The 115,343-nt window shown below is 36.2% G+C and carries 114 protein-coding genes and 1 riboswitch (1 of these 115 running past the window's edge); of the genes, 26 read left to right on the top strand and 88 right to left on the bottom strand.

What is annotated here, in order from left to right; genetic code table 11:
• Nucleotides 1–287: 287 nt before the first annotated feature.
• Nucleotides 288–1,100 carry a hypothetical protein gene (locus GL301_RS05670; RefSeq protein ID WP_010958849.1) on the top strand — a complete coding sequence of 271 codons (813 nt, stop codon included), beginning with the start codon at nt 288–290 and terminating at the stop codon, nt 1,098–1,100.
• On the top strand, nt 1,075–1,410 hold the full coding sequence (locus tag GL301_RS05665; protein WP_010958848.1) for a hypothetical protein: 336 nt from the start codon (nt 1,075–1,077) through the stop codon (nt 1,408–1,410). Before GL301_RS05670 ends, GL301_RS05665 begins: the two co-directional genes overlap by 26 nt.
• 416 nt (nt 1,411–1,826) lie before the next feature.
• Here GL301_RS05665 and GL301_RS05660 read toward each other — a convergent pair whose 3' ends face one another.
• The 22 genes from GL301_RS05660 to GL301_RS05555 all read right to left on the bottom strand — a co-directional run bounded on the left by GL301_RS05660 (nt 1,827) and on the right by GL301_RS05555 (nt 21,279).
• Nucleotides 1,827–2,183 carry a VOC family protein gene (locus tag GL301_RS05660; RefSeq protein ID WP_003724657.1) on the bottom strand — a complete coding sequence of 119 codons (357 nt, stop codon included), beginning with the start codon at nt 2,181–2,183 and terminating at the stop codon, nt 1,827–1,829.
• A 64-nt stretch (nt 2,184–2,247) separates the two neighbouring features.
• Nucleotides 2,248–3,021, bottom strand: a complete 774-nt coding sequence (locus GL301_RS05655; protein ID WP_003724656.1) for a helix-turn-helix domain-containing protein — start codon at nt 3,019–3,021, stop codon at nt 2,248–2,250.
• Nucleotides 3,022–3,265: 244 nt separating this feature from the next.
• Nucleotides 3,266–3,724, bottom strand: coding sequence for a CPBP family intramembrane glutamic endopeptidase (locus GL301_RS05650; protein WP_223168235.1), 459 nt, complete (start codon nt 3,722–3,724; stop codon nt 3,266–3,268).
• A gap of 121 nt (nt 3,725–3,845) precedes the next feature.
• Nucleotides 3,846–5,159 carry a listeriolysin S biosynthesis protein LlsD gene (gene llsD, locus GL301_RS05645; protein ID WP_070298292.1) on the bottom strand — a complete coding sequence of 438 codons (1,314 nt, stop codon included), beginning with the start codon at nt 5,157–5,159 and terminating at the stop codon, nt 3,846–3,848.
• A complete protein-coding gene (llsY, locus tag GL301_RS05640; protein ID WP_010958846.1) occupies nt 5,152–6,069 on the bottom strand; it encodes a listeriolysin S biosynthesis cyclodehydratase LlsY in 918 nt (305 codons plus the stop codon). The genes llsD and llsY overlap by 8 nt, the downstream gene beginning before the upstream one ends.
• Nucleotides 6,070–6,076: 7 nt before the next feature.
• Nucleotides 6,077–6,952, bottom strand: a complete 876-nt coding sequence (gene llsB / locus GL301_RS05635) for a listeriolysin S biosynthesis peptide dehydrogenase LlsB (protein WP_117383294.1) — start codon at nt 6,950–6,952, stop codon at nt 6,077–6,079.
• A complete protein-coding gene (gene llsX / locus GL301_RS05630) occupies nt 6,949–7,269 on the bottom strand; it encodes a protein LlsX (RefSeq protein ID WP_038329664.1) in 321 nt (106 codons plus the stop codon). Before llsX ends, llsB begins: the two co-directional genes overlap by 4 nt.
• A 36-nt stretch (nt 7,270–7,305) precedes the next feature.
• Nucleotides 7,306–8,055, bottom strand: coding sequence for an ABC transporter permease (locus GL301_RS05625; protein WP_003730942.1), 750 nt, complete (start codon nt 8,053–8,055; stop codon nt 7,306–7,308).
• The gene (locus tag GL301_RS05620; protein WP_003724649.1) at nt 8,055–8,942 is read right to left on the bottom strand and encodes an ATP-binding cassette domain-containing protein; all 888 of its coding nucleotides are present in this window, start codon (nt 8,940–8,942) and stop codon (nt 8,055–8,057) included. The genes GL301_RS05625 and GL301_RS05620 overlap by 1 nt, the downstream gene beginning before the upstream one ends.
• A gap of 64 nt (nt 8,943–9,006) precedes the next feature.
• Entirely contained in the window at nt 9,007–9,156 is a 150-nt protein-coding gene (gene llsA / locus GL301_RS05615) for a listeriolysin S (protein WP_071661762.1), read from the bottom strand.
• Between the two features lie 542 nt (nt 9,157–9,698).
• Nucleotides 9,699–10,055 (bottom strand): VOC family protein, encoded by a 357-nt coding sequence (locus GL301_RS05610; RefSeq protein WP_003724648.1) that lies wholly within the window; start codon nt 10,053–10,055, stop codon nt 9,699–9,701.
• A gap of 290 nt (nt 10,056–10,345) precedes the next feature.
• The gene (guaA, locus tag GL301_RS05605) at nt 10,346–11,902 is read right to left on the bottom strand and encodes a glutamine-hydrolyzing GMP synthase (protein ID WP_012681222.1); all 1,557 of its coding nucleotides are present in this window, start codon (nt 11,900–11,902) and stop codon (nt 10,346–10,348) included.
• Between the two features lie 128 nt (nt 11,903–12,030).
• Nucleotides 12,031–12,435 (bottom strand): PTS sugar transporter subunit IIB, encoded by a 405-nt coding sequence (locus tag GL301_RS05600; RefSeq protein ID WP_003724635.1) that lies wholly within the window; start codon nt 12,433–12,435, stop codon nt 12,031–12,033.
• A gap of 59 nt (nt 12,436–12,494) precedes the next feature.
• Nucleotides 12,495–12,803, bottom strand: a complete 309-nt coding sequence (locus GL301_RS05595; RefSeq protein WP_003724634.1) for a putative quinol monooxygenase — start codon at nt 12,801–12,803, stop codon at nt 12,495–12,497.
• Between the two features lie 12 nt (nt 12,804–12,815).
• A complete protein-coding gene (gene nadE / locus GL301_RS05590) occupies nt 12,816–13,640 on the bottom strand; it encodes an ammonia-dependent NAD(+) synthetase (protein WP_003727000.1) in 825 nt (274 codons plus the stop codon).
• An 11-nt stretch (nt 13,641–13,651) separates the two neighbouring features.
• The gene (locus GL301_RS05585; protein ID WP_003724632.1) at nt 13,652–15,142 is read right to left on the bottom strand and encodes a nicotinate phosphoribosyltransferase; all 1,491 of its coding nucleotides are present in this window, start codon (nt 15,140–15,142) and stop codon (nt 13,652–13,654) included.
• 117 nt (nt 15,143–15,259) lie between these two features.
• Nucleotides 15,260–15,643 (bottom strand): glycerol-3-phosphate cytidylyltransferase, encoded by a 384-nt coding sequence (tagD, locus tag GL301_RS05580; protein WP_003724631.1) that lies wholly within the window; start codon nt 15,641–15,643, stop codon nt 15,260–15,262.
• Nucleotides 15,644–15,707: 64 nt separating this feature from the next.
• Nucleotides 15,708–16,859, bottom strand: coding sequence for a CDP-glycerol glycerophosphotransferase family protein (locus GL301_RS05575; RefSeq protein WP_003734750.1), 1,152 nt, complete (start codon nt 16,857–16,859; stop codon nt 15,708–15,710).
• A 12-nt stretch (nt 16,860–16,871) separates the two neighbouring features.
• On the bottom strand, nt 16,872–18,026 hold the full coding sequence (locus tag GL301_RS05570; protein ID WP_003724629.1) for a CDP-glycerol glycerophosphotransferase family protein: 1,155 nt from the start codon (nt 18,024–18,026) through the stop codon (nt 16,872–16,874).
• Complete coding sequence (locus GL301_RS05565; protein ID WP_003724628.1) at nt 18,026–19,405, bottom strand: glycosyltransferase family 2 protein; 1,380 nt, start codon at nt 19,403–19,405, stop codon at nt 18,026–18,028. Before GL301_RS05565 ends, GL301_RS05570 begins: the two co-directional genes overlap by 1 nt.
• Before the next feature lie 142 nt (nt 19,406–19,547).
• Complete coding sequence (locus GL301_RS05560; protein ID WP_003734749.1) at nt 19,548–20,573, bottom strand: ribitol-5-phosphate dehydrogenase; 1,026 nt, start codon at nt 20,571–20,573, stop codon at nt 19,548–19,550.
• The gene (locus tag GL301_RS05555) at nt 20,566–21,279 is read right to left on the bottom strand and encodes an IspD/TarI family cytidylyltransferase (protein WP_003724626.1); all 714 of its coding nucleotides are present in this window, start codon (nt 21,277–21,279) and stop codon (nt 20,566–20,568) included. The genes GL301_RS05560 and GL301_RS05555 overlap by 8 nt, the downstream gene beginning before the upstream one ends.
• A 223-nt stretch (nt 21,280–21,502) precedes the next feature.
• On the opposite strand from GL301_RS05555, the gene galU reads away from it, so the two are divergent.
• Nucleotides 21,503–22,390 (top strand): UTP--glucose-1-phosphate uridylyltransferase GalU, encoded by an 888-nt coding sequence (galU, locus tag GL301_RS05550; RefSeq protein WP_003724625.1) that lies wholly within the window; start codon nt 21,503–21,505, stop codon nt 22,388–22,390.
• Nucleotides 22,391–22,438: 48 nt separating this feature from the next.
• Here the strand turns inward: galU and GL301_RS05545 are convergent, their stop codons facing one another.
• From GL301_RS05545 to GL301_RS05530, 4 genes are read right to left on the bottom strand one after another with little or no spacing between them, the layout of a single operon-like run.
• A complete protein-coding gene (locus GL301_RS05545; RefSeq protein WP_003724624.1) occupies nt 22,439–23,449 on the bottom strand; it encodes a hypothetical protein in 1,011 nt (336 codons plus the stop codon).
• Nucleotides 23,446–25,770, bottom strand: coding sequence for a bifunctional glycosyltransferase/CDP-glycerol:glycerophosphate glycerophosphotransferase (locus GL301_RS05540; RefSeq protein WP_048666892.1), 2,325 nt, complete (start codon nt 25,768–25,770; stop codon nt 23,446–23,448). Before GL301_RS05540 ends, GL301_RS05545 begins: the two co-directional genes overlap by 4 nt.
• 30 nt (nt 25,771–25,800) lie before the next feature.
• A complete protein-coding gene (locus tag GL301_RS05535) occupies nt 25,801–27,903 on the bottom strand; it encodes a glycosyltransferase family 39 protein (protein ID WP_010958841.1) in 2,103 nt (700 codons plus the stop codon).
• 11 nt (nt 27,904–27,914) lie between these two features.
• Nucleotides 27,915–28,898 carry a glycosyltransferase family 2 protein gene (locus GL301_RS05530; protein ID WP_003724621.1) on the bottom strand — a complete coding sequence of 328 codons (984 nt, stop codon included), beginning with the start codon at nt 28,896–28,898 and terminating at the stop codon, nt 27,915–27,917.
• 291 nt (nt 28,899–29,189) lie between these two features.
• Here GL301_RS05530 and GL301_RS05525 point away from each other — a divergent pair, with 291 nt between their 5' ends.
• The gene (locus GL301_RS05525) at nt 29,190–31,196 is read left to right on the top strand and encodes a DUF6270 domain-containing protein (protein ID WP_003724620.1); all 2,007 of its coding nucleotides are present in this window, start codon (nt 29,190–29,192) and stop codon (nt 31,194–31,196) included.
• A 62-nt stretch (nt 31,197–31,258) separates the two neighbouring features.
• On the opposite strand, the gene GL301_RS05520 is transcribed toward GL301_RS05525, so the two are convergent.
• The 7 genes from GL301_RS05520 to GL301_RS05490 form a co-directional block, all read right to left on the bottom strand.
• On the bottom strand, nt 31,259–33,583 hold the full coding sequence (locus GL301_RS05520) for a GW domain-containing glycosaminoglycan-binding protein (protein ID WP_003743853.1): 2,325 nt from the start codon (nt 33,581–33,583) through the stop codon (nt 31,259–31,261).
• 223 nt (nt 33,584–33,806) lie between these two features.
• Nucleotides 33,807–34,814 (bottom strand): teichoic acids export ABC transporter ATP-binding subunit TagH, encoded by a 1,008-nt coding sequence (gene tagH / locus GL301_RS05515; protein WP_003726883.1) that lies wholly within the window; start codon nt 34,812–34,814, stop codon nt 33,807–33,809.
• Between the two features lie 12 nt (nt 34,815–34,826).
• Nucleotides 34,827–35,630, bottom strand: coding sequence for an ABC transporter permease (locus GL301_RS05510; protein ID WP_003736234.1), 804 nt, complete (start codon nt 35,628–35,630; stop codon nt 34,827–34,829).
• Nucleotides 35,631–35,911: 281 nt separating this feature from the next.
• Nucleotides 35,912–36,805, bottom strand: coding sequence for an ABC transporter substrate-binding protein (locus tag GL301_RS05505; protein WP_003734744.1), 894 nt, complete (start codon nt 36,803–36,805; stop codon nt 35,912–35,914).
• 153 nt (nt 36,806–36,958) lie between these two features.
• Nucleotides 36,959–40,399 (bottom strand): pyruvate carboxylase, encoded by a 3,441-nt coding sequence (locus GL301_RS05500; protein ID WP_003731550.1) that lies wholly within the window; start codon nt 40,397–40,399, stop codon nt 36,959–36,961.
• Between the two features lie 277 nt (nt 40,400–40,676).
• On the bottom strand, nt 40,677–41,879 hold the full coding sequence (locus GL301_RS05495; RefSeq protein ID WP_003727014.1) for an FtsW/RodA/SpoVE family cell cycle protein: 1,203 nt from the start codon (nt 41,877–41,879) through the stop codon (nt 40,677–40,679).
• 181 nt (nt 41,880–42,060) lie between these two features.
• The gene (locus GL301_RS05490; protein WP_003725573.1) at nt 42,061–42,342 is read right to left on the bottom strand and encodes an Fpa/YlaN family protein; all 282 of its coding nucleotides are present in this window, start codon (nt 42,340–42,342) and stop codon (nt 42,061–42,063) included.
• Between the two features lie 205 nt (nt 42,343–42,547).
• On the opposite strand from GL301_RS05490, the gene GL301_RS05485 reads away from it, so the two are divergent.
• Complete coding sequence (locus tag GL301_RS05485) at nt 42,548–42,778, top strand: YlaI family protein (RefSeq protein ID WP_003734828.1); 231 nt, start codon at nt 42,548–42,550, stop codon at nt 42,776–42,778.
• 31 nt (nt 42,779–42,809) lie between these two features.
• Here GL301_RS05485 and GL301_RS05480 read toward each other — a convergent pair whose 3' ends face one another.
• The 3 genes from GL301_RS05480 to GL301_RS05470 form a co-directional block, all read right to left on the bottom strand.
• A complete protein-coding gene (locus tag GL301_RS05480; RefSeq protein WP_003725572.1) occupies nt 42,810–43,685 on the bottom strand; it encodes a DUF5068 domain-containing protein in 876 nt (291 codons plus the stop codon).
• A 177-nt stretch (nt 43,686–43,862) separates the two neighbouring features.
• Nucleotides 43,863–45,701, bottom strand: a complete 1,839-nt coding sequence (gene typA / locus GL301_RS05475; RefSeq protein ID WP_003722695.1) for a translational GTPase TypA — start codon at nt 45,699–45,701, stop codon at nt 43,863–43,865.
• A 191-nt stretch (nt 45,702–45,892) separates the two neighbouring features.
• Nucleotides 45,893–46,666 (bottom strand): inositol monophosphatase family protein, encoded by a 774-nt coding sequence (locus tag GL301_RS05470; RefSeq protein WP_003725571.1) that lies wholly within the window; start codon nt 46,664–46,666, stop codon nt 45,893–45,895.
• Between the two features lie 130 nt (nt 46,667–46,796).
• Here GL301_RS05470 and GL301_RS05465 point away from each other — a divergent pair, with 130 nt between their 5' ends.
• Together GL301_RS05465 and GL301_RS05460 are read left to right on the top strand one after the other, a co-directional pair.
• Nucleotides 46,797–47,411 (top strand): YktB family protein, encoded by a 615-nt coding sequence (locus GL301_RS05465; RefSeq protein WP_003725570.1) that lies wholly within the window; start codon nt 46,797–46,799, stop codon nt 47,409–47,411.
• 200 nt (nt 47,412–47,611) lie between these two features.
• Nucleotides 47,612–48,556, top strand: coding sequence for a magnesium transporter CorA family protein (locus GL301_RS05460; RefSeq protein ID WP_003722692.1), 945 nt, complete (start codon nt 47,612–47,614; stop codon nt 48,554–48,556).
• Nucleotides 48,557–48,613: 57 nt separating this feature from the next.
• Here the strand turns inward: GL301_RS05460 and GL301_RS05455 are convergent, their stop codons facing one another.
• The 8 genes from GL301_RS05455 to pdhA form a co-directional block, all read right to left on the bottom strand.
• Nucleotides 48,614–49,144, bottom strand: a complete 531-nt coding sequence (locus GL301_RS05455) for a DsbA family protein (RefSeq protein ID WP_070008220.1) — start codon at nt 49,142–49,144, stop codon at nt 48,614–48,616.
• Nucleotides 49,145–49,165: 21 nt separating this feature from the next.
• Entirely contained in the window at nt 49,166–49,438 is a 273-nt protein-coding gene (locus GL301_RS05450; RefSeq protein ID WP_003722685.1) for a UPF0223 family protein, read from the bottom strand.
• Complete coding sequence (locus GL301_RS05445; RefSeq protein ID WP_003727020.1) at nt 49,438–50,391, bottom strand: Rossmann-fold NAD(P)-binding domain-containing protein; 954 nt, start codon at nt 50,389–50,391, stop codon at nt 49,438–49,440. The genes GL301_RS05450 and GL301_RS05445 overlap by 1 nt, the downstream gene beginning before the upstream one ends.
• A 128-nt stretch (nt 50,392–50,519) precedes the next feature.
• Nucleotides 50,520–50,831, bottom strand: coding sequence for a hypothetical protein (locus GL301_RS05440; protein ID WP_003725567.1), 312 nt, complete (start codon nt 50,829–50,831; stop codon nt 50,520–50,522).
• Between the two features lie 186 nt (nt 50,832–51,017).
• On the bottom strand, nt 51,018–52,421 hold the full coding sequence (lpdA, locus tag GL301_RS05435; RefSeq protein WP_003727021.1) for a dihydrolipoyl dehydrogenase: 1,404 nt from the start codon (nt 52,419–52,421) through the stop codon (nt 51,018–51,020).
• A gap of 4 nt (nt 52,422–52,425) precedes the next feature.
• On the bottom strand, nt 52,426–54,060 hold the full coding sequence (locus tag GL301_RS05430) for a dihydrolipoyllysine-residue acetyltransferase (protein WP_274758845.1): 1,635 nt from the start codon (nt 54,058–54,060) through the stop codon (nt 52,426–52,428).
• Nucleotides 54,061–54,170: 110 nt separating this feature from the next.
• Complete coding sequence (locus GL301_RS05425; protein WP_003722680.1) at nt 54,171–55,148, bottom strand: alpha-ketoacid dehydrogenase subunit beta; 978 nt, start codon at nt 55,146–55,148, stop codon at nt 54,171–54,173.
• Between the two features lie 2 nt (nt 55,149–55,150).
• The gene (gene pdhA, locus GL301_RS05420) at nt 55,151–56,266 is read right to left on the bottom strand and encodes a pyruvate dehydrogenase (acetyl-transferring) E1 component subunit alpha (protein ID WP_003727023.1); all 1,116 of its coding nucleotides are present in this window, start codon (nt 56,264–56,266) and stop codon (nt 55,151–55,153) included.
• Between the two features lie 833 nt (nt 56,267–57,099).
• On the opposite strand from pdhA, the gene def reads away from it, so the two are divergent.
• A complete protein-coding gene (gene def, locus GL301_RS05415; protein ID WP_003725563.1) occupies nt 57,100–57,651 on the top strand; it encodes a peptide deformylase in 552 nt (183 codons plus the stop codon).
• Between the two features lie 48 nt (nt 57,652–57,699).
• On the opposite strand, the gene GL301_RS05410 is transcribed toward def, so the two are convergent.
• Nucleotides 57,700–58,254 carry a flavin reductase family protein gene (locus GL301_RS05410; protein WP_003731548.1) on the bottom strand — a complete coding sequence of 185 codons (555 nt, stop codon included), beginning with the start codon at nt 58,252–58,254 and terminating at the stop codon, nt 57,700–57,702.
• A 131-nt stretch (nt 58,255–58,385) separates the two neighbouring features.
• Between GL301_RS05410 and GL301_RS05405 the strand changes: the two genes are divergently transcribed.
• Entirely contained in the window at nt 58,386–59,384 is a 999-nt protein-coding gene (locus GL301_RS05405) for a ThiF family adenylyltransferase (protein ID WP_010958840.1), read from the top strand.
• 11 nt (nt 59,385–59,395) lie between these two features.
• The gene (locus tag GL301_RS05400) at nt 59,396–59,884 is read left to right on the top strand and encodes a MogA/MoaB family molybdenum cofactor biosynthesis protein (protein ID WP_003725560.1); all 489 of its coding nucleotides are present in this window, start codon (nt 59,396–59,398) and stop codon (nt 59,882–59,884) included.
• 34 nt (nt 59,885–59,918) lie between these two features.
• On the opposite strand, the gene moaA is transcribed toward GL301_RS05400, so the two are convergent.
• The 7 genes from moaA to modA form a co-directional block, all read right to left on the bottom strand.
• Nucleotides 59,919–60,920 (bottom strand): GTP 3',8-cyclase MoaA, encoded by a 1,002-nt coding sequence (gene moaA / locus GL301_RS05395; RefSeq protein ID WP_003725559.1) that lies wholly within the window; start codon nt 60,918–60,920, stop codon nt 59,919–59,921.
• A gap of 28 nt (nt 60,921–60,948) precedes the next feature.
• Nucleotides 60,949–61,431, bottom strand: a complete 483-nt coding sequence (gene moaC / locus GL301_RS05390) for a cyclic pyranopterin monophosphate synthase MoaC (protein WP_003725558.1) — start codon at nt 61,429–61,431, stop codon at nt 60,949–60,951.
• A gap of 12 nt (nt 61,432–61,443) precedes the next feature.
• On the bottom strand, nt 61,444–61,692 hold the full coding sequence (gene moaD, locus GL301_RS05385) for a molybdopterin converting factor subunit 1 (protein ID WP_003725557.1): 249 nt from the start codon (nt 61,690–61,692) through the stop codon (nt 61,444–61,446).
• Complete coding sequence (locus GL301_RS05380) at nt 61,676–62,098, bottom strand: molybdenum cofactor biosynthesis protein MoaE (protein ID WP_003727028.1); 423 nt, start codon at nt 62,096–62,098, stop codon at nt 61,676–61,678. The genes moaD and GL301_RS05380 overlap by 17 nt, the downstream gene beginning before the upstream one ends.
• On the bottom strand, nt 62,095–62,580 hold the full coding sequence (gene mobB, locus GL301_RS05375; RefSeq protein WP_003725555.1) for a molybdopterin-guanine dinucleotide biosynthesis protein B: 486 nt from the start codon (nt 62,578–62,580) through the stop codon (nt 62,095–62,097). Before mobB ends, GL301_RS05380 begins: the two co-directional genes overlap by 4 nt.
• Nucleotides 62,559–63,782 carry a molybdopterin molybdotransferase MoeA gene (locus tag GL301_RS05370; protein WP_010958839.1) on the bottom strand — a complete coding sequence of 408 codons (1,224 nt, stop codon included), beginning with the start codon at nt 63,780–63,782 and terminating at the stop codon, nt 62,559–62,561. Before GL301_RS05370 ends, mobB begins: the two co-directional genes overlap by 22 nt.
• Nucleotides 63,783–63,876: 94 nt before the next feature.
• Nucleotides 63,877–64,647: a molybdate ABC transporter substrate-binding protein gene (gene modA / locus GL301_RS05365; protein WP_010958838.1), complete on the bottom strand. Its 771-nt coding sequence runs from the start codon at nt 64,645–64,647 to the stop codon at nt 63,877–63,879.
• 103 nt (nt 64,648–64,750) lie between these two features.
• Between modA and GL301_RS05360 the strand changes: the two genes are divergently transcribed.
• The 4 genes from GL301_RS05360 (at nt 64,751) to GL301_RS05345 (ending at nt 67,520) form a co-directional block, all read left to right on the top strand.
• On the top strand, nt 64,751–65,422 hold the full coding sequence (locus GL301_RS05360) for a molybdate ABC transporter permease subunit (protein ID WP_003725552.1): 672 nt from the start codon (nt 64,751–64,753) through the stop codon (nt 65,420–65,422).
• A 2-nt stretch (nt 65,423–65,424) separates the two neighbouring features.
• Complete coding sequence (locus GL301_RS05355; RefSeq protein WP_010958837.1) at nt 65,425–66,087, top strand: ATP-binding cassette domain-containing protein; 663 nt, start codon at nt 65,425–65,427, stop codon at nt 66,085–66,087.
• Entirely contained in the window at nt 66,068–66,649 is a 582-nt protein-coding gene (locus GL301_RS05350; RefSeq protein WP_010958836.1) for a molybdenum cofactor guanylyltransferase, read from the top strand. The genes GL301_RS05355 and GL301_RS05350 overlap by 20 nt, the downstream gene beginning before the upstream one ends.
• Before the next feature lie 67 nt (nt 66,650–66,716).
• The gene (locus GL301_RS05345) at nt 66,717–67,520 is read left to right on the top strand and encodes a DUF817 domain-containing protein (RefSeq protein ID WP_003725549.1); all 804 of its coding nucleotides are present in this window, start codon (nt 66,717–66,719) and stop codon (nt 67,518–67,520) included.
• 60 nt (nt 67,521–67,580) lie between these two features.
• Here the strand turns inward: GL301_RS05345 and GL301_RS05340 are convergent, their stop codons facing one another.
• Genes GL301_RS05340 through GL301_RS05315 form a run of 6 tightly spaced genes read right to left on the bottom strand, consistent with a single transcriptional unit; the run spans nt 67,581 to nt 75,362 of the window.
• Complete coding sequence (locus GL301_RS05340; protein ID WP_003727030.1) at nt 67,581–68,846, bottom strand: glycoside hydrolase family 140 protein; 1,266 nt, start codon at nt 68,844–68,846, stop codon at nt 67,581–67,583.
• 19 nt (nt 68,847–68,865) lie between these two features.
• The gene (locus GL301_RS05335; RefSeq protein ID WP_003725547.1) at nt 68,866–70,722 is read right to left on the bottom strand and encodes a PTS beta-glucoside transporter subunit IIBCA; all 1,857 of its coding nucleotides are present in this window, start codon (nt 70,720–70,722) and stop codon (nt 68,866–68,868) included.
• Nucleotides 70,719–72,182: an FGGY-family carbohydrate kinase gene (locus tag GL301_RS05330; protein ID WP_010958834.1), complete on the bottom strand. Its 1,464-nt coding sequence runs from the start codon at nt 72,180–72,182 to the stop codon at nt 70,719–70,721. Before GL301_RS05330 ends, GL301_RS05335 begins: the two co-directional genes overlap by 4 nt.
• A complete protein-coding gene (locus tag GL301_RS05325) occupies nt 72,179–73,126 on the bottom strand; it encodes a transketolase family protein (protein ID WP_003725545.1) in 948 nt (315 codons plus the stop codon). Before GL301_RS05325 ends, GL301_RS05330 begins: the two co-directional genes overlap by 4 nt.
• Complete coding sequence (locus GL301_RS05320) at nt 73,119–73,943, bottom strand: transketolase (RefSeq protein WP_003727033.1); 825 nt, start codon at nt 73,941–73,943, stop codon at nt 73,119–73,121. Before GL301_RS05320 ends, GL301_RS05325 begins: the two co-directional genes overlap by 8 nt.
• A gap of 15 nt (nt 73,944–73,958) precedes the next feature.
• Nucleotides 73,959–75,362 carry an L-fucose/L-arabinose isomerase family protein gene (locus GL301_RS05315; RefSeq protein ID WP_003734832.1) on the bottom strand — a complete coding sequence of 468 codons (1,404 nt, stop codon included), beginning with the start codon at nt 75,360–75,362 and terminating at the stop codon, nt 73,959–73,961.
• Between the two features lie 262 nt (nt 75,363–75,624).
• On the opposite strand from GL301_RS05315, the gene GL301_RS05310 reads away from it, so the two are divergent.
• Entirely contained in the window at nt 75,625–76,653 is a 1,029-nt protein-coding gene (locus GL301_RS05310) for a LacI family DNA-binding transcriptional regulator (RefSeq protein ID WP_003725575.1), read from the top strand.
• A 47-nt stretch (nt 76,654–76,700) separates the two neighbouring features.
• Here the strand turns inward: GL301_RS05310 and GL301_RS05305 are convergent, their stop codons facing one another.
• Nucleotides 76,701–77,471 (bottom strand): Cof-type HAD-IIB family hydrolase, encoded by a 771-nt coding sequence (locus GL301_RS05305; RefSeq protein ID WP_003725542.1) that lies wholly within the window; start codon nt 77,469–77,471, stop codon nt 76,701–76,703.
• Between the two features lie 483 nt (nt 77,472–77,954).
• Between GL301_RS05305 and GL301_RS05300 the strand changes: the two genes are divergently transcribed.
• The 3 genes from GL301_RS05300 (at nt 77,955) to GL301_RS05290 (ending at nt 80,912) form a co-directional block, all read left to right on the top strand.
• Nucleotides 77,955–78,164, top strand: coding sequence for a DNA-dependent RNA polymerase subunit epsilon (locus tag GL301_RS05300; RefSeq protein ID WP_003722652.1), 210 nt, complete (start codon nt 77,955–77,957; stop codon nt 78,162–78,164).
• 6 nt (nt 78,165–78,170) lie between these two features.
• A complete protein-coding gene (rnjA, locus tag GL301_RS05295; RefSeq protein ID WP_003722651.1) occupies nt 78,171–79,838 on the top strand; it encodes a ribonuclease J1 in 1,668 nt (555 codons plus the stop codon).
• 108 nt (nt 79,839–79,946) lie between these two features.
• Nucleotides 79,947–80,912, top strand: coding sequence for an LCP family glycopolymer transferase (locus GL301_RS05290; protein WP_003725541.1), 966 nt, complete (start codon nt 79,947–79,949; stop codon nt 80,910–80,912).
• Between the two features lie 40 nt (nt 80,913–80,952).
• On the opposite strand, the gene GL301_RS05285 is transcribed toward GL301_RS05290, so the two are convergent.
• The 12 genes from GL301_RS05285 to GL301_RS05230 form a co-directional block, all read right to left on the bottom strand.
• Nucleotides 80,953–81,804, bottom strand: a complete 852-nt coding sequence (locus GL301_RS05285) for an FUSC family protein (protein WP_003727035.1) — start codon at nt 81,802–81,804, stop codon at nt 80,953–80,955.
• Entirely contained in the window at nt 81,801–82,721 is a 921-nt protein-coding gene (locus GL301_RS05280; protein ID WP_003727036.1) for a hypothetical protein, read from the bottom strand. The genes GL301_RS05285 and GL301_RS05280 overlap by 4 nt, the downstream gene beginning before the upstream one ends.
• Nucleotides 82,722–82,875: 154 nt before the next feature.
• Nucleotides 82,876–83,535, bottom strand: a complete 660-nt coding sequence (locus GL301_RS05275) for a potassium channel family protein (protein WP_003719245.1) — start codon at nt 83,533–83,535, stop codon at nt 82,876–82,878.
• An 18-nt stretch (nt 83,536–83,553) separates the two neighbouring features.
• Nucleotides 83,554–84,192 (bottom strand): response regulator, encoded by a 639-nt coding sequence (locus GL301_RS05270; RefSeq protein WP_003722886.1) that lies wholly within the window; start codon nt 84,190–84,192, stop codon nt 83,554–83,556.
• Nucleotides 84,189–85,247, bottom strand: a complete 1,059-nt coding sequence (locus GL301_RS05265; protein ID WP_003726436.1) for a sensor histidine kinase — start codon at nt 85,245–85,247, stop codon at nt 84,189–84,191. Before GL301_RS05265 ends, GL301_RS05270 begins: the two co-directional genes overlap by 4 nt.
• Nucleotides 85,244–85,957: a cell wall-active antibiotics response protein LiaF gene (liaF, locus tag GL301_RS05260; RefSeq protein WP_003734006.1), complete on the bottom strand. Its 714-nt coding sequence runs from the start codon at nt 85,955–85,957 to the stop codon at nt 85,244–85,246. The genes GL301_RS05265 and liaF overlap by 4 nt, the downstream gene beginning before the upstream one ends.
• Nucleotides 85,958–86,091: 134 nt before the next feature.
• Nucleotides 86,092–86,964: a CvfB family protein gene (locus GL301_RS05255; protein WP_003730937.1), complete on the bottom strand. Its 873-nt coding sequence runs from the start codon at nt 86,962–86,964 to the stop codon at nt 86,092–86,094.
• An 80-nt stretch (nt 86,965–87,044) separates the two neighbouring features.
• A complete protein-coding gene (locus GL301_RS05250; RefSeq protein ID WP_003726433.1) occupies nt 87,045–87,740 on the bottom strand; it encodes a copper homeostasis protein CutC in 696 nt (231 codons plus the stop codon).
• 111 nt (nt 87,741–87,851) lie between these two features.
• The gene (locus GL301_RS05245; RefSeq protein WP_003726432.1) at nt 87,852–88,343 is read right to left on the bottom strand and encodes a PTS sugar transporter subunit IIA; all 492 of its coding nucleotides are present in this window, start codon (nt 88,341–88,343) and stop codon (nt 87,852–87,854) included.
• Between the two features lie 114 nt (nt 88,344–88,457).
• Nucleotides 88,458–89,360, bottom strand: a complete 903-nt coding sequence (locus tag GL301_RS05240) for a glycine/betaine ABC transporter substrate-binding protein (protein ID WP_003734321.1) — start codon at nt 89,358–89,360, stop codon at nt 88,458–88,460.
• 13 nt (nt 89,361–89,373) lie between these two features.
• Nucleotides 89,374–90,222 carry an ABC transporter permease gene (locus tag GL301_RS05235; RefSeq protein WP_003722879.1) on the bottom strand — a complete coding sequence of 283 codons (849 nt, stop codon included), beginning with the start codon at nt 90,220–90,222 and terminating at the stop codon, nt 89,374–89,376.
• Nucleotides 90,215–91,408, bottom strand: a complete 1,194-nt coding sequence (locus GL301_RS05230) for a quaternary amine ABC transporter ATP-binding protein (protein WP_003727041.1) — start codon at nt 91,406–91,408, stop codon at nt 90,215–90,217. The genes GL301_RS05235 and GL301_RS05230 overlap by 8 nt, the downstream gene beginning before the upstream one ends.
• A gap of 371 nt (nt 91,409–91,779) precedes the next feature.
• Here GL301_RS05230 and GL301_RS05225 point away from each other — a divergent pair, with 371 nt between their 5' ends.
• Nucleotides 91,780–92,625: a mechanosensitive ion channel family protein gene (locus tag GL301_RS05225; protein WP_003740536.1), complete on the top strand. Its 846-nt coding sequence runs from the start codon at nt 91,780–91,782 to the stop codon at nt 92,623–92,625.
• A gap of 43 nt (nt 92,626–92,668) precedes the next feature.
• On the opposite strand, the gene GL301_RS05220 is transcribed toward GL301_RS05225, so the two are convergent.
• The 6 genes from GL301_RS05220 to GL301_RS05195 all read right to left on the bottom strand — a co-directional run bounded on the left by GL301_RS05220 (nt 92,669) and on the right by GL301_RS05195 (nt 96,894).
• Entirely contained in the window at nt 92,669–93,784 is a 1,116-nt protein-coding gene (locus GL301_RS05220) for an N-acetyldiaminopimelate deacetylase (RefSeq protein WP_003726428.1), read from the bottom strand.
• 63 nt (nt 93,785–93,847) lie between these two features.
• On the bottom strand, nt 93,848–94,558 hold the full coding sequence (gene dapD, locus GL301_RS05215) for a 2,3,4,5-tetrahydropyridine-2,6-dicarboxylate N-acetyltransferase (protein ID WP_003727042.1): 711 nt from the start codon (nt 94,556–94,558) through the stop codon (nt 93,848–93,850).
• Between the two features lie 47 nt (nt 94,559–94,605).
• Nucleotides 94,606–95,484, bottom strand: a complete 879-nt coding sequence (locus tag GL301_RS05210; protein ID WP_003727043.1) for a transcriptional regulator CcpC — start codon at nt 95,482–95,484, stop codon at nt 94,606–94,608.
• Nucleotides 95,481–95,933, bottom strand: a complete 453-nt coding sequence (cbpB, locus tag GL301_RS05205) for a cyclic-di-AMP-binding protein CbpB (RefSeq protein WP_003726554.1) — start codon at nt 95,931–95,933, stop codon at nt 95,481–95,483. Before cbpB ends, GL301_RS05210 begins: the two co-directional genes overlap by 4 nt.
• 201 nt (nt 95,934–96,134) lie before the next feature.
• Entirely contained in the window at nt 96,135–96,368 is a 234-nt protein-coding gene (locus tag GL301_RS05200) for a YkuJ family protein (RefSeq protein ID WP_003719227.1), read from the bottom strand.
• A 304-nt stretch (nt 96,369–96,672) separates the two neighbouring features.
• Complete coding sequence (locus GL301_RS05195; RefSeq protein ID WP_003726553.1) at nt 96,673–96,894, bottom strand: hypothetical protein; 222 nt, start codon at nt 96,892–96,894, stop codon at nt 96,673–96,675.
• A gap of 219 nt (nt 96,895–97,113) precedes the next feature.
• On the opposite strand from GL301_RS05195, the gene GL301_RS05190 reads away from it, so the two are divergent.
• The gene (locus GL301_RS05190) at nt 97,114–98,259 is read left to right on the top strand and encodes an aminotransferase class I/II-fold pyridoxal phosphate-dependent enzyme (RefSeq protein ID WP_003726552.1); all 1,146 of its coding nucleotides are present in this window, start codon (nt 97,114–97,116) and stop codon (nt 98,257–98,259) included.
• 36 nt (nt 98,260–98,295) lie between these two features.
• Here GL301_RS05190 and GL301_RS05185 read toward each other — a convergent pair whose 3' ends face one another.
• The 4 genes from GL301_RS05185 to GL301_RS05170 all read right to left on the bottom strand — a co-directional run bounded on the left by GL301_RS05185 (nt 98,296) and on the right by GL301_RS05170 (nt 102,300).
• Nucleotides 98,296–99,156 (bottom strand): NAD(P)-dependent oxidoreductase, encoded by an 861-nt coding sequence (locus GL301_RS05185; protein WP_003726551.1) that lies wholly within the window; start codon nt 99,154–99,156, stop codon nt 98,296–98,298.
• A 12-nt stretch (nt 99,157–99,168) separates the two neighbouring features.
• Nucleotides 99,169–100,203: a YdcF family protein gene (locus tag GL301_RS05180; protein WP_003726550.1), complete on the bottom strand. Its 1,035-nt coding sequence runs from the start codon at nt 100,201–100,203 to the stop codon at nt 99,169–99,171.
• Nucleotides 100,204–100,315: 112 nt separating this feature from the next.
• Nucleotides 100,316–102,034 carry a phosphoenolpyruvate--protein phosphotransferase gene (gene ptsP / locus GL301_RS05175; RefSeq protein WP_003722867.1) on the bottom strand — a complete coding sequence of 573 codons (1,719 nt, stop codon included), beginning with the start codon at nt 102,032–102,034 and terminating at the stop codon, nt 100,316–100,318.
• The gene (locus tag GL301_RS05170) at nt 102,034–102,300 is read right to left on the bottom strand and encodes a phosphocarrier protein HPr (RefSeq protein ID WP_003719221.1); all 267 of its coding nucleotides are present in this window, start codon (nt 102,298–102,300) and stop codon (nt 102,034–102,036) included. Before GL301_RS05170 ends, ptsP begins: the two co-directional genes overlap by 1 nt.
• Nucleotides 102,301–102,606: 306 nt before the next feature.
• Here GL301_RS05170 and GL301_RS05165 point away from each other — a divergent pair, with 306 nt between their 5' ends.
• Together GL301_RS05165 and GL301_RS05160 are read left to right on the top strand one after the other, a co-directional pair.
• Nucleotides 102,607–102,891, top strand: a complete 285-nt coding sequence (locus GL301_RS05165) for a YkvS family protein (RefSeq protein ID WP_003726549.1) — start codon at nt 102,607–102,609, stop codon at nt 102,889–102,891.
• Between the two features lie 104 nt (nt 102,892–102,995).
• A complete protein-coding gene (locus GL301_RS05160) occupies nt 102,996–104,468 on the top strand; it encodes a phytoene desaturase family protein (protein ID WP_010958833.1) in 1,473 nt (490 codons plus the stop codon).
• Here GL301_RS05160 and GL301_RS05155 read toward each other — a convergent pair whose 3' ends face one another.
• Nucleotides 104,469–105,260, bottom strand: a complete 792-nt coding sequence (locus GL301_RS05155) for a carotenoid biosynthesis protein (protein ID WP_003727046.1) — start codon at nt 105,258–105,260, stop codon at nt 104,469–104,471. It lies immediately after the preceding gene.
• A 145-nt stretch (nt 105,261–105,405) separates the two neighbouring features.
• On the opposite strand from GL301_RS05155, the gene GL301_RS05150 reads away from it, so the two are divergent.
• A complete protein-coding gene (locus GL301_RS05150; protein WP_003727047.1) occupies nt 105,406–106,017 on the top strand; it encodes a CPBP family intramembrane glutamic endopeptidase in 612 nt (203 codons plus the stop codon).
• Between the two features lie 163 nt (nt 106,018–106,180).
• Nucleotides 106,181–108,349, top strand: a complete 2,169-nt coding sequence (locus GL301_RS05145; protein WP_003727048.1) for an ATP-dependent Clp protease ATP-binding subunit — start codon at nt 106,181–106,183, stop codon at nt 108,347–108,349.
• A gap of 15 nt (nt 108,350–108,364) precedes the next feature.
• Here the strand turns inward: GL301_RS05145 and GL301_RS05140 are convergent, their stop codons facing one another.
• Nucleotides 108,365–108,844 (bottom strand): methylated-DNA--[protein]-cysteine S-methyltransferase, encoded by a 480-nt coding sequence (locus GL301_RS05140; protein ID WP_003726452.1) that lies wholly within the window; start codon nt 108,842–108,844, stop codon nt 108,365–108,367.
• Between the two features lie 185 nt (nt 108,845–109,029).
• Between GL301_RS05140 and GL301_RS05135 the strand changes: the two genes are divergently transcribed.
• Both GL301_RS05135 and GL301_RS05130 read left to right on the top strand, forming a co-directional pair.
• Nucleotides 109,030–110,061 (top strand): acyltransferase family protein, encoded by a 1,032-nt coding sequence (locus GL301_RS05135; protein WP_003726451.1) that lies wholly within the window; start codon nt 109,030–109,032, stop codon nt 110,059–110,061.
• A 29-nt stretch (nt 110,062–110,090) separates the two neighbouring features.
• Nucleotides 110,091–110,459 (top strand): DUF4064 domain-containing protein, encoded by a 369-nt coding sequence (locus GL301_RS05130; RefSeq protein WP_003722859.1) that lies wholly within the window; start codon nt 110,091–110,093, stop codon nt 110,457–110,459.
• 79 nt (nt 110,460–110,538) lie between these two features.
• On the opposite strand, the gene GL301_RS05125 is transcribed toward GL301_RS05130, so the two are convergent.
• The 5 genes from GL301_RS05125 to GL301_RS05105 all read right to left on the bottom strand — a co-directional run.
• Nucleotides 110,539–111,864 (bottom strand): TrkH family potassium uptake protein, encoded by a 1,326-nt coding sequence (locus GL301_RS05125; RefSeq protein WP_003726450.1) that lies wholly within the window; start codon nt 111,862–111,864, stop codon nt 110,539–110,541.
• A 52-nt stretch (nt 111,865–111,916) separates the two neighbouring features.
• The gene (locus GL301_RS05120) at nt 111,917–112,684 is read right to left on the bottom strand and encodes a TerC family protein (protein ID WP_003726449.1); all 768 of its coding nucleotides are present in this window, start codon (nt 112,682–112,684) and stop codon (nt 111,917–111,919) included.
• 102 nt (nt 112,685–112,786) lie between these two features.
• A complete protein-coding gene (locus GL301_RS05115; RefSeq protein WP_003727052.1) occupies nt 112,787–113,554 on the bottom strand; it encodes a TerC family protein in 768 nt (255 codons plus the stop codon).
• Between the two features lie 97 nt (nt 113,555–113,651).
• A riboswitch (yybP-ykoY riboswitch) is annotated at nt 113,652–113,756 on the bottom strand.
• A gap of 79 nt (nt 113,757–113,835) precedes the next feature.
• Nucleotides 113,836–115,197 (bottom strand): MATE family efflux transporter, encoded by a 1,362-nt coding sequence (locus GL301_RS05110; protein ID WP_021496694.1) that lies wholly within the window; start codon nt 115,195–115,197, stop codon nt 113,836–113,838.
• A gap of 52 nt (nt 115,198–115,249) precedes the next feature.
• Nucleotides 115,250–115,343, bottom strand: the 3' portion of a protein-coding gene (locus GL301_RS05105) for a MarR family winged helix-turn-helix transcriptional regulator (protein WP_003740532.1). Its footprint extends 332 nt past the window's final position; 94 of the gene's 426 nt are visible here — the last part of the coding sequence; the start codon falls outside the window, past its right edge — the gene reads right to left on this strand; the stop codon is at nt 115,250–115,252.

Genomic DNA, 115,343 nt, shown 5'->3' with positions numbered 1-115,343 from the left:
ATTCTTTATGATCTGAAATGCAAAAATCAATATCATTTAGTTAAAGTCAACTTTTCTCTGACGGATAGAAATGAGAATTTTATTATGACTTAGAAGTAGACTTGTTAAATCTATTAAATGATATTGATTTAAAAGAGGTAAAAACTAATTAATGATATATAATTAAAATTAATATAAAAATTTATTCAATAAAAATGAGTAATTGTTGTATGATTGAATCTTGGATATACTTTATATATCCAAGATTATTTTTGTTAATAGAATAATCTTATATTTTATTGGGTGGGGTGAAAAAACTGAGTGCAAACAACTACAATGATGTTTTAAGAATGGTGGCAAAGAATCTCATAGAACAAGATGGATTAACGCTAGTTGACTTACTGATAAATGCTAACGATAGCGTAATAAGCTTATCTTTAATTCCTTTTTGTGCTCTTTACTGTAAGTCTGCAAAAGAATTTCTAAATATTAATTCAAATAACAATGAAGCCAACAAGGAGGTAACTGACATACGTAATGGTTTAAAAATATTCACTGAAAAATTTTCTAAAGGTAAAAAAATGGCGTATAATTCAGACAATCAAGAAAATGAATATTTTAAAAGCTTGTTAAGATTTCGTTTCACAAAAAAATTAAATACTCATTTAAATCTTGGAGTATACTTTGATAAATATGGCAAAGTAATATTTAACACACAACTTGCAAATTTTTATCTAAATATCCCGAAAAATAAGAGTGTTTCAATGAATGAACATACATTTATAGTTGGAAAAAGGCTAGGTGAAGAAACTGCAGAAATTCTTGTGCACCACTGTTACTCCAACATTGAAAAAAACAACAAAATTAATCATAATGATATTCCTAAATATGGTTATATTGATTTTAATACTAATAAAGAAAATGTTTTTTTTAGTGATCAATTTAATAAAGAAACTAACCTTATATTCTTACATATGCTTTCAACAGTAGGTTTTACAAATAATATGCTTATCCCTATTTTGAAGAAAAGGGAAACTTGGCTTTTAAGGATAATGTATATCAATGTTCATAACACCATCCTTGGAATAAAAAAAAGTGATACAACATTTAAAACAAAATAGCACAAAAGATTTTAATATCCCTGAAATTGATGATTACCTTACTAACAATGACGGTTTCAAGGTTCTCTCATCTTCTTTTAGAAATTGTATGATGCATTATGATTTAATCGATAAAAAAGGTTCTCCTGTAATTTTGCAGAAATTTTACAATCCTTCTTTACCAATGTATGGACTTATAGAAAGTTGTTATGATGGTATGAATTACAATCAATATTTTGATGAACTTTATAAAACCTCACAGAAGTTGGAGGATTATTTACTATCTTTATTTACTATAAATTACAATAGTATATGTTGGGATTGGGATTAATAAAGTGCACTCCTAATAAAAAAGTCAAAAATCCTTGAAAGATAAGGGTTTCTGACTCACCTATTATTGTTACCACTCAGCAAGATAATTAATTTATTGAACATTTTAGGTTAATTTTAACTCTATCTTATACATTTAAAATTCGTATCTTCCATATTATTTGACTCTTATAAAATTTCTGTTATCAAAAAGTTATCACTTTAATCTAAAAATATTGCCTCTAGAATATTAAATTTCAACTTTTCAACAAGGCGAATTAACTAACCATTCATAACAAAATATATAAATACGCTAATTCTATTAAAATCCATAATGTTATATCTTACCCCACTTAAGCATTATTTCTAACATCAAAAAACGACGAATCATACATCCGTCGTTTAAGCGTTACATCCATCCTATAATCCTGTTCAAATCTATTCCTGATCATACAACCAATAGAATGACAACTTATTACCATCTGGATCAGAGAAGACAAAATATCGAATAATACCAGGTGCATCTTCTATCACCTCGTCAGTTATTACTCCAAGTTTTTTTAAACGTTCAAATTCCACATCTAAATCTTCTACCCCTATGCGTAAAACGTTTTCTGAAACATTTATTTTTTCTTCAAAAAGTTGAATCCAAACTGAACCAATTTGATATTCAACAACGCCTTCAACTGGTGTTAATTTTTCATCACTCATAAATAGTTTTTCATACCAACTAGCAGATTTCTCCAAATCACTTACTGGTAGTCCTATAGTGATACTCTTTGCATTTAAAGCCATATCTTATCTCTCCTTTTCATTAGCCTGCAATTATTTTAACATTTCATAGTCAAACAATATTGTTCTAGATTGTGTTCTTCAAACAGGAGATTAAAATTTTTCCCACATTAGCTAATATTGGCGGATCTTCTGGTATTGGTTCTCTCAGCTTAATCGCGTAATGCTTGCCAGAACATTTAGGAAAAGATAGCTTTTCATCTTCTTTCCCTCTCAAACTATTACTTAAGTTAAAATAAGATAGAATGTTATTAGACTGGCTTATCGCACAAGCTAATAAATAATAGTCTCCACTTGGAATATTTTTCAATTGATTTCCTATTAAATTTTTAGTAGCTAATCCCGATATAGGCATATGATTCGGTATAAGAGTACGGAAAAGTCCAATAAATATGATACCCTTCTCAAATTCATCAGGTACATCAATAGTTACCGTACAAAAAGAATCATTCTTTTCTTGAAAATGCGCTATCGACTTATCCTTATTATCATTTTCAAAACGTTTCATATCATAAAAAATATCATTCATTTCCGTTTTGTATTTTCTAGGAGAACTACCTGTATATTTTTTAAAAGTATTCGTGAAACTACCACTACTTTCAAAACCTGAATGTTCTTGTAGGTCGAGAATACGCTTTTCTTCATTAAGTTCAATAATCGCCTTTTCCACTTTTAAACTAGAAAGGAATTCAACCACACTGAATCCATTAATTTCTTTAAATTTTCGACTAAAGTGATGTTTATCATAACCAAAATGAGCAGCAATTTCCTCACTTGTCATTTTTCTACTAACAGCTTCTTCTGAAATGAAAGAAAGCATTTCAGGCATCTTCGTTTTCATCGTTCCCCCTCCTTTTTAGAGCAGTTTTTCTAAAAATCATATTAATAAATAAATTATATTACAAATTAGTATTAAAATGTAAGCCCTCAAAAAGAACAAATCCCTGTCAAGCATCATTTTGACAGGGATTTGTGGTAGGGAAATATATCATTTTTAATGAGAACCAAGCATTTCATAAGTTGAAAAACGTTGATTTATTGGTATTTCCATACTTTAACAGCTAAATTAATATAATACTGTCAGCTTACCAATTACGGTGGTTCTCATATTTACTAGTACGAACTATATAAACTAAAAAGTTGAAAATACAGTGAATTATTATTGTCAAAAATATATTTAGTGTTAATAAAAATAATATACTTAATATAAAAGAAAATAGTATTTTGACAATTGAAGACACTCCTTGATAAAAAATATGTGCAATCACGAATGAAAAGGTGGCTAGTAATATATACTGGATATTACTGAAATCAAATAACTCACAGTATTGATAAATAAAAAAACGGAAAATTATTTCTTCTAAAACAGGAAACCATACAATAGATTGGATAATAATTTTATTTTTTTTATAAATAGTAAGCAACTTTTTCCATTGTCTCTCAACAAATATATATTCTACAAAAAACAGAATAAATGGTAAGAATAAAATACATATCAGCGATAAAACTACCACAAACTGTTGACGGAAAAACAAACTATTCATAATTGTGATCAAGAATAAACAAAGTAAATATTGAAAAAAAGTACTCTTTCTAGATAGAACTGGAATCCATTTCGTCAATAAAAGAAGCATACCTGGAAATAATGTGATTAAAAAAAAGATGTTATGCAATTGGATGTGGAATATTATTTACCACACCTCCAATTTCTTCATATCTTACATGGTAGTAAGGCGGATATGAAGGAAGATGAATGGATAACAATTCTGGAAGAATCACCCTGCTTATTTCACAATTCATATATCTAAACTCTGAAGGTGTGATAGGTAAGAATGCAGCATACTGACTAATTGTGGGCAACTTTTCTAAAAGTGCCTTCAGATTTGTAACTTTTTCCGTATCATTCTTTAATTGATTAGTATTATATTGCAATTCTGGTTTTCCATACTTTGAATAATAAATAACATTATCATCCAAATTATCTATAACACGTGTTTCCTGTGTGACTGAAAGAAATTTCTCTTTATCTGTCCAAGTGACATTCATATTATATTCTAGTACAGTTAGACATTCCATAAATTCACGATATATTGATTTATCTAGTGAATATCCGCCTTGAACGCCAACAGTATATTTAGGAAAGGCATCACTTGAATTTTTTGCCTCTATTTCGCATAGCACAATATAAATTGATTTATCAAAACTTATATCTGAAAAATGTACATTAAACTTTGATAAAAATTTTTTCACAGCTACTTGATTGTCGAACCAGCTTGATATATTTCGAGTGATATCTATTTCTATATCTCTCGCACGAAACCCTCCATACCACCATAAATTAAAGGAATCAATTTGAAGATATTCAATTAGGGCATTTTCTATACTTTTTTCTACAGTTTCATGACAAGCAGTGCCTGTTGATACAGCGCTAGTTACATATCTTTTTTCATTAGAAAACATTTCTTCTGTATACATAGTAACAAATTGCAAAGGCATCCATACTTTTTTATCAGAATGAACAAGAGAATTCATTGCTATCCATTGAATAGTATCATTTGGAGTAACATAATTTTCGCATACTTCAGAAGAGTAATACGAATTTATGTATTTAAGTTCACATATTAAGTCAGTTTTATATTCTTTTGTCATTTCTTCATATGATCTAAAAATAATCCTGTCCTTAATAATAGTAGGTAGTAAGGAATATGTATATCTCTCTGCGCTTTCACCAATAAAACTAACAAGCGCTTCATTAAAATTAACACCATATCCACTTAAATGGTAACTTATTTTAGGCATATTTTCAGAAATATGTTTTTCAAAATTAACAAAATTAGCTGTAATGTAATGATACTTCATAATAGGGTAAGAACTAGAGCCTAGAAAGAACTTATTATTCTCCCATATTCCTGTTACATTTCCACTCAAAGTTTCCCAACGTAACTTGTTATATTCCAAATTATTTTGTATGCTAATCACTACTCATCAGCTCCTTTAGTATATTCACTGACCGAATGTTTTGCTCTTCAAATAATATATTATTGAAAGTAGCACAGGTAGAACAACAACTTTGGATTCTATTTGTATTAAACGTATACTCGTAGTTATTAAAATTAAAGTGGAGAAGATTGCCTAACAGAGAAGATTGACCATAAATAGAGGTATTTTCGATTTCTTTTTTTATGATTGAAAGAACAAACATCAATTCAGCTGTGGAAACATTATTTTCTGACTGTACTAAATAATCCGTAACAACACCATCAAAATGAGAGAGTAGTTGCCGCTCTAAACACTCATAGCAGCCAGTTTCTCCATGTTCTATACAAGTAACAAATACATTTTCATTATCAAAAAATGCGATGGTATTAACACTGTTAGTCTCTTTCATTAACTTGTTAAATCCACGTAATAAGGAAATATTGGAAATGTTTGTGATTAAATAAATATAATTATAATTTTTCATTAATTCCTTTTTTTCATCTACTAGTTTAGTAAGTTGCAATATATCTTTGTTCTCAGTAAGTAACCGAATATCTTTTTTTAAAAGAAATTCAGAGGATGATAAAATCTCAATTTCTTCCTGGAAATAGCTCTTCACGTCATCAAACAAAGCATCTTCAACTATCAAGAGAGGTTTTAAGGTTTGGTTTTTAGAAATTGTTAAAAAGCCAAATTTTGTAAGTGTTTCAAAATCATTGTAGATTGCATCTTCTGAAGATATAGTAATAGTTTTTTTCTTGACCAATTCTTTAAATGTTGAAACAAATTCTTTTGAACTTTCCTCTTTATTGATAACGATCTCATTCTTATGAATAACCCCTCTTTTTAAAATGAATTCCGTATCATTGTCAATTGTCTGCGTTCCTATTCTAATATCAAAATTTTTCATAAAAATATCATTCCTTTCCACAAATATTTGTAAATATAATGTGATCATTTATCCCATCTAAATATAAAAGCTTCTCTATGTACGACTTGTTAAAACCTGCAATAGGACAACTTGTATAGTGAACCGAATGACAAACTAAATCAAAGTTGTGTGATATTCCTCCTAGTTCCACAAACGTATTCAGTAAAGATAGTTCTCCATATTTCACATAGTTTTTATTAATAGAGTATCCAAAGAAAACACAAAAATTCATATTAGAAGTGTCAATATTATCACCTACGAAAAACGACTCTACATCAATTTTATCTACATCTAGAGGATGCAAGCTATGCGTGTATGGCTGATATTTATATATACCCTTGGCAATTCCAGAAATATTATTTATATACAAAAAAACATCAATTGGATATAAACCGCCCCCAGAAGAATAATGCCTGGTGGTTGATTGTAAGTCGTTATAAACCAACTTTCTTGTACTAAGGCCAAAAGAAAACTGTATGATATTTGAGAATGTTGATAAATCAATGGTTTCGTATACAAAATTTCTTGTACTATGTCTTTGCTCAAGCACTTTAGAAAAATGGGTTTTAATTTTTTTATTTGTTTTACTTAAAAAAAGAGTTGAGCTATCTATTAATTCTTCCATTTCTCTTGCCTCGTTAATTAAAGAAGCTAGATTAGATTCATTATAAAACATGATACTTTTGAAGTCATTCAAGTTTTGTTTATTCATATTTAATAAATAACCTAGCATTGGTGAATTGCCATTACCAGACATCAGCTGGGAATAAATATGTTTATTATCACTATTAGAAATATTAGCATTATCTTTATTTACCAATGTGTGGATGTTAAAAAAGCCTTTTTTCTCATAGTCGATCATTTTGCTGTTTCCTTTCTATGTCTGTTTTTTAACGAAACAATAATTTCTACAACAATAGCTAGTATCATAGAAATAATAACCCCTATAAACATCATGCTAGTGTTATTAGGTGTTCCCACCATCTCACTACCAACTCTTTTAATATCAAAAATAGTTAGTCCGAAAATTTTCACACTATACTCTTTTAATGTGCCATCATTCATGTGAATGTAACCTAAACCAATAGCCACAAAGCAAATAAGAACACCTATCAAAATCCCTAGAACAATTGATGCAATAATTCTAAACGTGGGATTACTAAATTTTTTTTCATAGATTACAAACAATCCTTTCTATACCTTGAGTATAATAAATTATGGTTTAATTTTTATTTTCTTTTGCCTCAACAAAAAAGCAACTAGTGCGAATGATAAGATGATTCCATATAACGTGTTTAAAGCTAAAAACTTAGAGATGAACAATTTATTTTGTGTCCAAACATTAAATAAATCATTCATTATATATTTCATAGGTAAAAAATTACCAACTGCTTGAAATGATTTAGGAAGTTCCGAAAAAGATGAAAATGTTCCTGTAAAAATATAAAACATAAATAATAAACACATTCCTACTGGCATCAATATCCGGGGATTTTTAATAATTAAAGCAAGCAAGGCACCAAAAATCAAAAGCACTAGATTACAATACAGACATTGCAAAACATAAGCAATAAAATATTGCCAGTCTGGGATATGTAGTCCATATACCAAGTAGCCAAACAGTATATTGACAAAAATACTTAAGGCTGTTAGCAAAATATAAGAACATACATCTGAAACAATTATTTTCTGTGCACTCAATCCAAAATATTCTAATCTTTTATAGCTTTTATTTTGAACACTTTCACCAAGCCAGATTGGAAAACTGATTAATGCTATTGGTAACATGCCCATCCCTGTACTAATCAAAAAATATTTATCTACAAAATGATAACCTTCACCAATATCAAAGTTTCCATAAGAAGTAACCATAGCGAACATCATGATTAGTGGAAATAATAATGAGAAAAACACAGATACTGGAATTCTAAATTGCATTTTAATACTTGTCCATAAATAACTCATTATATCAGTACCTCCTGTTCACTGCTTGATGTTCCGCGCAAATATGCAACTAAATAAGTTGTATATATATTTTGTTTTATTGTGTTGTATGTGACGTTTTTTTTATCCAAAATTTTCTTTGTCTCTTCCTGAATTTGCAAATCCGAACAAATAACTGCTATCCCGTCACCTGTATCTGTGCTTTGCATAAAAGTCATATCTGTTTCATCTATCTTTGTTAGTTCGATTTGATCTACTTTAATAACAGAATAATGAGGAAAATTAGAGAAAAATTCTGATATTGTTCCCCAAAAAAGTAAAATTCCTTTTTGAAGAATCAAAACTTTCGTTGCCCAGTTTTCAACTTCCTCAAAGTAATGCGTTATATTTATCACCGTCGCGTCCTTAGTTTTTTCTTTCATCAAAGCAAGTAAACCTAGTCTCTTCTTATAATCTAATCCTGAAGTTAACTCATCAAAGATATATAATTTCTTATGACTTTCTAGTACTAAACATAGTGTTAGTCGTTGTTTTTCTCCACCAGATAAGTCTTTAATGTACTTTTTTCTCAAACTTTCAAGTTCATATTTGTGTAAAAACTGCGCTCTCTCTTTTTTCTTTAGATGTGGCAGAACTAAAGTAATCAATTCATAAACTTTCATCAAATCATTATATGCATTTTCTTGAAACACTACACCACAGTCATTTTTTTTAAACTTTTTGGTAATTTCTCCAGAAGAGTTCTTTTCACCAAGAATACTATTTACTAACGTGGTTTTCCCAGCTCCATTGTCTCCTAGAATGGCAACTTTGTCTTTTTCTGAAATACAAACTTCTTTATCTAAATATAGAATTACTTTATTATTTATTGTAACTTTCAAATTTTTCGTTTCCAAAATATTATTCATATGCACATGCACCTCATAACTTATTGAAAAGGGACACAAATGTATCCCTTTTTCATTCTAAAATTTACATTTTGGTTGCAGCAGATGATGCGCATGTACATGTACATGTGCAAGTTGAACAAGAACATGAGCAACATCCAGCTGCATAGTTCATTGCTTCAGAGCCTACAGCATTATTACTGTAGCCATTTGATGATTGTGATTTAATATTCATTCAAATGCCTCCTTTTTATTTTTTGGAATAAATTATCCCTTAGTTCATCCTATCACATTGTGAAATCGTTTTCAATATAATTATCAAAATAAATAAATTCTTTGTTTATTTCAGAAAATTAAATAATTTTTTTAATTATTTTTATAAAAAATATATCCCTCCGTTTGATAATATGCAAAATTGGTTTAAATATCTCCAAAAGTATATATGTATAATTGGACAAAATATTATCCACAAAAATAGTACGATAATAAAAAACGGTTATCACTCGACATAAAAAAGCCCTAGAAACTCAATAATGCTGAGGCTTCAGGGCTTTTTTACTAATACAACTCCATAATCTGCATATAAGCTATAGATAACTATCATTAATAATACAAGATTAAAAAAATACTAAAATCTATAAAACGAAGACAAAAAAAAAGTACACCTAATCGAAAAATAATCTCTAACTTATATTTCACTCCACTTAAGCATCAAAAAACGACGAATCAATTATCCGTCGTTTTAGCGTTACGCTCATCATATAATGCTGTTTAAGTCTATTCTTGTTCGTATAACCAATAGAATGATAACTTATTACCATCTGGATCAGTGAAGTCAAAATATCGAAGGATACCTGATAGCTCTTCTATCACCTCGTTAGTTATTATCCCAAGTGTTTTTAAACGTTCAAATTCTACTTCTAGATTTTCTGCCTCTAAGCACAAAACGTTCTTAGAAGCATTGATTTTTTCTTCAAAAAGTTGAATCCAAACCGAACCAATTTGATATTCAATAACCCCTTCAACCGGTACTAGTTTTTCATCACTCATAAGCAGTTTTTCATACCAGCTTGCAGATTTCTCCAAATCACTTACTGGCAGCCCTATAGTGATACTCTTTGCATTTAAAGTCATAACTTTTTCCTCCTTTTCATTAGCCTACAATTATTTTAGCATTTCATATTTAAACAATATTGTTCTAGATTGTGTTCTTTAAACAGGAGGTTAAAGTTTTCCCAAATAGCTAATATTGGCAGGATTTATGGATTATTAAATAATTTAGCTCAAAAAAATAAATCCCCGTCAAGCATCATCTTGACAGGGATTTGTGGCAGGAAACCATATCATTTTTAATGAAAATCAAGCATTTCATAAGTTGAAAAACGTTGATTTATTGATATTCCTATTCTTATTATGTTAGCTTTTTACTCCCACTCAACCGTAGCTGGTGGTTTACTCGTAATATCATAAACAACACGATTCACGTGATCCACTTCATTCACAATCCGTACCGAAATTTTCTCCAGTACATCCCACGGAATACGTGCCCAATCGGCTGTCATACCATCAATACTCGTCACCGCACGAACAACCACAGTATGGTCATATGTTCTGCCATCACCCATAACACCAACGCTACGGATATTTGGAAGAGCAGTAAAGTATTGCCAGATTTCGCGTTCTAGACCTGCGTTTTTGATTTCTTCACGCAAGATGTAATCAGAATCGCGGACAATCTCTAATTTCTCTTCCGTAATTTCGCCAAGAACGCGGATTCCTAAGCCTGGGCCTGGGAATGGTTGGCGCCAAACGATTGCGTCAGGCATGCCAAGTTCTGTTCCTAGTGCGCGAACTTCATCTTTGAAAAGTGTATTTAATGGTTCGATTAGTTTAAATTGCATATCTTCTGGTAAGCCGCCTACATTGTGGTGAGACTTGATTGTTTGGGCAGTTGCTGTACCACTTTCGATGATGTCTGTGTAAAGTGTTCCTTGAGCTAGGAATTCTACGCCGTCTAGTTTGTTAGCTTCATCGTCGAATACGTAAATGAATTCGTTACCGATGATTTTACGTTTTTGCTCTGGGTCAGAAACGCCAGCAAGTTTGTCCATGAAGCGTTTTTTCGCATCTACTTTGATGATGTTCATGTTGAATTCGCCTTGTAATGTTGCCATTACTTGGTCAGCTTCCCCTTTGCGAAGAAGGCCATGGTCTACGAAAATACAAGTTAGTTGGTCGCCGATTGCTTTATGAATTAACACACCAACAACAGAGGAATCTACGCCGCCAGAAAGGGCAAGCAAGACTTTTTTGTCGCCTACGATTTCTTGGATTTTAGCAATTTCTACTTCACTAAAGTTCTCCATTGTCCAGTCGCCTTTACAGCCACAAACATTTAATGCAAAATTCTTCAGTAATTCGTTGCCGTAAACTGAGTGACGTACTTCTGGGTGGAATTGCACGCCGTAAAGTGAACGTTCTTCGTCCGCAATACCTGCAATTGGGCAAGATTTACTAGTAATTGTTACTTCAAAACCAGCAGGCTCCTCAACGACTAAATCGCCGTGACTCATCCAAACAACTTGATCGGTTGGTAGTCCAGCAAATAAACGGTTTGGCTTCTCAACGTGAATGTCCGCTTTCCCGTATTCGCGGTCTTTCGCACGTTCTACTTTGCCACCGAAGTGCGTTGTCATTAATTGCATGCCGTAACAAATTCCCAAAATCGGAATTCCCATGTCAAAGATTCTTTCGTCAGCGCGGAAGGCATCTTCGTCATACACACTGTTAGGTCCTCCTGAAAAAATAATCCCCGTTGGATTTAGTGCTTTCATTTCTTCAACTGTAATAGTATGCGGATGTAATTCACTATACACACCGAACTCACGAATGCGGCGCGTAATTAGTTGATTGTACTGACTACCAAAATCTAGAACGATAATTTTCTCTTGCTCGGTAAAGTCTTTCATAATTTTAAACAAAACCACCCTTATCTATAAAATGAAACCGCAAAATCGCGGTTACTTCACAATAATATAAGAAAAGGACAAATCACTTGTCCTTTTCATCTTCTTTCATTTTAACGTTTCCCCTCTAAAGTTGCAACACCTTATTTGGAATTTTTCGCATCCATTAAGGCTAGACCTTGCGTGAGAATCTTATCTCCACGCATCCGACCGAAATCGAGTGAATCAATATTAGCGCAAGGAATACTTAGTTCGCCTAATACTTCCTCCACTGTTTTGTACATATATTTCACTTGTGGTGCTACTAAAACCGCGTCAACCTGTTCTTTATAATCACGGAATTTCCCAGCTGTAATTGCGCCGACTGGTCCCATCACGACAACCAAATCCCGCTCGCTGTATTTTTCACGAAAACTATCTTTATATTTCACATCATCTGGAAATAGTAGAACAGCGTCCATTCCTTCTGACGTCGCGCTTTTCACGACATTTTGCGCCATTAAACTCGACGTCGCACCACCAGCACAAACAATCATCAACGTTTTCATTTCTCATCCCTCCAAAAAATGATTCCAGGAGAGCCCCAGAATCATTCTTGTTGTTAAAATTATATGCCTTTTCCACCGAGTATGTCTAATTCTTGTATTTGTTTTATTTCTTTTATCATCGGTTTTGCGCGTGCAATGGTTTCTTGTACAGCTGGGTTATCAAGTGATGCTGCATGATGCCCTTTGTCGACCCAAATTTCAGAAACAAACACCGTGTCTGGCTCGGTTTCAGATTCGCTGACAATATACTGAATACACGTGTTGTAATCATCCAATCCTTCAGCCGCTTCAAGCAAAATTTTCACTAAATTATCTTTTTCTCCTGGATGTGTATAAAATGCAGTTAATAAACCATAACCAACTTTCATTTAAACAGCCTCCTATTTCCAGAAATCGTCAAATATAGTAATTGCCATATGGCGTTTATGTTCGGTTTTAATAAACCAGTTCTCAATTTTTGCTGCAGCATCTGCTGGAACTTCCTTACCTTCCAAGTAATCGTCAATTTGGTCATAAGTCACACCAAGCGCGACCTCATCAGGAAGTGCCGGTTTATTATCTTCTAAATCTGCTGTCGGTTTTTTCAAATATAGATGTTCTGGGCAGCCAAGCTCTTTAAGAAGCGCCTTGCCTTGTCTTTTATTCAAGCGGAATAGTGGATTAATATCCGTTCCACCGTCGCCGTATTTCGTATAAAAGCCAGTAACTGCTTCTGCGGAGTGATCGGTTCCAACTACTACGCCTTTATGCATCGCTGCAATTGCGTATTGTACTTTCATCCGTTCGCGCGCTTTTTCGTTACCTTTAGCGAAATCAGATAGTTCCACTCCCGCTTCCGCAAGCGCCGCAACACTCGCATCCACTGAAGCTTTAATATTTACGGTTAAACGATTATCTGGTTCCATAAAGTTCAGTGCATCTTGACGGTCCGATTCATCTAGTTGCGTTCCGTATGGCAAGCTCACAGCGAAGAATTGGTACTCATCGTCACCCGTTTCTGCTCGCATTTCGCTTATCGCCATCTGTGCTAGTTTTCCTGTTAAAGTCGAATCTTGTCCCCCAGAAATCCCAAGAACAAAGCTTTTTAAGAACGTATTCTTTTTTAAATATGCTTTTAAAAACTCGACACTTTTTCGGATTTCTTCGTGTGCATCAATCGTTTCTGCCACTTGCATATCTGCTAAAATTCTTTCTCTGATTTCCATTATAATTCCTCCTAAAACGGCATATCTAGTTCAACTGGTGAATGAAGCTGGACACTTTTACGTACCTTTTCGATATTACGCATCTTATTTTTCCAACATTTTACACTTAAATCAACTGGGTATTGCTCCGGACGAACTGTTCGTTTGTACTCGTCCCAAAGTAGCGCCAAGTTCTCTTCTTTATATGCTTTAATTTCATCTAGTGAAGGCATATCATATACAAGTTCTCCGTTTTGGAAAATCGGTACAAGTAGCTCACGCGCGGTGAAGTTCTCGACTGTTTTCATAATATACGTATGAACTGGGTGGAACATCGTTAGTTTATCCACATTTTCGAGTGATTCGTCCGCTAAAGCAATATAATCGCCTTCCGCTTTCAAGCCATCTTCATTCGTAATAATCCGGTAAACTTTCTTTTTACCAGGAGTCGACACTTTTTCGGTGTTACTCGAAAGTTTAATCGAATCTTGTAAAATATCATTTTCATCAGCAATTGCCGCCATTTTGTAAACGGCACCTAATGCTGGTTGGTCGTAAGCGGTGATTAGTTTTGTGCCAACGCCCCAAGAATCGATTTTTGCTTTTTGCGCTTTTAACGATAAAATAGTATGTTCGTCTAAGTCACTCGAAGCAAAGATTTTTGCTTCTGTAAAACCAGCCTCATCTAACATTTGGCGTGCTTTTTTAGATAAGAAAGCCATATCCCCGCTATCTAAACGAATGCCGATAAAGTTAATTTTATCGCCCATTTCTTTCGCCACTTTAATCGCATTTGGTACGCCAGATTTTAGCGTATCGTATGTATCTACTAAGAAAATCGAATCAAAATGCGTTTTTGCGTAACTTCTAAATGCTTCTAGTTCGTCGCGATAAGCTTGAACCATCGCATGTGCCATCGTACCAGACACAGGAATACCGAAAATTTTTCCAGCGCGAACATTACTCGTCGAATCACAACCGCCGATGTAAGCCGCTCGTGTGCCCCAAATAGCCGCATCCATTTCTTGTGCACGTCTTGTACCGAATTCTGCAAACGTTTCGTCATCAATAACAGAACGGATTCGCGCCGCTTTTGTTGCAATCAGCGTTTGGAAATTCACAATATTAAGCAAAGCTGTTTCAATTAATTGTGCTTCCGCCAAGCTTGCTTCTACTTGAAGGATTGGCTCTGTTTTAAAAACAAATTCCCCTTCTTTCGCAGCAAGAATATTTCCTTTAAATTTAAAATTACGTAAATATTCTAGAAAAGGTCCTTCAAAACCAAGTTCGTCGTGTAAATAAGCAATATCCGTTTCTGTAAAACGTAAATTTTGCATATAATGAATAATTCGTTCTAGCCCCGCAAACACAACAAAACCCGAATCAAATGGCATATCTCGGAAAAACACTTCAAATACCGATCTACGCTCATGAAGTCCATCGTCAAAATACGCTTTCATCATATTTAGTTGATATAAGTCTGTATGCAGCGTTAGACTATCATCTTGAAATAAATTTGTCATTTCTTCTGCTCCTATCATAACTAGTTCTTTGCGTTATTATTTATACATAATAATAGCACAAAACAAGCCCACCACCTAATAATTGAACATTACTGGTCTGCCTGTTTTGTGCTACGACTATTTTAAATCATCTTTAATCTTAGAAGTAGAAATACCGTCTGTTCGTGGTAAATAAACGACTTCACAATAAGGTTTTAAGAAGTCAAACTCGCCTTCCCAATCATCACCCATCACAAAAATATCAATATCACGATTTTTAACATCTTCTAATTTTTGTTCCCAGTTACTTTCCGGAATCACTTCGTCGACATATCTAATCGCCTCTAAAATTAATTTGCGATGTTCAAAGTTATGGTATGCTTCTTTGTGTTTGATTCGATTAAATTCATCGGTTGAAATGGCTACAATAAGGTAATCACCTAAAGCTTTTGCTCGTTCTAATAAACGAATATGCCCCCAGTGAATCAAATCAAATGTGCCATATGTAATTACTTTCTTCATCAGCCCACCTACTTTCTTTAGTAGTATATCAAGAAAACAAAAATTTCTCTACTTGTTAGCAGTGCTACTTTTCTAGCTGTTCTTTCAAAAAGGAAACGAAGCGCTCACTAGAATGCCCGTCTGAATATTTATTCCATTTCGCCGCAAAAGCACGAACCATTTCTAAATCGAATGCTTCTTGCTCAATTAGTTGTATTAGTTCCTCTGTTGTATGAACGAATGGCCCCGGAATCGTTGCTAAAAAGCCATCCGACAAACCTCTAGCCTTATCATATTCCTCTAAATCATACGTGAAAAAGATCATTGGTTTTTCTAATAAAGCAAATTCAAATGGAATAGATGAATAATCAGTAATCAATATATCTACGGCTGGTAGTATCGTCTCGATTGGCGTTTCTTTATCCGCATAGACAACAAAATCATCCACTACTTCATCTAAATCATTACTAATAGATGGATGTAATTTTAAAATTAATTGGTACTCATTTCCGAGTGCTTGTTTCATCTTCGCGATATCTAAATGAAGCGTAGTACTATGAAGTTCCTCATCGCGGAACGTCGGCGCATATAATAATTTCTTTTTATTGGAAAGATGTAATTTGGTATTTGTCCTTTCGGCATTTTCTTTCAATTGTTGTTGGTTGAAGAAATTGTCCGTTCTCGGAATTCCTAGCTTCAACATATGCGAATCTTCTAGTAAAAACGACCTTTGGAAAATTGCTGCCATTTCATCCGATCCGACGAGCACTTTTGAAAAACATCTGTACACTTCTTGAAATCTTTTTTTATCGCGCGCGCTTCTTTTTTGCGCTGCTTTATCTTCCCAGCCGAATTTTTTCAATGCCCCATTCGCATGCCAAATTTGAATGCACGTCACATTTTTACGTTCTTTTAATCCAGCTAATTCCACGAAATAATTATCCGTAATGACAACTTTTGCCGTATTCAGATGGAACATTAACGAGATAAAGTGCTTGATTTTTTTTGGCTTTAATTGGATAAAATCAAAATTAAAACCGGTCACATCCACTCTTGGATCATAGAAAACAACCGTTTTTGGCGTAACTTTCATTTCGTTCATTTGCTTTATAATTGCAGTGGAATTTTCCGGAAAGCTAACTAACAGTACCACTTTTTGTTTAACTGGAAAAATCCTCGCCAAACAGCCAGTTATCTTAACAGCAAGCATATAAATATAAATTGCTACTTCTTTCAAAATTCCCACCACCTATTTTTCAGCAAAAACGATTTTCACTGTTTTCTCTGCTGCATGACCATCTTCCCAAGTACAAAACTGCTCCAAAAAGCTGTCTTCTATTTTAGGTGGATTTTCAAGCATTTTTTCAAGTTCACTCATTAATTCTTCATTCGTTTCCACAAGCGGACCAGGAGCATTTTTTTCAAAATCAAAGTAAAAGCCACGTAACGTATCACGATATTCCGCCAAATCATACGTATAAAAAAGCATAGGACGCTGTAAATTCGCATAATCAAAAAATACAGAGGAATAATCAGTAATCAACAAATCACTCACTAAGTATAAATCGCGTATATCTTCATGGTTTGAAGCATCGCGGACAAAATCACCATATTGCGTGAAATCAAAATGTTCCGCAACTAAATAATGCATGCGAACAAGTAAAACAATCTCATTCCCCAATTTTTCTTGCATTTTTGCGATATCGATTTTTAAATCAAATTTATATCTTCCAGCTTCATAAAAATCATTATCACGCCATGTTGGCGCATATAAAACAACTTTTTTCTCTTCTGGGATATTTAGCTCTTTTTTAATATTAGCTATTTTCAGCTCTTTATCGGTACTAAATAAAATATCATTCCGCGGATATCCCGACTCAATCATCTCTCCAGTAAAACCAAATGCCCGTCTAAAAATAGCACTAGAATAAGCATTAGGAGAAATTAAGTAGTCCCATTTCTGTGCTTCTTTTACAAAATCAGCTTTGTACTGTTCCGTTGTTTGCCCTGGAATGTGCACTTCATCAATATCCACGCCTAATTTTTTTAAGGGTGTTCCATGCCAAGTTTGCACATAGATTGTTTTTTTCGGTTTTGGTAGTTCTAAAGGAAGTCTACTATTAGAAATCCAATACTTAGCAAGCCCCATTTTAAATAACCAGCTAATAGAAAAACGTTTAACATAAGGAACTCCGTAAGCTTCAAAAACAGCCACGAATTTTGGATTAACACTCCATAATAATTCGTATTCCGGATTATGCTCCTCCATATATTCATAAATAGCCCGTGGATTACAGCTATATTGCTTACCTGAAAAGCTTTCAAATATCACTAAATCTTTTTTTCGCGGTAAAAATCCCACTAATCTAAACAACAAATAATACACTTTTTGTACTAACTTCATCAGGATACTCCCCCCTGTTTAAACTTTCGCTTTAACGCTCGATTTCGTTTTAATTTCCCTAAGATGCTACTTATGATATTTATGTCGGCGATAGGCGTATCCTTTTCCTCATCTTGATAAAAAAGACGCGCTTTCGTTTGATACGGTTTTAATTTAAATACAGCTTTTTCTACTGTGCCTTTTTCTCTGACAACGACATCCCAAATAGTTTGATTCTCTTTTCGTTTGACTAACCGAGCTGGCATTTCTTTAAAAGACGTGCGAGCAACCCATTTCACGTCATGAATATCCGCTTCTTCTAGAAGTAATTCAATCGCGACTGTTTTGCCGATACGATAATTTTCTTTTACTGTCACAAGTGGAATATCTTGTTTTTCAGCCGTTTCAAATTGCAGCGGCCATCCATTTTGCAAAATCGAGCACATCATTTCTTTTACTACGAGAGGTGTGTCTAATTCCATAATCGTACTTGCTCCGACTTCCTGCAAAATCTTTTGTAATTCTTGCACGAAAATCGCTTGCTCCGACTCGCTTAAAACTTCCCGGAAATAAGTATTTTCTTTATAAAAAAACAATTTTGCATGGTACGCAATTAGATACTTCACATAGGGAATCACTTTGCCATATATTTCTTTCGAGTCAGTTAAATAGGTTTGATATACTTTCTGCAAAAAAGGCGTGTATCGTTCTGGTTTTTTCCAAGACGAACTTACTAAAGAACCTTTTTGCTTTAGATCACGATAGTAATAATACCCCGCATCCGCAATCAAGCCATAGCTCCGATATTTCAGTAAGAACTGGGTAATTAATAACTGATCCTCCGCAAAATAAAGCGACTCATCAAAAGTAAATTCTTTCAAACAATCATAACGTAAAAAAGTACCGCCAATATAAAAATGAATTGCTTCCGGTTCTTTTTCAATATCAGCAACTCGATTTCCATTCGCAAAACGGTAATTTAATTTATGTGGTGAAATTTTTTTCTTACTTCCAAAATCATCTAAGTAATAAAAAGCTGGCACAAGCATAGAAACGTTAGACTCATTTAGAAATGTAACTATACTCGCTAACATATTCTCTGACATTATATCATCGGCGTCTAAAAAACCAACAAAATCAGTATCTTCACTTACATTATGTATTCCGATATTACGCGCTTTTGCCGGTCCACCATTTGGAACGGTCAACACGCGAATATTGTTAGGATATTTTGTAGCGTAACGATTTGCGATAGCGCCACTTCCATCCGTGCTTCCATCATTAATAAGCAGTACTTCCACATGCTTCAAAAAGCTGTAAGACTGCTTAATTATACTATCTATGGATAGTGCTAACCTTTTTTCGGCATTGTAAAAAGGCATTATAATAGCAAATTTCATTCTTTTTCCCTCTCCATATAAAAGCTGGGAAGTTAAGGATTTAGCAAATGACCATCGAATACTTACATTCGATTTTCTTGCTTCCTAAAATACTTTAGCAAACAAATTCATTAGCATACAGCCTAAACTCCCCAATGTTTTATTATATCTTCCACTCCATAACGCTCTTGCCCCATGGACTGCGTAAATCAGCTTCAAACGCTTCGATTACATCTTGAATGGAATGAACTGTATGAACTTCCCCAACAAGATTTTGCAGATATTCTACCCCACGTTTATTGGTTGATAAGAACTCCACTGTTTTCTCAAAATCAACACGACCGCTACGACTACTTCCATAAACGGTTAGTCCTTTTTCAAGTACCATACGTGAATTAAATTCAATCGGATACTCCGAAACACCAAGTAAGGAAATGGTTCCTTCTGGTTTAATGACATCAATAATTTGACTCACCGCATACTGACTACCCATTCCTCCAGCACATTCGAATGCTTGATCAATAACTAAATCAGCCGGAACATCATCAATTGCATAAGCACCATCCACAAAAGAAAAGAAGTCTAATTTATATGGTGTTTTCCCAAAAATGTAAACTTTGCTATCAGGGTACCAATTTTTTAGTAGTAAAGAAGTGATAAAACCTAAGTTCCCATCACCCCACACACCGAAAGATTCCCGGTTAGCATTACTTTTACCTTCAAAGCGTAAAATAGCGTGAACTGCCACGGAAATCAGTTCTGAGAAAGCAGCTACTTTCATGTTAATATCATCCGGCAGTGCCACCACACGATCACGACGCATGAACACATAATCCTGCATTAAACCATCATAACCACTAGAACGGAATTTACTCGAACGTAAATAGTTCTCAGCAATGACTGGATCATTCTCAAATGGTGTATTTGGAACCATGACAACTTTTGTACCTGGTTTAAATTCTTTCGTTGCATCATAAACAACTTCCCCAACACCTTCATGAATAAGCGCCATTGGAAGTTTTTTAGATAACATTTCTTTCCCTCTAGAACCTGTATAGTAACGTTGATCTGCCGCACAAATAGATAAATGAGTCGGTCGAACAACAACCACATCACCTGTTAATGATTCGTCCACATTGGCAACTTCAAACTGTCTCTCTGACACAAGTCTGTATACTTGATTAATCATTGGCTATCCGCTCCTGAATAATCGCATTCGCTACTTTCAAATCATAAGGCGTCGTAATCTTAATGTTGAAAATTTCACCTTTAACTAATTTCACATCATCGCCAGCAAGCAAACAAATTTTACATGCATCTGTTAGAATTTGTTTTTTCTCTGGTGTTAGATTTTGGTAGTGATTGAATACTTTTTTCATATTGAAGCTTTGCGGTGTTTGTCCTTGATACATGTGATCTCTGACCGGAATATCTGTAATCACCTCATGATTGCTTGATTCAACGATTGTATCAAGTGCTTCAATAACAGTATCTACTGCTCCTGTTTCAAGTGCAGCATCTATATTTTCTTCAATAATACGATGTGTTAAAAATGGACGAACAGCATCATGCGTCACGATAATATCATCATCTGTTAAGCCATATGTTTTTTCCACAAAACGAATACCATTCATAATTGTTTCATTGCGGTCTTCTCCGCCTTCAATGACTACAATACGATCATCAGAAATATACTTTTTAATATTATCCTCAGCGTGGTTCATCCATTCTTTTGGTGAGGAAATAAGAATTTTATCAAATCGAGTATTTAGAATAAATTTTTCAACGGTATGAACAATAATTGGTTTACCATTTAGAGGTAGAAATTGTTTTGGCATGCTAACGTTACCCATCCGCGTACCTTTTCCTCCAGCTAAAATTTGAGCGTATATCATCCTCTAATCTCCTTTAACTGTTTTTTATATTGACATGTTACATTATAACATAAAACTTGTATAACAAACTAGCTTCTATCTGCGCTAAGAAGTATTTTAATTAAACACCTTGTAAAAACGCATCATTTTATAACCTAAACCATTAAAAACTTGTAAACCCAAAGCCCCCTATGTATAATTAAGTGGGACTATATGAATATAGATTAGAAGGAGATTATTAAATATGAGAGTAAAAAAAGCTGTAATTCCAGCTGCTGGTCTAGGCACGCGCTTTTTACCAGCAACAAAAGCAATGCCTAAAGAAATCTTACCAATTGTGGATAAACCAACTATTCAATACATAGTAGAAGAAGCAGTAGCATCTGGCATAGAAGATATTTTAATTGTAACCGGTAAAGGTAAACGTGCTATCGAAGACCATTTTGATTCCGTTCCTGAACTTGAAAACAATCTACGGGAAAAAAATAAACTTGAATTACTACATTTAGTAGAACAAACTACTAACATTAATTTGCACTTTATTCGTCAAGCGAAACCAAAAGGACTTGGTGATGCCATCCTTCAAGCAAAAGGCTTTGTGGGTAATGAACCATTTATCGTTATGTTAGGTGATGATATTGTTGAATCCAAAATCCCTTGTTCCAAACAATTAATGAATCAATATGAAAAGACGCATAGTTCCGTCATTGGAGTCCAAACTGTCCCTCACGAAGAGACATATCGTTATGGTATTATTGATCCAATTAATGAATATGATAAGAATTTATATAATGTGAAAGGTTTTGTGGAAAAACCAGATCCTGCTAATGCACCGTCTGATTTAGCTATCCTTGGCCGTTACTTATTAACACCACAAATTTTCGACTTCTTAGAAACGCAAAAACCAGGTGCAGGAGGCGAAATTCAACTAACCGATGCAATCAATAGTCTAAATGAAGTACAACGTGTATTTGCTTATGACTTTGAAGGACAGCGTTTTGATGTTGGCGATAAATTCGGCTTTATCCAAACAACAATGCAATTCGCTTTGAAGCATCCTGAAATCAAAGATGATGTGAAAGATCTGATTAACGACTTATATAACCAAATTCATAAAAAAGATAAAAAATAAAAAAAGAGATGACAAATGAAAATTTTGTCATCTCTTTTTTACATGCATTTAAAAGTACAGCTTGTAACTTTTGGCAATAGGATTTAAAGAATTTAAACCAACTGCTTTATACACTGCATTTGTCGCACGGCGATAATAACTTAAATAATATTGTTTCGTTTGATAATGCATTTTATCGAAAAGAACTTTTAAGAATTTCAAATAAGCCGTTCCAAATTGTTTATTTTTCTCCCAATGAGAATACTCTTTCACTGGAACTTGTATATAAAAGTAACCTAACGAAATAAGTTCACTCACAAGGCGTTTATTATTCGTTTCAAGAAAAACAGTAAGCGCATCAATTGCATCAACTGCCTCTGTTAAATCTTCCGCCATTAATTTCTTTTGAAAAATTGGACCTAGTTTGGTTCGAATCAAATAGTTAAATAAATTTTTGTCAAAATCAAGTAACTCTAAACTTAAAGAAGTATACTTGTTTTCCAAATTTCGATAATACGACCAACAATCAACCATATCATTGATCAAGTAATTATCTGGAACTTTCATTTTCTCTTCGTTTTTCTTCGTTTCTTCCAAAACACTATGTTTCCAAACCATATTGGCTTTATGAAAAATATTAATTAATTCATGCGTAATCTCTGCCTTTTCAAAGTACGCTTTCAAAAAAGCAACATTATACAAAATATATTGCCCCACTTCTTCAAGCAACATATGTGGATCACGTTCCAAATAAGTGCTAGTTGGATTCGGAATCGTTTCCTCTAAAAATTGGAGTGTATCCGTCATTTCATAACTATCTTCATTTGGCAATTTTCGTAAATGTTGTACAAAAAGAGGGTTTTGATTAAATAAATGGATATCAGCACCGACCATATTATCAGCGAAACGAGCGAGATAGTCTTGTATTTGCGAAAGAATATTTTGATCGCTTTTCGAACAAACAATAACAAAATCTGCTGATGTATTAGCAAGATTTATCTTTAGTTGCTCTAACAGATAAGGACTTCCCCATCTCTCACCAGTATCTTTCATAACGAGTTGTTCCACTACAATACTCATAAATCTTTCACTTCCTCATTTGCTTGAACAATATAGGTCTCTACAAAACGCTTCGTTGAATTACCATCTAAGCTTCCAACAAATTTCTTTTTAAAGACTTCCAGTTCGTCGTAATTATATTTTCCCGTTTTAATCGACTCAATGAGCGACGGCGTATCTTTGAAAACTTCACCAGGAATAGTTGCTTTGTAATCGAAATAAAATCCGCGTTCATCCAAATAATCATCAATATCATATGCAAAGAAATAAATTGGCTTATTCATTAAACTAAATTCAAAAATAACCGAAGAATAATCTGTAATAAGCGCATCACTAAATAACATTAAATCATTAATATCGTTATTCAACGTCAAGTCTAAAATAAATGGATCATTTTCATCCACATTAAATGAAACGTTCTTAATAACAGGGTGGAATTTTAAAATTAAAATATGTGTATCACCAAGTTCTTTTTTCAAAGCAGCAATATCAAGTACAACGCTATAATTAAAGCGTTCATTTGGCCCACCGCGGAAAGTTGGCGCATACAGCAACACTTTTTTGTCGCGAAGTTGCGGATACATTTTCATATATTTTTCTTTTGTATATGCCACATATTCTTGATCAAAAAACACATCTGTTCTAGGCACACCAATAGGTTTAATTTGATTAGCTTGTTTTCTAAAAGCTTCCATATATTCAGGAATTATGCCTTCTGAACTAACAAGAACATCTGTGTAAGGCGAATGAGCACGTGTCTCAAATTCTTCTGTATTAGCATCTGTACCTTCAAGCGCACTAAAGCCAAACTTTTTGAAAGCCCCTGTCGCATGCCATGATTGTACCACATGTGTCTTTTTATTAAATTTCAAACCATAAATTTTGTTGTAATAATCATCTAATACAATTGTTTTAGTTCGCCCTAATGCATAATACAATTGGAACATTTCAAACCAATTACGATTTTTCCGTAAAAACACATAGACTTTTTGTGGCATATCATTATAAAACAGGTAATCATAAATGGCTAATAAATTTCCTTCTAAGCTTGTACTACGTTCTGTAGCTAAAATAACTTGGTCTTTTTTGCGTGGCATCAAAGTAGCTAGTCTAAATATAATGCCTCTGCTTATTTTCCGAATTAGAATAGGCGCCTTAAATTTACGACGGATAATAAATTTAAAGGAGATTTTACGAGCGGCTCCCCAATTATTATGTTCCATAATTTGTAAAGCAGCTTTCATATGGATAGGATATGCTTTTCTAAATGCAATTTTTGCTTCTTCCCCTTGTCTCTCCCACAAATACGTAATTAGTTGGCGATAGTTTTCTTTATTGTCTCTTGTAATATAGCGAACACGTTCGATACTACTGAACAACAAGAAATATCTAAAGGAAGGAATTATATTTAGGAAGTCATCTGATTTGGTTTTTAACCAGTCTAATGTCATCGTAAAAGCAATTTGTTGGTTTTCACTTTTCTTACTTTCAATAGCCGCCCTTAAAGCGCCCCAAAGCTCAACACTAGATACTCGTTGATAATATTTTAAAGCTATTTCATATTCCGTATTATTTTTGAGTAACTCTGCTTCCCCGTAGTCAAATATTTGAAAAACAGATTTTAAAATACGAATTGGATCTTTATTTACAGATTGCGTTAATGATTGCGATTCACCATCACGTAAGCGGTAATAATAAACTACTTTTTCTACAGTATAGATATTTTCTGCTTGAAGTAAAGCATGCAAAACAAATGGTTGATCTTCACCGTAACGAATATTTTCAGGGAAAAACACACCATCTATCAAAGAATGATGATAGAGTTTCGCACAAGGACCTATCGAATAAAATAGCTCGGGATTTTTCAGTAGTGTTTTCATTCCTGGCTTGGCAATATTATATTGGATATGCATCGGAATGAACCATTCACCTTCTGAATTAAAGCGTTTCGTTGCACCTGTAATCAATTTTGAACCAGTGGATATTGCACCGTCATACATTAGTTGAAGTGTATAGTTCGGAATAATATCATCACTGTCCACAAAGCAAATATACATTCTATTCGCAAGACGCAACCCATAATTCCTAGCCGAAGCTGGTCCACCATTTGGTTGAGTATGCAACTGAAATTTTGGCTTATCTGATATATATTCTGTCACCATTTCTATTGTTTTATCCGTTGAACCATCGTCAATTAATAAAACTTCGTACATGTCAAATGTTTGCTCATGGATGCTTTCGAGCGTTTCCAGGATTACTTCCTCCACATTATATAATGGAATAATAATACTTATTCCCGCTTCTCGATTCTTATTGATGTTATTATTTGAATCACTGTTCATTTATAGACTCTCCCTAATTCAAAATATATGTCATCTATTATCTCCAGTTTTCCTTCTAAACACATAATATGTTCCTGCAAAAATAATTATAACACCCAAATCAAAAATAGCGGAGACATATTTCGGTATTATTGGTTCAGAAGCAACATGTGAGACAGTGAAGCCCATATCTTGCTTCTCTTTTTTAACACCATTAACATACAGTGCTCCATACGGATAAAGATCTACTGCATCTGGAGTATAGGTACCTAAAACTAATGGTTTTTCAGGGTTTTTATTTTCCACTTGATAGACTTCAATAACATATTCAGTTTTACCTTTTGGCTTTTCATTTACATTAATTTGGTAATTTGTAGCTTCTACAAAATCTGATCCAGCTATAACTTCATCGTAAATATCCTTCTTATTTGTCTTATCTACAACTTTCAAACGATATTTACTAGCTTCATCTGGCTCTTTTAGAACCGCTATTTGGATAGAATTGAACGGCGAATCTACATTAAACGTTTGCTTAACAATTTGTTTGCTAGTAACAGGAAGATCTATATGCGCATAACTTTGTTTTACAAGATATTTATTGATATCCTGTGACTCGCCTGCTACCGAATTTCCAATAAAAGCAAAAGCAACTGTACTTAATAAAAATACGCAGAAACTCGCGATTAAAAAGCCTTTTCTTAGCCCTTTTTTCAAATCAAATTTTTTCGTATATAAAGATTCTACTATAAATTTAAACCCATATATAGAGGACAAGATCATTAATGGCGTAATAAACATAATATAACGCTGATTTGCTTCCCAGAATAAGTGGAATAGCCAAACACCTACTAGCGAAATATTAACGAAAAAGGACATATCAAATTCCCTTTTCTTATAAAAACGTAAAGCACCTAGACAAATTAAAAACAAATTAATAATATGGAACAGCTGAGCAGGTAATTCAGTGACAACCCGTTTATCTCCAAAGAAGTAATCATAAGGAGCTGGATAATCAAGTGCAGCATTAACATACCACGTATATGCTCGCGTTCCGTCTGTCCAAGTATTTAACACCTTATTATCAAAAAGCTTTATTAAGCCAAGCGGTCCATGTTCTTCAATACGTTCTTTAATTTTTTCAATATTGGCTTCTTCTTTTTCTTCTTTTGTTTTAAATTGTGAAGTATAAGCAACATCATTGCTGTTATAACGACCGGCTGGATCGCCAAGCCCCATCATAATCCAATGTGTTTGAGGAAATTCAATGGTTGGGTCTTTCTTAAAGTCATAACTCTCTGCGATTGGTGTAAAAACAGTGCTTAAACCGAAAAAGCAAATTGCTACGATGACCGTGTTCAATAGAATTTTACGCCAATTTCTTATAAAACATAAATGAATAAGCATTGCTGGAAGTAAAATGATGATATTCGGCTTAATTTGATAACCTACTGCAAACAGCAGCCCAATAATGATGAAATACCACCATTTACTACTTTTCGTGTATAGATAATAAAATAAGGCAATCAGCGCTGTAAATGGCAGTACAAGTGTATCTGTATAGAAATACCAAATATAACCAAATAATGGCACACAGAATAAAACAATTAATAAGTAGATGTTCCCAAATTTATTACCATTTTCTTTACGAACAATCCAGTACAATACAAAAATAGTAATATTCATACAAACAAAAAGGAAAGCACTTTCTAATAAATACGTATTAGTAATACCAAGCGTCCCTCCAACAGAATATAGCCAGTATCGAATAATTGTTATAAATATATTATTAGGATACATTAAAAAATAATTCTGCGTTGTTGCATGCCCTCCATTAGAAAGCATATTCAATGCTTCTCCCTTGATAAGAAAAGCATCTGCATATGAATTCATTTGCAAGGAGAAAAGCAAATAAATTTGAGTTAATATAATCAAGCTAACCAAAAAGATGGTTATTACACCATCTCCTTTTGTATTCAATCTAGTAGAAAATTGATAGAATCCTATAAGTACTAAAAGCGCCGCAGCACTAAATAATATAAATATACTCGGATGATTAAAACTAATTTCTAGCGGTTTAAAAATGCTTATGCAAAGTAAGTAACCAAAAATAAGTATAAAAAACGCATTAAAAATATAAGCTAACCTATTCTTCACTCTCTTTACACCTATCTCTCGCTGATTTTATTTTCTTTGCATTTTGTTTCAAAAACATTCTCTTCAATAGTAAAACGAGGTCGTTCTTTTACTTGTTTAAAGATTTTTCCAATGTATTCACCTAGAACACCAATACCAATTAATTGAATTCCGCCAATTAACCACAAGGAAACAATTAAAGATGTCCAACCAGGTACAACAGCACCAATGATTTTTTGAACAATGGCATAAATCCCCATTACTACGCCTATCATAAAAATAACAGATCCAAGGACTAATAATAATCGAATGGGTGCAACACTGAAAGATGTAATTCCATCCACAGCAAATAAAACCATTTTCTTAAGTGGATATTTTGATTCTCCTGCAAATCTCTCATTTCGATTGTAAAATACTTTCGTAGATTTGAAACCTAATAATGGTACAATGCCTCGAATAAACATGTTTTCTTCTTTATAACGTAAGAATTCTGTTAATGCACGCTTGCTAAGCAGTCGATAGTCCGCATGATTTGGAACCATATTAACTCCTAGTTTGCTCATAATTCTATAGAAAGCTAACGCTGAATTTCTTTTGAAGTAAGTGTCAGTGTCACGTTTATCTCGTACGCCATAAACGACATCGTAACCTTCATGATATTTTTCTATAAACTCAATAATCGCATTCACATCATCTTGTAAATCAGCATCAATAGACACGACACAATCTGAATATGCATGTGCTTCTGTTAAGCCAGCAAGTAAAGCTCCTTGATGTCCATAATTCCGACTTAATTTTAGTCCAGATACATGTTCATTTGATTCTGAGTATTGCTGTATAAGTTCCCAAGTTCTATCTTTACTTCCATCATCTACAAACATAATTTGACTTTTGTCACTGATTGATTCACTCATCACTAATTTTTCTATAATATTTGTTAGTTGTGTAACACTCTCGCTCAGAACTTCTTCTTCATTATAACAAGGTACCACAACTGTTAAAAATGGCTTTTCCACTCTCACTACAACCCCTTATTGATATGCTATTCTATAAAATTCAGTATCTACAGCATATCTTATTTACAACAGTTTATCAACTATCTATGTAAAAATAATCAAGTATACAGCCAATATAGACCTCTTTCCAATAGCAAAAACCCTCCAAATTATAGAAACTTTTGCCAAGTATGATTTATCGCCTTTAACCATAATATGGAGACCTCTTTAATTCAATTAATTATTGTAGGGAATTTTATCAATATATGCTAAAATATACAATATGATAATAAAAATTTTAAGGAGTTAAAGATGAAATTTTATATTAAGGAAATTCAGCTAACAGATTCTAACACATGGAAATTACAAGGCTTCTCAGAAGGAAAAATCAATAGTATCCAAGCATACTACAACGAAATCCGAGAATATAAGCACCCTGAACAAAAGTTGAATATTGCTTTTACTCAAGATAAAAATTCATTCACAGCTACTATTTCTGTTGATGAACTTGCTAGTCTTTCTCTACCAAATAACCAGACTGTGTGGAAATTCAAAGTAAATAATGATTATCCATATACACATTTAATCACAGATGGGCCAATTATAAATAAACCCTTCCAACCAGAGAACTCGCTTTACAAATACCATTTTGATTTTCCTGAAGGTATTTTAACACTTGTCAGTAAACCTATAGAACTACTAGCTTCGATAGAGGAGTACAAATTAGATTCTGATGTGATGTCTGGTTCTATTAAAATCAAGTCGCCACTTCCAAGTAACCAATTTAATGCAAAGCTAATTTTCAAACGTAGACCTACACCAAGCTTTTATTTATTTCACGAGCAACAACAATCATTTGATTTAGGGCTTATTACTGAAAATATCGTTAATTTCTCTATTCCCACCAAAGATTTATCTACAGCTTTCTTAGTAGACAATACAAATATACTAGATGCCATAATCGAAGTATCATCTAGTCATAACAAAACAGGCTTATCTGCATTCATATCCATTGATGCAGATATGAAGCCAGCTATTCCTAGAGAAATTAAAATAGCAGCGCCACTTTTTGCAACTCTGCGCTCCTATATTACAGGCTCTAACAGATTATCATTCTATTTCAAAAAAAATATTCAGGGGTTAGTGAGTCTGAGTCAATTAAAAGAAACTAAAAAAGATTTGACACTGCAATTCAAATTAGAAAACAGTATCTCTGAAGGTCAAATAGTAGCTAAACGTGCAGATAAAAAAGCGAATACATTTGAATATAATGTAGAACAAGTATGGCCTTTAAAGAAAGGGATTACTAAATATACTGCTCAAATTAATAAAAATGAATTCTTATCCGGACCAATCAATAGAGCTGATGCGACATGGGATTTCTTCCTTCGTTCGGCAAACATGCCAGATTTACCTATTTTAGCGCCAAATACTATTGACTTTAGTTCTTCGGGATTTTTCAATGTTGCTAATAACGAATTTATGGCGCAATTAACAAGAAACGACTCCAATAATTTAGCTTGTCTTACAGCCGTTGCTCCTAAAATCAAACAAGATATAACAAAAATAGCTGTAATGGGAACTTGTTTTAGCCGAAATGCTTTTAACTCATCTCCATTCTTTAATCCAGATTATAAAGCTTTTTTTGAATGCAGTTTTACGCAGTTTCATTCTTCTATAATTAGTATAATGACCGAACCCGCTAACTTAATTAATCTAGATAAGTATACTGATATTAAAAAAAGCGAGAAACCTTTTATAGAAGATGATTGGAAAAAAGATTTCTTTACTAACCTGAAAAATTCTGACGCTGATTATTTCTTAATTGACCTATATCCTGATGTTATTCGACCAGTTATTTGGTTAAATAATAATTCAGCTATTACATTATCTTATGTTATAGAACAAAGCCAATTACTTAATGACATTTCTTACGAGAGAATTTTAGATCATATTGATAATGAAACCTACTTCAATGAGTGGAAAGGCTATGCTGATCAATTTATCGAAAAACTTACAGAAATAATTCCTACTGATCGGGTTATTTTAAACCTAGGTGGATTTACAACGTCTTATTATGATGAAGATGGAGAAGTCGCAACTTACAAAAACAAAATGGCCATCGAAAAGAATAATTACTTCTGGGAACGTTTAAATAATTATTTCTTATCTAAATTGCCTGAAGCAAAAGTAATCGACTTTTCGAAAAAAGGCTATATAGGTGATTTCAACTATCCATTTGGGCATTCCTTTTCTCACTTCGAATCCCCTTATTATAAAGACTTCTTGAAGGAACTTATTTACATCACTAAATCTTAATCTATAATCATATAAAAACAGAGTGAGAAATCTCACTCTGTTTTTATATGATTATTTTTAGTCTATTTAACGTTTGTAAAAGCTCGTTTATCTACCCAACCAACTATTTTACCATTTACACTCATTTGATAGTAAGTTGCACGTGTAGTCTTAGCCTCGCGTATCAACTGTACTGTCTTGTTAGCATAAGCAGTTGCTTGTCCTACATTTTTTGTGCCAATAACTCTATACGGCTCTGTCCAAATGCCATTACCTGGCGCGTTGCTAAGTAATCCAGTCATATTAATCGCTTTATTGTACTCAATAGAATCATATACATCAAAAGCTTTTTTATCTAACCAACCGATTACTTTGCCGTTTACGCTAAATTCGTAGTAAGTTCCTCTACTTGTTTGCGCTTCTCGAGTTATTTTAGTTGCTTTATCTTTATATGTGGCTGCTGAAGTAACTAATTTAACACCCTTACTCTTATATGGAGCAGTCCAAACTGCGTTGCCTGTCACATTTTCCACTACAGCATCTAAGTTAACCGCTTTGTTGTAATTAATATTGTCATATACATCGAAAGCTTTTTTATCTAACCAGCCAATGACTTTACCATCAACACTAAACTCGTAATATGTTCCTCTACTTGTTTGCGCTTCACGAGTTATTTTTGTTGCCTTGCCTTTATAGGTTGCTGCTGAAGTAACAAGTTTAACACCTTTACTCTTATAAGGAGCCGTCCAAACTGCATTACCTGTCACATTTTCCACTACAGCATCTAAATTAACCGCTTTGTTGTAATTAATATTGTCATATACATCGAAAGCTTTTTTATCTAACCAGCCGATTACTTTGCCACCAGATTTAAATTGGTAGTAAGTTCCTTTTGGCGTTTTTGCTTCACGGACGACTTCCACTTCTTTATTCAAGTAAGTTTCCGCTGGTCCGATTAATTTTGTACCAACTGTACGGTAAGGTTCTGTCCATACAGCATTACCCTTCACATTTTTTACTACTGCGTCAATAGCAACTGTTTTATTGTATTCCTCTTGATCATACAGTGTAATAGCGTTTCTATCTAACCAACCAATTGCTTTCCCATCGATACTGATATTGTAATAAGTACCATGTTGAGTTTCGATTTGTTGGCTGATTTTCACATCTTTATTTGCATATTTCGTAGCCTGCGCCACAGAAGTTGTTCCTTCAAGTTTGTACGCTTTAGTCCAAATACCATTTCCGGTTGGATTAGTAATTTGTCCGTCAAGGTTCACATTTTTACTTGAAATAATGGAATCATACGGATAGATAGTGAGAGCTCGTTTATCAATCCAACCAATAGTCTTATTATTTATGCTAAATTGGTAATAAGTACCTTTAGCAGTTTGTGCTTCGCGTAAAAGTTTAATTTCTTGTTGTGCGTAAGTTGTTGCATTCGTAACAAATTCTCTTCCATAAACATTGTATGGTTTAGACCAGATACCGTTACTTACTGGGCTAGTAATTTTAGCACGTCCGACATTTACTTTATCATAATTGACACTATCATAAATAGTTAATGCTTTGCCATCTACCCAACCAACTACTTTACCATTATATTTAAATTGATAGTACGTACCTCTCTTTGTTGTAGCAACAGATACTAAATCGATATCCTTGTTAGCGTATGTGCTAGCTGGACTAACAGATTGCACTCCTTTTACTTTATACGGTAAAGTCCATACACCATTTCCAGTCGGACTTGTAACAGTTGCTTTTCCGGAAGTGGATTTTTGAGTAAGAATTTTGTCGTATAAAACATCATATTTGGCTAAATCATAATTCTCAATTACTTGAATTAAGCTAGCACCATATGTAGGAGAGGTTGCATATCCAGCTTTTTGAAGCTCCATTGCAGCTACTTTATAATCCGTTGCGTCGACAACTTTCTTATATAAGTCTTTATTCCAAGAAGTTCCGTTCACTAATAAAAGAGTATGGTCAGTGACAGATTCATTCCAGCTAGGGTATTTGCGGAATTCAGCATCAATTTTAATCCACTCACCGTTCACATATTCAGAAGTTGTCATGATAACTGATTGTCCATTATATTTCCCTTTTATACCAAATAAATTATATCCTTGTGTAGCAAGTCCACTTTTTCCCCAACCAGATTCTAGAATTGCTTGAGCTAAAGTTATACTAGATAACAGATGATATTTTTCTTGAGATGCCTGGGCAGCAGGTGCTATTTTGTCGATAAATGCTTGTTGCGATGCTGTCGTTGCAGCTTCAACCTCTTTAACAAAGGAATTTTCTCCAGTTAATGAATCTTGTAATTGTCCGCCAACAGTTGTCAAACCGTACATTGGAACAACTAGCATCGGAATCATTACAATTTTCATCCACTTTTTATTTATCATTATTCTCCAACCACTCCTTAATTTGTTTATTGTCCTAATTTTACCAAACTTTATGCCTCCGTAAGTTACAAATTTATTACAAAAAAAATAAATGGTATTATAACAACAAATTTGTTAAACATTTAGACAAAATTTTTATTTCATTTTATGATAAAATGCTTTACTTCTTCAATTTTAAATAAAAACTTCCAAAAGATAGATAACTTTTGGAAGTTTTTTACAGTTAATTCAATTTTAAATCGTAATTATCAACATGTACTACTTTTTCAATTTGTGTTGTGGATTCTTCACTAATTAAGCCTTTAAAAGATTTCCCTGTCGCCACTAGTGTTCCAAATAGTATCGTTAATGCAATTAGCACAGTTAAAAATATTTTATCAAAAAGAGTTAGCCTGTATTTATTGGCATTAGGATTAGGATAGATTTTTTTCTGAGGAGCTTTTTGATTTTCCTTATGCTCTTTTTGATATTTTTTCTTATAATCATTTGGTTGTTTGTTAAACCATTTTACAAACTCATCATATTTTTGAGCAACTTCTTGTGCTGTACCCATCTCTCTTATTTCACCGTGATGCATCCAAATAATTCTGTCACACAAACTTTTTACTTGTCCAAGTGAGTGACTGACAAAAACAATAGTTTTGCCACGCGCTTTAAATTCATTAATCTTATCAACGCATTTCTCATAAAAAGTCTGGTCACCCACTGATAAGGCTTCATCAATAACTAAAATATCAGGATTGGTATGCACCGAAATTGCAAAACCTAAACGAGAACGCATCCCGCTTGAATAGTTTTTAATTGGTTGATTAATAAAATCACCTATATCAGCGAATTCGATAATACTTGGCATCAACTTGTTAATTTGAGAACTTTTCATTCCATGCATGAGTAATTTCAAGCGAATATTTTCATAACCCGTCAGCGGACCTTTTAGTCCCACTGCAATGGCAATTAAAGAAGTTTCTCCGTTGATAATGACTTCTCCTTGTGTCGGAGGAATAACACCTGACATAATACTCGATATAGTTGACTTACCAGAACCATTGATCCCAATAAGTCCTACTGTTTCACCATCATGAATATCAAAAGATACGTCTCGCAACGCCCAAAAGGATTGCATTTTTTGACTTTTCGGCATGAACAAGCCTTTGATCTTATCAGATTTATTTTGATAGAGGTCATATTCTTTCGACACATGTTTAAATGATACTTTTATATTTTTACCCATCTGTCTAACCTCCTATAAATAATCCACGAAGCGTTCGCGGAATTTCATGTGTAGTGTCGCACCAACAAATAGTAATGTTAGCGTGATTAACCAGAAATACATCGTGTATGATGGAGATTCCCAGAAGCCTTTATTCATTAAGAATGTCTCTCTAAAGCCGTTTACCACATAGTAAATCGGATTTAGTTTGAGTAAATCTACTAGCCATTGCGGCAACATTGTTTCTAAATTCCAAACAATCCCTGTTACGTAAAAAAGTACACGCATGACAGATTGCAGCATAATATAATAGTCTCTTACTAAAACGCTAATTGTTGCATTAAATAAAGTAACACTGAAGAGAAAAGCAATCATGGCTACAAAATAATACAAGTACTGACCCCAATAGATTGTAATAGGAGTTCCATTAATTGCGAGCAAGCCTAGCAAAATTACCATCATAGTAAAATAACTTGTTAAATTAGAGACAATCGTGATATTAGGTAAAATACTCATTGGGAAATTCATTTTTGAAACCATGCCTATTTTATTATAAATACTATTCGCACCTTGCAAAATAACTGCACTAATAAAGAACCAAGGAATAATCCCCGCTAGCATCCATTCAATATAACTTGCATCCGATCCAGATTTTGCATTCATCCCAAATCCAAACACAAAATAATAAATAGCAATTTGTATTAATGGATTTAAAATCTGCCATGCTAGTCCTAAATAATGGCTTTGGTATGTAGCCTTATCTTCATAGCGCGCAATGCGAAATATCATTGGTAAATTTTTTATTTGTTCTTTAATAACTTCCATAACCTGTTTCACAAAAACACTTCTTCCCGAAAAATAATATGGTTTTAATAACCAGATTCAGCTCACTATTCTTTTATAGGCAACTCCTCCACTTAAAACCACAGACACCTTGTTTGTATTATTTGTCGTCTCGGTTGCCATATTCTTGCTGTTTATGCATGATCTTCTAAGTGTATATAGCTCTGCTTATTTGGCAAATTATTTTACTAATACGGTTTAGTAAAAAATCCACCCTATGTTAAATTACCTTAAAAGTCATTTTTTGTAAAGCTTCATCTGCAATTATCGAAGAATTAGTTTTCAAGAACAGCCTGAATATCTGCTGCCCCTTCAAGCAATCTTGGTCCTGGACGACTTAATTTATTGGCATCCATTTCATAGATTTTATCGTTTTTAACCGCTGGAATATCTTTCCATGCTGCACGTTTTTGGATAGTTGCTTTGGCATCTGGATAGACAGATAAAATGATATCCGGTTGCAGTTCTACTACTTTTTCTTCGTTGTAAGGAATGAACCCTGATTCTGTTACAATATTAGTTCCACCAGCAAGTTCTAACATTTCATTCATAAATGTTCCTTTTCCTGCTGTGTATAAGTCTGGACTAATTTCAATCCATACTTTTGGGGATGTTTTTAATTCTTTCGCTTTCTTTTCAATAGCTATTTTTTGTTTCTCCATTGAATCGGTCACTTTTGTAGCTTCTTTTTCTGTTCCTGTTAGATCACCAATGGTAGCAATCGATTTTTCTACTTCCTTTAAGTTTGTTGCGTCTGGAACTACAAACACGTTAATTCCCGCATCTGTAAGTATTTTATAAGCGTCTTTTTCTGTTGCAAGCATCGATTCGTGTCCAAGAACTAAATCAGGCTTAAGAGCAATAATTTTTTCTGTATCAACTGAAGTAGAAGTCACTTTCTCTATTTTCTGAGCTTCTTTTGGATAATCATCATATGCCGATACTCCTTTTACTTCATCACCAAGTCCTAGTGCAAATAAAATTTCTGTATTACTTGGAATTAATGAAACAATTTTAGTTGGAGCTTTTTTCAGTGTAATTGTTTCACCAGTTGCATCTTTCACTTTGATTTCTTCTGTTTGCTTTGTTGTCTCTTTTACTTCCGTATTCCCGCATGCAGTTAAAATAGCAAGCAATAAAACTACGGCAATTCCTTTAAACCATTTCATATGTATGTTCTCCTTTTTTCAGAAAAAACAGGCGGGAAATCTAACACTAATAAATCTGGAAAAACGTCTTTATTCTCACGTTTAACTTATCGATTTTTAAAGTTCTTCACTTTAAATTAGCGTCATATTCCCACCCGTTAGTCATTTATGTTTTTAAATTCTGTTTACTTCAATTAAAAGATCACCAGATTCGATAGTATCGCCGTCAGAAACATAAATGCTGCTAACTTCTCCATCGAAAGGCGCTTGAATCGTTGTTTCCATTTTCATTGCTTCTGTGATTAGTAGTGGATCACCTTTTTTCACAGAGTCGCCTTTTTTAACAACTACTTGAATGACTGAACCTGTCATTGTAGCTCCAACATGTTCAGGGTTAGTTGTATCAATCTTACGGCGTGCAATAACAGTGGATTGAACGTTCATATCTTGGATGTTAATCTCACGTGGTTGTCCATTTAATTCAAAATAGATAACACGTGTGCCATCCGCAATTGGTTCACCAATAGAATTTAGCTTGATTAAAAGGATTTTTCCTTTTTCAAGTTCTACTTCGATTGTTTCCCCTAAACGCATTCCTTTATAGAATGTTGGTGTATCAAGGACTGTTACATCACCATATTTATTAATCATTTCTTGATAATCTAAGAACACTTTTGGATACAAAATATAGGAAATGACATCTTTTTCAGTTGGTTCATAACCCATTTTTTCTTTTAATTCTGCTTTGACTTCAACAAAGTTAACTGGTTCCATTAAAGCGCCTGGACGATCTGTAAGTGGTGTACGTCCTTTGAGTACTAGTTTTTGAAGTTTTTCTGGGAAGCCGCCGTATGGTTGACCAATTTCCCCCATAAAGAATTCGATAACGGAATCTGGGAAATCAATGGTATCGCCTTTTTCGTATACATCTTCTTCGGATAATTCATTTTGAACCATAAATAGTGCTAAGTCTCCAACAACTTTGGAAGAAGGTGTTACTTTAACGATATCACCAAACATTTGATTAACCACTGTATACATTTCTTTCACTTCGTCCCAACGATCGCCAAGTCCAACTGCAATGGCTTGTTGTTGAAGGTTAGTATATTGACCACCTGGCATTTCATGAATGTATACTTCTGTTTGAGGTGAATTAAGTGCATTGTCAAAGTCTTTGTAATAGTGACGAACATCTTCCCAGTAATGATTAATGATTTGGGAATTTTGAGCGTCTAAATTCGTTTGACGATTACCATTCACTAATCCGTAATAAAGACCAGTCATACTTGGTTGGCTTGTAGCCCCACTCATTGCGCTTGATGCCACGTCCACAATGTCAACGCCAGCACTGACAGCTGCTGCGTAAGTATAAATACCGTTGCCGCTTGTGTCATGCGTGTGAAGGTGGATTGGAACATCTACTGTATCTTTTAATTCGCCAATCAAACGGTATGCCGCTTGTGGTTTTAAAAGCCCAGCCATATCTTTGATTCCTAGGATATGCGTGCCTTGAGCAACGAGCTCTTTCGCCATATCTTTATAGTAATCTATGGTATATTTCGTTCTTGTGTCATCATCGATATCTCCTGTATAGCAGATAGCAGCCTCTACGATCTTCCCTGCTTCACGAACAGCATCAATGGACACTTCCATGCCTTTGATCCAGTTTAAGCTGTCAAACACGCGGAATACATCCACACCGGATTGTGCTGATTGCTTAACGAATTCACGGATAACATTGTCAGGATAGTTTTTATACCCAACTGCATTAGCTCCGCGAAGTAACATTTGGAACATCACGTTTGGAATTTGTTTTCTAAGTGTCTCTAGGCGCACCCAAGGATCTTCATTTAGGAAACGATATGCCACGTCAAAAGTCGCGCCACCCCACATTTCAAAGGAAAACATGTTTGGTAATAAATGAGCCATCGCATCTGCTATTTGGAAAATGTCTTTCGAGCGAACACGTGTTGCAAGTAAAGATTGGTGCGCATCCCGAAGTGTAGTGTCTGTTAAGAGCACTTCTTCTTGTTTTTTCACCCAGTCTACAACGCCTTCTGGACCTTTTGCATCCAAAATTTGTTTTGTACCTGGAGAGATTTGCGAACCATACGGAATTTTTGGCAAGCGTGGTTCTGCATATACAGGTTTATCACGGTGCTTAATTCCTGGGAAACCATTAACCGTTACATTACCAATATAACGCAACGTTTTTGTACCACGGTCGCGAATATGTGGGAATTTAAATAGTTCCGGTGTTGTATCAATAAAGCTTGTATTATAATTACCACTTGCAAAATCCGGATGACGAACAACATTTAATAAGAAAGGAATGTTCGTTTTGACACCACGGATACGGAATTCAATTAAGTTACGACGCATTTTGCGCGTTGCTTGTTCGAATGTCATTCCCCAAGTACATAATTTTACAAGTAAGGAATCATAAAATGGTGTTACTACTGTTCCTTGGAAGCCGTTACCAGCATCCAACCGAACTCCAAACCCACCTGTAGAGCGATACGTATCTACTCGACCAGTATCTGGCATAAAGTTATTAAGTGGATCTTCCGTTGTAATACGGCTTTGAATAGCAGAACCGTGAATATGGATATCCTCTTGCTTAGGAATAGCTACTAGTTGGTCGTGAAGCGCGTAACCATCTGCAATGAATAGTTGTGATTGAACAATATCAATCCCTGTAATCATTTCAGTAATTGTATGCTCCACTTGGACACGAGGATTTACTTCGATAAAGTAGAAATCATCGCCTTCCACTAAAAATTCAACTGTTCCAGCATTAATGTAATCAACATTTTTCATTAATTTTACTGCAGCATCACAGATACGGTTACGTAGTTCAGAAGTAATCGCATTACATGGCGCTACCTCTACTACTTTTTGATGACGACGTTGGATAGAACAATCACGTTCAAATAAATGAACGATGTTGCCATGGGTGTCACCAAGAATTTGTACTTCGATATGTTTCGGATTCATCACGCATTTTTCTACGTATACTTCATCGTTCCCAAATGCCGCTTTTGCTTCTGAGGATGCACGTTCAAAGCTTTCTTTGACATGTTCTTTTGATTCTACGACACGCATACCACGACCGCCGCCTCCAAGAGAAGCTTTAATCATTAATGGGTAACCGTTTTTCTCACCAAATTCTTCTACTTCTTTAATACCAGCCACGGGTCCATTACTTCCCGGAATTACTGGAATATCAGCTAATAGAGCTTGTTCTTTTGCTTTGATTTTATCACCAAACATATCTAGGTGTTTTGATTTAGGACCAACGAAAATAATGCCTTCTTGCTCACAACGACGAGCAAATTCAATGTTTTCGGACAAGAAACCATATCCCGGATGAATCGCGTCTGCACCAGATTCTTTAGCAATCTCTATTATGTTTTCGATATCTAGATACGCATCAATAGGCTTTTTCCCTGCTCCAACCAGATAAGCTTCATCTGATTTATACCGGTGAAAACTTCCGGTATCTTCTTGTGAATAAATAGCCACTGTTTTGATTTTGAGTTCAGTACACGCACGCATAACACGGATAGCAATTTCTCCGCGGTTTGCTACTAATACTTTTTTAATTCGATTCATTTTTTTCCTCCTAACCAACACTGATCTGTTCTATACTTTATACATAGCCTCCAACGGTTGAAATGATTATGTACACTTATATGATAATCCCCTTTTTTTAGGCTGTAAAACGGTATATAACTTCAATTATAGTATTAAATACCATCAGATGTAAATTATTTTCTTTCTAAATATTTAAAACAATATCGAAAACACGAATAAACTGGCTATAAAACGCCAAAAACATGCGGTAAAGCAAAAAAAGAAAAAGCTAATTAATTAGCTTTTTCTTCATAATTTAACGTCTTTTTTGTTTCTTTGGTAACTCTCTCGTGGAACCATCTGCTTTATAAACACGTTGGTATTTAGTGAACATTGAAATATTCGCTACGATACCAAGCATCATCGAGAGCACCATTAAGGAAGATCCACCATAACTAATAAATGGCAGCGTTACACCAGTAAGCGGAATCAAACCACTAGCTCCACCAAGATTAATAAATGCTTGAATCGCAATCAGACTAGCAATCCCGTAGCACATTAAGGAGGCAAATGGATCCTTCGCCCTGAGTCCGGTCGTGATAGTTTTAAAGATAATGAAGAACAGTGCCAAAATAATAAACATCACACCGAACACACCTAATTCTTCTGCAACAACGGCAATAATAAAATCGGTGTGTGCTTCCGGCAAGTAACCAAGTTTTTGAACGCTTTCGCCAAGCCCTTGTCCAGAAACACCACCTGAGCCAATCGCATAGAAGGAATTAATTAACTGGTGCCCTTCTTTATCCGCATACTCAAAAGGGTTCATAAAAGTCGTAATACGAGCTACTTTCGTTGGAGAAACAATTTCATTCCTCACACTATCCGGTAGTGCGAATAAGATGAGCGTGAGTCCAATAATAATACCCATACCAATCCCAATTAATTTCATAATCGTTCGAAGTCGCATTCCAGAAGTGATAATAATACAACAACCAACTAAGAAAATAATAAAAGCTGTCCCAGTATCTGGCTGAATGGCAATCAAGAAACATACAAATGCTAAAAAGAATATGGGCGGTAAAACACCACGGTTAAAATCATCAATGTAACTTTGTTTCTTCGCATAGATGGCAGACATGTAAATAATTACGGCTAATTTAGCAAATTCTCCTGGTTGAAGAGAACGTGGCCCTAAAACAAGCCAACTGTTCGCATTATTTACCGTTTTACCCACTAAGAAAATCAGTAATAAGACACCGATGGATCCAAATACAATTAACATTAACACTTTATTATTTTGATAAAATTTAAATGGCAAAAGAGCAAAAAGAATAAAGAAAATAAAACTAATTATAAAGTTCTTTACTTGACGAGCATAAAAATAATCTGCCGGTAAGCCTTTACCAATTGCTAAAGACCAGCTGGCACTATAGATCATAATAAGCCCAAATAAACATAGCACGATAAATACCGCTATAAATGCATAATCATAAGATTTTAAAATTCGTTTAAACATCGGCATCGTCCAATCCCTGAGAAGTTACTATCCCATCTTGTTTTCTATTCTTCCTATTATAAAGGAAAAGACCTCCAAATGAAAAGAAGAATCGCCTCCTTCTTTTGGCTCATTTTTTAATCTTTCGCTGGCAAACAAAAAAAGATGTCAGAAAAAATCAGACATCTTTTCAATTGATTCATTATTTTTTACTCATGGACAGTTCATGTAAAGTGGACAATTCTTTTTCCAGTGTAGACATTAGTTTCTTGCCTTCTTCTGGTTCAATTAGTCCTAGGCGGGTTGCAAAGTTAATTTCACGTGATAAACCATACATTTGTGTATCAAGAACTTCCTCATATGCTGGACATTGCGGTAATGTTAGATTATCCATTTGAACTTTAATCAACTGTAAGATTCGTTTTGCGTCTTGCTTTAAAAGCTCCACTGCCTCTTCTCTGTGATCTATCTTTTTATTTGCCATCACAGAACCCCCTATCATACGCCAAAAGTAGCGCTTTATTTTCATCTCAAGGAAAAACCTTAAGTAAAAGTTAATACTAGATAGTACTAGTATAGCATAATTTATTTACCACGCAAGCACGATCTAATTAAAATTTTTGAAAAATTCACTTTTACTCGCCTTTTTCGATAATCATGCTATAATACTTGTGTGAGGTGAAGACAAATTGAACGCAAAATGTATCTTGTGCGAGCGTGTAGATGAGCTAGACAATCGCGAATTTAAAACAAAACAATTACGTAATAAACCTATTAGAATGTATCTATGTCCTGAATGTGAACATCGAGTAGCTATTAACACTATCAGTCGCGTTAATTCTGGTCATTTCAATTTTCATAAACCAGTAGTAATGTCGAATAGTGAGTTAAAGAATTTAATAGAAAGTGCTGGAAAATAGAGAAAATCCGCCCTTTATCGGGCGGATTTTTTTATTTTACTGGGAATGAGGCAACTACATCATCGCCTGCATTAGCTTCAGAAACACTTGCATCAAATTTATCAGGATTTGGAACACCTATTTTTGAGTCAGCTGCTAAATCATTGTACACAGCTTCTGTCATTGTAAATGTAAGAAGCCCACGAGCTGTTTTTCCAGCGGTGAAAATATTTGGATCTGCTTTACTTCCTATAAGATGAAAATTAGAAGGAACAAAATTATCTAAGCTTCCTCCTACAAATTCATTTGCTCCTATAAGTGTAATTTGGTCTGCTTTGTACATTTTATCTTTTGCAGAAGTATTTTTAATGGAAATGTCTAAAGTGATTACATAGCCGTTTTTATTTGCTAAATAGCTTTCTGGATTACTTGCACTAACTGCTTTATTCGCACCAACAACATGCTCTACTTTATATTGATTCACTTCAATCGTTAAATTTTCAAAGATTTTTTCGAATGATGGGGCACTCGACAAATACGTTGTTGTTACAGTTCCACCAAGAACAGAAGATACATTGGAAGTTTTGAAGCCTGTACTAGATAACGAAAAAGCCGGTGTAGTTGGACTATTGCTTTTATCTGTTGCACTACTATTATTTTTGGCCGGTGCGTTTTTCTCTACATCTGAGCTTCCTTTTGTGACTACACCTTTATCATCCGTTACGGAATCTTTTGTTGTCGCTTCTTTGGTTGTTGTTTCTTTTTTCTCTGTGTCAATTGCTTTCTTAGGTGTAGATGTGGCTTTTTTAGCTGTTGTTTTGCTTTCATTGTTGTCTTTTGCAGAGTTTCCGCTTGCATAAACACCGATTACAACTCCTCCGATAAGAAGTACCACTAATACTGCAAGAATAATTATACGTTTTTTCATCATACTAACCACCTTTTCTACTTACTTCTAATATACCAAATAGCTTTTCATATTACAATAGTGTTACAAACACATTATTTTATTCCCTTTTCCAGCAAATTAAAGCATAAAAAAACCAAATAGTTTTTAAAGGATATTCCTACCACTTAAAAACCATTTGGCCGATTCAAATATATATTATTCAGCAGTTTTTGAACGTTTTGCTGCTTTTTCACGTTCGTTTTTGTTTAGGATTTTTTTACGTAAACGGATGGATTCTGGTGTTACTTCACAGTATTCATCTTCGTTTAGGAATTCTAATGATTCTTCTAGTGATAAATGACGAGGTTTTTTGATTACGTTTGTTTGGTCTTTGTTAGCAGAACGAATGTTAGTCATTTGTTTTGCTTTCACAATGTTTACAGCGATATCGCCTTCACGATTGTTTTCCCCAACGATCATACCTTCGTAAATATCCGTACCAGGTTCTATAAAAATAGTACCACGGTCTTCTACTTGCATTGTTCCGTAAGTAGTAGATTTACCTGTTTCCATGGATACAAGAACACCACGACTACGTCCGCCAACGCGTCCTTTTTGGATTGGTTGGTAGCTATCGAATGTGTGGTTGATAATACCATAACCACGAGTCATTGAAAGGAAATCAGTTGTATAACCGATTAAGCCACGAGCTGGAACCATGAATTGTAAACGAACTTGGCCGTTACCGTCGTTAATCATGTTTTTCATTTCGCCTTTACGTTGGCTAATAGATTCAATAACAGAACCCATGAATTCTTCTGGAGTATCAATTTGAACATCTTCTACTGGTTCACATTTCACGCCATCAATTTCACGGATGATTACTTCTGGTTTAGAAACTTGTAATTCATAACCTTCGCGACGCATTGTTTCGATCAGAATGGATAAATGAAGCTCACCACGACCAGAAACTACCCAAGCGTCTGGAGAAGCTGTTGGTTCAACGCGTAAAGATACATCCGTTTGAAGTTCTGCAAGTAAGCGTTCTTCAATTTTACGGCTTGTTACGTGTTTACCTTCACGGCCTGCGAAAGGACTGTTATTTGTAACAAAAGTCATTTGCAATGTTGGCTCATCAATACGTAAAAGTGGAAGTGCTTCTTGGTGATCGAAAGGTGTTACTGTTTCACCAACGAAAATGTCTTCCATTCCCGCAAGTGCTACTAAGTCACCCGCTTTTGCTTCTTTAATTTCGTCACGTTTTAGTCCGAAGAAACCGAACATTTTCGTTACACGGAATTGTTTTACTGTGCCATCAAGTTTAATTAAAGCAACTGTTTGTCCCACGTGCATTGTTCCACGGAATACGCGGCCAATACCGATACGACCAACATAGTCATTATAATCAAGTAATGATACTTGGAATTGTAATGGTTCGTCGCTATTATCAACTGGAGCCGGGATATGTTCGATAATTGTGTCTAAAAGTGGTTTCATTGTTTCTTTTTGTTCTGCTGGATCAGAATCATAGCTTGAAGTTCCGTTGATTGCAGAAGCATAAACAACTGGGAATTCTAATTGATCGTCGTTCGCACCTAATTCGATGAATAATTCTAATACTTCATCAACAACTTCTTCTGGGCGAGCAAAATCACGGTCAATTTTGTTTACTACAACGATCGGTGTTAAGTTTTGTTCTAGTGCTTTTTTTAGTACAAAACGTGTTTGAGGCATAGTACCTTCATACGCGTCCACTACTAAAAGAACACCATCTACCATTTTCATGATACGTTCTACTTCTCCACCGAAATCGGCGTGTCCAGGTGTATCCATGATGTTTACACGTGTATCTTCATACTTAATCGCTGTATTTTTCGCTAAAATTGTAATACCGCGTTCTCTTTCTAAATCATTGTTGTCCATTGCGCGTTCTGCAACTGTTTCATTGTCGCGGAATGTGCCTGACTGGCGTAGTAATTGGTCTACTAGAGTTGTTTTACCATGGTCAACGTGGGCAATAATTGCTACATTACGAATATCATTTCTTAAATTCAATCTTGTTTCCTCCTAAATTAAAAATCCAAACATTTATCGTGAAGATTAGCCAAAAGAAAGAGGAAAATAGATTTATTTTCCTCCGTCGCTATCGTCTCGTTTAAATCAACTTACCTATTATAGCATAGCTGAGCGGATTTGGCACGATTTTTATTTTCTGAAAACAAGTTTTTTTATGTTGAGCGCTTTCTTTAAGGCAGGTAGTTATCTAATAAGGTTTGATGGATTTTTGGCGATGCTACAATAGAACTTCCTTTTTCTAACATATTGATTTTTTCACCATTAATCCGTGTCACTTTCCCGCCTAATTCTTCGACGATAATTTTTCCAGCAGCTATATCCCACGGGGCTAAATTAGCAGAAAGATAGGCTCCCGCTCGTCCAGTAGCAACATCCATATATTCCAGTGAAGCTGCTCCGTGTAATCGTAATCCTCTAGAAGCTTTTACCGCCTCCCACATGGTTGGGAATTTTCTTGTCACGCTCAAATTAGCAATTAATAGCGTATCTTTTAGGTCTATTGCTGGGTCAAGTTTAGGGATAGTTCTGCCGTTTACTGTAGCACCTTTTCCTTTTTCTCCAAAATACAGCTCATCACGTGCAACGTCATAAATATAAGCAAGCTGCCCTATTCCATCTTCATAAACTGCAAGTGAAATCGCAAAATCGCGTTGCTGTTCAACAAAATTCAATGTCCCGTCAATTGGGTCAAGAATCCAAACCACTCCATCTAAATCTGTTACATCTGACGCCATTCCTTCTTCACCAAATAAACGATGGTCAGGAAAATGGTCTTTAATTTGTTGAACAAAAAAAGCTTCGGTTTCTTTATCCATATTCGTCACTAAATCATTTCGACCGGATTTGACATCAATGTCTAGTGTTTCTTTGAAAGATTGTTTAATTTTCGCTGCGGCTTCCATGATCCATAACCTTGCTAAATAATCTATTTTTTCGCTGTCCATAAACACACCTCTTCGCACTCTTTTTGTTTATTTTATCACAAAAATGAATTATCTGAATAGAACAAGATTCTTTCACTTAGAACTTAACTTCCGTATAATGAAACTATATGCAAAATTAGGAGGAAAACAGATGACTTTTAAAGGATTTAGTAAGAAAGATTTTAAAACAATGCAAATTCCTGGGCTTGAAGCACGTATGAACGGAATTCAAACGGATATCCAACCAAAATTCAGAGCTGTTGGGGAAGAATTGACTACTTATTTAAGTGCCAAGCTTGGCGATGAAATGTTTTTACATATTGCTCGTCACCAAAGACGTTCAGTTAACCCACCCGAAAGCACTTGGCTGGCCATTTGCCATGATAAACGTGGATATAAAAAGCACCCTCATTTCCAAGTGGGTCTATTCGATAATTATTTATTCATTTGGCTCGCTTTTATTTATGAAAATGAAGAAAGCGCGAAAATCGCCAATCGCTTCTTGAAAGAAAAGAAATTATTGGCTGATTTACCGGATAACTTTGCCATTTCTCCAGATCACACAGAGGAAAAGACGTATCCGGTACACGACGGACAACTAAAGGCCACGCTTGAACGATTCCGTGATGTGAAAAAAGGAGAATTCTTAGTTGGGAAAATTTATCTACCAGATGATAGCCATTTATCCCCAGGGAAAGACTTCATTAAAGAGGCAGAAATGGTCCTTGACGAGCTAATTCCGCTCTATAAGGCTTCCCTTCAATAAAAGATGTACAAATGACTATAATCTAGGTATAATGGTAGAGTTGTGAATTACTATGGTTTGAAGGAGTTGAGGAACGTGAAAAAGGAGCAGCAAACAGCAAGTGACCCTGGTCCACATCGAAGTATTCATACAGGTGATTTTTCACGGGAACGAAACTCTAACCGCGTGAAATTTACCTGTTAAAAAAGGAGGTAAAAAGCATGCATCAAATTTTCAAATCAGATGAAAACGGCAAATTAATTGAATTAGAAGAAGTGACACGCAATTGTTGGATTAATATTGTTGCGCCAACTTCCGAAGAAATTAACAAAATTGCCGATAACTACGAAATTCCACTAGAGTTCTTAGAAGATCCACTAGATAAAGATGAAAGTGCCCGGATTGAACGCGATGACGACTCGGATTCTGTTTTAATCGTTTGTGACTTTCCGGTAGTCGATGAAGATGATATTCATTACGCTTCATTTGAAACCATACCAATGGGGATAATTATTACAAAGGATTATTTTATTACAATTTGTACGATTGATTCTTCTATTGTACAATCATTTATTAGAAACCGTATTAAAGGCTTTTATACACATATGAAAACGCGGTTTGCATTGCAAATCTTATACATGATTTCCACTACTTTCTTGCGTCACTTAAAACGCTTGAACCGTCAAACAGACGAAATCGAAAAAGAACTACATGAATCTATGAAAAATAAACAACTTTATGATTTAATGGGGATTGAAAAAAGTTTAGTTTACTTTGTAACCGCCCTTAAATCGAATAAAGTCGTACTTGATAAAATGATGCGTCAAAATATTGTTAAAATGTACGAAGAAGATCAAGACTTATTAGAAGATGTTATTATTGAAAATCGCCAAGGTATTGAAATGGCGGAAGTCCATTCGAATATTTTAAGTGGGATGATGGATGCTTATGCTTCAATTATCTCCAACAATATGAATATCGTGATGAAATTCCTTACTTCTTTTACCATCATCTTGACGATTCCAACAATGGTGTTTAGTTTTTACGGAATGAACGTAAAATTACCGTTTATGAATACACCAATGGCTTGGATGCTGACGCTCGGTTTCGCATTTGGGATTGCAGGAGCACTTGCGATTGTGTTCTGGCGGAGGAAATTCTTTTAAAAACAAGCAAAAAGCGAATGTATTACCTAAGATTTTAGGGCAATACATTCGCTTTTTTTAGTTAGCTAATTCGCCGTCTAGCAACGAACGTAATTCTTCAGGACTAATGTGCTCATCAAAAATATGTTCACCCACAATAACAGTTGGTACAAAAACAACATTTGCCGCGTTTGCCTCAGCAACAATTTTTTCTGATGCCGCTTTGTTGTCTTGCTCTGTTAAGCCTAACTCGGATTCCATATAAGTAGCTACTTCAGGAAGCGTTAGGCTACCCCATTCATCTTGCTTACTATAAATTTTATTGATTGTTTCACGGGTTTCTTCCGGTTTGGAATAATCTAAGTAGCGATGCGTTACATTTCCTCGTTGTAACGATTCTTTTTCTTTATCAAATGGTTTAATGATTAATTCAATTTTCCCTGCTTGAATATATTCCGTTAGAACGTCTTTGGATTTTTCATTCCATTCTCTACAAAATGGGCAACGTAAGTTAACGAATGACATTACCTTTACTGGCGCAGTTTGATCTCCTACGTGTATCCCTGTTTCTGGTGTTACTACTTCTGCTTTAATTTGGCTAATATCCATGAAAAAAATTCCTCCTCTTAATTATGGTTGCATTTTTATTTTACTAGTAGTTGCGTTTTTTACAAGTTGCATGACTTTATAGGCCGAATAGCCACTTGCTTTTTCAAAGTCGATACCAATCCGTTTTTCTTCTCCTTTGGCAGGGACTACTTGTTTGAATGCTCGATATTTTTCTTTGAGCTCAAGCGTATCTATGCCCTTTTCATACGCTCGCTCAATAGCTTCTAAAAATTGCACAACAATCGTCATTTCTTCGGTTGTCCAGTCTGGATTTAGTGGATAACTGTATTCCATTAACTAATCCCTCCTTTGTTAAGTTGCAATTCTTCCAATTTCTCGGTGGTTTTTGTGGCGATTTGTTTTAATTCTTTTTGTTCATCGTCTGAGAGATGTAATTCAAGTAGTTCTCTGACTCCTTCTGCGCCAATGACAGCTGGAACACTAATGAAGACAGGATTTTCTAAACCATATGCGTCTTTCACTTCAACACCAACTGTGATAACTCTTGCTTCGTCGCGCAAAACAACTTCGGTTAATTCAGCAAGAACAGTTACCGTGCTAAATCGAAAAGAACAACCATCTTTATTTTCAAAAGGAAAATCTGGAATTTTAGTAATCATTTTTGTTAAATTTTGTAAATCCTCTGCTGAGATTCTTTTTTGCTCTTCAGCTAAATAACTTAAAATTGGTTTGCCTCCAAGAAAGGCTCTACTCCATACAGGAATGACATCTTCTGCATTATCGCCAATAATATATCCGTGTACATTTTTAGGGCTAATTTTAAATAATTTAGCAATTTCCACTTGAAAATAAGACGTCGCAAGCATGGTGCCAAGCGTAATAATTTGATTTGCAGGTAAGCCGGAGAAACGTTTAATTAACGCGGCAACGACATTACTTTCAGCTGTCGCCACTAAGACAATTCCTCGGAAACCGCTCGCCATCATTTTCTTCACTTTTTCTTTGATTAGCGTGACATTGTCTTCTTTTGAAACGAGTTGATTGGACATTTCTTCTTGAAAAAAGACGACTATATCAGCGTTGCGACACTCGTTGAAGGTTCCTGCGTGAATGGTCGCATCTGCATGATAATAACTCGCATAGTCAAAATCTTGTACGCTTGTTTTAGCTTGATCGTCTATTAAGTAAATCTCGGCTGGTATTTTTTTTAAAAGAACTGTATGAATGTAGAGATTTTGTAGATTACTTCTGCCGATAACGACAATTTTTTTCTTCTTAGATGGCATATGCATCTCCTCCTCATCAAGTCTCTTATTGTTATTTTAGCATGCTTCCGAGGCAAAAATAAAATAACTTGACCACATAAATAAAAAGCAATGCTCATTCGCTTTGCTTTTTACAAAATAATCTTATTTTAAGCCATTTCACGTCGTTTTACTTTTAAATAATGCGTTGCAAAACAGAAGAAAATCGGTAATACATAACTAACGATAATCAGAATAATTACTTCTAAGATTCCTTTACCGATGTAGCCACCAGTCATTTTGACAAAGCCTGTGATTGGAGTTTCGAGAATTTGAATAACGGAACGCCATCCACCTGTATCATGCATGTGATGAATAAATCCTACAATAAAGGCCACAATCGTTAATAAAAAACAAATTCCTGCTACTACATACGCAAACCAAAATAGAGCTTTCTTCCAAGTTGCTGTTTGTTTCTCCATTTTTTCACCTGATTCAATTAGATTTGACTTGTTACATTCACTTGTTACATTATACTCCTTTTTTTCTAAAACGGATACTTTAAATATTTCAAAAAATGAACTAAAAGAGTTTTTGTGAAATCACGCACTAATTTATATAGATAAAAAGCGGAAATATCCATAAAGGATACCTCCGCTTTAAGTTGATTACATGTGAATTGGACGACCTAAAGCAAGTTCAGCTGCTTCCATTGTAAGCTCTCCAAGGGATGGATGAGCATGGATAGTAAGCGCGATGTCTTCAGCTGTAATACCCGATTCGATTGCTAAGCCGATTTCTGAAATAATATCAGAAGCGTTCATTCCGGCAACTTGTGCACCGATAACTAGGCCATCTTCTTTACGAGTAACTAGACGAACAAATCCTTCAGGTGCATCTAAAGAAAGCGCACGACCGTTACCGCCGAATGGGAATTTAGCAGCTTTTACATCAAAGCCTTTTTCTTTTGCTTCTTTTTCTGTTAAACCAACTGTTGCAAGTTCTGGGTCACTGAAAACAACAGCTGGAAGTGCTGTATAATCGTTTTCTGCTTTTTCGCCAGCAATTGCTTCAGCAGCGATTTTTGCTTCATAGCTAGCTTTGTGAGCTAGAGGAACACCAGGAACGATGTCACCAATTGCGAAAATGTTAGAAACGTTAGAGCGACCTTGTTTGTCAACTTCTACTAAACCGCGTTCTGTTACTTTAACGCCAGCTTGTTCTAAACCGATTTCGTCTGTATTTGGGCGACGACCTACTGTCACTAAAACATAATCAGCTTCGATAGTTTTAGTTTCACCGTTAGCTTCATACGTTACTTTAACGCCGTTTTCAGTTTCTTCAGCAGATTTTGCAAGTGCTTTAGTAACCATTTCAACGTTTTTGCTTTTCAGATTACGTTTAACTAGGGAAACCATGTCTTTTTCGTATGTTGGTAAGATTTCTGGACCACCTTCAAGGATAGTTAGTTCTGTACCAAGGTTAGCGAATGCTCCACCTAGTTCTGTTCCGATATATCCGCCGCCAATTACGACTAATTTTTTCGGAACTTCTGTTAGTGCAAGTGCACCAGTTGAGCTTAATACACGTTTACCATATTTGAAACCTGGGATTTCGATTGGACGAGATCCTGTTGCAATGATTACGTTGTTAAATGTATAAGTTTGAGCGGAGTCAGGGTGAATCACACGCAAGGAATGATCATCCACGAAGAACGCTTCTCCTTCTAACATTTCTACTTTATTTTTCTTAAGAAGGCCTTTAACACCTGATGTAAGCTTGTTAACTACGCCGCCTTTCCATTCTTGTGCTTTTGTGAAATCTAAGTTCACGTTGTCTGCTGTAATACCCATGTTATCAGAGTGTCCAGCTTCTTTAAAACGGTGACCGATTGTGATAAGTGCTTTGGAAGGAATACATCCCACGTTTAAGCACACACCGCCGTAATATTCTTTTTCAATAATGGTAACTTTTTGTCCGAGTTGTGCAGCTCGGATTGCGGCTACATACCCACCTGGGCCTGCACCGATGACTATGGTGTCTCTTTCTTCTGGAAAATCGCCTACTACCATTTTGTTACACCTCCATTAGTAATAATTCTGGATCGTTTAATAAACGTTTAATATTGTTCATTGCTTTTTGAGCAGTTGCGCCGTCAATTACACGGTGGTCAAAGCTCAAGGAAAGAGCAAGTACTGGTGCTGCTACAATTTCGCCATCTTTTACGATAGGTTTTTGAGCAATACGACCAACACCTAGGATAGCAACTTCTGGGTAATTAATTACTGGAGTGAACCATTGTCCACCGGCAGAACCGATATTAGAAATAGTTGCGGAACCGTGGCGCATTTCGTCAGCAGTTAATTTACCATCACGTGCTTTTCCAGCTAGTTCGTTGATTTCATCAGAAATTTGGAATACGGATTTTTTATCAGCATTTTTAATTACTGGTACATATAAACCGTGGTCTGTATCTGCTGCGATACCAACGTTGAAGTAATGTTTGTAAACAAGTTCTTCTGTCGCATCATCTAAAGTTGTGTTAAGCACTGGGAAGTCACGAAGCGTTGCAACAAGAGCTTTCACCATATAAGGTAAGAAAGTTAGTTTGATACCTTTTTCGGCAGCCACTTCTTTGAAACGTTTGCGGTGAGCCATAAGTGCAGTTACTTCGATTTCGTCCATTAAAGTAACGTGTGGAGCTGTATGTTTTGAATTTACCATTGCTTTTGCAATCGCACGACGAGTTGGTGTTAATTTTTCGCGTGTTTCTGGGTAAGCATCGGAGCTTGCAACTGGTTGTTTTGCTGCTGCTTTTTCTGCCTTTGGTGCTGCTGCTTTTTCTTCTGTTTGAGCAGTAGTTGTTGATGCAGCTGGTTGTTCGCCGTTTAGGAAAGCATCAATATCAGCTTTAACTACGCGGTTATTTTTTCCAGAGCCTGCTACTTCAGCGATATTAACGCCTTTTTCACGCGCATATTTACGTACAGAAGGCATTGCAATTACAAGGCCATTAGGATCTTTTTTAGATGATGGCGTTCCGTTTCCACCTGTAACTGGAGCGGAAGTTGCATCGTTGTTTGTAAGTTCAGCTTCTTCTGCTGGAGATTCTGGAGTAGATTCATGACTAGCTTCTCCTTCAAAATCGCCTTCGAATGTTACTAATACTTGACCAACTGTTGCTACTGTTCCTTCGCTAACTAAAATATCTTTAACAGTTCCATCTACTGGAGAAGTAATTTCTTCGACAGATTTGTCGTTTTGTACTTCAAAAATGGACTGATCTTCTTCTACTTTATCGCCCGGTTGAATAAACCATTTAACAATTTCACCTTCATGAATTCCTTCACCAATATCTGGTAATTTGAATTCAAAAATTCCTTTTCCGCTAGCTTGTGCGGGTGCAGGAGTTGATTCTGTGGATTCTGCTTTTGGTACTGCGCTTTCTTCTTCGGCGTCGTCTTCGTGACCTTCTACGCCATCAAATGTTACTAGTACTTGTCCAACTGTAGCAACTGTACCTTCTGCAACTTTGATTTCTTTAATCGTTCCTGAAACTGGAGAAGTGATTTCTTCCACTGATTTGTCGTTTTGTACTTCAAATAGGGATTCATCTTCTTCAATCTTATCGCCTGGTTGTACAAACCATTTAACGATTTCACCTTCATGGATACCTTCACCGATATCCGGTAATTTAAATGAATATGCCATTTTATTAAGCCTCCTGTAATTTCTAAGGTTCAGATAAACTGAACCTTAGTATAAAAATATTTCTTTCCCCTTCTAAAACTCCCCATAAGTTTTAAAACGGTCATTATAAATTAAAATGCAATAACTTCTTTTACACGTTCGATGATATCGTTGTGGTTAGGTAACCAAACTGTTTCTGCTTGAGAGAACGGGAATACGCTATCTGGAGCAGCAACACGCATAACTGGAGCTTCAAGAGAAAGGATTGCATGGTCGTTGATTTCAGCAACGATATTAGCTGCAATACCCGCTTGTTTTTGCGCTTCTTGAACTACAACTGCGCGGTTTGTTTTCTTAACGGAAGCAATGATTGTTTCCACATCAATTGGGCTAATTGTACGTAAATCAATAACTTCTACAGATACGCCATCTTTTTCAAGCGCTTCTGCTGCTTTCATTGATTCTTGTACCATTGCACCGTAAGTGATGATAGAAACATCCGTACCTTCACGACGAACAGCTGCTTTACCAATTTCTACTGTGTATTCGCCTTCTGGAACTTCTTCACGGAAAGAACGGTATAATTTCATATGTTCTAAGAAGATAACTGGATCGTTATCACGAATAGCTGAGATTAAAAGACCTTTTGCATCATATGGAGTGGATGGAATTACCACTTTTAAACCAGGTGATTGAGCCATTAATCCTTCTAAGTTATCCGCATGCATTTCTGGTGTATGAACTCCACCACCAAAAGGTGCGCGAATTGTAATTGGAGCAGTACGAGTTCCGCCTGTACGATAACGCATACGAGCCATTTGACCAGCAACGGAATCCATTACTTCAAATACGAAACCGAAGAATTGAATTTCTGGAACTGGACGGAAACCTTCAAGTGCAAGACCAATCGCAAGACCACCGATACCAGATTCTGCTAGAGGAGTATCGAATACACGATCTTCGCCAAATTTTTCTTGTAATCCTTCTGTTGCACGGAATACTCCGCCGTTTTTACCAACGTCTTCCCCAAAAACTAATACGTTTTCGTCTTTTTCAAGTTCTACTGCAAGCGCATCTGTAATCGCTTGAATCATTGTTTTTTGCGCCATGATTATTTCGACTCCTTCGCTTCATAGATTGCCAGTTGCTCTTTGATAGGAGCAGTTGGTGTTTCGTACATATTTTTAAGAAGATCAGTTACAGTTTGTTTTGGTGTAGCATCTGCTTCTTTAATTGCTACTTTGATTTCTTCTTTTGCTTGATCGATAACAGCATTTTCTTTTTCTTCGTTCCAAAGGCCTTTACCTTCTAAGAAAGTACGGAAGCGAACGATTGGGTCTTTAAGTTCCCATTCTCCGTCAAGTTCTTTTGTACGGTAACGAGTTGGATCATCACCGGAAAGTGTATGTGGACCATAACGGTAAGTCATTGTTTCGATTAATGTTGGGCCTTCACCAGCAACTGCACGTTCACGAGCGAATTTAGTTACAGCATATACTGCAAGTGGATCCATTCCGTCTACTTGTACGCCTGGGATTCCGGCTGCAACTGCTTTTTGAGCTAATGTTTCAGCAGCTGATTGTTTTTCACGAGGTGTAGAAATCGCGAATTTGTTATTTTGTACTACGAAGATTGCTGGAGCATGGTAAGCACCTGCAAAGTTCATTCCTTCATAGAAGTCACCTTGGGAAGAACCACCATCACCTGTATAAGTGATTACAACAGCGTCTTTTTTACGTTTTTTAAGACCTAGAGCAACACCGGCAGCTTGCACGATTTGTGCACCGATGATGATTTGTGGTGATAATACATTTAAATCTTCAGGGAATTGGTTACCTACAAAGTGTCCACGAGAGAACAAGAACGCTTTTGTAAGCGGAAGTCCGTGCCAGATAAGTTGTGGCACATCACGGTAACCCGGAAGAATATAGTCATGTTTTTCAAGTGCGTAGTGGCTTGCAAGTTGGGAAGCTTCTTGTCCAGCAGTTGGAGCGTAGAAACCTAGACGTCCTTGACGGTTAAGTGAGATAGAACGTTGGTCAAGTACACGAGTCCAAACCATGCGAGTCATTAATTCTACTAACTCGTCATCAGTTAAATCCGGCATTAAATCTGGATTAACGATTTCTCCTTTTTCATTCAAAATTTGAACTAATTCAAATTGTTTATGAACAGCCTCAAATTGTTTCTTTACGTCGATAATAGCCTTCTTTGTTTTAGAAGCCATTTCGTATCCACCCTTTCGTCATTCACATTGTACAGTTTCAAATTCTTCATTAGTTAGGTATGCGTTTTATGTAACGCTCGTCCGGTCATTTACCCATCTAAATGGATTCTTTTAAAACTGCCATCCTGATTGTGTATTAATTATAATAGCGTAGTAAAAAGAAAAGTCTTTCTATAGAAAGAAGCAGATTCCGGAAGCTTTTTTCTAAATTCCTATTAACCAATTACGTAGCCTCTCCAGTTATTACCACAAAATCCTCATTGAAAACATGGGTTTTAAGAGAGTTTGTGAAAAAATATTCATTCTTTCACAATGTTTCATAAAAAATCAGGAACTTTCCTTTTAGTTAAAAGTTATTTCTGTTTTACTTAAAAACAAGAATTTTATTAATACACTAATCTTCTCTCTTAATTTACACTACCAAGATTATGAAGTCAATAAGTTAATCTCTAATTGTTTTATCGCTTACAATGGCATTATTACTTAAATCATTCGCTTTCCACTTCTGTATTAAAAAAAGATGAAACAGATAAAAACTGTTATATAATATTACAACTCTCGCATTACCACACCTATTTCAAGCTTTCAAACAGCAAATATCGATAGTTTGTGAATTCACAAACATATAATTTTTTTCTTTGTTTAGTTTAAACGAACATTATAAAAAAAATGATTGTTATTGTTCGTTTTTAAAACTTTCTCTTTTTTAACAAATATGCCTTTAGACCTATTAAAACACTCTTTTTTTCGAGTCTAGTAATCTTTCATTCCTTTTTTTTCGTTCTTTTGTTAAAATAAAGATAAGTTATTAAAGAACAGGAGAGAATCAAATCATGCTTACAATGGACGATATTGTACGAGAAGGTCATCCAGCACTTAGAGAAGTTGCGACAGAAGTGACTTTCCCGCTTTCAGATGAAGAAAAAAAATTAGGACGCGAGATGCTCGAATTCCTGATTAACAGTCAAGATGAAGAGTTAGCAGAAAAATATGGGTTGCGTGGTGGCGTTGGAATTGCAGCTCCACAACTCGCTGTGACTAAACGTTTCCTAGCTATTCATGTACATGATGAAAAAGATCGTCTTTATAGTTATGTGCTTTATAATCCAAAAATTCGTAGCCATTCTGTACAGCAAGCTTGTCTTTCTGGTGGTGAAGGTTGTCTTTCTGTTGACCGAGAAGTTCCAGGGTATGTGGTCCGAAGTGAACGTGTAACCATTGATGCCTTTGACGAAAATGGTACACCGCTTAAATTACGTTTCAAAGGTTATCCAGCGATTGTTATTCAACACGAAATCGATCATTTGAACGGTATTATGTTTTATGATCATATTAATAAAGAAAATCCATCATACTTGCCACCAGATGTGGATGTGTTTGGTTAAATTGAATAAATCCCCGCAGGAATTAAGATCCTGCGGGGATTTTTGACTTTATGAGTGACCACCAACTGTTTCTATTTTTGTATCAAGCTGTCTGAATTTACGTTCATTTGCATCGCCTGAGAATAGCACTAAATCAAGTTCTTCGTGAATAAAATGACCATCTGAGTCCACTAAATTTTTTTCAAATAATCGCGAGTCAATTTTAGCAAAGATAGTATGATAGTCCATGTCAGAAACTGTTTGAATCACGGTGCATTCGAGAACAATCGGACACACATCTATGTAAGCTACTCCCCCACTATCACTTTTGGTTAATTCTATTTGATGAACTTTTATTTTATCGTTACGCTTTCCTGACGAGAATCCCCCTTGCTCAATCAATCCTAACTGCTCCGTGTTTGGAAAATTTACTGCAAATTTTTGGCCAGCATGCAAGTGTTTGCTGGCATTACTTTCTGCTGACACGCCTATAACAATACTATCTCCTAATGTGTACGATGATGATCCCGTTGACATTTGCGGTTCTCCAACCTCATTCAAATACGTTAATACAAAGACTGGATAAGCTGGATAAAATTTTTCTGTTTCTATGCGCTGTTTCAAAGTTAGCACCTCTAGTTTTTTCTTTCATTATAAATGATGCCATACTAAGATTTCAAGAATAAATTAAAACCTTACAAGTAAGCGCTTTATGTGTTTTTCTGGTAAAATAAGATTGGAAAGAAGGTGGAAAATTGGAACGTTATGATAGACAGATGCGTGTTAAGAACATCGGAAAAGTTGGTCAAAAAAAGTTACTCACGAAAACGATTTTGATTGTTGGCGTTGGTGCGATTGGTTCATATGCCGCAGAAATTTGTGCACGAATGGGCTTTGGAAAGTTAATTTTAATTGATCGTGACTATGTGGAGCTAAGTAACTTGCAGCGCCAATCGCTTTTCACGGAACAAGATGCATTAGACAAACAAGCAAAAGCGTATGCGGCATCCAAAGCGTTACAATTAATTAATAGCGATATTGAAATCGAATATATAGTTGATGATGCGAACGCAACAAGTTTAACGCCTTATGCCGGAGCAATTGATTACATACTTGATTGTACAGATAATTTTATGACGCGCGACTTTTTAAATCAATTTTGTTTCAGCCATCAAATTCCATGGATTTTCACCTCGTGTGCTGGAAATTATGCGAATCTCATGCCAATTATTCCACCCGACTCTGCTTGTTTACACTGTTTACTTGGTGATATTCCCCAAACCAACGCAGCAAGTTGCGATATTATCGGTGTGGATGGTGCGCTGATTCCGATTGTCGCGGGCATGCAAGTTTCTTTACTTACACAAATGATAATCAATCCTGATTTCAAATCAAATACCTACTATCAACTAGATAATTGGCAATTTTCTTTCCGGTCTCTTGAAGTCAAGAAACGCCCCGATTGCTCTGGTTGCGCAACTGGAAAAATGATTTCAGAAGTGCCTTTTTCCGAGCAAACAGTCGCTCTTTGCGGAAGAGATACAGTACAATTTCGTCTGCCAAATAAAAGCAATTATCACGAAATTAAACAAATGCTGACGGAACAAAAAATTTTTTATAATGAAAATCCCGCTTTACTCAGTTTCCAATACGAAAAATTTCAATTTGTTATTTTCAAAAATGGACGCGTGTTACTTCATGGGACAGAAAATATAACAGAAGCGAAAAAAACATATCACTTATTTTTCAACTAAAGGAGGCAGTTATGGAACAAAAAACATTTATTAAGGTAACTTGTAGTATTTTAACGATTAGTGATACAAGGAATTTGGATACGGATACTAGTGGTCAACTGATTCAATCTGCCTTAGAAACTGCTGGGCATGAGGTTATTTCGCGGATTGTCGTGCCTGATGATGTTACGCTCATTAAGCAAAAAATAAACGAGTTAGCAGCTAATGGGTCCTTTTGCCTTATCACAAATGGTGGTACCGGTATTGCTAGGCGTGATGTTACGTATGAAGCATTATTCGCAACGATTCAGCAAGAAATCCCTGGGTTTGGTGAAATTTTCAGGATGCTCAGTTACGAAGAAGTTGGTAGTCGCGCCATGGTGTCTCGTGCATTCGCTGGCTTTTCAGAAAGCGGCTTACTGCTTTTTGCGTTGCCTGGATCAAGTAACGCTTGCCAGCTCGCTGTTCAAAAATTGATTATCCCAGAATTACCTCATTTAATAGCAGAACGACAAAAATAAAACATCCGACCACACATGTGACCGGATGTTTTATTTATCCTCCAATTTGACTCATACGCCGCCAAGTTGGTTTATTTGATTGTACTTCATCTTGTAATTTTAATGCCATTTCATGATTTTCAGGCTTATTATCAATTGCTTTTTGCACCAATTGCATTAATTTCACTGGATCTTGGATAAATGGGCGGATATTCATTTCTTCATCCCAGTATAAACATGCTTTAATATAACCATCTGCAGTAAGTCTGAGTCGGTTGCAACTATCACAAAAATGAGCGCTAACCGGGTGAATCACACCAAACGTCCCTTTCGCTCCTTTTATACGGAAATTTTCGGAGGGGCCATTTCCACGAATCGAGTCCACTGGTTCATACTCATAACCAGCTTCATTACAAGCTTCAAAAATTGTATCAAGCGGCAAATATTTTTCTTTCCAACTCGTACCAGCATGACCAATTGGCATGTATTCAATGAAACGAATATTAATATCTTTATCTTTTGTAAATCGAAGGAAATCAGTTATTTCGTCATCGTTTTGTCCTTTAATTAGTACGACATTAAGCTTAATTGGGAACAGTCCAACTTCTTCTGCTTTTTGAATACCATCAAGTACTTTTTGCAAACGGCCACCTCGTGTAATTGCTTTAAAACGATCTTCATGAAGAGAATCTAAGCTGATATTCACACGTGTGAGCCCCGCATCCTTCAGTGCTTCTGCTTTCTTTGCCAAATACATAGCATTCGTTGTAATCGAAATATCCTCTATTTCAGGAATTGCTCCCAGCCCGCGAACAATTTCCACTATATCAGTTCTTAGTAACGGCTCTCCGCCAGTGATGCGGACTTTTTTGATGCCGAATTTCACCATTAATTCCATAAAGCTGACAATTTCATCTTTGGATAGTACTTTTTCATGAGGCAAAAATGTCAGGCCTTCTTCGGGCATACAATACACACACCTTAAATTACACCGATCTGTTACTGAAATACGAATATAATCGTGTACCCGCCCAAATTTATCCTTTAATAATTGCATAAAACAAAACTCCTATCCTACAAAATAGTTACGCTTCTGCTTTAAATGTCCCGCTTTTTCCACCTGTTTTTTCCACTAAATACGTTTTTTCAATCCGCATGCCTTTATCCATTGCTTTGCACATGTCATAAATGGTTAATGCTGCAATGGTTACTGCCGTGAGCGCCTCCATTTCGACGCCCGTCTTTCCAACGGTTACGACTTCGGACGTGATAGTTAGCGCGGTCTTACCGTCATCTTCAAAAGAAATATCAGCTTTTGTCGTCATAATCGGATGGCACATTGGAATTAGTTCGCTTGTTTTTTTAGCCGCCATGATTCCAGCAACTTGCGCAACGGCCAAAACATCTCCTTTAGCAATTTTACCAGCATGAATACGCGCTAAGGTTTCTTCATTCATATGTATCGTAGCTCTAGCGATTGCACGGCGTTTTGTTTCAGATTTGCTCGTAACATCTACCATTTTTGCGCGTTTTTCATCGTTAAAATGCGTTAAATCATCTTTTTCCATCTATTACCCTCCTTATCCACCGCTTACTGGCGGAATGACTGCGATTTCGGTTATTTCTTCTGGTAAAAGGTCTTGATCTTGTTGAAATTCCATATTCACAGCTAGCATACATGTTGCCAAATCAACGGCTATTTCAGGAAATTCACTACTAATAACTTCTCGAACCTCGCCAACTGTCTGGCATTGCTGCAAATTCAATTTCACTTCCGTTTTATGTGTCTTATCAGCTAAAAAAGCGAAAAATTTAACTGTTGTTAGCATCTATGCCACCCCACCTTGTTTTATCGACATCTTTTTCTTCTTTCCATATAGGTACCCGTTCTTTTAAACGTTCAATAATATATCTGGATCCCTCGTAGCAAGCGGCTCTGTGTGGTGTTGATACACCGATGACCACAGCGACATCTGTTATTTGTAAAAGTCCTAGTCGGTGGACGATAACAACATCCGCCCCCCACTTTGTTTCTACTTCTGCCGCTAATTTAGTTAGTTCTTTGAGCGCCATTTCCTCGTACGATGTGTAACGAATTTCTTCTGTTTGAATATCACCCGTCCATTCTCGAATTGTACCAACAAAAAGATTAGTCCCACCGTGATTTTTATTGATTAGTTTTTCAGAAAGTGGTCCTATTTCGATTTTTTCATGTTGCAAAGCTACATATTTCATTTTAAAAACTCCTTGATTAACGTTTCTGCAAAAAGGGTTAAAGCTTTTTCTTCGCCGATGAAAATAGCTTCATTTTTTAACGCTGGATTATGCGTCGCAATTTTATGGACAGCTTTACTATTGTTTAAAAGTTCGATTTCCGCCTGTTCGCGAATTAAAATAATTTTAGGAAAAGGACCTTCTTTGTAGCCTTCTATAAGAACGATATCTGATTCTGGTAACTTTTGAATGGCTGTTTTTAAATCGATGCCGGTTTGTTCCATCACAGCATATTGTCTCGAATTCGCAATAACAACAGCCTCTGCACCACTTTCTTGAAACGAGTAGGAATCCGTTCCCGCGTGATCTACAGAAAAATCATGTGCATCATGTTTGATGGCAGATACTGTGTAGTTTTCCTTCCGACTAGCTCGAATTAGTGCATTTAGTAAAGTTGTCTTCCCGCTATTTTTAAAGCCGATTATTTGGAGGATAGTAGCCATGCTTCGACCTCTTCTCCTTTTAATTTTCCAACTTTACCGCGAGGGATTTTGAATAAACAGGTGGTTAAATGGAGGTTTCCTAGCGCACTCGACATATCGCTTCCTACCAACTCAACCAAATATTCCCCTTCGTCAGACAAACGATAGGTTCCTCGTAAAAAACGATCATAGCCATTATTTTTAGTGTAATCGCTCGCCATTTTTGCACGGACTTTGGTCGTCTCAGTTGTATCTTTCCCCATTAAGGTAGCTAATACCGGTTCTACGAATAAGTAAAAACCTGTAAAGCATGCCCCTGGATTACCAGAAAGTGCGATGATAAGCGTGTTGTCCAACCACATCCCTGTTGTCGGACTGCCCGGTCGCATTTGAATTTTATTAAAAAGTAATTCTGCCTCTTTTTTTGCAATATCAGCCATATAGTCAAAGTCCCCTACAGAAACACCACCTGTAGTGATTATCAAGTCTGCTATTTGAGTCAATTCTAGTAATCGTTTTTTCGTATCCTCATAATTATCAGGTAATTGTTCGGCCGCGCAAATTTCGGCATGATGTACTTTTAGTAAATTCTCCAGTAATGGTTGATTACTATTAAAAATTTTGCCATCTGGAAGTGGATTTCCAGCAGGAACAAGTTCACTACCTGTGGATAAAATAGCTACTTTTGGCTTTCTGATGACTTGTACTTCTTGAATTCCAAAGGATGACAGTAAACTTATCGAACCGGCATTTAAAATGTGGCCACGATCTAACAGCAAATCTCCTTTGGCGAACTCCGTACCGATTTCTGTAATGTTAGTAGATTTTTGTGTATTTATAAGTACGATTTCATGCTCGTTATCCGCTTCTCTTGATTGTTCGAGCATAATAATTTTCGAGGCATTATCTGGCACTTTTGCTCCAGTCATTATTCGGACGGTTTCACCAGGTTTTAGCAGTTTATCGTATGTTTCCCCACACGGAACTTCTGCTACAACGTGCAAAGTGATAGGATAATTCTCGTCATCCTCCTCAGTAATCGCAAAGCCATCATAACCAGAGCGCCTAAAATAGGGAGCAGGAAACGGCGCGAAAATAGGTTCTTGTAGTACTTGGTTTAACGCCTCTGTCACACATTTCTTTTCTACTGGAAGATGCGTTATTTGATTACATAATATCTCTCTCGCTTGTTCCATTCTAATGGTATTTCTTTTTTCAATCATCTGGGCGCACTTCCCTTTCCTAAATAATGTATGCGTTTTCTTTAGTACCAATATACAGGAGTTTGCTTGTTTTAAAAAGTAAAGCGACTTCTCCTTAGTTTGCTGCTTTGAATCCGTATTTTTCCAGTATTTTTTGCGCTTCTGATGTATTCATAAAATCAAGGAATGTCGCGGTTTCTTCTCTTTTATCCGAGTCACTGACTTGTGCGCTATAGTAAGCAATTGGATCATGGAGTTTCTCATCGATTTTTGCCTTCACTTGTACTTTTTTGCTTAATAGAGCATCTGTCTGGTAAACGAAGCCTGCATCTGCATTTCCAGCTTCCACATAGGATAAGACTTGACGAACATCGGTGGCAAGAACGAGTTTTGCTTTTTCTGCATTATATAGATTTAAGTTTTCGAGCGTTTGTTTGGCATAGGCGCCTGCTGGTACTGATTCTGGATCCCCGATGGCGATTTTGGATGCATCATTAAGTAATTGTTCTAAGTTCATCCCTGCCTTCTGATCCACGTTTTTAGGTTCAATTAGAACGAGTTCATTTCCCGCAAATTCTTTCGTTTTTTCTGCTAAATTTTGCTTAATCAGTGTATCCGCATCTTTTTTACTCGCTAAAAGGACGCCGTCAATTGGTGCACCGCTTTCGACACGTTCGCGAATTTGCCCAGAACCACCAAAATCAAAGGATAATTTAATCGTTGGATTAGCTTTTTCAAAAAGTGGCTTTACGTCATCTATCGTATCTTTTAAACTTGCTGCAGCTGAAATATGTATAGTCGTTGTTTTGGCTTTCTCAGGTGTATCCTCGCAAGCTCCGAGAAGTAGTAATAATCCACAACATATAATAAGTGCTATTTTTTTCATTCTTCATCCCCCTTTTTATTTAGTTACATTGTACTTAAGTTTGACATTTTATACCAGAGAGAACGATAATAATAGAAGTACTAGAGGGTTCAGGAGGAGATTTATGTTTACATCTGTTTGGCATACATTACTTGTAGCTACAATTTCTACGTTTCTCGCGTTTATGACGATGTTACCACTGAGTTATTATTTTGCCGGTCGAAAATCACGTTTCCAGTTACCAGTGGAGATTTTAATTTTACTTCCGCTTGTTTTACCGCCAACTGTGGTTGGTTTAGTTTTACTGAACGTCCTCGGCCGCAATGATTTTATTGGTGGTGTGCTTTGGGATACTTTTGATTTCAGCTTTATTTTTTCCCTTAGCGGCGCAATTGTTGCAACGACAATTATTATTTTACCGATTATGTATCAAGGTTTGAAATCAGCATTTTTATCAATTGATCACGAACTTGTATGGGCAGCAGAGACTCTTTCAGCGAATAAAAAACAAATTTTCACAAAAATTATTTTACCGAATTGCTGGCAACCAATTTTAGCAGGGGTTTTGCTTAGTTTTTGTCGGGCGATGGGTGAATTTGGCGCAAGTTTGATGGTGGCTGGTTATATTGAAGGCAAGACGGATACCATTGCTTCAAGCATCTATTTTATGGTGCAACAAGGAGACATGCGTACTGCGATTTATCTTGGATTAATTAACGTCATTATCGGCGTGTTTGCTTTACTTGTCATTCATGTATTAACTATACGCCAGAGTAATTTAACGAGGGGGATGTAATTATGCTACGATTACAATTTCACAAAAAACTTCCTTTTCATGATTTAAATATTGATTATACGTTTGAAGAGCCAGTAACCGCGATGATGGGCGCAAGTGGTTCAGGCAAGTCAACTCTATTTCAGTGCGTTAGTGGCTTGAAAAGTATTGACGGCGGCATTATTGAATTTGACGGGACTCCGTGGGATGATTCCAATATTTCGTTACATCTTCCTGTAACAGAGCGCAAAGTAGGTTATTTATTTCAGAATTTAGCTCTATTCCCAAATATGAATGTGTATGAAAATATCGCTTTTGGCTTGAAAGTGAAGAAAAAGAAGAAAAAAGAACAAGCAGAAATTCAGCAACAAGTACGAAAAATGAGTGATTATCTACAAATTTCTCACCTGCTTTATTCTTCCGTTCAGAAATTATCTGGTGGCGAGAAACAACGTGTTGCGATGGCTCGGGCAATGATTACGGAGCCAAAATTACTTTTACTGGATGAACCTTTCAATGGTTTAGATGAAGAAACGCGTTTGATTTGTATGAAATTAGTTGGTCAAATGGCCAAAGACTTCCATATCCCCGTTATTTTTGTCACGCATTATGCCTCGGAAGCAGAAATGATGACCGAAGAAATTTTAGTTATGCGAGAGGGACGCCTTGAAAAACGAAAAAGTTAATGTCGGCATTGTATTAGCCGGTGGTCGCTCAAGCCGTTTTGGGGAACCAAAAGCGTTTTTTCAGGATGAGGCAACTGGAAAAACGTGGGTCGAGCTAACGGTTAGTAAGTTGCTGCCGCTTTGCGATATGGTATTTGTATCGGCAAATCATGAAAATCATTCAAAACTCGTGGCTCTTTTTGTTGCAGAACCAAGCATTGAAATCATTCCAGATCAAACCGCATTCAGTGAATTTGGACCGCTTGGAGGAATTTATGCGGTGATGGTAGAAGCAAATGCTTATCAGAAAGCTAATTTCCTAGTGCTTCCTGTCGATATGCCTTTTTTGACTCCAAAAGAAATTGGACGACTGGCTGATTATCCTAATCATTTTGCTAAAACAGCGCAAGCAAATCACTATTTGGTTGCCAATATTCCCTACTCACGAGAAGTGCTACATCACTTACTACAAGACGAGCAACATCGTGTCAGAGCTTTACTCGAAAAACTCCATACCAAACCTTTAGCATTTGAAGAAGATGCCCCATTTAGAAATATCAATCATCAAAATGAACTTTTTTAACCTTTTCTTGTCCTTTTCTTTAGTTTTTTTTGGTAAACTAGAGAAAATCATGAGAAGAGGTTTTTTTATGCAATTTTTCCGCTTACTTTGGGTGTTTACTTGGAAGCAAGCACTTTGTTGTATTTTTCCAGGCATTATCTTTATTTCGCTTGCACTTACAAAATTGATTGATATTCCTTTTATTGCGCGCTACGACTTACTTTTGATTATTTGTCTTGGAACGCAAGTGCTACTTATAAAATTCGGTTTAGAAACATGGGATGAACTTAAGGTAATTATGGTTTTTCATCTTATTGGACTTGGACTTGAAATCTATAAAGTACATATGGGGTCATGGAGTTATCCAGAGCCTGGTTTAATGAAACTTTTCGGTGTGCCGCTTTATAGCGGTTTTATGTATTCAAGTGTGGCGAGTTATATTTGTCAGGCTTGGAAAAGATTTGATCTTAAAATGACAAATTGGCCAAATATCTGGTTAGTAAGTAGCCTTTGCATAACAATTTACGCTAATTTTTTCACGCATCATTTTATAATGGATTTTCGGTGGATTTTGATTGTTTTAGTTCTCGTTTTATTCCGAAAAACATATGTTTATTTCAAAGTTAGTTCTACTCAACTCAAAATGCCTTTATCTTTTTCCTTTTTATGCATCGCCTTTTTCATTTATCTTGCGGAGAACATTGCTAGTTTTTACGGAGCTTGGTCTTATCCAGACCAGCTGATTGCATGGCGTCCGGTGCACGTTTCAAAAATTACGAGTTGGTATTTACTTGTTATTATTAGTATTATAATCGTCGCACAACTTAAATTTGTTAAGCAAAAATTAGAACAAACTTCTGTAAAAGCCAAAAGCGAGGCCACGCTGAAATAGTGGCCTCGCTTTAGTTTTTATTGGTAAACAAAATTATTTTTTCCAGAAAGAAATTGGAATTTATTTGTGAATTACATATAAACTATCTTTTAAAAAAGGAGTCATCTGAATTTCTGTTTTTTCTTCATGAAGTATTTTTGTAAGGCTGACCTTTTTACCTTGCTCCAAATCAATCGCGTAGTCATCCAAAGAAGCAAATTGCCCTTTCAAATAAATCGGGACATTTGATGGCACATAAATGATAACTACTTTTTCGGTCTCCGCTGCTCGAATTTCTGGAGTTTGATTTAAAACTAAATTTATTGGTGCCAGTGTTGTTAAGTCATTTGCCAAAATAAAGGATTTTAGAAATGCATAATCTGTAGCTCCTTCAAAATGAAGTGCTTGTCGCCAATTAAATGGAGAAACAAAACCTTCGCCTAGAGCTGATCCAAATGTACTTCCTTCTTCATGCCAACTCCAAATACCATGTGCCCCATAAGAAATACCAGCTATAGCACCAGATAAGACACTTTGCCAAGCTGCTTTTCGTACATCTTCTCGGCTAAAACGACCATATTTTTGTCGACTATATCCCATTAATTCGTAACACGGTTCTGAATTAATAACTGGCTTGATTGGCTCTAACTGACTAAAGTGTTCTGCCAACGTATACGCCATTGATTGGTGCTCCGAATTATGTCCAGATTGATAAAAATACAAATCAAGTGCTGGATGTGTTTGCAGATTTTCCGGAATATCTTTTAAACGACCGCAAATATGCAAAACTTTAAGTGCGTGTGGCGCTTTTTTAGAAACGGTTTCTAAAGCTTCCAAATAATAAGCTGTTACAGTTTCCGTTGGAAAATCCGTGTCCCCACTAATGATATAAATTGGTTCGAATTGCTCGAAATGTTCCAACATCATTTCTGTATAGGGTTTAATGTCTTCTTTTCGAAACAGTGGTGAAGTACCAAATTTTGCCCCCCACGTCTCTGGAATATAATTACACCACAATAACACAAGCGCTGGAGTAAAACCTTGATTCACTGCCATTTCTAACATCTTTTCTGCATGTTTAAAGTAAGCTTCATTTTTAGCTTTTAAATCGAAAAAACCTTCACTTATACCAAACGGCTCTTGCATTTTTTTTAGTATACTTCGATCCCATTGTGGCAAAATATTGATTTGCAGTACATTAAATCCCTGCTCTTTTCGGACTTTTAAATAGTAGGCCCAATCTGTTAAATCAATATTTGTAAACGCACTCCAAACAGTATCTGCAAGGTAGAAAAAAGGTTTGTCATTTTTCTCTATCCGGCGCTTATCTGCACTTTGTTTTAACATTTTTTTCACCCTTTCTATATTAAGCCTTTGCTTCTAAAATCTTTTGGTTATTATCTACGCTTTTTCCAAGGTTCACTGTAATAACATCGGCGAGTGTGGCACTATTAGTTACAATAATAGGCGTTGTAATATCATAGCCAGCTTTTTTAATTGCATCTAATTCAAATCTTCCTAATAAATCGCCCTTTTTTATTTCTTCTGATTCGCTCACTTCAATGTCAAAAAATTGACCATTTAGATTAACTGTATCAAGTCCAACATGAATTAACAACTCGACTCCTTGTTTGGAAATCAACCCTATCGCATGCTTGGTTTGAAAAACACTAAGTACTGTCCCATCAAATGGAGCACGAATTTCGCCACTCGCTGGAAGAATCGCTACTCCTGCTCCCATTATACCAGCAGAGAAAACTTCATCTTTCACATCATTTAATGCAATTATTTCCCCTTGAAGTGGGCTATAAATAGTTTCGTCTAATGTAGCTTTTTCTCCTGTTTGAATCACAACTTCCTCAACTTTATCTTTAAATCCAAAGAAATAAGTTAAAATCAACGCTACACTGAATGCCACTACTAAAGAAATTAAGAATCCCCAAAAATCCCATCCTATTCCATCTGGATTAATGAACATCGGAATACCGAAAATCCCACCAGACGCGAAGCCTCCAAACATTTTCGCAGCACTCATCCCTGCAATTGCCCCACCAAATGCTGATCCTACGCAAGCCATAATAAATGGTTTTTTATATGGCAAGTTTACTCCATAAATCGCTGGTTCCGTGATTCCTAAAAATCCTGAAATAGTTGCTGTTATAGAAAGGGAACGTAATTCTTGGTTTCGGGTTTTAAGCATTACTGCCAGAACCGCACCAGTTTGCGCGAATACAGTACAATAAAGCATAGCATTAATTGGATCGTACCCTAAAACAGAAATATTATTAATGAAAATCGGGATAAATGCCCAGTGTAATCCGAACATGACAGCCACTTGCCAAATACCAGCCAGGAAGAATCCTGCAATCATTGGACTAAGCGAATAAAGCCCCAATGCTCCTTTTGCAAGTAGTTGGCTAGCATATGTTGAAACAGGTCCGATAATAATTAGAGATACAGGCACCACAATTAAAAGTAATAAGAGAGGAACAAAAATCAATTGTAAACTTTTCGGAATAAATTTCACTAATACTTTTTCCAGTTTGCTCATAAAGTAAATAGCTAAAATAACAGGAATAACAGACATTGTATAATTCATTAAAATTACAGGGATATGTAGAAATGTTAAATGAGCTCCGCTGCTATACATATCAACAAGCGTCGGGTAAACAAGTGCTGCACCAACCGCAGCAGAAAGATATTGATTCGTTTTAAATACTTTCCCTGCTGAAAACCCAAGTATAATTGGCATAAAGTAAAAGAGGGCATCACTTGCTGCGTAAAGAACTTCGTAAACACCAGCTGAGGTATTAATTAGTCCCATTGTAACTGCCGCTGTCAGGAATCCTTTCAAAATACCTGAAGCTGCCAATAGACCCAGTACTGGCATAAATATTCCAGAAATTAATTCAACAAACTTATTAAAAATACTTTTGTGTTCTTGTTCAGGGTTATCTTGCGGCGCATCATCTGGTTTAATCCCTAATACTCGAATGACCTCATCATAAACATAACTCACATGATCACCGATAACCACTTGGTATTGTCCACCACTTTTCACAACCGTCATAACACCTTTTAATGCTTTGATTTTTTCTGTTTCTGCTAGATTTTCATCACGTAACTTAAACCGTAGTCGTGTCACACAGTGAATCACACTTAAAATGTTTTCTTTTCCACCAACAAGCTTTACAACCTCTTTTGCAAGATCCGAATTATTCATTTAAAATTCCTCACCTTCTGTAATTTTAGAATACTGCTTTTCACTTGTTTTTCCCATTCTTGAAAATCTTCCAAAGCATGTGTATGAGTGATATTTGGTTGGTACAATTTTGCTATCGTTCTCTTATTTTGTAGTTTATTGTCGGCAATTTCAATAGCACCAATTGCCGAAAGTTCTTCCGCGGGACTGACTGCCACTTCTGCTTTTAAAACATCTGCTAAATATTGCATCAACTCATGTTGCTTTGTTAATCCACCGTCTACTTGTAAGCGCTTAATATTTTGACCTGTCATTAACTCCATTTGGTCAATAACAGCCTTAATTTGAAATGCAATACTTGTAAAACCGGCACGAATAATATGCCATTTTGTATGTTCTCGTGTGAGACCAAGAATCTCTGCTCGTATATCTGTATTCCAATAAGGCGAACCTAAACCTAATTGTCCAGGAATTAGCACAACACCCTCATTGCATGGTAATTGAAATGCTCGCTTACAAGCTGTATCGTAATCATTAAATAGTTCTAATTGTTCGGATAAAAAAACCAATGTGTCTCCACAAGAACGAATAATTCCTTCTAACGCAAACTGGTTCACGCCTGCAACATCCCAGGCAAGAGTTGTCAAAATAGCATCGTTTTCAGGTAATCTGTTCTCACCAATTTGCATCATAACAGAGCATCCTGTCCCAAGCGTCGCCTTCACTGCCCCAAATGCATCACAGCCTTGTCCATAAAGTGCCGCTTCTGAATCAGCCATCACACTATGAATCGGTATCTCCTGATAACTTCCAAAACTTCCAGCAGATTGCTTCACTTCTGGTAAATAAGCACGTTTAACTCCAAAAAGTTCGAGTAACTCATCTGACCAATCATTTTTTTCAATATCATAAAGGAGTGTGCGGCTGGCGTTTGTTCGGTCTGTGAAATAATTACTATCATCCGTAAGCGAAAATAACAACCAAGCATCCATTGTACCAAATGCCAATTGATTACGACTTGCTGCATCCCGCACCGCAGAACTATTTTCCAATAACCACTTCATTTTAGAAGCAGAAAAATAAGAATCAATTTTCAATCCGGTAAGCTGTTTAATTCTTTTTTCATAACCAGCTTTTTTTAATGTTTCGCAAAGTTCTTTTGTTCGATTACATTGCCATACAATCGCATTATAAAGTGGCTTGCCCGTTTGTTTATCCCAAGCTACAATTGTTTCTCGTTGATTCGTCAAAGCAAGTCGCTCGATATCCGCTGGAATTAAATCATGTTTTGCCAATATGTCCACAATTAATGTACGGACATTTTGACAAATTTCGATTGGATTATGCTCTACCCAGCCTTTCTTCGGATACAACTGTCGATGCTTTTTATCTAAACGATCTACAAGTTCACCTGCTTTAAACAATAATACTTTCGTTCCAGATGTGCTTTGATCAATAGCGATTTGATAGTGTTTCTTCATCTTCTTTCGTCTCCAAGGTTTTTCATAACTGTAGCAACAATACCAGTAGCAGATAAGCCATAATAATCAAAGATTTCTTGGCTCGTTCCAGCGATAGCAGGTTCATCTGGAATTCCTAAGATCAAATGACGAATACTTGTTGGCGAACTACTTACCACTTCACTCACTGCTGCACCTAAGCCACCATAAATACTATGTTCTTCTATGCTAATAAGTAGTTTTGTTTCAGCTAATGCCGCTTCTACAGCTCCCTGGTCAAATGGTTTGATTGTTGAAAAATTCAATACACGCGCGCTGATTCCTTTCAACTTCAATTCTTCCCTTGCATCAAGTGCGACTCGTACCATTTCACCAGTTGCTAAAATTGACACATCGTTTCCTTTCCTAAGGGTTCCAGCTTTCCCAATTTGAAATACTGGTTTTTCTGCGTAACAATCTTCTACCGCATTTCTGCCAAGACGAACGTACGCCGGCCGATTTGATTGAAGCAAATAGTCAAAAACAGCTTCCGTTTCCAGACGATCAGCTGGTAGAATGACTTCTAAATTAGGAATCGCTCTAGTAACAGCAATATCTTGAAGCGAATGATGGCTCATACCAAGTGCACCATAACTAACACCACCGCTGATACCAATCAATTTTACATTCGTGTCTGAGTAAGCCACGTCTACTTTTACCTGTTCAATACTGCGCATACTTAGAAAACATGCTGGTGAAGCGACAAAAGCTCGCTTGCCACTATGTGCTAAGCCTGCTGCAATTCCAACAATATTTTGTTCGGCAATCCCAGTCTCAACTAGTCGCTCTGGAAATTTCTCAGCAAAAGCCCCCAGCGAAGCGGATCCTCTTGAATCACTTGTTAAAACAACTAAATTACTATCGTTACGAGTTGCTTCTTTCATTAAAACTTCACACATTACTTGGCGGTTCGCTATTTTATTCATGACGGCACGCCTCCATTCTTTCCTCTAAATCTTTCATAGCTATTTCGTATTCCTCACTGCTTGGTACGTAATGATGCCATTTAGCAGCATTTTCAGCCATTTTAACCCCATAACCTTTTATCGTTTTTGCAATAATTAGACGAGGTTTTCCAGTCACATTAACTGTTTTAAAAATCGCTTGTAGCTTATCCGGATCATTTCCATCCACTTCGATAACATTCCAACCAAATGCGCGCCACTTATCTGCCAAAGGTTCTACACTCATTACATCTTCTGTTCGACCGGAGATTTGTAAGGAGTTCCGATCAATAATCGCAGTCAAATTATCTAATTTATAATTTGCTGCAGCCATTGCACCTTCCCAGACAGACCCCTCTGCAAGTTCCCCGTCCCCCATGAGTGTATAGGTGTGATAACTTTTCCCATCCATTTTAGCAGCTAATGCCATACCCACCGAAACAGATAAACCATGGCCGAGCGAACCTGTGTTCATTTCAATTCCAGCTACTTTATTATTTGGATGCCCGATTAAACGCGAGCCAAATGCGGAGAAATCAGCCAATTCTTCTTTTGCAAAAAACCCTTTATCTGCTAAAACTGCCCAAAGAACTTCGACAGCATGTCCTTTACTTTGAACGTAACGATCACGATCTAAAGCTTCTGGATTTTCCGGATTAACATTCAGCACACCATAGTAAAGCGCCACAAGAATATCCGCACATGATAAATCTGAACCAGTATGTCCCGTTTTTGCATCATATATCATTTTTAGAACATCTTTTCTAATTTCAAACGATTTTAACTTTAATTCACTCATTTTTTACTCCTTTCTCTATTCACCGCGTAAATAAGCTTTTATATCTTCTTCAATTGGATCATAGAGGTCTGGCTTTATGCCAATGTATTTGCATGCTTCATAAAGAATAGGGACCACATCTGCATGGATACCACTAACATGATGAATATATGGTCCTGAAACGATTTTTTCCTCTAATCGTTTCAAATTATCTACCTCAATCCAAAGATATGTTCCTTTTGTATACGGACCTTCAATACCTCTCGCTTTACCCAGTAACAAGGAATATTCGCCATTATCACCATCAAAACGACATAAGGTTAATTCGCCACCTTTCGCTTCCGCTTCGACTGCACCAGGTGAATCAAATGCTAACGGATAGCCAATTGCCGGTTTATCTTTTGCAACAGAAAACGGAAACAGTCCACAATGTTGTAGCAATTCACCATTCTCATTATCTGGATGTCTAACAGTCCAATCTGCAAAAAAACTTTTATTTCTGCCCAAATTTGCCGCTTCGATTAATAAACAAGAAATTGCTCCATGAATATCTGTTTCACAAACAACTGGAATTCCTTCATCTATGAGCATCGCGTTTGCAGCGCAAGGCATAATACCAATTTCATCTTGAAGTGCAGTCCAACATTGGATGGCAATCGCACTACAACCATATTTTGTTGCTAAATTTTTCATCGCAACTTTAAGAGCAGCAACCATTCGTAAGTCAACTTCTTTAATTTTAACGATTGCACAACCGTGACAATATTCGACGGTTCCATCCACTTCCTCTATTTGTTCGCTAGATACGCTACGAATTTCTTTTATTAATTCTGGAAGCGGAATTGGAGCTAATTGAATATTGAATTTTTCTAGCAACTCTCCTTCATTACACATCGTTGTCCAAAAATCAAATGGCCGTGGTCCAATTTGTAAAATCCGCATGTTTTGAAATGTTTTTACCGTATTACAAACTGCAATGAAATCTCGAATTCCTCGTTCAAACTCTGGATCAGATAGACGGCAATTTGTCATATAAGTAAATGGTACTTGAAACCGACGTAAGATTTTTCCAGTTGCAAACAAACCGCACTGCGTATCTCGAAGTCTCACACCATTTTCATCAGGTCGTTCGTCACGCGGACCCCAAAGCAATACTGGTACATCTAACTCTTTAGCAAGTCTCGCACAAACATATTCCGTTCCAAAATTAGTATGTGGTAAAAACAAACCTTGGATTCCAGCCTTTTTAAATTTTGCTGCAATTTTCATCACATCTGCATCATCATAAAGCAATCCATCTTCATTAAATTCTGCAATGTCCACAAATTCAATATTTAGTTCGTTTAGTTTATCTCGTGTGAGATTCGCATATTTGACTGCATCTGGTGCACTAAATATACTTCGCCTTGTCGGCGCAAACCCAATTTTAACCGCCTCCACCTTCTAACCACCTTTTTAGTTTAGTAATTATTTTAGTTCTCATAAAAAGCAATCAGTAATCGCTTTCTTTATTTGCATTATAGTATCATTTCTAAACTAAGTCAATAAAATTAAAGATTATTTTATATATTGTTTTAGTTTATTTTATATAAAAGAACTAAACGAGAGGTTTAGAAGACTGAAGGTATGCTATTTTTTGTTTTGATTTACTAAACATGATATACTAAATAAGATAAATTTAGTAAACAAGGAGAAATGAATAATGAAGCTGGAAGATATTGCACGATTAGCAAACGTTTCGAAATCGGCCGTTTCCCTTGCGCTGAATGGAAAAGCTGGCGTAAGTGAAGAAACCCGTTTACATATTCTGCAAATTGTCGAGGAAAATAATTACGTCCCGTTACGTAATACCAATAAAAAAATGAAAAAGAAATCAACCATTCGTTTTATCGCATGCAAAAGTCCTAACTTGATTACCGAACAATATCAGAACTTACCTTTTTTCAGTGAGCTACTTAGCTATTTATCTGCTGAAATCGCTAGTTACCCATATGATTTGGTTATCTCTACCTTCGATGCAACAACCATATTAGAAGAACTTGCTGAAGCAGAAAAAGAGCAACCAACAGCAGGCCTGATTTTACTTGGCACTAATTTAAACGCTGAAGAAATTAACCGAATACAACAGGAATATCCTAAAATCGTTGTCTTAGATACACACCATCCACATATCTCAGCCAACTTTGTCTCTATTAATAATTTTCTCGGTGGATATAAAGCAGCTGACTACCTTTTACAACTAGCACATACAAAAATTGGTTATGTGATGGGGGTACCACGCATTAAAAATTTTGATGAGCGGAAAAGTGGCTTTTTTGCTCGTTTAGAAGAAGCCGATATTTCAGTCCCTGAACAACATGTCTTTCATTTACCAGCAATGCAAATCCAAGAGGAAGTTTCGGTAAAAGAAGCCATTGCTGAATTGCAAGATTTACCCTCTGCTCTTTTTTGCGAAAATGATTACATGGCTATTAGCATGATTAAAATGCTACAAAGTCTATCTATCAAAGTCCCTGAACAAGTTTCCGTATTAGGTTTTGACAATATTAATGAAAGTAAAGTAATTACACCAGAACTAACCACTGTTCATGTTAAAAAACGTGATATTGCTGAACAAACACTTGCCCTTTTGTCCAAACAAATTAAAGCTGATACGAATTTTGAAACCAGACAAATCCAAGTGAATACAAGCTTAATCGAAAGAACTAGCTGTGTTCCGTTCAAAAAATAACCAAAAAAGCCTGTGCTCTATTTTTGAGCACAGGCTTTTTTGATATTTTAAATTAATTTTAAATGTTCTAAAGCTTTATAAACCCCATCTTCATCCACATGATCCGTAACATAGTCAGCGACCGCTTTTACCTCATCACGGCCGTTGCCCATTGCCACGCCAGTTCCAACAGCTTGAAGCATTGCAATATCGTTCAAACCATCGCCAAATGCGTAAGTATCTTCCATCGAGAAGCCAAGTTTTTTGATCATTTGTTTAATGCCTTCCGCCTTCGAACCGTCAGCTGGACAAACATCCACGGAAACATCATGCCAGCGCAAGAAACCATACTGCTTAAATTCTTCTCGGTAATAAGCATCATACGACTCATCACAGAAAAGTAAACACTGATAAATGTCACGACCTTTATAATAATTAGCATCCACTTTAGGATAATCTCTTTTAATAGAATCCATTCCGATTGTCACCCGGTCGTGATCCGGTAAATTCGCGCGCATGGAATCTTTTCCTGAAAAAACAATTGGATGCTCATGCTCCGATGCAACCGTGATTAATCGTTCTAAAGATTCTGTTGGTAATGGTTTAGCGTATATTTCTTTTCCTTCAAAAATAACATATTGACCGTTGTAGCAAATATAAGAATTAATATCTAATTCTTTTCTGATTTCATCAAGCATAAATGGACCACGACCAGTTGCAATAGCCACATAAACGCCATTTTCTTTCAATTTAGCAATCGCTTGCTTCGCTGATGCTGGAATTTCTTTCGTTTCTCCTACAAGTGTCCCATCTACATCAAAAAATACAATTTTACTCATTGATTAAACGCCTCTATCCTCTATCCATTTTTAAATCATTATGTTTAAATTATAGCAGAAAATCTCCTTGATAACAGGGTTGACAAAATTAATTATACTTTCTAGTAGCAATTATCTGGATTTATGGTATATTAGAATGAAGGATATAGATCGGATGAACATTTGTAGAACGACAATGGAACGTGAAAAAAAACTTATAATTACATCTTTTACTCGGAAATTTGTTTCAAATTCCCAAAATAAAGGTATGCAATTATAACGGATAAGAAATTTAACATACGTGCACAGCTATTTTTATACATTAGTCTGTGGTAATTTTTCTTTGTCTTTTTTATGCCTGATTGTCAGTATCTCGTGCACCCATATCCGCTTGCTACTAAGTCCACAACTGAAAGCAAGCCAATTATTACTGAATAATTATTAGGTTTTCGACCAGAGAATCTATTTTTAAAAACTAAACTTAAAATTTAAGGAGAGAAAAACATGATTTTTAAAGTATTTTATCAAGAAACACTGACAGAAACACCCGTACGCGAAAAAACACAATCTTTATACGTAGAAGCGGAAAGCGAAGTAAAAGTACGCCAACTTTTAAAAGATGAACCTTTCCACATCGAATTTGTCGAAAAAATTAGTGACGCGCACTTAGCTTATGAAAAGGAAAACCCAGACTTCGCGCTCTGGGAAAAATAAGCCTATATGAAATTTGTTAAAAATAATGAGACAGCTGTTTTCGCCCTTGGTGGACTAGGCGAAATCGGTAAAAACACATATGGCGTACAATTTCAAGACGAAATTATTCTAATTGATGCAGGAATCAAGTTCCCGGAAGACGAACTTCTTGGTATTGATTATGTTATTCCTGACTACAGTTACCTAGTTAAAAACAAAGATAAGATTAAAGGGCTTTTTATCACCCATGGTCATGAAGATCATATCGGTGGCGTTCCTTACCTACTTCGCGATCTTAATATCCCAATTTACGCTGGGAAACTTGCGAGTGCACTTATCCGCAACAAATTAGAAGAACATGGCTTGCTTCGTCAAACCAAAATTTATGAATATGAAGAAGATGACGTTTTTAAATTCAGAAAAACAAGTATCTCTTTCTTCCGTACAACCCATAGTATTCCTGATACGTATGGTATTGTTGTCAAAACTCCATCTGGTAACATCGTTCATACTGGTGACTTCAAGTTTGATTTTACTCCAGTTGGCGAACCAGCAAACCTAACAAAAATGGCTGAAATCGGTAAAGAAGGCGTTCTTTGTTTACTATCTGATAGTACAAATGCGGAAGTACCAAATTTCACCATGAGTGAGCGTGTCGTTGGCGAAAGTATTAAAAATATTTTCCGCGATGTAGAAGGACGAATTATTTTCGCTACCTTCGCATCTAATATTTACCGTTTACAACAAGTAGTTGAATCCTCTATCGAAACTGGCCGTAAAATCGCTGTTTTCGGTCGTAGTATGGAATCTGCTATGGAAATCGGTAAACAATTAGGCTATATTCAAGCGCCAAAAGATACATTTATTGATGTGCATCAACTTAATAAAACACCCGCTGGAAATGTGACTATCCTTTGTACAGGGAGTCAAGGTGAACCAATGGCTGCTCTTTCTAGAATTGCTAATGGTACGCACCGCCAAATCCAAATTCAACCAGGTGACACGGTAGTCTTCTCGTCTTCCCCAATCCCTGGTAATACAACGAGTGTAAACCGCACAATCAATTTACTATATCAAGCTGGTGCAGAAGTTATCCATGGTAAAGTAAATAATATCCATACTTCTGGTCACGGTGGTCAACAAGAACAAAAACTAATGCTTCGTTTGATGAAACCTAAATTCTTTATGCCAATTCATGGTGAATTCAGAATGCAAAAAATCCATGCAGAGTCTGCTGAAGAATGTGGTGTTCCAGAAGAAAATAGCTTTATTATGGCAAATGGAGATGTACTCGCATTAACAAGTGAAACAGCTCATGTTGCTGGTAAAATCCATGCAGCAAGCGTATATATTGATGGTAGCGGTATTGGCGATATCGGTAATATTGTCCTTCGCGATCGTCGTATTCTTTCTGAAGAAGGCCTCGTAATTGTTGTTGTATCCATTGATATGAAAAATTCTCGTGTGATGGCAGGACCTGATATTATTTCACGCGGCTTCATTTATATGCGTGAATCCGGTAATCTCATCGGAGAAGCACAAGGCCTCCTAACGCGACACTTAAATAAAGTAATGGAACAAAAAACAACGCAATGGTCTGAAATCAAAAATGAAATTACAGATACTTTGCAACCTTTCTTGTACGAAAAAACAAAACGTCGTCCAATGATTTTACCAATAATCATGGAAGTATAGTTTTCAAGACGATAAATGGTTTCAAAATCATTTATCGTTTTTTTGTTGATTTCTCAGAAAGACGATGGTATGTTTAAACAAACAAAATAGAAAGACGAGGAAAATTTTATGACAGAAACTAGGGCTGAAAAAAAGAAAAAAACAACGTCCACTTTTACTAAAGTTATGAAAATTGCTAGTGTTGCTCTTTTAGGAATTATCTTCTTCTCTATAACAGGATTGGCAGCGAAGTATTACATCACCGTTCAAAATACCTTTTCAAAAATAAATGTCCCTCTAGAATCAAGTAATAAAACTTTAAGTGATTTAGAAAAGAAAAAACCTTTCTCAGTGTTACTCATGGGTTCAGATGCCCGACCTGGTGAAAAAAATGGTCGCGCAGATACAATTATTCTTGCCACAGCTAATAAACAACAAAATGCCGTAGAAATGGTTAGTATTCCTCGTGATACAAAAGTAGACTACGGAAATGGTGACATTGGTAAGATTAATGCCTCTTACTCCAACGGTGGCCCCTCAGGAACAGTTTCAGCGGTCGAAAAACTTATGCCAGGAGTTCCCGTAGATTATTTCATTTCAATCAATATGGAGGGCTTTAAAGACCTAGTTGATGCAGTTGGTGGTATTACTGTTTATAACGATATCGACTTAACAGAAGTAAATAGCAAATTTGTTAAAGGTAACATTACTTTAAACGGAACAGAAGCTTTACAATATGTTCGTATTCGTCATGAAGATCCTCGTGGTGACTTTGGTCGTCAAGATAGACAGCGCGATGTCATTATTGGTATTGCGAATAAGGTTATCAGTTCTTCCGGAGTTTCCAATTTTGAAAGCATTATGAAAGCCGTTGGCGATAATTTCCAAACTAATATGACGCTTACAGATATTACATCCATGGCTGCAAATTATTCTTCCGTACTTAAAAACGTCGATTCCCAAGAACTTAAAGGCGAAGGGGAAATGATTTATAGCGAGTCTTATGGATTTGATTTATATTACTTCGCCCCTGATAAAACAGATTTAGAGCGAATAATTACTATGTTTAAAAAGAGTTTAGATATTACTGAATAAAAAAGATGACGGAAGCTTGAACGAGCTTCCGTCATCTTTTTTATTTATGTTTCGTAATAAGTGCATCCATCTCTGTAATTACTTTCGCGCATGCTTGTTGGTGATAAGCAAATACAACTTCATAATTAGGTTCAGACTCTTTTTCAAGCGTCACATGATATAAAATTTCAATATTATTAATTGCTTGCTCTACTAAATGAGTAAAATGAAGCATTGGTTCATCAGAAGTCAAACTCGCAACAAAACTGCTATCTGTAATAATTTGTTCGCGTGTTTTTCTTAAATCTATCAACTGTTTCCACAAACCTTTTATTTTGGGAGCTAGAGATTTTGCATCTTCGCTATTTATATCAATTTCTTTTATTTTTTCTAAAACTGCCTTTTCCTGAGAAATAAACACTTGATTTAATTTTTTGTTTTTCTTGCGTGGGTAAAGCGCATAGACAACAAAACCGATCACAAGACCAATCATCGTATCAAATAGTCGGTCTCTTAAAAAGACTATCGGCTCTCCGTCGCCTTTTCCGACAAGTACCATTACTGTAATAACAACAATAACCATCGTGAATTTTTTAGTAAATAGATAGCTTAGCATAACTGCAAGTGCTGCGCCAATCGGAATCATAATATAATGATGGTTGGGAACTAGCAAGTATACAAAGGCTGCAAGCAGTCCACCTACAATAGTACCGATAATCCGCTCAATGCTTGATTTATATGTATCCCCCTTACTCATTTGTGCGGTAATATAAATAGCATTAAATACGTATGTTGGATACACAATCCAATCACCCATAATAGGGAATAAAATCACTGCTATCGTAATACTAATAAGCACTTTAATAACTCGTGGATCAAGAGCGAAACGTTCTCTCATAGAAATCTTTTTCATTTCTGCTCTCTCCCTTCCACTAATTCTTTCATTCCAACCTTAATAGCTAGGAAGTTCTCAACAAATTTTTTCACGTGAAATGAGGCAACTGGATTGGCTTCTTTCGCGTTAATTTCATCAGAAACTTTCACGTTAATCTGAGCAAGGGCCTGTTTCGCTTCTTCCGACAAACCAACTCGTCCAATGTCCTCCATTGTTTGCATATGAAAAAAAAGTTGAAGATAATTAGGCAGTAACGCTTGATACAGCTCCACATGACGAGGATTCGCTTTTTTACTAGCACTATATTCTTTAATAAACATTTGTGACTGAACAAAAATACTATACAATGGTTTTGCTATAAATTTACCATTATTTTTAAATACACTTTCAATTTCCTTGTCAAATAGTCCTACCAATTGTTTCATAATAGTTTGAACGGTTTTTTCGAGTGGTAAATGTACATATTTTACGACTAACTGCACCAGTAAAAAGAACACAAACACATCCATTAACGCGACAATTATCATGGTATAGAGAGGCATTGGCAAATCATCTGTTCCAAGAAAGTAAAGTGCTGTCCCAATCGCGAGTGTCATTACCATATATTTCTGCGGCATCAAGAAATTCACCGCCAAAATAACAACTATCATGACAACATAGTAAATATACACATTGATTGGGAAAAAATAGGTGCTTATAATGACAAAAATACACGCTAGAGTGAATGCTAGCGCTATTTGGGGAATGACTTTTCTGGTAATTCCATATGTAGGTTGCATTGAAATAATCCCTATTAGTACCACTATAGGTAAAACCCCGGCCAAATCAGGAAAAATAACTGTATGGACCACTACACAAATGCTCGCATAAATAAATGCTTGCAACATCTGAATAAGTCCTCGAGCGCCGATTTTATCAAGCAAAAATTTCTTCATCTGTTCCCCCTCCTTCTGTCCCTTTATGTGAAGCTCTGTAACTATAATAGAAAATAACTGGCTAGATAGCAAGCGGTAATTCGCAAACAATAAAAAAACCTAAGAATATACTAGACATGTTGACATATCTCTTTATATTACATAGGTTTTCTTTTTATTGAATTTTTTCTTGTAGTCGTTCAATGTCATCATCCGAACCGATAACGATTAGAATATCTCCTTCATGTAGAACATCATTGGCTTCAGGAGTAATAATCATTTGTTTATCTTTTTTAATACCGACAATATTGACACCAAAAGAGTTACGGAAATCTAAATCAACTAGGCTCTTTCCAAGGAAACGTGGATCAGATACAGAGATTTCGACTAGACTATATTCATCCGATAATTCAAGATAATCTAGCATGTTTTTCGATACGATGTAATGCGCAATACGTCGTCCCATGTCTCGCTCAGGATGGACAACCCGGTCTGCTCCGATTTTATCAAGCAATTTGGCATGTTTATCATTCGTCGCTTTTGCGGTAACGTATTTTACGCCCATTTCTTTTAAAATAAGTGTAGTTAAGATACTCGACTGAATATCCTCACCAATCGCAACGATAACATGCTCAAAATTACGAATACCAAGCTGGCGTAGCGCGTTTTCATCTGTTGAATTAGCGATAACTGCATGGGTCGCAATGGACATATATTCGTTGACACGTTCTTCATCCGAATCAATCGCAAGTACTTCCATTCCTTGCTCGACAAGTGAACGACAAATACTTCCGCCGAATCGCCCAAGACCGATGACTGCAAATCCTTCTTTCATTTGTACGTTACCTCCTTGCTACTTTTTTTCTACTAAGTCATGTTTAAATGCATAGATTGCTGCTTGCGTACGATCTTGCACATCTAATTTCGATAAAATATTACTTACATGCGTCTTCACCGTTTTTAAAGTGATGAAAAGTTCGTCTGCGATTTCTTGGTTGGATTTACCTTCCGCGATTAAAAGTAAGATTTCATTTTCACGATTCGTTAAATCATCATGTAAGTTTTTCTCTGGTTTAGCGGTTAGCCGTTGCATCATTTTGCCAGTTACTTCTGGTTCAAGAACAGAGTCTCCGCCGTATGTAGCTCGAATCGCATCTGCAATTTCGCTCGCTGTTGAAGTTTTAAGCATATAACTGCTCGCTCCAGCTTCAAGTGCCGGGTATACTTTTTCATCATCAATAAAACTTGTAACGATAATTATTTTTGCTTCTTTCCAGTTTTGCATAATTTCTTTTGTGGCTTCGATGCCGTCCATTTCATCCATAACTAAATCCATTAAAATAATATCTGGGCGTAGTTCTAGAGCCATATCAGCCCCTTCACGACCGTTCTCTGCCTCGCCAACCACTTCCATGTCATCTTGCACAGAAAGATAAGCTGAGACACCTATACGTACCATTTCATGATCATCTACAAGTAATACTTTTATCATTCGCTTTCCACGTCCTTTTTCGCAACAAGTGGGATTTTTATTTCTACACTAGTTCCTCTTCCTGGGAAACTAATTATTTTGATGGTGCCGCCGAATTCAGCAACTCGTTCTCGCATATTTTGTAATCCATAAGAGCCTTGTCGAACATTATCCATATCAAACCCAACGCCGTCATCAACTACTTTCATCACCGCTAAATTATCCATCGTTACGAGGCGTACTTCTAATAATTTAGCTTTAGAATGTCGTAATGTATTGGAAAGTAATTCTTGAACAATACGGAACAAATGATCCTCAATGCCTTTTTGCAAACTAATATCCTCGATTTGCCATTCTACTTCGATTGGCAATTTGGTTGTTAATTCTTTTAATAATTGCTCAATACCAGTTTTTAATGATTTACCCTCGAGTTGCGTTGGACGCAGATGAAGTAAAAGCGCCCGCATCTCTGATTGGGATTCATTTACGATAGATTCAACCATTTTTAGTTGTTTTTGCATCGCCGGTGTTGCGCTTTTTTCACTCTGTTCATTCAAAGCTGATAAAAGCATCATTGCTGCAAAAAGCTGTTGACTCACTGAATCGTGTAATTCTCTAGCAATCCGGTGTCTCTCTTCTGACAAAATAGCTTCTTTCGTTTGGCCAGTTGATTCAGCACGGTCGCTTGCAAGTTTTTGTGTCAAAATCGTTTGTGCTTTCATTTTATCACGTAAGCGGTCGATTTGCTTGTATACTTGCTGCACTTCTAAAAAGTTCTCGTCTTCTTCACTCGTAATCTTTTTCTCCAAATCGCCTTGTCCGAGCAGCCGAATCGAAAAGTCAATTGATTCAAATTTTTGTTTAACAAAATACCCGAGCAAACCGCCTATAATTAAACCAATCGAAATGGCTGTAAGCGGAACGAAAACCACAAAGGGAATGTAAAAGATTTTTTGTTCGATGAGAATTTTATACCAAGAACCTTCACTAAAAAAATAGTAACCGACCGTACCGATGGCTGTAGCAACAAGTAGTAACCCTGAGCAAACAGCCATCATCAGTTTCGAAAAACTCATAGTCTAATCACCTCTAAATCTCCGAAGATTACAGAAGTCATGATTTTCACTTTTCGTGCGGAACTTTCGTAATTATCTGAGTAGACCTTGATGCTATTATTTTGAATAGAGGTGCTTTCTTTATCATATTGGATGTTTCCGAAAATTGCGGAATGTTCAATGCAAATACCGATATCAAATGGAACAAGTATCCGAATTTTTCCTGAGACACTACGAATCATAATGACACTTTCGCCAGTTGGTAAGACCGTGTTCCCTAAATCAAGAATCGTATCTCCAATCCCTGTTTGAATATTGATGTCATCCCATTCATACACTACATCAAGTATACGCTGGTTACCGAACCACTGATTACGAATAAACTTATCCGTACGGTCAATCTTGCTGTCAGGTTCTCTCGTTTTGAGCATCAATAATTGGGGTGCCCGCTTCCTACTAATGTAGTGAATGATCGCATAAATACCTGCAACAACAAGCCCAACTTTAAACGTGGTTGTAAGTAACACGGCGATAATGATAAATACGATACCAATAAATAATGAGTTTCTTGCACTTTTCTTTGTTGCGCTTGCCTTCCTTGATGTAAAGATAAAAAATATCCCGAGTGCAAATAAAATAAGCAACTCCCACTGGAACAGCATCTCCAAACCAACGCCAACAATAATCGCAATTAAAAATACAAAAACAACCGAGCTTTCCATTTTTTTCAAGCTGACACACCTCCTTACGTTCCTCTTTTGACAAAGTTATTTCTCGATTTTTGCTACTTTGTACATGCTGTGTTAATTATAGCGAGGATTTACTGATTGAAACAACCGCGCTAGTTGGAACATCCCCTACTACTTTAGTCCGATGTTTCTTCCGTTATTTTTGTAACGACACCATTCTCTTGAGTGATTCGTCTTGCTTTTAAAAGCGTACCAATTGCACGCTTGAATTGGGCTTTACTAATACCAAATTTGGCACGAATGGCATCTGGATCTGATTTATCTCCGAATGGCATTTCTCCGCCAACACTTCGCAAATAAGTTAAAATCATTTCCGCGTCATCATTTAATACTTCATGTGCTCTACCACGAAGCGATAAATTAAGAGACCCGTCCGGTTTTACAGCGATAACACGAGCCTTCACACGTTCGCCCATTCTTGGTTCCGAAGTTCGTTCACTTTCATGTATAAATCCAATATGAAAATCATCCGTAAAAACAAATGAACCGACTTTTAATAAACGATAAATAGTTCCTTCGACATTATGGTTAAATAGATCTTGTTCTGCACGAACGGCAATTGCGCGGAATTGTTCTTCTTCTGCAAGGACGCCCCAAACACGATTTTCTTCATCCACACGTAGCGCAATCATCACGCGATCTTCTTTTTTCGGCCACAAGTGTGGTAATGCAGGTAAGTCATCCAATGATACCACCACGTCTTTTTCAATGCCGATATCGACAAAAACACCTAAATGTTTACGTACTTCTGTCACCGTTCCCCAGCCGTAATGCCCTACTTGAATTTTTGGAATAATCGTTGTTGCTGCAATTTCGCGGTCATAGTCCACAAAAATAAATACGGTTACTTCTGCTCCAACAGCAAGTTCCGTTTCATGTGTATTTGATTTAGATAAAAAAACAGTTACTCCGTCTTTTTCAAGGAGCCATCCTGTATCTTTGATTTCTTTCACTGTCATTATTTGGCTTTTGCCAATATAGTTATTCACTTTTTTTCCACCTTTTCCTTAAGAATAGTCTTGTTTCATTATAGCTTATCTAAGCTTGTAAGGCTACCTGCTACGAAGAATCAATCTTTGTTTATTTGTTGCTGTAAAATATCGATTTTTTCTTTTAAAATGTCTTTGGAAAAATCATTGGCTTCTCTAGCCGCACTTCCTACATGGTAGTCGCTATGATTTAATGTCGCTTGGAAGGTCGCAATATTTTCTGGTTTGACGCCACTTCCAACTAAAATTTGGAATGAATCTGGCTGTGCTTCGCTATCTTGAATCCAGCGTTTTAGGCGTGGCAAGGAGTCAAGTGCGTTTGCTGTACCACCTGAAGTTAATAATTGGTTGATGTCTTTCCCATATGTACGTAAAACTTGGTAACTCGCTTCGATATCTTTAGTTGCTTCCAGCGCCCGGTGGAAAGTTAAGTCTAAATCACCTTTCCATTCTATAACTTTTTCGAGAAGAGCTTGATCGATTTCTCCATTTTCTGTTATACCACCATAAACAATCCCTTGCACACCAACCTCTTTTGCAAGCTCAATATCTCGTTCCATGACTATTCTGGCTGCCTTATCATAGACAAAAGAAAAACTATGTGGTCGAATCATCATCATCGCTGGTAACTTAGAGGCACGTACGATTTCTTTAATAGCACCATAACTTGGAGTCAAACCGCCTTCGCTTATTGCTGAAACTACTTCCATTCTATTCGCGCCGTATTTTTCCGCTAAGTAAGCGTCTCTTGGATTTTGAACTATCACTTCTAACATATTATTCCGCTCCTTTTAATTACTAATTACCTTCATTCTACCCTTTTATGACGTGCTTGAATACAAAAAAATCCATGAAAAGAAAATTACCTTTTCACGGATTTTGTTTCCTTATTTTAAATTAGTTGTAATGACTTCGGTTTTTCCTGCTTCTGCCTTAGTTACAGCATGGAAATCAAAATCATATTTACCTTCTGAGCTATTCGTTATAACCATTGGTACAACAGTACTTGCAGCATTTTTTTCAATAAAATCAAAGTCAGCTTCTACAATAGGATCGCCTACTTTTACTTTATCTCCTACACTGACTAAAACGTTGAACCCTTCTCCATTTAAGGATACGGTTTCTAAGCCGATATGTACAAGAATTTCTTGTCCCATATCCGTACGAATGCCAAAAGCATGTTTTGTTTCTGCCAATTGAATAATTTTCCCGTCTATTGGAGCGACAATGGTACCTGTTTCTGGTTTGATTGCAATGCCTTCTCCCATCATTTTTTGATTAAAAACTGGATCTGGAACATCTTCTAATGCAATAACTTGCCCAGTTACGTGAGCGAATAGTACTTCTTGTTTCGATTTTTTTAAAAATTTTTTAAACATGCATCTTCCTCCTAGCAATTTCATGAATCAACTACTATTTTACCCTTATAGAGAAAAAAAGGCACGGAGAAACTATCAAGCATCACTTGATTTTCTTCATGCCTTTTTAAACGTTTATTTGCTTGTTTTTAAATCTTCAATGGAATTAATGTTTGTCATGTATTTTGGAACTGCTAGACCGATTTTAGCACCTTTTAAGTTTGGTCCTAAATCTTCAAATTTTCCTTTATAATCTTTGTAGTAGATTCCGGAAGTATTTGGAAGCCATGCAGCAACCATACCATCAGCTGCATCCGTAGCAACGGACGCCCACATCGGTTGAATTTCCATTGCTTGAATCGTTGGTTTGTAGCCAACTTGTTTTAATGCTTCTGCGACAACGTTTGTAGAGGCAATTTCAGAATCCCAAGCTACATAAGTTAACTTGATTTCATCGCCATCTACTTTTTCCACGCCATCCGTCCATTTTGCTACTTTTTCTGGATTATTTTTAATCCATTTTTTAGCGGCTTCTTCTGGATCTACACCGTCATTAACTTCAAGCATTACTTCAGACATATCTTCCGCAGTCCAGAAGAAATTATCTAGCACTTGGTAAGCGGAAGGTTTATCTTCTTTTAAGCCTTTACGTACAATGGTGTGGATATTTTCTGCATTACCATAAACATTTTTGGGATCATCCAAAAATTTCAAATCAAATTTTGTAAACATCCAGTGCGGGGTCCAACCAGTCACAACAATCGGGCGCTTATCTTTCATCGCTTTTTGAAGTGTACTTGTCATCGCCGCGGTAGAACTTGTTTGTAATTGCCAATTATCATCATCTAAATGGTAATCTTTAATCGCATTTTGTGTTGCAAGCATAATTCCTGCTCCAGCATCAATTCCTGTGATTGTATAATTGATTTGTTCGCCTAAATCTTTTTTCGCGTCATAAGGAGCAAGGGTTGTTCCGCAGGCTGCTAAAGTGAAAATAAGCATAGCCAAAACTGCGGTGGTGATTAATTTTTTTAGCAATCTACTCTCCTCCTCATTCTGATTTCGCTTTTTTATTGAAAGCTTGTGTCAGACGGTCTAGGATGATTGCTACGATAACAATCGCAATCCCAGCTACAAATCCGCCACCAGCGTCGTTACGTCCTACTGCGAAGTAAACACGTGTTCCAAGTCCCATTGCACCGATCATTGAAGCAATTACGACCATGGAAAGTGCTAACATGATACTTTGGTTAATACCCGCCATCATGGTTGATTTCGCCATTGGTAGCTGTACTTTCCAAAGTTTTTGCCAAGGTGTTGAACCGAACGAATCGGCTGCTTCTACAAGCTCTGTTGAAACTTGGCGAATACCTAGATTAGTCATACGAACAGTTGGAGGCATTGCGAAAATAACAGAAGCCACAACCCCTGGAACCATTCCAATTCCGAAAAATGCTACGGCAGGAATTAAGTAAACGAAGGCTGGCATAGTTTGCATAAAATCGAGTACCGGTTTGAAGATACTTTCAACAATATTGCTTTTCGCCATCCAAATACCAAGTGGAACCCCAATAACAAGCGCAATTAAACTACTTGTCAGAACGAGCGTTAATGTTTGTGTCATATCACGCCAGAAATCTAAGTTCCAAATTAACAGTAAACCGACAACTTCAAAGATAATTAAACCCCATTTTTTGCCTTTACGGTTTACCCAAAATGTGCCAAATACAAGTAAAATAATAAATAACCACGGTGGAACTAAATCGAACACCCATTGGAATGCATCAACAATCCCGCCAATGATATTTGTAATTACATTAAAAAATCCTTCAAATTGCGTTAAGCCATCCACTAATTTGTCAATCCAACTAGCTAATGGAATCGTTGGAATATTAGGCATTAACGTTCACCTCGTTTCCAGAAAGTGCGGCCAGAACGGATCCGCGAATGATAATTCCTTTTAATTTTCCATCTTCGGTTACAGCAATCGGAATCGTTGTTGTCGAGATAGTATCCATGATTTCTGCAAGTGGCGTATCTAGGCCAGTTGTAGGTACATCACGATGTAAAGCTGTTTCTAGTGAAGTAATATTTTCTTTTACTAGTTTAGAAACTTCCGCTGCATGGACAATACCAACCAGCTCACGATTACGTTTAACAACGAATACACTGGAAGTTCCAGCCTCACGCATCCGTTTAAGCGCAACACGAGGACCATCTTTTTCAAAATTAACGATTTCTGGACGTATCATTACGTTGCTCGCTGTATAAACTTTGGAACGGTCCACATCTTCAATGAATTTTTCAACGTATTCATTTGCTGGATGTGCCAGAATTTCTTCCGGGGAACCTGTTTGAACGACAGAGCCATCACGCATAATCATAATGTGGTCACCAATACGTAGTGCCTCATCCAAATCATGGGTAATAAAGATGATTGTTTTCTTCATTTTATCTTGTAAATCTAGTAATTGATCTTGCATATCTTTTCTGTTAAGTGGGTCAAGTGCAGAGAAAGCTTCATCCATGAGTAAAATATCTGGATTGTTAGCAAGTGCTCTCGCAAGCCCTACACGTTGCTGCATCCCACCAGAAAGTTGCGAAGGATATTGTTCGCCGTAACCAGCTAAACCAACAAGTGCAAGCGATTCTGCTGCATTTTTCTCGCGCTCTTCTTTGTCCATTCCTTGAATTTCAAGGCCGTATTCTACGTTACGATTAATCGTTCTATTCGGAAATAAACCAAAGTTTTGGAAGACCATACTCATGCTTTTTCTTCTAACTTCCAAAAGTTCTTTTTTATTTAGACTAGATAGTTCTTTTCCGTCAAGCCAAATTTTTCCGCTCGTAGGCTCAATTAGACGGTTTAAAAGTCGTACCAAAGTCGACTTCCCACTACCTGAAAGCCCCATAATAACGAAAATTTCTCCTTCTTCTACGCTAAAAGATGCTTTATTAACACCAATAGTCGCCCCTGTTTCTTTCAAAATCTCTGTTTTCGATTTCCCCTGAGAAAGTAAAGAAGATGCTTTAGAAGCCTTTTTTCCAAAAATCTTCGTTAGCTCTTCTACTTTAATCTTGCTCAAAATAAAATCCCCTTTCTTTTTTTAGATTGAATTATTTATTAGGCAAAAATTCGGCCCATATCACTTTTAAAAAAAGCAATAACATTTATCATTGTACACAAGTTTTGGCTCAGTTTCACATCATACAGTTTGGTTTGCGCTATTTTGCACATTTTAGAAAGCGCCTCCATCTTACAACAACAGCGGCTGACAGTTTTTTAATTTTTTTTGTAAAAAAGGAGGATTTTTCACGAAAAAAGCGCATTTTCTGGGGATAATTTATTTTAAAAACAGCATTTTTATAAAATATTTGTTAGAATAGAAAAGGACATTTCATTTAGGAAGGGGGAGATGAAATGGATGGAGAACTTTCAAAGGATGTGGACCAGAAGATGAATTTACTCAAAAAGTGGTTCAGTTCTATTGACTGGGACCAATTTTGGAATCATATTATTTCAGTAGGAATAAAAATTGCCATTTTAATTGCTCTTTATTTTATTTTCCGCGTGGTTGGGAATAAAATTATCCGTAGTTTCTTCCGCAAATATCGGCAACAACAAGCAGTTTCTGTTGGGCGCGCGGACACGTTAGAAAGCTTGATTTCTAATTTTTACGGCTATGTTTTATTCTTCACTTTTGCGATTTTATTATTACAGAACTTTATGGATGTTACAGCGATTATTGCAAGTGCTGGGGTGGCGAGTTTGGCTATTGCCTTTGGTGCGCAAGGACTTGTTAGTGACGTTGTGACTGGATTTTTTATTTTACTTGAACGTCAACTTGATGTTGGTGATACGATTACCATTGGACTAGTTAATGGAACAGTAGAAGCACTTGGACTTAGAACAACACAGGTACGTGATTTTGATGGCACGCTTCATTTCATTCCTAACAGGCAAATTATGGTCGTTAGTAATCATTCGCGCGGTAATATGCGTGTGATGGTGGACATTCAAATTAGTCCACATGAAGATCCGGAAAAAGCAATTAAAATTATTGGTGAGGTTTGTGACGTAGCTGCAAAAGAAAATAAAAATATCGTTGAGCCCCCTGTTGTATTAGGTGTGCAAAACATTGACGCAACAAACATGATTATCCGCGTAGTCGGTAAAGCAGTGAACGGCGAGCAGTATTCTGTTCAACGTGACTTACTCAAAGATATTCGCGAAGCACTCGCAGAAAACGAAATCGAGTTACCACTTAATTTTGTCAGCACCTTCGGACCAAATAATAATTAAAAAGACGCCAATTCGCTCCTTTTGAGAACGAATTGACGTCTTTTTATTTACTTTCCAAAAAGTGGATTAATACATCAATTGCAAATGGAATAGCTTCTTCTTTTGGACTAAGTTTCGCATGATGCAAACTGTACTCGGAATCCACGCCTAACCAAAACATAAACCCTTTAATTTCGGATAAAAAGTAACCAAAATCTTCTCCAGTCATCGCTGAACGAGCTGGCACATAACTTTCTGGATATTGTTCTTCCAAAAAGTGGATGAATGCTTCTGTTTCAACTGGATCATTGTCCACTTGATAATAATCCGAGCCAGGATGAAATTCAACTTCGCATTGGTAAGCTTCTTCCCAGCCTTTCGCTAGCTGTTTCAAACGAGTCCAAACAATCTCCATTGTTTCAGGGGAAAGCGTTCGAATGGTTCCATCTAAATAAGCAGTTTCCGCAATGACATTTTGAATTTCTCCGCCATGAATTCGGCCAATCGTAATAACTGCACTATCCATTGGATCAATATTCCGACTTATAATCGTTTGCATTTGCCCAACAAACGCACTTGCTGCGACAACCATATCATTCGCCAAATGAGGATACGCCGCGTGTCCACCTTTTCCTTTAAACGAAATAAAAAGTTCCGATGTATTCGCAAAAAGTAAACCTGGCTTAATTGCAATTTCTCCGACTTTGTATTCTGGTGCGATATGAAGCCCATAAATGCTATCCGGTCGCCACTCGGCAAATTCAGCGCTTTCCATGATGGGTTTTGCACCACCTGGACCTTCTTCGGCAGGCTGGAAAACGAAAAGCAAATTATCTTTGGCTGGTTTACTCGCAAAATGCGTCAATACACCAAGCGCGATACTCATATGTAAATCGTGCCCACAAGCATGCATATTGCCAGGATGTTTTGATGCAAAAGGCAGCCCAGTTTCTTCTGTAATTGGCAACGCATCAATATCGGTACGATAACCAATTGTTTTTTCTGGATTAGTTCCTTTTACTAAAACCAAAATCCCCGTACGCCATTTTTTCACTTCTAAATGTTCACTCGGTAATTTGCTAATATAGTCTAATAAATAGGCTTGGGTTTTAAGCTCTTTATAACCTGTTTCAGGAATTTGGTGTAACTCTCGTCGAATGGCAATAAATTCATTTAACACAGCGATTCTCTCCTTCTAAAAAAGGACTGCTTCGCCAACAGACGAAACAGTTCCCTTTAATTTTTAAAGTTGACGAAGTTCTTGCATGATTTCTGTTTTAGAAGCTGTTTTTGCGTCTAATTTTTTAAGTTCACGTGCAGGAATCCCAGCCACAACTGTTCCAGGAGCTACGTCTTTTGTAACGATTGCGCCAGCTGCTACGACTGCGCCTTCTCCAATACGTACGCCTTCTAAAACAACCACATTGGCGCCTACAACAACATTATCTTCTACGACAACTGGTTGTGCGGATGGTGGTTCCACTACGCCAGCAAGCACAGAACCTGCACCGATATGGCAATTTTTACCAACCGTTGCGCGCCCGCCTAGAACAACATTCATATCAATCATCGTACCGTCACCGATAACAGAACCAATATTAATGCTTGCTCCCATCATAATTACAGCATTATCACCAATAGTTACTTGGTCGCGAATAACTGCGCCTGGCTCAATACGTGCGTTAATATTTTTCATATCTAACAAAGGAATAGCCGAGTTACGACGATCATTTTCGATAACATAATCTTCAATATTCGCTTTATTTGCTTCTAAAAATGGCTCAACAACTGCCCATTCTCCAAAAATAGTTCCCGCATTTCCAGTAATGAAAGTTTTAACATCACTAGGGAAATCAATTTTTTCTAAGTCCCCTTTAAGATAAACTTTTACAGGTGTTGCTTTCTTGCTATTTTGAATAAAAGAAATAATTTGATGTGCATCCATTTGTTCCATGAATTTTTGTCCCCTTCCGATACGTTCTGTTTTCTATTTTGCCATAGCTATTTAACTTGTTCAAGGAATTTATCTGTTATTTCTAAAAATGCCTTCACTTGTGGTAAACTGAGTGACTGTTCATAGGTCAGCAAGTTGGTTTCCCGGCTTAAAATCGAGCCATCTTTTTCCGTTAAGGGAATTTTGTTGATTTTATCTGTGTAGCCTATCATCGTCACTTCCGGTAAAATTGCAAAACCAATACCATTTAAGGCCATTTGTCTAGAGGTTTCCATCTGATCCATAAGCATTGCTTGGCGTGGCATTTTTCCGAAATTTCGTTGCCAGTAGTCTTGAATAACTTGGTAATAATTCGAATCACTGCGAAATTGAATAAATGGTCGATTAGTTTGGAAAACTTCTTCAATTTTGGTAATTTCTGTGTCTACTAAAATTAATTTGTCATTAAATAACGGTTTTTGAACACTTTTCCATGTGGAGCTTCCACGGACAATGCCGATATGGACATTTCCAGCAGCGAGTTGTTGCGTAACTTCACTGCTCCAGCCAGTTACAAGTGAAATTTGCACATTAGGGTACGTTCTTGAAAATGCTTTCAGAACCCGAGGAAGCCACATTTGCGCCACTACACTTGCACAAGCAATTCGTAATGTTCCGCGGACAACGCCTTCCATCGCTTCGAGTTTTTCTTGAATAGTGTGCTCTCGTTCAATGACACTAGACGCATGACGAACAATAGCTTCTCCTTCTGGTGTAAGCAGTAAGCCTTTTTGTGTACGAATAAAAATTTTGGTATTCCATCTACTTTCAATCGTTTGTAAGCGTTGCGATAAGGCCGGTTGACTTAAAAATAGTTTTTCCGCACTTTTACGCATATTAAGCTCTTCTGCTAAACAAACAAGTAATTCATATTCTGTTACAATCATCTATTTTCCTCCACCTGCAAATGAATATAACGATTGACTTGTTTTAAAACAACACGTCTTGTTACTATCCCTTCAAAATGGTGGTCAGCATCTACAACACATACAAAAGGATGGTCCACAAGTAAGTGCACAATTCGTTCGTTATTGTTAAAATCTTTGATTACTGGGAAATCCGTTTGCATGACATCCTCTACTTTTAAGTCTTCTAATCGTTCAAATTCGATACGTTCGAGTCCAAGAATGGCATCCGTAATCATTGCTGCACTTATTAATCCATGGAGTTTAAATTCAAAGTCTAGTACAGGAATAACTGAATAACCACATTTAGTTAAAACAAGTAATGCATGTTCTAAATTATTACCAAGCTGTACATGAGCAACCTTTTCAGCGGAAATCATCGAATCAGCTAGTTCATTATCAATAAATTGTCCAAATCTATTTGAGATCATTTAGAATCTTCCTCTTCCTTTATTTTCAAGCTCTACGAAGTTTCTTTCAACTTTTTAAAATAAATCGAAACTTTTCCATCTCCTATTCTACCATACTATTTGGTCTAATTTCTTTCATTTAGTGCTTGAAAACAAAAAAAGCTGTGAATATAAATTCACAGCCCCCTAAGTAAACCACCGGCTTATCCGATCTTTACCATGTTATTCGTTTTCTTGTAGCGTTTCAAAAATTTCGATAGCAGTCATATCAATATCATCGAATTGATATTTACTATTGTCGCCGTAGATTTCTACTTCAAATGAGTTAGAAGCTTGAAAAAACTTTACTTCGCACACGGGCGTACCATTTTTTTCAAAACGTCTTGCTTGTGTTTCAGCAGACTCATCTTCTTGCATTGCATGTAAACGTTGAATAATTCCCAATAACTGAGACATCTTACACTCTCCTCTCAAATCCACCATCTGACGTGCAAAAATTGGCATACCTTGCTATTATACGCGCGTGGCAATGCTTTTTTACATATTTCCTCATATCTGGTTTTTTCGCCATATCTTATTTCTTTCACTATACTACCAAATTTTATCGCAAACCGCACGTATAACGCAAGGGTTCTGGAAATATTCAGAAAAAGAAATTATTTTAAATTAACCTAAAAGACATGATTTGTTCTACTTTGCCGTTATTTTATCCAAAAAAAAGACTATAAAAAGGGATTAACCTTCCTACAGTCTTTGATAATTAAAATTCATTTTTCCGATTAGCAGTAGCACTGATAATCATTTTTGTCGCTCGTACGATGGTTTTGTGGCGATTGAAACCTTTAACGCATATTGTTTGATCACCAATTGTTGCAAATACTTCGCCCCATGAACCACAGGGATTAAAGCCATAAGCATGTATTTTTAGCAAGCCATCTTTTGTTGGAAAAAAGAGAGCTTCGTATTTACCTGGTTTAGTCATATCCGGTGGCCCCTTCCGCATTGAAGTAATCATTTCTAACTGAAAATGATTATCATTATTAAAACTATCTTATAGTATTCTACATAAAAGTGCAAGGTTTTTTAGGTATATTTTCAGACATTTTGCTTTTCTTCCTTTTTAAGCTATAATGGAATGAAATCACGAAGCTTACTCCCACCTGATTTTCACGGGATTTTCTTATAAAGAAAGGTGACGAAAATGACAAAATCTATTCGACCAGAATTACGCGATATTCAAGTAAGTGGTATCAGAACTTTTAATACACGAGTGACGGGTATTCCTGATATGATCCGTTTAACACTTGGCGAACCTGACTTTCCAACGCCTGAGCATGTCAAACAAGCGGCCATTTCAGCAATAGAAGAAAATTTCACCAACTATACACCCAATGCCGGGATGCCAGAATTACTCGAAGCAGCTTCCACTTATTTTCATGAAAAATATGACTTGTCCTATAATAATAAAGAAATTATCGTTACTGTCGGCGCTACAGAGGCTATCTCCGTTGCCTTGCAAACGATTTTGGAGCCTGGGGATGAAGTTATCTTACCAGACCCTATTTATCCAGGTTACGAGCCTCTAATTACGTTAAATAGAGCGCACCCGGTTAAAGTTGATACGACCGAAACTAATTTCAAATTAACACCTGAACAATTACGAGCACATATCACACCAAAAACTAAAGCACTTATCATTCCTTATCCATCCAATCCGACCGGTGTTACACTCTCTAAAAAAGAACTTTTCGCATTAGCAGAAGTACTAAATGAAACAGGTATTTTTGTCATTGCTGATGAGATTTACAGTGAATTAACTTATCACGAGGAGCACGTGAGCATTGCGCCTTTACTAAGAGAGCAGACAATCGTTATCAACGGTTTATCAAAATCTCACGCAATGATTGGTTGGCGAATTGGCTTTTTACTTGCACCAGAAGCCCTTACACAAGAAATGTTGAAAATCCATCAATATTCGGTTACTTGCGCAAGTTCCATTTCCCAAAAAGCAGCACTAGAAGCTCTTACTAACGGCAAAGACGATGCTTTTCAAATGCGAACTGAATACAAAACACGCGCTAATTTCACTCAAGATCGACTAGAAAAAATGGGCTTTACTGTCATCCCGCCAGATGGTGCATTTTACTTCTTCGTCAAACTTCCCGATGAAATAACCGAAAATGCTTTCGATTGGGCTGTAAAACTTGCTGAAGAAGCCAAGGTTGCAGTTGTTCCTGGAAATGCTTTTTCCGAAAAAGGCGATCGTTACTTCCGTCTTTCTTATGCTACTTCCTTTAATAATCTTGCTGAAGCATTAGATCGAATGGCTCAGTTTATAGCAAAATAAAAAAACATCCACTAACTTAAATTAGTGGATGTTTTTTTAACGATAATATTTAATGAGCGCTTGCGTCCCTTCTTCACTCAAACCTTGTTCAGCTAGCGTTTGATACATTTTTTCAGCTAAAGTTAGCCCAGGAAGTTCTAAGCCCATTTGTTTTGCTTCTGAGATTGCGATTCCCATATCTTTTATAAAATGCTTAATAAAGAAACCCGGAGAAAAATCATCCTTAAGTACACGTGGAATCAAGTTTGCAAGCGACCAACTGCCTGCTGCACCACCTGAAATTGAATCGAGAACACTTGATGGATTAAGTCCAGCCGCCTCCGCATAAATGATCGCTTCAGTCACACCAATCATGTTGGAAGCAATTGCAATTTGATTCACCATTTTGGTATGTTGTCCAGCACCTGCATCACCTTGCAGAATCACACTGCTACCAAGAATGTCAAAAATTGGTTTCACTTTTAAAAATACGTCTTCAGATCCTCCTACCATAATTGCGAGCGTGCCATTTTTCGCGCCTATGTCGCCACCTGAAACAGGAGCATCGAGTACACCGATTCCTTTTTCACGGCCAAATTCAGCCATTTTTTTAGCTAATGCCGGTGAGGAAGTTGTCATATCGATTGCTACTGTGCCAACCGCTAAATTTTCTAAAAAGCCATTTTCGCCTAAGTAAAGCTCTTCCACATCTTTTGGATAACCAACCATTGAAATTAATATATCCACTTTATTAGCCAATTCTCCTGGTGTTTTTATCCATAGTGCTCCTTTTTCAAGTAAATCTTCTGCTTTTGTTTTTGTGCGAGTATACACCAATACTTCATAACCAGCCTCCAGTAAATGCCCTGCCATACTCGAACCCATTACGCCTGTACCAACAAATCCAATTTTCTCCATCAGGCTAACCTCCTATCTAAAAGTAACACCTATAATCGCTAAAAACGCAAAAAACAATAGTAATAAACCAAGTAAGACCATATGTACTTTTTTATACATTACAGTAATAGCAATAAATTCTCGAATTAACGCATTAGGCATATAGTATAAAGCTGTTTTTGCACCAATCCCTTGACTCTTCAAGCCCGCTTTTCTTGCATAAATACCTGCTCTAAATAAATGAAAATTATTCGTTGAAAATAAACTATTATAGTTTGACATAATTGCATCCATTTTTGCCTTTGAAAATTTCATATTTTGCAGTGTATTAACGGATTGATCTTCCATAATAATAAAATTTTCATCAATGCCTTTTTCTATTAAATAACCTCGCATCGCTTCTGCTTCTGAAATAGTTTCATTAGCACCTTGTCCACCAGATACGATAAAAGTAGCTCGTTTGCCTTTTTTGGCGTATTGCTTGTCGTAGAACTTAATAGCGCGATTCAACCGACTAGCAAGCAATGGAGGTACTCTATCACCGCCTATCAGACCACTTCCTAGTACAATCAGAAAATCTTGATTATATCTTGGGAAATTAAATTGATAGAGAAAAGTCGATAAAAGAAACGATAAAAATAAAAAGGAAAAATAACCAACTAATGCCACAATAAAAACTACCACAATCCCAAGAATCGGACTACCTGTTTTTAAAATACTACCGAACCATGTAATAATAAGTGCTAAAATGCCTAAACCAATAATTAAAGGAAGCATATTGGCTAATTTACGCCCTTCACGTTTCAACATTAATCGTCCATTTACAATGAGCATCGTTGCTATCCCTACAACAAAAAATGGAATAAGTAAAACTAATAAAAGTAACACCGTCCCCATAACCGAGACGAGTAGTTCATTCCCTTTTGAAAAAGTAGCATAAACCACCGAAAGCACAGAAAAAAATAGTGCCATTGTCAAAATAATCCCATTGCTAATACGTCGTCTATCTATAAACGACAAGACAATGAACAGAAGCAGAAAAAAACCTGCTAATAGATAGATAACCAATCTTGTTGCCCCCTTTTAAAACTAACTGTATTTCCAATTATACTTGGGCGGAGGCTATTTCACAACATAAAAAGACCTAGACAACAAAATTGTCTAGGTCTTTATTCAGATATTATTCTGCAGTATATTTTTCAACTAATTCTACAACTTCTTCTGCTGTAGATTTATTTAAAGCTTCTTCCGCTAATTTCACCATTTCAGATTGATCTAAACGTTTGATTAACGAACGAGATTTAAGAATGCTTGAAGCACTCATTGAAAATTCATCTAAGCCTAGGCCTAAAAGAAGTGGTACAGCCGTTTGATCTCCAGCCATTTCTCCACACATACCAGTCCATTTGCCCTCTTTATGAGAAGCATCGATAACCATTTTGACTAAACGTAAAATGGATGGATTGTATGGTTGGTAAAGGTAAGAAACGCGTTCATTCATACGGTCTGCAGCCATTGTATACTGAATTAAGTCATTTGTTCCGATAGAGAAGAAATCAACTTCTTTCGCAAATTGATCAGCAAGAACAGCAGCAGCAGGAATTTCAATCATAATTCCAAGTTCGATGGAATCAGATACTTCTGTTCCAGCAGCTTTTAGTTTTGCTTTCTCATCTAGTAAAATATCACGCGCTTGACGGAATTCATTTACTGTTGCAATCATCGGGAACATAATTTTTAAGTTACCATATACACTTGCGCGAAGTAAGGCGCGAAGTTGTGTACGGAATAATTCTTCATTCGCAAAACAAAGACGGATTGCACGGAATCCTAAGAATGGGTTCATTTCTTCAGGAAGTTCTAGGTATGGTAATGTTTTATCGCCACCGATATCTAATGTACGAACAACCACAGATTTTCCGTCCATTCCGGAAACTACTGCTTTATAAGCTTCGAATTGCTCTTCTTCTGTTGGGAAATTGTCGCGACCCATGTACAAGAATTCTGTACGATAAAGTCCAACTGCTTCCCCACCGTTAGAAATAACACCTTCTAAATCATTCGGAGTTCCGATGTTTGCTGCAAGCTCCACGTGAACGCCGTCTTTAGAAACGGTTTTTTCATTTTTAAGTTTATCCCATTCTGCTTGTTGTAAAGCAAAATCAGATTTAATTTTTTCATAGTGAGCGATTTGTTCTTCTGTTGGGTGGATGATAACATTACCTTCCAAACCATCAATAATAACAATATCGTTTTTCGCTACGCTAGCAGTAACTTCTTTTGTTCCAACTACTGCTGGAATTTCAAGAGAACGTGCCATAATAGCGGAGTGAGAAGTACGTCCACCAATATCCGTTACGAAACCTTTAACAAAGTTACGGTTAAGTTGTGCGGTATCGGAAGGCGTTAAATCAGCTGCAACAACAACTACTTCCTCATCAATTAAAGCTGGATTAGGAATAGTTACACCTAGTAAGTGAGAAAGAACACGTTTACGTACATCTTTAATATCCGCTGCACGTTCACGCATGTATTCGTTGTCCATAGATTCAAACATACCAATAAACATGTCTGTCGTTTCTTGTAAAGCTGTTTCTGCATTCGTTTTAGAATTTTTGATACTTTCTTCAATTGGTCCTGTTAATTCAGGATCATTTAACACTAGAAGATGCGCGTCAAAAATTTGTGCCTTATCTTCGCCTAAGTCTTTAGCAGCTTTCTCACGAATCATTGAAAGTTCTGTTCTAGAAACTTCTAACGCGCTTTCAAAACGCTTTACTTCACTCTCAACATCCGTAACTTCTGTTTTTTCATAGGAAAGATCAGGTTCAACGAGCAGATAAGCTTTCGCAATGGCAATCCCATCAGATGCTGCGATACCTTTCAACTCTTTAGCCATTATTCAGCCAATCCTTCTTTCTTAAGAACTTCAGTTAGTCCTTCAATTGCTTCTTTTTCATCGCTACCTTCAGTGTAGATAGTAATGTCAGCGCCTTTACCAATACCAAGAGACATAACGCCCATGATTGATTTAAGGTTTACTTTTTTGCCAGTGTATTCAATTTGAACGTCAGAGCTGTATTTACTTGCAGCCTGCACCAATAGAGTTGCCGGGCGTGCGTGAATTCCTGTTTCATCGATTACTACAAAACTTGCTTGTTCCATAATTTACATTCTCCTTTGTAAAGAAATTTGTTGTAACCTTTTAAGCCGAAAAAACTTCAGCCAAAAAGACTATCCCTCAATTAAAAAGAGTACCATGTTTTACCTATTGTTACAACTATTTGATTAAAAATTTTTTAGAATGTTTTTTTGCAGAGCACCTTATTTCGCTCTTTTTAAATAGAAAAAATAGAACGTTTTTTTAAATTTATCTCTAAATTGTTTCTGTTTTGAATTAAATAGCACTTTTTAATGGCTTATAGTTGATTTTAATAGGTTTTTAGTGCAAAATTTAAGGAAGGTTCAAAAATGCATACATTCTTTTTCAGCAAGATAGACGCAACACCGAAAATTGAAGGAGTGATAACAATGGCAAAAGCACATGTTGGAGACATTATTGAATTTAAGGATGGCCTTACAGGAATCGTTGAAAAACTCAATGAGAATTCCGTTATAGTCGACTTAACTTATATGGAAAATTTTAAAGATTTAGGTATTGAAGAAAAAACAGTGGTTAACCACAAGAATTACCAAATTATTCATTCTGTAGAAGAAGATGATGAAGTTGAAAATGTAGAAGAAACAGAAGAATAAAAAAACAGAATAGTTTTTAAGCGCGCAAAAATAAAGCATTTCCGAGTGATAATGCTCTATATTTTTGCGTTTTTTATATGTATATAAACGGGGTAAAGGAGCGTTTGAAATTGGAAAGTAAAAAGAAAATTGCCATTATAGGAGCTGGACCTGGTGGGTTGGCGGCCGGTATGCTATTAAGTCAACTAGGTTATCAAGTAAACATCTATGAAAAAAATGATCGAATTGGTGGAAGAACGGCGTTACACAGAATGGGTAAATACTCATTTGATGTCGGACCTTCTGCACTCACCATGACGCATGTTTTGACTTCTCTTTTTATGGATTGTAATCGTAATATTTTGGATTATGTTTCGCTTTTACCAATCAATCCAATTCATACGCTTTATTTTAAAGATATCACCTTCCCGCTTTATAGCGATCAATCTGAAACAAAAGCGGTTATCCAAACTTACTTTCCTGGCGAAGAAGCTGGTTTTGAACGCTTTATGAAAGAAAACACGAAAAAAATGCTATATATTTCGCCGCTCAATCAATTTAATTATAGTTCTTTATTTGATTTTTTCCGCCCTACAACTTTGCGTGCTATACCTAGTTTGACACTTGGACGATCGTTGATGGATGATTTAGCAAGATATTTTAATAGTAAGTACCTTCGCATCGCTTTTTCCTTACAGATGCGGTATTTAGGCATGTCACCATGGGATATTCCAGCTGCTTATAGTATTATTCCTTTTTCCGAATATTATTATGGAACCTTTCATCCAATTGGTGGGCAAAATAAAATTGTCGAAGCGATGCAACAAGTAGTTACAGAAAATAAAGGGAAGTTTTTCTTCAATTCCGAGGTGACAGCATTTGAATCGAATGGTAAAGAAATAACTGGCGCTGTTCTTGCCAATGGAAAAACAATTGAAGCAGATTATTATTTCACCAATTTAGATTTCATTTATTCTTTAACAAATGAGCATCCAGATAAATTGGACAATAAAGAATACTCCTCTTCTGCCTTTATCCTTTATCTTGGTTTAAAAACAGTGTTACCTTTTTCGCATCAATCAATTATTTTCCCTGAAAATTACCGAGAATTTGCGCATAATACAATGCATAAAAAAATCCTCTCTAAGGATATCGCTATACATTTGACTAATCCTTCTGCAACTGATAATACAATGGCGCCAATTAATCATTCTAGTATTCGAATTATGGTTCCTGTGCCTAACAATACGAGTAATATTGATTGGAAAAAAGAAACACCTGCTTTTCGTCAATTAGTGCTAGAAACTATCAAAGAACGGTTAGATTTACCAGATTTAGAATCGCAAATTGAAGAAGAATATATCATTACACCGATAGACTGGGAAAAGAAATATCATGTTAAACACGGCGCGATCTTTGGTTTACAGCATTTATGGCGCCAGCACGGTTACTTACATCCCTCCAAAAAATCGCCTACATTCAAAAACTTATTTGTAATTGGTGCAGGCGCGATGTCGGGTAGCTCGCTTCCATTTATTATTGAAAATGCGCAAATCGCAACCCAGAAATTTTTACAAAAAGAAAAGAAATCCGAGTAATCATTCGGATTTCTTTTTAGGCTGCGCTTCTTTTTCCAAACTGAAAAAATAACAAGCAGTGAAAATAATATTAGAAACGATAATAATCGCAATAGATGTCCATAAATCAAGGTAAAAGGACAAAAATACGAAAAAGGCAATAATAATCCAATAAACGATGACAATTTCTGATTTTAAATCTGGATATTTAAGACGCTCCCAACTATCCGTTAAACTCAAAATAAAGTAAATCATTAAATGTAAAATAAGTCCTAAAAGCCACCAATTAATAAAGTCAGATAACTGCAAAATCGTGAAGCCGTTTTGCGTAATGTAAAGTTGTTTTGATTGCATTGTAATTGGTTCGATTAAAACCTCAAAAATCATTACCATCGTTGCTGCGATAAACGAATAAATACCTCCACGAATCCAGTCAATATTAATTTTCAATGTAATTTCCCGAGCGATAATATGCGTCCCGGCAACCATTCCGACCCAAATAAAGCCCATTGTAATAGGAATTCCGTAAACACTTCCACCTAACGTTGAACCAATATATTCATCTGTATAACTTAGTTGCATCCATTCAATACATGTACTGACAACAAAAATAAGTAGCGTAATAGCAGAACCAAGCCATTTACCATATTGCATAATAAAGAAAACAGCCGCAAAAACACCAGTAAATACTAAAAATAGTGATTGAACTGCAGTTAGCTCTGGTGGAATAATGTGTAAGGATACTAACAAAACGCTACCTAAAAACCAGAATATATAAATCCAAAGTAAAAATTTGTAGTTTTTTTCTAACATCTATGAACCACTCCTATTTTTTCATTATATAGGATTTATTAAATTCCACAACTTTTATCTTATCTTTTGTTTAATTGTTGCCAAACGATTTCATTTGTTTTAAAGTAGTATGAGAAGTATTTGTTAAGAAGAGGTGTAAAGTATTTTGAAAAGCATCAAGATCGATTATAAACTTGTACTGGGCCTTGTTTTATGCGCCCTACTCGTTATACTAACATATCAGTTCCCACGTGTTTTTTGGTATTTATATGGAGCTGGGATGTTATTTTTACTTAGTTTTGTGATTTTTAATGATGATTTAAAAAAAGAGTTTTCGTTCGTTAAAGGCATTTTGCCAGGTATTTTTTCCGGAATTGTCCTTTATATTATTTTTTACATAGGCGCTTTTATTATTAAAGTAATGCCAGGCGGTCTAGAAAATTCTGTAGAAGCTGCTTTTAATAAGTATTCGACGCATTCTTTGATAATTTGGCTACTGCTTATCGTGGCCATTATCCCTGGAGAAGAAATTTTCTGGCGCGGCTTCGTATTAAAACGATTAAACCATTATTTCAATCCTTGGTTTTCGAATGTTTTTGCAGCGTTACTATGTATGGTAATGATGTTCCCAAGTGGCAACTTTGCAGCGATTATCGGTATCTTTGTCGCTTCGCTCGTATGGAATATCATGTACTCCTATCGCCCAAGCCTACTCATGCTATATTTATCGCATCTAACCTTTGCGTTTTTGTTACTCGCAGCCTTACCAATTTATTAAAAATAGCACAAAAACGCTCCTTTTTAGGGGTGTTTTTTTTATAAAAAAAAATAAGCAAAATACTTGAAAGTCAAAATAGGTCAGTATATAATAAAGTCATAAGGTCAAAGATAGTCAAAGTCAAGACCTTTCATTTCTCATTTTTAAAAGGAGGAAATTATATATGAACTGTGAAAAATGTAATCAAAATCCAGCAACAATCCAACTATATATGAATATTAATGGCAAGCGTGTAGAAATGCCGCTTTGTGCCTCTTGTTATGCAGAAGTTAGAAATCAAGCAAACTTTGGGGCGAATGAGTTCCCAGGAGCAAGCGGTTCCCCGTTTGACGATATTTTCCGTCAATTAAGTGGTGCTGCAAACCAAGCAAACCGTGAACAAAGAAACCAAGCACAAGTACAAACACAAACTGCTGGTGGCGGCAATGGTTTACTAGATGAATTTGGAACAAACTTAACAGATATGGCGAAAAATGAGCAACTCGACCCTGTCATCGGTCGTGACAAAGAAATTAAACGCGTCATTGAAATATTAAACCGCCGTAATAAAAATAATCCAGTCTTAATTGGTGAACCAGGTGTTGGTAAAACAGCTGTCGTCGAAGGACTTGCAAATGCGATTGTCGCAGGAGAAGTTCCAAGCAAATTAATGAACAAAGAAGTTATCTTATTAGATGTCGCTTCACTTGTTTCTGGAACAGGGATACGCGGTCAATTTGAAGAACGCATGAAACAACTGATTAAAGAACTACAAGAACGTAAAAACACGATTCTCTTTATTGATGAAGTGCATACGATTGTTGGGGCAGGTTCCGCAGAAGGCTCGATGGATGCAGGAAACATTCTAAAACCAGCTCTAGCTCGTGGCGATTTACAAATGATTGGTGCTACTACACTAAAAGAATACCGCACAATCGAAAAAGATGCCGCACTTGAGCGCCGTTTCCAACCAGTAACTGTAAGCGAACCATCCACAAAAGAAACGCTAACTATTTTAAATGGTTTAAAACCAAAATATGAAGATTTCCATGAAGTAGTTTATTCACCAGAAGCACTAACAGCAGCAGTTGAATTAAGCGCTCGTTATATCCAAGATCGTCATTTGCCAGATAAAGCAATTGATTTAATGGATGAAGTTGGCTCGAAATATAATCTATCCATTGAAAAACTGGACGAAAATACGGTGAGCGAACGTGTTGCCCGTTTAGAAGATGAAAAAAATCAAGCTCTTCAAATGGAAGACTACGAAAAGGCAGCCAAAGTTCGTGATGAAATTACTCGCTTAGAAGAAAATAAAACAAATAACTCCTTCTCAGAGCGTCCAGTCATCCAAGCATCCGACATCCAAGCAATTATTGAAGAAAAAACAGGTATTCCAGTAGGACGCTTACAAGAAGACGAGCAATCTAAAATGAAGAACTTAGAAAGTAACTTAACTGGAAAAGTCATTGGTCAAGAAGATGCTGTAAGAAAAGTAGCTAAAGCAATTCGTCGTAGCCGTGTTGGCCTCAAATCAAAAAATCGCCCAATTGGTTCCTTCCTATTTGTTGGACCAACTGGTGTCGGAAAAACAGAACTTGGACGCACGCTAGCTCGTGAATTGTTTGGTACTAGTGAAGCGATGATTCGTTTAGACATGAGTGAATTCATGGAAAAACACAGCGTCTCTAAATTAATCGGTTCCCCTCCTGGCTATGTTGGTCACGAAGAAGCTGGACAATTAACAGAAAAAGTTCGTCGCAATCCGTATAGCATCATTTTGTTAGACGAAATCGAAAAAGCACATCCAGACGTTCAACATATGTTCCTGCAAATTTTAGAAGACGGTCGACTAACTGATTCACAAGGACGTACAGTGAGCTTTAAAGATACAGTCATCATTATGACAAGTAACGCTGGCGCAACTGACACAGAAGCTTCGGTCGGCTTTAATACAACAACCGAAGCAAAACTTGAAAAAGGTTCTGACATCTTAGCAAAATTAGGCGCATACTTCAAACCAGAATTCTTAAACCGTCTAGACAGCGTCATTGAATTTAAATCCCTAGAAAAAGACGATTTAGTACAAATCATCGACTTAATGCTCGTTGATTTAAATGAAATGCTCGCTCAAGAAGATGTGACAATCGATGTTTCTAAAGAAGTAAAAGAACATTTGATTGACCTTGGTTATGACCCTAAATTCGGAGCACGTCCACTACGCCGGACTATCCAAGAACACCTAGAAGATGCGATTGCCGACAGTCTAATTGAACAACCAGAAGCAAAACATCTTGTTGCAACCCTTAACGAAAATAAAGAAATTACTATAACAGAACAAGTAACAGTGTAATAAAAAAGGCTTGAGTTAACTTAAACTCAAGCCTTTTTCTAATGCAAGTAAATATTGTTTCTTATCTACATCCGCCCCGTTATAGCCCCCAAGTTCTCCATTACTTTTCACGCATCTGTGACATGGGATAATAATCGGAATTGGGTTAGCGCGATTCGCTTGTCCTACTGCTTGCACAGCTTTAGGGCTACCTGCTGAAATCGCAATGTCTTTATAACTCACAACAACCCCATACGGAATTTCACTCAATGCTTGCCAAACCTTTTGTTGAAAATCGGTTCCTTTAAGGAGCACCGGCAAATCAAAATGCTCTCTCTTGCCTTCAAAATAGTCATCTAGTTGGATAGTTAATGCTTGAAAAAGTTCTTTTTCTATTATAGTTCCTTCTAGAAGTTCCCAATTTTTGGGCTCGTCATACGAAATATTCCTAATCCACTTTTCATCTATAGTTATAAATAAATCACCCACTGGCGATGATTTTTGTTGTTTTAGCATTCTGTCGCTCCTCTCCCCTTAAGTTATTATTCTAAAGATAGCACTTCCCTCTTCCATTCGCAACTAGCTGTCATGCCCTGTTAATATTTGATACTTTTTGTTACTTAACTGTTGGATAAGCGTTACAGAATTCAGGGTAAAATAAACAATAGTTTGTCAACATAGAATAGAAAGGACTGTTTTTTATGGAACAAACCGCCTTAAAGCGGGAAAGTTATTTCGACAATGCCAAGTTTATTCTAATTTTTCTAGTTGTTTTCGGACATTTTCTCCAAACATTTATCGCGGATTATGCGGGTGTTCGTGTGCTTTATATTTATATCTACACGTTTCACATGCCTGCTTTCGTGCTAATATCCGGATTTTTCGCTAAAAGTTTTGGTAAGCCCGGTTATTTAAAAAAGACGATGAAAAAGCTCATTTTACCTTATGTGTTTTTTCAGCTAATATATAGTATTTTTTATTATTTTCTTTTAAGTAAAGACAATCTTTCTATCCAATTCCTTGATCCTGAATGGTCACTTTGGTTTTTACTAAGTTTGTTTTTCTGGAATATAATGTTATTTATTTTTGCAAAAATAAAGCCTTGGAAGTCGATTTGCATTGCTCTCTTCGTTGGATTGGTTGCTGGCTATTTTGATATTATTGGGGGGTATTTGAGTTTATCTCGGACACTTGTTTTTTTCCCGTTTTTCTTAGTTGGCTATTTTTTAAAGAAAGAACATTTTTATTACCTTAAAACGCATTTTGTCATGATTCTCGGGGGCATTTTCATTGTTTTACTTCTATCATTTATTACATTTCACCCTAACTTAAATGATAAATGGTTTTTAGGTTCTAAGCCTTATGCAAACTTTGTGGAAGTAAAGTCGTTAGGTCTATTCATTCGCGCACTTGTCTACTTGATTAGTTTTGGTTCGATTGCGGCTTTTTTCAGTTTTATTCCTAGAAAGAGGTTATTTTTCACTAAATGGGGTAAAAATACTTTATATGTTTATTTGTTGCATGGCTTCTTTATTAAGTTTTTTCGTGAAGGTAGTCAAACTGACTTTCAATATAGCCCATCAACATTTTTACTTCTATTCGTCGTTACTTTTGTTTTAACGGTATTATTATCAAGTCGATTGGTAAAAATATTCGTTCAACCGGTAATCGAACTTAGGGTATCTATGCTGCGAGATGTGTTTAGCCGCTTAACAAAACGGGAAAGTTATTAAACGTATAGATAGAAAAAGGAGGTTGTATTATGGGTTCAAGAAAACCAGAAATTATTATCGGATTAATTGGCTCTATCATTGGGATTCTAGTTGGCTTTTGGATTATTAATTATGGAGATTCAGTCACAGATTATATACAAACATTTACTTATTTACCTGGTGAATTAGGTAACGAGTTAGCAAATCTAGGGTGGATTACATTAATCGCATCTGTAGTTGCATTAATTGCTTCCCTTCTAATCAAATCAGCTCCACGTGGTTGGGGTGTTATCTTAGTAATTATCGGTATCGTGCTCTTCTTCGTTATCGGAACTGCTTGGATTATCTCCGGAATCTTAATCACTTTAACTGGTTTAATGGGTATTTTCAGACGCCCCGTTCCAAAATCAAAATATTAAAAATCACCTCTTGGTCATTTTGATCAAGAGGTTTTTTCATGGACAAAAAAGCCATTCTGCAATCAGAATGGCTTTTATATTAACCTGTAATAATTTTCTCTTTTGGTAAACGAATCGCATTTTTAGGTTGATTTTTATTTCTTAAACTCAGCATTGAGTACATAATACCAACGCGCCCAATAAACATTAATGCAATAATAATAATTTTACCCGGCGTAGATAAATCTGGTGTCAAACCTACAGAAAGCCCTGTAGTACCAAACGCCGAAAAGACTTCAAAAATGACGGCAATTAACGAGGCGGTCTCTGTTTGCATTAAAACGACTATAGCCGATATACTCAAAAACCCTGCTACTAACGTGACCGCGAGTGACTTCCGCACGTCTTCTTGATGCAATTCCCGACCAAAAATGTACACATGCTTTCGACCGCGAATAACCGAATAAATGAATAAAATCGTAATTGCAAAAGTTGTCGTTCGAATCCCACCACCAACAGAACTTGGCGATGCTCCAATAAACATTAAGAAGGAAACGAGCAACAACGTAGAGATTGACAACGCCCCACTATCAATCGTTTGTAAGCCTGCGCTACGTGAAGTTGCAGATAAGAACATCGAATTAAAGAACCCGAAATCCCAACTTTTCCCACTAAAGAAATGATGATATTCAAACAGCCAAATAAGTAAACCACCCACAATTAAAAGCACAAAATAAGTTAGCGTCGTTACTTTCACGAAAAGGGAAAAGCGAAACGGAATTAACGTATTTTTTTCAAATAAAAATCTACGTGTTTCAAGCAATACAGGAAAACCTATCGCACCTGCAATAATCAACAGAATCGAAATAAATTGAACGAAATAATCATTGGCAAAGGGCATTAGCGATTTACCGGTGATATCAACCCCCGCATTGGTCACGAGTGAAACAGAATTATATAATCCTTGGAACATCGCGTCCCAAAAATTCGGATACAGCGGAATAAAGTAAATCCCTAAAATCAAGGCTCCAATTAACTCAATACCGAAAATAAGCACTAGAATCTCACGAAGCATCCGGACCATCCCGCTCATTGTAAATTGGTTAGTATCCGTCATAATTAATTGACGTTGTTTTAAGCCAATCCGTCTTTTTAAAATCAAATAGAAAAACGTACTAATCATCATAACACCAAGTCCACCAATTTGGAAAATCGCCATTAAGACCCAAATTCCAGCAGTACTATAAGTCTGGCTAACGTCTACTGTTGCAAGCCCGGTAACACTAACCGAACTCGCTGCTGTAAATAGAGTATCAATAAACGACACCTTGACCCCTTTTTGTAGAGTGAACGGTAAGCTTAAGACGATGGTAGAAATCGTAACCGCAATAAAATAATACGCGATAATTACTTGAACGGGCGTCATACGTGCTAACACCAGTTTTAATCTTCTGCGCAATTTTACTTCCTGATCATATTCAAACTCTTTTGGTTTTCTTCTCTTTTTTTCTCGCAATGATATAACCACCCAAACCTATTATTATCATAACCGACCAGAATGTCAGCTTCCAAACCGCTGAATCCGGAAAATCTTCTGGAATAATTGCTACAGAAGGATGTGCTAGCGTTAGAACCGCCATTTTCACACCAACCCAACCAACAATTAAAAACGCTGCTGTTTCAAGTGTAGGGTAACGCTCTAATAATTTAACCACTTGTGTGGCTGCAAAACGAATTACGACAAGTCCTGCGATACCACCAAGGAACATCACGATAAATTGCCCACCGTTCATTCCCCCAATATCAAAATTCCCTAAATCTGGCAAAGTAACTACTAATGCTGCTGCAGCTAACATGGAATCCAGTGCAAAAGCAATATCTGTCAATTCCACACGAGCTACTACACCCCAAAAGGAAGTTGATTTGGCTTCTGATGCTTCTTTGACTTCTTCTTGTTTACCTTTTTTAAGGCGCCACATGTGCTTAATTGCTAAGTACAATAAATAAACCGCGCCGATAGCTTGTATTTCCCAAATTTTTACTAAAAATGAAATTAAAAATAGTGCAATAAAACGAAAAACAAAGGCACCTACTAACCCATAAAACAAGGCTTTTCGTTGTTTATCGTGCGGTAAACCTTTAACAATTACTGCCATAACTACGGCATTATCTGCGGAAAGAATTCCTTCAAGTACTACTAAAACAAGGAAAACTAACGCATATTCGCCCCAAATAGAAACATCCATTCCTCATTCACCATCCTTCTACTCTATCATAAAATTATGTTTTCAGCATCTGGTTGTACGTAAAACCAGAAGTACAAATATGCACTTCTGGTCTATTAAAAATTATTTAGTTGTTTCTGCTTTTTTCTTACTACGATAGGAAACGAACCATCCCCATATAATAATAAGAATCATCACACCCCAGAAAATTAATTTCCACAGTGTTGACTCAGGGAAGCTGTGTGGAATTACCCCAAGACTTGGATGAGCTAGTGTATAAATAACAAGCTTCACGCCTACCCAACCAACAATTAAAAATGCGGCTGTTTCGAGGCTTGGATAACTTTTTAGTAATTTAACAAATTGTGTTGCTGCAAAACGAATAATAATGAGGCCGACAAGTCCACCTAAGAACATAATCGCAAATTGCCCGGTATCAATTCCTCCAATGTGTCCCCATCCTGTTTCTGGAAGAGTAATGGCAAGTGCTACTGCCGCAAGCATGGAATCAATCGCAAACGCAATATCGGCAATCTCTACTTTTAGAACTGTCATCCAAAAACCAGAGCCAGCTTTTTCCTTCTTCTCTTTTTCTCCGTCTTTTCCTTTTGCATGTTTCCAAATGTGACTAATAGCGATATATAGTAAATATGCGGCACCAAGCGCTTGAACTTGCCAAACATTTGCCAAAAAGGAAATTAAGAATAATGCGCCAAAACGGAAAACAAAGGCACCCATCAATCCGTAAAATAACGCTTTTTTCTGTTGTTTATCTGGGAGATGTTTGACCATCACAGCCATAACCACTGCATTATCTGCTGCTAAAATCCCCTCAAGACCGATTAGGACAAGTAACACCCAACCGTACTCTAAAATCATTGCTGTATCCACTAATTCTTTTCCTCCTTTGTTCTATTAAAATGTCAAAGATCTCCTATTTTGAAGAAACAAAAAAGCGAGACCTGCCCGTAAAGGCAAAGGTCTCGCTAACATTTAAAATTAAATGTGATAAAACCGATGATATCTCTATCATGTAATGACGACTTTATCCTGATTAAAAAGCTAATCAGCGCTACTCCCCTCTGACATTTGTCAAAGAACGATATATGATTACCTAGAGAATAATACCATAATATAGAACTTCTCGTCAACTAATTTTTCTCACAAACTTTTTAAACGGCTAAGTCTTTCGTTTTTGCGCTACTAGCTATTTTGACATTGTGGATTGTGAATAGTGTCACACCAATGATACATGTCAGAATTTCAGTCGCTGTTAAGGACCAAATCACACCCATAAGTCCGAAATAATGTTGTCCTAAAATGATGACTGGGATAAAAATGATGCCTTGTGAAACAGACATAATCGTAGCCGGAATCGCTTTCCCAATCGCTTGAAAAGTACTCGTAAACAGACCCGTAAATCCACTGAAAAGAGAAGATATCAACATCGCAACCATAATATGCACACCAAGCGTTATCACACTTTGACTGTCACTAAATAGATGCATCACTTGGAAACGGAAGAGGAATACCAGGCTCGAAAGTAAGAGCACAATAAGCCCGATACTAATTGCAGTAGCCCGTATTGCTTTTTCAAACCGCGCAATATTACCCGAACCATAATTATAAGCTAACAGCGGAATAATCCCCATGTAAAGTCCCATACAAATAAATTCAGGGAGCTGCACCACCCGAAGCGCCACGCCAAAACCTGCAACTACTCCTTCCCCGTAAATCATCGAATAATGATTTAAAACGAGCGTTGTCACAATGAGGAATAACGATAAAAGCAACTCTGAAACACCAATTTTAAACACATTTTGAACGATTTCTTTTGTTGCTTTAAACCATTTAAAACGAATCGATAAATAATCACTTTTCTTCTCTAAATACCAAGCATAGTAAATCAGCGAAAATAAACTTGCTAATCCTACCGAAACTGCGGCCCCCACCACATTAAAATCAAAATACAAAATAAGCAATGGATCAAATACTAAATTAACAACTGTAGCAATTATCATTCCGTTCATAGAAACCCGCGAAGCTCCCTCAGACCGAACCACCTGTTCTAAAGCAAAATTCGCAATAATAAACGGGCTACAAATTAAAAGCGCCAACGTATAATTTTTCGTGTGTAAAAAGCTCGTTGCATCTGCCCCAAGAAAATAAGTAACTGGATTAATCAAAAAGCCAAGTAAGATGGCGCAGATAATTCCTAATACTAAACTTCCATATAAAACAAAGGCGGATACTTGTTTTGCCTTTATTCCCTCTTCTTTCCCAAGCAAGCGCGAAATATACGTTCCACCACCTACTCCAAACATATTACCAATCGCCATCAAAACGGTGAACATCGGTAATCCAAGTGTCACCGCGGTTAACATCGACGTATCATGCAACAAGCCTATAAAGAACGCATTGATAATGTTATATATGACCCCTACAGACATTCCAAGCATCATCGGAATAGATAAATGTGCTATCGCTTTAGGAATGCTCGCTTTTGTTAAATAATAATTATCTGAGTGTTTCATTTTGGTTCCCCCTCAAAATTAGTTAGAACTCTAACTATATAGTTAAATTTTTTTATTCCGTATTGTCATCAATTTTACTAAGTAGATCAATAAAGATTTTATACTCGTCAGCGGAAAGGATTTTTTTCGCTTTATCATCTTCACGC

Origin of the sequence: Listeria sp. LM90SB2 (assembly GCF_028867355.1) — a bacterium.
In the GTDB taxonomy this organism is placed as follows: domain Bacteria; phylum Bacillota; class Bacilli; order Lactobacillales; family Listeriaceae; genus Listeria; species Listeria monocytogenes_B.
The sequence above is the reverse complement of the archived record's forward strand: the minus strand, read 5'-3'. Positions and strand labels throughout refer to the sequence as shown.

Coding starts and splice junctions, on each gene's coding strand:
- GL301_RS05660 (WP_003724657.1), bottom strand. CDS start 2,183: ATGGCTTTAAATGCAAAGAGTATCACTATAGGACTACCAGTAAGTGAT.
- GL301_RS05655 (WP_003724656.1), bottom strand. CDS start 3,021: ATGAAAACGAAGATGCCTGAAATGCTTTCTTTCATTTCAGAAGAAGCT.
- GL301_RS05650 (WP_223168235.1), bottom strand. CDS start 3,724: ATGAATAGTTTGTTTTTCCGTCAACAGTTTGTGGTAGTTTTATCGCTG.
- llsY (WP_010958846.1), bottom strand. CDS start 6,069: ATGAAAAATTTTGATATTAGAATAGGAACGCAGACAATTGACAATGAT.
- llsB (WP_117383294.1), bottom strand. CDS start 6,952: ATGATCGACTATGAGAAAAAAGGCTTTTTTAACATCCACACATTGGTA.
- GL301_RS05625 (WP_003730942.1), bottom strand. CDS start 8,055: ATGAGTTATTTATGGACAAGTATTAAAATGCAATTTAGAATTCCAGTA.
- GL301_RS05620 (WP_003724649.1), bottom strand. CDS start 8,942: ATGAATAATATTTTGGAAACGAAAAATTTGAAAGTTACAATAAATAAT.
- llsA (WP_071661762.1), bottom strand. CDS start 9,156: ATGAATATTAAATCACAATCATCAAATGGCTACAGTAATAATGCTGTA.
- GL301_RS05610 (WP_003724648.1), bottom strand. CDS start 10,055: ATGACTTTAAATGCAAAGAGTATCACTATAGGGCTGCCAGTAAGTGAT.
- GL301_RS05600 (WP_003724635.1), bottom strand. CDS start 12,435: ATGAAAACGTTGATGATTGTTTGTGCTGGTGGTGCGACGTCGAGTTTA.
- GL301_RS05595 (WP_003724634.1), bottom strand. CDS start 12,803: ATGAAAGTTGGTTATGGTTTATTAACTGCATTTTATACACATCCAGGA.
- nadE (WP_003727000.1), bottom strand. CDS start 13,640: ATGGAAATCAGAGAAAGAATTTTAGCAGATATGCAAGTGGCAGAAACG.
- GL301_RS05585 (WP_003724632.1), bottom strand. CDS start 15,142: ATGACAAATTTATTTCAAGATGATAGTCTAACGCTGCATACAGACTTA.
- tagD (WP_003724631.1), bottom strand. CDS start 15,643: ATGAAGAAAGTAATTACATATGGCACATTTGATTTGATTCACTGGGGG.
- GL301_RS05570 (WP_003724629.1), bottom strand. CDS start 18,026: ATGAAGTTAGTACAAAAAGTGTATTATTTGTTGTTTAGATTAGTGGGA.
- GL301_RS05565 (WP_003724628.1), bottom strand. CDS start 19,405: ATGAAATTTGCTATTATAATGCCTTTTTACAATGCCGAAAAAAGGTTA.
- GL301_RS05560 (WP_003734749.1), bottom strand. CDS start 20,573: ATGATTAATCAAGTATACAGACTTGTGTCAGAGAGACAGTTTGAAGTT.
- GL301_RS05555 (WP_003724626.1), bottom strand. CDS start 21,279: ATGATATACGCTCAAATTTTAGCTGGAGGAAAAGGTACGCGGATGGGT.
- galU (WP_003724625.1), top strand. CDS start 21,503: ATGAGAGTAAAAAAAGCTGTAATTCCAGCTGCTGGTCTAGGCACGCGC.
- GL301_RS05545 (WP_003724624.1), bottom strand. CDS start 23,449: ATGAGTATTGTAGTGGAACAACTCGTTATGAAAGATACTGGTGAGAGA.
- GL301_RS05540 (WP_048666892.1), bottom strand. CDS start 25,770: ATGAACAGTGATTCAAATAATAACATCAATAAGAATCGAGAAGCGGGA.
- GL301_RS05525 (WP_003724620.1), top strand. CDS start 29,190: ATGAAATTTTATATTAAGGAAATTCAGCTAACAGATTCTAACACATGG.
- GL301_RS05520 (WP_003743853.1), bottom strand. CDS start 33,583: ATGATAAATAAAAAGTGGATGAAAATTGTAATGATTCCGATGCTAGTT.
- tagH (WP_003726883.1), bottom strand. CDS start 34,814: ATGGGTAAAAATATAAAAGTATCATTTAAACATGTGTCGAAAGAATAT.
- GL301_RS05505 (WP_003734744.1), bottom strand. CDS start 36,805: ATGAAATGGTTTAAAGGAATTGCCGTAGTTTTATTGCTTGCTATTTTA.
- GL301_RS05500 (WP_003731550.1), bottom strand. CDS start 40,399: ATGAATCGAATTAAAAAAGTATTAGTAGCAAACCGCGGAGAAATTGCT.
- GL301_RS05495 (WP_003727014.1), bottom strand. CDS start 41,879: ATGTTTAAACGAATTTTAAAATCTTATGATTATGCATTTATAGCGGTA.
- GL301_RS05490 (WP_003725573.1), bottom strand. CDS start 42,342: ATGGCAAATAAAAAGATAGATCACAGAGAAGAGGCAGTGGAGCTTTTA.
- GL301_RS05480 (WP_003725572.1), bottom strand. CDS start 43,685: ATGAAAAAACGTATAATTATTCTTGCAGTATTAGTGGTACTTCTTATC.
- GL301_RS05470 (WP_003725571.1), bottom strand. CDS start 46,666: ATGGACAGCGAAAAAATAGATTATTTAGCAAGGTTATGGATCATGGAA.
- GL301_RS05465 (WP_003725570.1), top strand. CDS start 46,797: ATGACTTTTAAAGGATTTAGTAAGAAAGATTTTAAAACAATGCAAATT.
- GL301_RS05460 (WP_003722692.1), top strand. CDS start 47,612: ATGCATCAAATTTTCAAATCAGATGAAAACGGCAAATTAATTGAATTA.
- GL301_RS05455 (WP_070008220.1), bottom strand. CDS start 49,144: ATGGATATTAGCCAAATTAAAGCAGAAGTAGTAACACCAGAAACAGGG.
- GL301_RS05450 (WP_003722685.1), bottom strand. CDS start 49,438: ATGGAATACAGTTATCCACTAAATCCAGACTGGACAACCGAAGAAATG.
- GL301_RS05445 (WP_003727020.1), bottom strand. CDS start 50,391: ATGCCATCTAAGAAGAAAAAAATTGTCGTTATCGGCAGAAGTAATCTA.
- GL301_RS05440 (WP_003725567.1), bottom strand. CDS start 50,831: ATGGAGAAACAAACAGCAACTTGGAAGAAAGCTCTATTTTGGTTTGCG.
- lpdA (WP_003727021.1), bottom strand. CDS start 52,421: ATGGTAGTAGGCGATTTTCCAGAAGAAAGAGACACCATAGTCATCGGT.
- GL301_RS05430 (WP_274758845.1), bottom strand. CDS start 54,060: ATGGCATATTCATTTAAATTACCGGATATCGGTGAAGGTATCCATGAA.
- GL301_RS05425 (WP_003722680.1), bottom strand. CDS start 55,148: ATGGCGCAAAAAACAATGATTCAAGCGATTACAGATGCGCTTGCAGTA.
- pdhA (WP_003727023.1), bottom strand. CDS start 56,266: ATGGCTTCTAAAACAAAGAAGGCTATTATCGACGTAAAGAAACAATTT.
- def (WP_003725563.1), top strand. CDS start 57,100: ATGCTTACAATGGACGATATTGTACGAGAAGGTCATCCAGCACTTAGA.
- GL301_RS05400 (WP_003725560.1), top strand. CDS start 59,396: ATGGAACAAAAAACATTTATTAAGGTAACTTGTAGTATTTTAACGATT.
- moaA (WP_003725559.1), bottom strand. CDS start 60,920: ATGCAATTATTAAAGGATAAATTTGGGCGGGTACACGATTATATTCGT.
- moaC (WP_003725558.1), bottom strand. CDS start 61,431: ATGGAAAAAGATGATTTAACGCATTTTAACGATGAAAAACGCGCAAAA.
- moaD (WP_003725557.1), bottom strand. CDS start 61,692: ATGCTAACAACAGTTAAATTTTTCGCTTTTTTAGCTGATAAGACACAT.
- GL301_RS05380 (WP_003727028.1), bottom strand. CDS start 62,098: ATGAAATATGTAGCTTTGCAACATGAAAAAATCGAAATAGGACCACTT.
- mobB (WP_003725555.1), bottom strand. CDS start 62,580: ATGGCTACTATCCTCCAAATAATCGGCTTTAAAAATAGCGGGAAGACA.
- GL301_RS05370 (WP_010958839.1), bottom strand. CDS start 63,782: ATGATTGAAAAAAGAAATACCATTAGAATGGAACAAGCGAGAGAGATA.
- modA (WP_010958838.1), bottom strand. CDS start 64,647: ATGAAAAAAATAGCACTTATTATATGTTGTGGATTATTACTACTTCTC.
- GL301_RS05360 (WP_003725552.1), top strand. CDS start 64,751: ATGTTTACATCTGTTTGGCATACATTACTTGTAGCTACAATTTCTACG.
- GL301_RS05355 (WP_010958837.1), top strand. CDS start 65,425: ATGCTACGATTACAATTTCACAAAAAACTTCCTTTTCATGATTTAAAT.
- GL301_RS05345 (WP_003725549.1), top strand. CDS start 66,717: ATGCAATTTTTCCGCTTACTTTGGGTGTTTACTTGGAAGCAAGCACTT.
- GL301_RS05340 (WP_003727030.1), bottom strand. CDS start 68,846: ATGTTAAAACAAAGTGCAGATAAGCGCCGGATAGAGAAAAATGACAAA.
- GL301_RS05335 (WP_003725547.1), bottom strand. CDS start 70,722: ATGAATAATTCGGATCTTGCAAAAGAGGTTGTAAAGCTTGTTGGTGGA.
- GL301_RS05330 (WP_010958834.1), bottom strand. CDS start 72,182: ATGAAGAAACACTATCAAATCGCTATTGATCAAAGCACATCTGGAACG.
- GL301_RS05325 (WP_003725545.1), bottom strand. CDS start 73,126: ATGAATAAAATAGCGAACCGCCAAGTAATGTGTGAAGTTTTAATGAAA.
- GL301_RS05320 (WP_003727033.1), bottom strand. CDS start 73,943: ATGAGTGAATTAAAGTTAAAATCGTTTGAAATTAGAAAAGATGTTCTA.
- GL301_RS05310 (WP_003725575.1), top strand. CDS start 75,625: ATGAAGCTGGAAGATATTGCACGATTAGCAAACGTTTCGAAATCGGCC.
- GL301_RS05305 (WP_003725542.1), bottom strand. CDS start 77,471: ATGAGTAAAATTGTATTTTTTGATGTAGATGGGACACTTGTAGGAGAA.
- GL301_RS05300 (WP_003722652.1), top strand. CDS start 77,955: ATGATTTTTAAAGTATTTTATCAAGAAACACTGACAGAAACACCCGTA.
- rnjA (WP_003722651.1), top strand. CDS start 78,171: ATGAAATTTGTTAAAAATAATGAGACAGCTGTTTTCGCCCTTGGTGGA.
- GL301_RS05290 (WP_003725541.1), top strand. CDS start 79,947: ATGACAGAAACTAGGGCTGAAAAAAAGAAAAAAACAACGTCCACTTTT.
- GL301_RS05285 (WP_003727035.1), bottom strand. CDS start 81,804: ATGAAAAAGATTTCTATGAGAGAACGTTTCGCTCTTGATCCACGAGTT.
- GL301_RS05280 (WP_003727036.1), bottom strand. CDS start 82,721: ATGAAGAAATTTTTGCTTGATAAAATCGGCGCTCGAGGACTTATTCAG.
- GL301_RS05275 (WP_003719245.1), bottom strand. CDS start 83,535: ATGAAAGAAGGATTTGCAGTCATCGGTCTTGGGCGATTCGGCGGAAGT.
- GL301_RS05270 (WP_003722886.1), bottom strand. CDS start 84,192: ATGATAAAAGTATTACTTGTAGATGATCATGAAATGGTACGTATAGGT.
- GL301_RS05265 (WP_003726436.1), bottom strand. CDS start 85,247: ATGAGTTTTTCGAAACTGATGATGGCTGTTTGCTCAGGGTTACTACTT.
- GL301_RS05250 (WP_003726433.1), bottom strand. CDS start 87,740: ATGTTAGAAGTGATAGTTCAAAATCCAAGAGACGCTTACTTAGCGGAA.
- GL301_RS05245 (WP_003726432.1), bottom strand. CDS start 88,343: ATGTTTAAAAAATTTTTAAAAAAATCGAAACAAGAAGTACTATTCGCT.
- GL301_RS05235 (WP_003722879.1), bottom strand. CDS start 90,222: ATGCCTAATATTCCAACGATTCCATTAGCTAGTTGGATTGACAAATTA.
- GL301_RS05225 (WP_003740536.1), top strand. CDS start 91,780: ATGAATTTACTCAAAAAGTGGTTCAGTTCTATTGACTGGGACCAATTT.
- dapD (WP_003727042.1), bottom strand. CDS start 94,558: ATGGAACAAATGGATGCACATCAAATTATTTCTTTTATTCAAAATAGC.
- GL301_RS05210 (WP_003727043.1), bottom strand. CDS start 95,484: ATGATTGTAACAGAATATGAATTACTTGTTTGTTTAGCAGAAGAGCTT.
- cbpB (WP_003726554.1), bottom strand. CDS start 95,933: ATGATCTCAAATAGATTTGGACAATTTATTGATAATGAACTAGCTGAT.
- GL301_RS05200 (WP_003719227.1), bottom strand. CDS start 96,368: ATGTCTCAGTTATTGGGAATTATTCAACGTTTACATGCAATGCAAGAA.
- GL301_RS05195 (WP_003726553.1), bottom strand. CDS start 96,894: ATGACTAAACCAGGTAAATACGAAGCTCTCTTTTTTCCAACAAAAGAT.
- GL301_RS05190 (WP_003726552.1), top strand. CDS start 97,114: ATGACAAAATCTATTCGACCAGAATTACGCGATATTCAAGTAAGTGGT.
- GL301_RS05185 (WP_003726551.1), bottom strand. CDS start 99,156: ATGGAGAAAATTGGATTTGTTGGTACAGGCGTAATGGGTTCGAGTATG.
- ptsP (WP_003722867.1), bottom strand. CDS start 102,034: ATGGCTAAAGAGTTGAAAGGTATCGCAGCATCTGATGGGATTGCCATT.
- GL301_RS05170 (WP_003719221.1), bottom strand. CDS start 102,300: ATGGAACAAGCAAGTTTTGTAGTAATCGATGAAACAGGAATTCACGCA.
- GL301_RS05165 (WP_003726549.1), top strand. CDS start 102,607: ATGCATACATTCTTTTTCAGCAAGATAGACGCAACACCGAAAATTGAA.
- GL301_RS05155 (WP_003727046.1), bottom strand. CDS start 105,260: ATGTTAGAAAAAAACTACAAATTTTTACTTTGGATTTATATATTCTGG.
- GL301_RS05145 (WP_003727048.1), top strand. CDS start 106,181: ATGAACTGTGAAAAATGTAATCAAAATCCAGCAACAATCCAACTATAT.
- GL301_RS05140 (WP_003726452.1), bottom strand. CDS start 108,844: ATGCTAAAACAACAAAAATCATCGCCAGTGGGTGATTTATTTATAACT.
- GL301_RS05135 (WP_003726451.1), top strand. CDS start 109,030: ATGGAACAAACCGCCTTAAAGCGGGAAAGTTATTTCGACAATGCCAAG.
- GL301_RS05130 (WP_003722859.1), top strand. CDS start 110,091: ATGGGTTCAAGAAAACCAGAAATTATTATCGGATTAATTGGCTCTATC.
- GL301_RS05125 (WP_003726450.1), bottom strand. CDS start 111,864: ATGACGCCCGTTCAAGTAATTATCGCGTATTATTTTATTGCGGTTACG.
- GL301_RS05120 (WP_003726449.1), bottom strand. CDS start 112,684: ATGGATGTTTCTATTTGGGGCGAATATGCGTTAGTTTTCCTTGTTTTA.
- GL301_RS05110 (WP_021496694.1), bottom strand. CDS start 115,197: ATGAAACACTCAGATAATTATTATTTAACAAAAGCGAGCATTCCTAAA.